The sequence below is a fragment of the Stenotrophomonas sp. STEN008 genome (genome assembly GCF_056760435.1).
In genome coordinates this window covers 56,535-168,934 of sequence record NZ_JBRRET010000003.1, presented here as the reverse complement: position 1 = coordinate 168,934, position 112,400 = coordinate 56,535, and the positions used below count along the sequence as shown (strand labels likewise).

Below are 112,400 nucleotides of genomic sequence, written 5' to 3'. Positions count from 1 at the left end.
GACCACTGAAGGCGCGCTGACACGCCTGCACGCAGTGCAAGCAACATGCCGTGCATGCAACCACACCTCGATGCTGAAGGCGGGCGCAGGCCTGACCGATCTGCGCGGCGCAGGGATCCTGGTCTGCCCCTGCTGCCACAACCGGCAGGCGGTCAGCCGCATGCGCTTCGAGGAGTTCGTCAAGCGGTTGCCCCGCGCGGATGCCATCGACCACAGTGCCCTCGCGCTTTCCGCCGCTCCCGCGCACCACGCGTCACCGCAGCCGTTCCTGGAACTGGTGGTTGTTCGTGCCGGTGCGGCGCTGTTCGGGATCGATGTTGAATCGGCGGTGGAAATACGTGGTCCGGAGGCTCTGACCCGGGGTACGGACGGCCTGTCCAGCGTGTCCGTACGCGGGCAGACGGTGCCCGTCGTGGATCTTGGCCTTGTCACGGGCGGCACCCGCTGCGGTGCCCGCTGCCCGGCGATGCTGCTGGTGCAGGCTGGCGTCCAGCTTGTCGCCCTGGCGCTTGACGAGGTGCTCACCATCGAGAGTGTCCCGCTCGGCCACGTCCACCCCATCAGCAACGATGGGCAGGGATTGCCGCTCTGCAGCCACCGGGTCTGCCTGGCATCCAACCAGGAGGTTGCCCTCATTGATCCGAGCGTCGCACTCACTCTCCAGCGGCGGCTCGCAGGTTCGCGGACCGATGCAGCGATCTTCCCCGGGAGGTCCGATGAACACTGAGACGCGGGATGCCTTGCTGCGCCTCCAGGGGGCCATGAACCGGATGCATGTCCGTGTGGCGGCACTGGAAGCGGCCACCGTTCTTCTGCTCCGCACAAACGCAGGCAATCTGGACGCGGCCGATGAATTCGAACGCAGCATCCGCCACTACCTCAGCGGCATGGACCTGCACCGGGAACACGTTTTTGCATTCGAGCAGATCGTCGAGCCTTGGCTCGGCATCCTGCGGGATCCGCTGGCCGGCATTCGCTCCCCTCCACCATCGGCCTGAACCGGAGGAGTGTGCGACTCACCCCTGCCTCTCCGCGCGCAGTGCCCCAACTGCTGATCCGATCTTAACGCCCAAACTGCTCGCAATGCCTGGAGACCATCGCTTGATACTCCGCCATGGGCGCCAGGCCCATTCGAGCGCGACGCTCGTCAAGCGTCTCAGGTGCTTCAACCGCACGTGGCTCCCAACGCCCCGGGTCTGCACAACGCCCCTGCGTTCCATAGCGCTGGGGGTCGTGGGTGCGGTCCCAGAGGTAGGCGTAATTGGACGCTTTGACCTGCCCCGTCGCTACCAAGGGCTCCATGGCTTCCGCAACAGAGCGCTGGAACGCCGGATCCTTGTCGGCATGCTGGGCCAGCAGCCAGGCCGCGTCCGCCCCGTCCTGGCCCACCTGCGCCACGGTCGGCCAGCCATGGGCCGCAACGATCGCCTTCAGCCGAGCGGTATGCACCGCATCGACGGCACTGAGCACCCTCTCCTCGCCCTCCGTGGTCAGCGGAAGGTCCCGGACCGCCTGATCGGCATCCTTCATCCGCAGGAGCTCGCCGCGCAGCTCCGGGTCAGCAGGCGTCCCACCGCTGGCTCCCAGCGGCGCGAAGAGGATCGCAATCACCCACAATGGACCGAATCGCCGCGTCACAGCTCCACCTCTTGCGTGATGTGTCAGCCGATGATGCCCAGTTGGCAGATTTGCCGGTAGGTCAGCTTAAACTTGATGCGTCGGCGGCGCCGGGCATCTGCCTGCGTCGCAACAACCGTATCCATGGTCGATCCGCTGTGTGCCTGTCGCGCCATCAATGTGATCCTGTTTGAGTCACTGCCGCCGGCGTGGCCCCGGATCGACCGCTACAACCGGTAGGAAGCTCTCTTGCAAACCACTGATTCAAAAGCGAAACCGTCTGCATCGAAGGCCAGTGCAGAGCACACGCCCCTCATGAAGCAGTTCTTCGCAGCAAAGTCCGAGTACCCGGATCTGCTGCTGTTCTTCCGCATGGGCGACTTCTACGAGCTGTTCTACGACGATGCACGCAAGGCTGCACGCCTGCTCGACATCACCCTGACCCAGCGCGGCAGTTCCGGCGGCGCCCCGATTCCAATGGCCGGTGTGCCCGTGCATGCCTACGAGGGATACCTGGCACGGCTGGTGGCGCTGGGCGAATCCGTGGCGATCTGCGAGCAGATCGGCGACCCGGCCCTGGCCAAGGGGCTGGTCGAGCGCAAGGTGGTCCGCATCGTCACCCCCGGTACGGTCACCGACGAAGCACTGCTCGACGAACGCCGCGACACCCTGCTGATGGCCCTGTCGCGCACCCGGCAGGGCTACGGCCTGGCCTGGGCCGACCTCGCCGGTGGCCGCTTCCTGGTCAACGAGGTCGACACCGACGACGCGCTGGAAGCCGAGCTGGCGCGCCTGGAGCCGGCCGAGCTGCTGGTGCCGGACGAGGAGAACTGGCCGGACTTCCTGCGCCAGCGCAGCGGTGTGCGTCGCCGCGCGCCATGGCTGTTCGACGCGGACAGCGGTCGTCGGCAGCTGCTGGCCTTCTTCAAGCTGCATGACCTGAGCGGCTTCGGCATCGACGACAAGCCACGCGCCACGGCCGCCGCAGGCGCCCTGCTCGGCTATGTCGAAGAAACCCAGAAGCAGCGCCTGCCGCACCTGACCTCGATCGCGATGGAAACCGCCGGCGAGGCGATCGCCATGAACGCTGCGACCCGCCGCCACCTGGAGCTGGATACGCGGGTCGACGGCGATACCCGCAACACCCTGCTGGGCGTGCTCGACAGCACCGTCACCCCGATGGGCGGCCGCCTGCTGCGTCGCTGGCTGCATCGCCCGTTGCGCCTGCGCGAGGTGCTGGTACAGCGCCACCATGCGGTAGCGACGCTGATCGATCGCGGCAGCGATGGCGACATCCGCGAACAGTTCCGTCGCCTGGGTGACCTCGAGCGCATCCTCACCCGCGTCGCCCTGCGCTCGGCACGCCCCCGCGATTTCTCGACACTGCGCGATGGCCTGGGCCTGTTGCCTGCGGTGCGCGACGTGCTGGCGCCGCTGGACTCGCCACGCCTGCAGGCGCTGTACGCCGCGCTGGGCGAGCATGACGACTGCGCGCAGCTGCTCGCGCGTGCCATCGCTGAAATGCCGCCGCTGAAGCTCAGCGATGGCGGCGTGCTGGCCGATGGCTTCGACGAGGAGCTGGATGAGCTGCGACGCCTCTCCACGAACGCCGACCAGTTCCTGGTCGACCTTGAGCGGCGCGAGCGCGAAAGCAGCGGCATTGCCACACTGAAGGTCGGCTACAACCGTGTGCACGGCTATTACATCGAGATCAGCAAGGGCCAGGCCGACCGCGCACCGGTGCACTACACGCGCCGCCAGACCCTCACAAACGCCGAGCGCTACATCACCGAAGAACTGAAGGCGTTCGAGGACAAGGTACTGTCCGCGCGCGACCGCTCGCTGTCGCGCGAGAAGTTCCTGTATGAGCAGCTGCTGGACACGCTGGGTGCACAGCTGGAGCCGCTGAAGCAGTGTGCCGCCGCGTTGAGCGAACTGGATGTGCTGGCCGCATTCGCCGAGCGCGCGCAGGCACTGGACTGGTCGCGCCCGGAACTGGAAACGGCACCCTGCCTGAAGATCGAGCGCGGCCGTCACCCTGTCGTGGAAGCCGTGCGCGAGCAGCCCTTCGAGCCGAACGATCTGGACCTGCACCCGGACCGCCGGATGCTGGTCATCACCGGCCCGAACATGGGCGGTAAATCCACCTACATGCGGCAGAATGCACTGATCGTGCTTCTGGCCCACATCGGCTCCTTCGTACCGGCCAGCCGCGCCGTGATCGGCCCGATCGACCGCATCCTGACCCGCATCGGCGCCGGCGACGATCTCGCCCGCGGGCAGTCGACCTTCATGGTCGAAATGGCCGAGACCAGCTACATCCTGCATCACGCCAGCCCACATTCGCTGGTGCTGATGGATGAGATCGGCCGCGGCACCTCCACCTATGACGGCCTTGCCCTGGCCGACGCGGTGGCCCGCCACCTCGCCTACGAGAACCGCTGCTACACACTGTTCGCCACCCACTATTTCGAGCTGACCGCGCTGGCCGACGAGCAGCACGAGGGCGGCCGCAGCGGTATCGCCAACGTGCACCTGGATGCGGTCGAGCATGGCGAAGCGCTGGTGTTCATGCACGCTGTGAAAGACGGCCCGGCCAACCGCAGCTTCGGACTGCAGGTGGCCGCGCTGGCCGGCCTGCCTCGATCGACCGTGGCACAGGCGCGGCGGCGCCTGGCCGAACTGGAACAACGGGGCAGCGAGAGCCACGCGGCGGAGCTGGCCCCTCAGGCGCTGGATGCCCCGCAGCAGTTCGGCCTGTTCAATGCCCCGTCCAGCAAGGCGCAGGAGGCGCTGGCCGCCATCGATCCGGACGAACTGACGCCCAAACAGGCGCTGGAAGCGCTGTATCGGCTGAAGTCACTGCTGTAACCGGCATGGGACCGGCGCAACGCCGGCCCCCCTCCCGCCCCCGGTCAGAGCGAGCCTGCGCCCGGCAGCCTTCGCATTTCCGTCGTGCAGGCGGCGTTATGCTCGGGCGGTCCTTCCTTCACAGAACGGAGACCGCCATGAACACCGAATCCCTCGCCGCATCCCTCTTCCAGCAGCTGCAGCAGGGGCAGGGCCTGCAGCAGGTTTCCCAGCAGCTCGGCCTGGACAGCAGCCAGACCACCCAGGCGGTGGGCAGCGCCTTGCCGCTGCTGCTGGGCGCAATGGGCCAGAACGCCAGCGAGCCACAGGGCGCGCAGTCCCTGCTCAATGCGCTGCAGCGTGACCATCTAGGCACTGGTGGGAGTGGCGGCTTCGACCTCGGCAGCATCCTCGGCGCAGTGATGGGTGGCGGCGGCAGCGGCGCCACCGATGGGGCCGGCATCCTCGGCCACATCTTCGGTGGCCAGCAGCCGCAGGCCGCGCAGGTGCTAGGCCAGAAGACCGGGCTGGACAGCGGCACCTCCGGCAAGCTGCTGGCGATCCTTGCGCCCATCGTCATGTCCTTCCTGGCCCAGCGCTTCGCCCAGCAGGGCAACGCCAGCGAACTCAGCAGCGCCCTCGGCCAGGAGGCCCAGCAGTCCGGCGGCATCGGCAGCATGCTGGGCGGGGTGCTCGATCAGGACGGCGACGGCCAGTTCGGGGCCAGCGACCTGCTGAAGCTCGGCGCGGGGTTGCTCAAGCGCTGATCGCACACACCCGTACAAGCCCCGGACCTAATAGACAGCCACTATCGCATTGGTTGAATCAATCGAATTTACCGATCCACAGGCGCCACCTAATGTGGGTCGGGCCTCCCCCGATTCCACCTTTCGCCAGTCCACAGGTAGAGACCCATGAAAAGCGAAGCGAAGTGCCCCTTCAACCATGCCGTCGTCGGTGACGCGACGACCAACCGCGACTGGTGGCCGAACCAGCTGCGCGTGGACCTGCTCAACCAGCATTCCGCGCGCTCCAACCCGCTCGATGCCGGCTTTGATTACGCATCGGCGTTCAAGAGCCTGGACTATGCCGCGCTGAAGGCAGACCTGAAAGCACTGATGACGGACTCGCAGGACTGGTGGCCGGCCGATTTCGGTCACTACGGCGGCCTGTTCATCCGCATGGCGTGGCACAGCGCCGGCACCTATCGCATCGGTGATGGCCGCGGTGGCGGCGGCCGCGGCCAGCAGCGCTTCGCTCCGCTCAACAGCTGGCCGGACAACGTCAGCCTGGACAAGGCGCGACGCCTGCTGTGGCCGATCAAGCAGAAGTACGGCCAGGCCATCTCCTGGGCCGACCTGCTGATCCTGACCGGCAATGTCGCGCTGGAGTCGATGGGCTTCAAGACACTGGGCTTCGCCGGTGGCCGTCCCGATACCTGGGAACCGGATCAGGATGTGTACTGGGGCCGCGAAACCACATGGCTGGGCGGTGACGTGCGCTACAAGCACGGCTCCGAGGGCGTGGTGGAATCCCACGGCGTGCTGGTGTCCGATGACGATGCCGATGGCGACGTGCATTCGCGCAAGCTGGAGAACCCGCTGGCCGCAGTGCAGATGGGCCTGATCTATGTGAATCCCGAGGGCCCCGACGGCAATCCTGACCCGGTACTGGCTGCACATGACATCCGTGACACGTTCGGCCGCATGGCGATGGACGATGAAGAAACGGTGGCGCTGATCGCCGGCGGGCACAGCTTCGGCAAGACCCATGGCGCCGGCCCGGCAGACAACGTCGGCAAGGAGCCTGAAGCGGCCGATCTGGAGAGCCAGGGCCTGGGCTGGGCCAACAGCTTCGGCAGCGGCAAGGGCGGCGACACCATCACCAGTGGCCTGGAAGTCACCTGGACCCGTACTCCAGCGCAGTGGAGCCATGACTTCTTCGAGAACCTGTTCAAGTACGAATGGGAACTGACCAAGAGTCCGGCCGGCGCGCATCAATGGGTGGCCAAGGATGCCGAGGCGGTCATTCCCGATGCGCACGACGCCTCGAAGAAGCACCGCCCGACCATGCTGACCACCGATCTGTCGCTGCGCATGGATCCCGCCTACGAAAAGATCTCGCGCCGCTTCCTGGCCGATCCGCAGGCGTTTGCCGATGCGTTCGCGCGCGCCTGGTTCAAGCTGACCCATCGCGACATGGGGCCGCGCGCGCGCTATCTGGGGCCGGAAGTGCCGGCCGAAGAGTTCATCTGGCAGGATCCGCTGCCGGCCGCAAAGGACCCGCTCATCGATGCCAGGGACGTGGCCACCCTGAAGCAGGCGATCGCCGCAAGCGGCCTGAGCGTCCCTGAACTGGTGTCCACGGCCTGGGCATCGGCCTCCACCTTCCGTGGCTCGGACAAGCGGGGCGGCGCCAATGGTGCGCGCATCCGCCTGGCACCGCAGAAGGACTGGCCGGTAAACCAGCCCACCCGTCTGGCCAAGGTGCTGGCCGCACTGGAAAAGGTGCAGAGCGGGTTCAATGCCGGCAGTGAAAGGCAGGTGTCGCTGGCCGACCTGATCGTGCTGGCCGGTGGCGTGGGCATCGAACAGGCCGCCAAGGCCGGTGGGCACGACATCAGCGTACCGTTCACGCCGGGCCGTACCGACGCCAGCCAGGAGCAGACCGACGTGGAATCGTTCGCGGTGCTGGAACCGGCGGCCGATGGATTCCGCAACTACCTCAAGGGCGCCTACAGCGTTCCGGGCGAAGCGCTGCTGATCGACCGGGCGCAACTGCTGACGCTGACCGCCCCGGAGCTGACCGTGCTGGTCGGTGGCCTGCGCGTACTGGGTGCCAATGCCGATGGCAGCGCGCACGGCGTCTTCACCGATCGGCCCGGGACACTCAGCAACGACTTCTTCGTCAACCTGCTGGACATGGGCACGCAGTGGAAGGCCACCGGTCGTGAAACCTACGAAGGCCGCAGCCGCAACGACGGCGCCGCACGCTGGACCGCCACCCGTGCTGATCTGGTATTTGGATCCAATGCGGTGCTGCGTGCGCTGGCAGAGGTCTATGGCAGTGCAGACGGCGAGAAGAAGTTCGTGCAGGACTTCGTCGCGGCGTGGACCCGGGTGATGGAGCTGGACCGCTACGACCTGCACGGCTGATCACTGGCAGGCCCGGCGCTGCTGTCGGAAGGCCCACCGGGCATGGCCCGGCGCTGCCTTGGGGGCGTTCGCGTTACAGCGCGTCGATGTCGCCCAGCGCGCGGATCAGACGCCGCGCGCGCTTGTCCGGCTTGTGCTCCGGTGGCTGGAAGCCGTCGCGCGCGGCGATGCGCAGTGCGCGCTGCTCGGCGCGCCGTGCCTTCGAGGCCTCGCTCTCGGCATACAGCTGGTGCGCGACCGGGGCAGGCCCGCGCTGGTCGCTCAGGCCCATCACCTGGATCTCGAAATGCTCCTCGCCGCGATCGACCTGCAGGTGCTCACCCACGCGCACCGCGCGCGAGGACTTCGGCCGCTGACCGGCCACGCTGACCTTGCCGGTTTCGATGGCCTGCTTGGCCAGGCTGCGGGTCTTGAAGAAACGGGCCGCCCACAACCAGATGTCCAGACGGACACTGGGCGACAGCGGGGAAAGCTCAGGCATCGGCAGGTACTACTCCGTTCGCTTGTTCAGGGGGCGCGGATTGTCGGGGTCGGTGCGGCAGCCGCTGCCCCCGATCAGGGTCGGTGCTCCGGCAGCGAGATCCTGGCGCTGGCTGCCGACCAGACATTCGGGGCGGTCGGTCGGCCGCACCTGGGTATCGCCCAGCCGGTCTCCCGACGAACATGCGGCCAACAGGCCGCCAATCAAGGCCAACGTCATCGACCTCACCTGCTGTCGTTGATGCATTGCCACATCCCGCGAACCGGCTTGGTGCTAGTGTGCGCCTCCCGGGATTCGATCACCACCCCATGGCCAAAGCGCCGCTTGACCTGACCGCCGGCCCGATCGGCCGCAATCTCCTGCTGTTCTCGCTGCCGATCCTGGCGGGCAACATCGCGCAGTCGCTGAACGGTTCGGTGAACGCGGTATGGGTCGGGCGCTTCCTCGGCGAAGCGGCACTGACCGCCACCGCGAACGCCAACAACATCATGTTCTTCCTGATCGGTTCGGTGTTCGGCTTCGGCATGGCCTCCACCATCCTGATCGGCCAGGCCATCGGTGCACGGGATATCGCCCAGGCACGGCGCGTGGTCGGCACCAGTGCCACGTTCTTCATCGGCCTGTCGGCGATCATCGCCATCGCCGGCTGGTTCATGGCCCATCCGCTGCTGGCGGCGATGGGCACGCCGGCGGCCTCGCTGCCACTGGCCGAGGCCTATCTGCGCATCATCTTCCTGGCAATGCCGACGTTGTATGCCTTTGCCTTCCTCAGCGCCGCGCTGCGCGGTGCCGGTGACTCGCGTACGCCGTTCCGCTTCCTGCTGCTGTCGGTCGTGCTGGACATCGCATTGAATCCGGTACTGATCTTCGGCATGGGTCCGTTCCCGGAGCTGGGCATCGCCGGTTCGGCCTGGGCCACGCTGGTGTCGCAGACCCTCTCGCTGGGCGGCCTGCTGCTGTACATGCGGCACAAGCGCCACACGCTGTGGCTGGGTCGCGCCGACATGCGCCTGTTCAAGCTGGACCTGACCATCCTCAAGGCACTGGTGGTCAAAGGCGTGCCGATGGGCCTGCAGATGGTGCTGATCTCGCTGTCGGTGATCCTGCTGATGACCATGGTCAACCAGTACGGCACCGAAACCGCGGCGGCCTATGGCGCCTCGTTGCAATTGTGGAACTACGTGCAGATGCCGGCGATGGCGATCGGCGCGGCCTGTTCGACGATGGCCGCACAGAACGTGGGTGCCCAGCAGTGGGATCGCGTCCGCGGCACCGCACGCAAGGGCGTGCTGTTCAATTTCCTGCTGACCGGTGCGTTGATCCTGCCGCTGGTGCTGCTGGACCAGTACTCGCTGGCCCTGTTCCTGCCGCAGGGCAGCGAGTCGCTGCAGATCGCGCGCCACCTCAACCATGTGGTGGTCGGCTCGTTCCTGTTCTTCGGCGTGAGCTTCGTGATTTCCGGCGTGGTGCGCTCGACGGGTGCGGTGATTCCACCACTGCTGATCCTGGCCGCGTCACTGTGGGGCGTGCGCGTTCCGTTCGCCGAACTGCTGCAGCCCTATTGGGGCGCAGATGCGATCTGGTGGAGTTTCCCGGTCAGTTCTCTGGTGTCGATGCTGCTGTCGCTGGCGTACTACCGCTGGGGGGGATGGCGGAAGGCGAAGATGATCAGCACACCCGCGAAGGCCGAGGCGATTGCCACACCGTCGGAGATTCCCGCCTGCCCGCCGTCACCGGTGGCGGACCCGGATGCCGTGACCCGGTAGCGCCGGGCATGGCCCGGTGCTACCGCTTGTTCTTCGCGGCGTTGTGCTTGGCCGCCGCGCGCATCAGGGCCTTGAACGCCGTGGCATCGGGCATGGTGCCTTCATGGATGTCGATCGCGCGCCGCGTGTTGCCTTCCAGGCTGGCGTTGAACAGGCGCTTCGGGTCCGGCAAGGCCGCCCCCTGGGCGAAGGTCAGCTTCACTGCCTGCTTGTAGGTCTCACCGGTGCACAGGATGCCGTGATGCTCCCATACCGGTGTGCCCCGCCATTTCCAGGTTTCCTGCACCTCCGGCAGCGCTTCATGGATCAGCGCCCGAACGCGTGCCAGCGTTTCACCGCGCCAGTCACCCAGTTCCGCGATGCGCGCATCGATCAGTGCGGCCGCGGGTGTTCCGGCGTCGTCGGGGTTCGGTGCATGCGTGGTCATCGTGTGCTCTCGTCGGCGGAACGTCCGGAATGGCGGGCTTACATGCGTTCGCCGGGCAATGCAGCGGCCTGGCGGACCCACTCGAGGAACTGCGCTTCATCCAGCATGCCCTCCTGCGTGATGTGCAGGTAGCGGGTATCGGCGCTTCTGGACGGCTCCGGTGGCATCGGTTGCAGGGCCGCGCCGCGGAAGAACGCAACCTTGATGTAACGGGCGAAGCAATGGAAGCTGAGGAACCAGCCGGCATCGGCGGCCACCGCGTACATCGGCGAGTTCCACTTCACCGCCTTGTGCACGCCGGGCACGGCTTGGCCGATCAGTGCGTCGAGGCGTGCGCCGATGGGCTGCTTCCAGTCCGGCATGGCGGCGATGTACGCCTACACCGGCGCATCACCCTCGCCCTTGGCGATCTGCGGATTTCCCCCGGACAGGAGCCTGGGTGCAGTGGAAGGTGCGGCTCGCTTGGAAGGCATCGCACGGCGCATGCATGGGAATGAAGCCGCAGACTAGCGCCATCGGCAGCCTGCGGTCACGGCGCACTGCGCCATCGCTTCAGTCCGCCAGCGAGGCCAGGAACTGGCGCCATTCGGGCAGCTGTCGTTGGCGTTGAAGCGAGCGCATCAGGAGCGCCATCACCACACCGAACAGGCCGCCCGCCAGCAATCCGGCACCCAGCAGCAGGCCGAGTGGACGCTCACCGCCCTGCCACAGCAGCAGCCACATCAGGGCGCACCAGAACAGGCCGAACAGCAGCCCCTGCACCAGCGCGTTGATGCGGAAACCGGCCAGGATCGGCGGCGGCACAGCGACGCCCATCCGCCACAGCATCCGATGCAGCAACGGTGCGGACTGCGCGCGCGGCAGCCCCTTGTCGTCCAGCAGACGAAGCGCCGCGCGGATGCGGTCGGGATAGCGCAGGTCGTTCTTGTTCATCGCACGAACCTAGCGGATGCAGGAGCACAAACGCAAACGGCCGCCCGAAGGCGGCCGTCGCGGCAACAACCGGAGTTGTCTATCAGGCCTTTTCGGCCAGACGGGCAGCCTTGGCCTGCGCAGCGGCAGCCAGGTCTTCCTTGATGCGGGCAGCCTTGCCTTCCAGGCCACGCAGGTAGTACAGCTTGCCGGCGCGGACCTTGCCGCGGCGCTTCACTTCGACCGAGTCGATGATGGCGCTGTGGGTCTGGAAGACGCGCTCGACGCCGTAGCCGTGCGAGATCTTGCGGACGGTGAACGAGGAGTTCAGGCCGGCATTCTTGGTGCCGATCACAACGCCTTCGTAGGCCTGCACGCGCTCACGGTTGCCTTCCTTCACCTTCACGTTGACGACAACGGTGTCGCCCTGGCTGAACTTCGGCAGTTCGCGGGTGATCTGGGCGGATTCGAATTCCGCGACGATGGACTTGTTCAGCTTGCTCATGGGTTACACCGATTCTTGTTCGGGTGGGCGTGTCGATTCGACAACGTAGGCTCATGCAGTCACCGGACTGTGCTGCACGTTTGTTTTGGGTACTGCGCACGCCAGCCGGGGCCGGCGGGAATTGGCCATGATAGCCGATAACGCCAGCCCTGCGCTAGGGGCTGGCCTTTTGTTTCCGGGCCTGACGGCCCTGCTCCAGCAGTTTGCGGTCGGTCTTGCCCAGCGCCTGTTCATCCAGCAGGTCCGGGCGCCGCTGGGCGGTGCGGACCAGGGACTGCTGGCGGCGCCAGGCGGCAATGGCCGCGTGGTTGCCCGAGCGCAGCACCTCCGGCACGTCACCCAGCGGGTGCTGGGCCGGCTGGCTGTAATGCGGGCAGTCGAGCAGGCCGAGGTCGCCCTCGAAGCTGTCCTGTGCCGCCGATTCAGCGTCGTTCAGGGCCCCCTCCTGCAGGCGGGCCACGGCGTCGATGATGACCGCTGCGCCCAGCTCGCCGCCGGACAGCACGTAGTCGCCGAGGGAAATCTCCTCGTCGACATTGGCTTCCAGGAAGCGCTCGTCGATGCCTTCGTAGCGCCCACAGAGCAGGACCATGCGCGGCAGCGCCGCCAGTTCACGGACCTTGGCCTGGGTCAACGGCGCCCCCTGCGGGCTGAGGTAGATCACCCTGGCCGGGGTCGGATCGGCATTGCGGATCGCCTGCAGGCAGGCCTGCAGCGGTTCGATCAGCATCACCATGCCCGGGCCACCGCCGAAGGGACGGTCGTCCACCCGGCGGTAGTTGCCTTCGGCGTAATCACGGGGATTCCAGCCGTGAAGGCTGAACAACCCTTTCTCCTGCGCGCGCCCGACCACGCCCAGTCCAGCAGACTGGGCGAGGAACTCGGGGAACAGGGTGATGACGTCGAAACGCATGCTCAGAACTCGGGATCCCAGTCGACCACGACCAGGTTCGCCTCGAAGTCCACCGAAACGACAAAGTCCGGCAGCACGAACGGGATCATCCGCTCGCGGTCGCCACGGACCACCACCACGTCGTTGGCGCCGGTGCTGAACAGGTGCGAGACCTGGCCCAGGGCAACGCCCTCGGTCGTCTTCACGTCCAGGCCTTCCAGGTCGACCCAGTAATATTCATCCGGATTCGGCGGCGGCAGCGCGCTGCGCGGCACGTAGATCTCGGTGCCACGCATGGCTTCGACCGCGTCACGGTCCTCGACGCCGGGGAAACGCGCGACCAGGTGCTTGCCGCTGTCGCGGCCCCGCACACCTTCAATCGTGGTCTCCACGCCGGACGGACTGCGCACGATCCATGGCTGGTAACGGAAAATGGCGGAACGTGGCTCGGTCCAGGACTCGAGCTTGATCTCGCCGCGCACACCAAAAGCGCCGACAATCCTGCCCAGCAGGATGCGGCGCTCGATATCTTTCATCTGCTTCAACCAGGAGGGCCACGCCGGAGCGTGGCCCGTCAGGATCAGGCCGCAGCGGCCTGGGACTTGGTCGCTTCCTTGATCAGGTTGCGGACCTTGTCGGTCGGCTGGGCGCCGTTCTTGACCCAATGGTCAACGCGGGCCAGATCCAGCTCGATGCGCTTCTCGGCGCCCTGGGCGACCGGGTTGTAGAAGCCAACGCGCTCGATGTTGCGGCCGTCGCGCGCGCTGCGCACGTCGGTGACGATGATGTGGTAGAACGGACGCTTCTTGGCGCCGCCGCGGGTCAGTCGAATCTTGACCATGGTGTGTTTTCCTATTGCCCAGTCGCCAGGATGGCGAGGTAAGCGGGCGATTATAGCGGCAGAGCGTGGCCGAGCCAACCCCACGCGTCACGGTAGCGCCGGGCCATGCACGGCGGCCGGCAGGCCATGCATCCGTTCAGGAAAGCGGCTGCCAGGGCACACCGGCCAGTACCGCCCTGCCCTGTTCAGCCAACGCCAGCGAGCCACCCAGGGCCCGCCCATCAATGCTCTGCAGCGCCCAGAGTCCGCTGGCGTTGCAGGCAAACGCAGCCTGCACGCCTTGCAACGCGCCTGCCGGCAAGGGCCGGCACACCTGCGGTCCGTTCCAATGCGCACGCAGCAGGGCCTCTGCGGTACCCCGCAGCGCGGCGGCGCGTGGCCAGATCAGCTGGTGCCCATCATGCACGGCCACGTTCCAGGTCGTGCCCTCGCTGACGTGCCCCTGCGTGTCCACGAAAAGCGCGTCGTCAAACCCGTCGGCCATCGCCGCGCGCCGCTGCGCGAACAGGCCGAACGTGCCGACGTGCTTGATCTGCGGCAGCTCCCGCTGCCAGGTGACGCTGCGCACGCGCCGCGGCGCGGACAGCGATACCGGCGCGGATACCGCCACCAGCACATCGACCGCCACGCGGGCCAGTGGATCGCGGAAGTCGAAGTGACGCGAGAACACCGTCACCCGCAGCGAGGCGTCGGCAAGACCGGCCCTCTGCAGCGCCTGCGCCATCCAGCCGCGCACCTGCGCCGTGTCCAGCTCGCTGCCGAACAGTTCACGTGTGGCCTGCGACAGTCGAGCCAGATGCAGGTCCAATCCCTGCACTGCTCCGCCACGCACCTGCAGCGAGGTGAAGTGACCGTAATTCACCAGCGCCGGCAGCAGATCCTCCACCTGCGCCGGCTGGCCGTTGCAGGTCAGCATCATCGCAGCAGCGCCTGCGCCTGTTCCCACATGCCGCGCAGCACGTCGGCGGCCGGCTGGGCCGGCGCCATCCACGCCGCTTGCCCGGCCCAGGCCTGCATCGCCGCCAGCCGGTTCTCGCGTGTGGCCTGCGCGCGCATCGGCCCGGTCAGTCCACGCTGTACCGGGTACGGGCGCGGAGCCGGCGCACCGGCCGCCGCAGCGGCGCGTACATAGGGCGTTGCCAGGCCGCGGCCCAGTCGGCCACTGAACGCGCGCGTCGGCCAGGTATCCTCCGGTTCCGTGATCGCCAGCGCGTCGGCCCAGGCCGGCGCCAGTGCTGCCTCCGGTGTGCGCAGGAACGCGGTGCCGATCTGCACCGCGCTGGCACCCAGCGTCAATGCCGCGGCGATGCCACGCCCGTCGGCGATGCCACCGGCCGCGATCACCGGAATTTGAAGATGGTCCGCCAGCCGCGGCAGCAGTGCGAACAGGCCGACCAGCTGGCGTTCGGCCAGCGCCGGATCGAAGGCCCCGCGATGGCCACCGGCTTCAGCCCCCTGTGCCACCACCGCATCGGCCCCGGCGTCCTGTGCAGCCCGCGCTTCGGCCAGCGTGGTGGCACAGGCGATCCAGGCAATGCCGGCGTCCTTCAACCGCTGCACATGCGCGGGGGAAAGCACGCCCATGATGGTCGAGGCCACCGCCGGGCGCGCGGCCAGCAACGCAGCGAACTGGTCCTCGAAATCGGCTGGCGTGGCATCGGCCGCACTGGCCGGCACCTCCGGTCCCCACTGCGCGAGGAAGGCACGGCTGGCGGATTCGGCGACCACGTCGCGCGTCGGCGCCGGGTCCGGCAACCACAGGTTCACCTGCGCCGGGCCGGTGGAGATGGCCCGGAACTCATCCATCCACCGCCCGATATCGGCGGCCGAGGAGAGCACCGCGCCCATTGCGCCCATGCTGCCGGCATTGGCCAGCGCCGCCGACAACGGCACCGGACAGGCACCGGCCATGGGGGCGAGGAGGATCGGAAGCTGCAATGAAAAACGCCGACAGAAGGCGTCGGCGCGTTCAAGAATCGGCGATGCGTTCACGCGACATACCTGCGGGAGAGGTCGCCGCCCAGCATACGCCAGTCGTTGCAGGCGGGGTCGGATCCGAACAGGTTCCGCCCCCGATGTTGATCAACGGAACGGCATGCCGCGGCCACCCATGGCGCCCATCATGCCCTTCATGCTGCGCATCATGCCCTTCATGCCGCCGCCGGCCATTTTGCTCATCATCTTTTCCATCTGCATGTACTGCTTCATGAGCTTGTTGACGTCGGCCGGAGTCACGCCCGAGCCCTTGGCGATGCGCGCGCGGCGCGAGCCGTTGAGCAGGTTCGGGTTGCGCCGTTCCTTCTTGGTCATCGAACTGATGATGGCGATCATGCGGGGCACTTCCTTGCCCTGGCTGACCTGCTGCTTGAGGTGGTCCGGGATGTTGCCCAGGCCCGGCAGCTTGTCCATCAGGCCGCCGATGCCGCCCATGTTCTGCATCTGCTCCAGCTGGTCGCGCATGTCGTTCAGGTCGAACTTCTTGCCCTTGGCGACCTTCTCGGCCAGCTTGGCCGCCTTGTCCTTGTCAACCTGCTGCTCGACCTGCTCGACCAGCGACAGCACATCGCCCATGTCCAGGATGCGGCTGGCGATGCGGTCCGGATGGAACACATCCAGGCCGTCCGGCTTTTCGCTGACACCGACGAACTTGATCGGCTTGCCGGTGATGTAGCGCACACTCAGGGCGGCACCGCCACGGGCGTCACCGTCGGTCTTGGTCAGCACCACGCCGGTCAGCGGCAGCGCATCCCCGAAGGCCTTGGCGGTGTTGGCCGCGTCCTGGCCGGTCATGGCATCGACCACGAACAGAGTCTCGGCCGGGTTGACCGCTGCGTGCAGGGCCTTGATCTCGGCCATCATCGCTTCGTCGATGGCCAGGCGGCCGGCGGTATCGACCAGCAGCACGTCGACGAACGACTTGCGCGCATCGTCGATGGCGGCGCGGACGATGGCTTCCGGCTTCTGGTCGGCGCTGGACGGGAAGAACAGCACGCCGACCTGTTCGGCCAGGGTCTTCAGCTGCTCGATCGCCGCCGGACGGTAGACGTCGGCCGAGACCACCATCACCTTCTTCTTGCGCTTTTCCTTCAGGTGCTTGGCCAGCTTGCCCACGGTCGTGGTCTTGCCGGCGCCCTGCAGGCCCGCCATCAGGATGATGGCCGGCGCCGGCACGTTGAGGTTCAGGTCGCTGGCTTCAGCGCCCATCACCGCGGTCAGCTCGTCGCGGACGACCTTGATCAGCGCCTGGCCGGGGGTCAGCGACTTCAACACTTCCTGGCCAACGGCGCGCACCTTGATGCGCTCGATCAGCGCCTGTACCACCGGCAGCGCGACATCGGCCTCGAGCAGCGCGATGCGGACCTCGCGGGTGGCCTCGCGGATGTTCTCCTCGGTCAGGCGGCCACGGCCGCGCAGGCGCTCGATGGTGCCGGAAAGGCGCTGGGTCAGGGACTCGAACATGCGGTGCGACCTGTCTGAAAACGGGGGACAATAAGGCACACAGTATAGCCGGTCCGCCCCTGCTCCCGGGCTGCGACACGGCGGCCGTCGCCAGCACCCCGGGGGTATGCGAAACTGCCACGATGACAATCGTTCTCATCGCCGTCCTGCTCTACCTGGCCGCCAGCGTCCTGCTGGTGCGCGCGCTCGGCCGCGATGGTGCCGTAGGTTCGCCCGCCTGGCTGTGGCCGGCGCTGCCAGCCATCGTGCTGCATGGCGGCTATCACGTGATGGTGGCGATGCGCACGAACGGCGGGCCGGACATGCATTTCTTCGCGGCGCTGTCGCTGGTCGGCCTGGGCATGGCCTGGCTGACGTCGCTGGTGGGTGCACGCGGCCGCATGTCCGCGCTGGGCGTGGTGGTGTTTCCGCTCGCGGCACTGTTGCTGCTGGCCTATCACGGCTATGGCCACGAGCCGAGCAAGGTGCTGGGCTGGCGGTTGGCCAGCCATGCCTGGCTGGCCCTGCTGGCCTACGCCACGCTGAGCATCGCGGCATTGCTGGCGATCATGCTGTGGCTGCAGGAACGCGCGCTGCGCCGCCGCGAATTCCGGCCCTGGCTGCGCGCCCTGCCCCCGCTGGCCGATCTGGAAGCGCTGCTGTTCCGGGTCATCGCGGTGGGCTTCGCCCTGCTCACGCTGACCCTGGTCACCGGCGTCCTGTTCGTCGATGACCTGCTTGCACAGAAGCTGGTGCACAAGACCGTACTGAGCGTGCTGTCGTGGATCGTTTTCGGCGTGCTGCTGATCGGCCGCCGCCGCTACGGCTGGCGCGGGGTGAAGGCGGTGCACTGGACATTGACGGCCATGCTGTTGCTGCTGCTGGCCTTCTTCGGCAGCCAGTTCGCGATCGAGCTGGTGTTCGGACACTCCCGTTGATCGGATGACAGGTCCGCCGGGCATCGCCCGGCGGCGCAGAGCAGTGGCGCCGGGCCATGCCCCGGCGAGCGAGGCGTGCCTACAGGCCGTACCGCTCGATCACGTCCAGATGCGGCTGGCGATCCTGGTCGCAGGCTTCGGCCAGGCGCAGCCAGCACAGCGGATGTGCCCAGCCGGCGGTGGCCTGCTGCAGGAACCGGTGCAGCGCGAGCGGTGCGTGATCCTGAGGCTGGGCGATGGTGAACAGCAGCCCCGGCAGCGTGCCATCCTCGGCCTCCGGGTCGGTCACGGTGTAGTCGGGACGGCTGTGGGCCCAGATTTTCCAGCCCTGCGCCTCCACCGCCTCGACCAGGGCATTCCAGGCGTCCTCACCCGGATGGGCGCCGTCGATCAGCCAGCTGCGGGCGAAGCCGCCACGCTCCAGCACATGCACCTGTGCGTAGGTCGGGATGAAGTGCTCGCGTGCCTCCTCGTCTTCCGGTGCCGGATGCACCAGCGCCGCGTCGAACACCACCCAGTCACCCACCTGCTGGGCGCGGTTGGCCGGCGCGTTCTCGACGATGCGGGCGGTCACCGGGCCACTGCGCCGGGCGTAGTACTCCATCGGCTCGCCCTCTTCCTCGCTGCGGATGATCACCCAGCCCCACGGCTCTTCGACCACACCCTCGGTGCTGGACAGTTCCATGCCGATCGCCGCCGCCGACCCCCGCACGGCGTCCCAGTCATGCGCGGCGCTGGCGGCACTCATGTGGTCCCAATGCGCGGCATTGGGCTCCTCCAGCAGTTCGATCAGCTGCGCGTAGCAGGCCTGGGCATCGCTGAAGCGTCCGGTCTCCATGTACATGCGGGCCAGCGTGCCACGCGCGCCATGCGATCCCGGCGACAGCTCCAGCAGCGCCGTTGCCGCCTGCTCCAACGCCGGCCAGTCGGACACCCGGCGCGCGCGCTGCACCTCGCACCAGTGGGCGAACACCGGCACGCTGTCGCGGAAGACATCCGCCAACCGGCGCAGGCCCGCGTCATCGCCCTGTTCGGCCAGCCACCGCATCAGCGTGTAGGCCGCTGCACCATCGTGCTGCGGATGCGCCGCCACGAAGTCCCACAGCAGTGCGCGTGCTTCGGCCTGCGCGCCGCAGGCATTGAGCGCCGAAGCCGCCGTGTCGGCCAACGGCTCATCATCGGGAAACTGTGCGTGGGCCTGCAGCAACCATTGCGCCTCCTGCTCGGGATCGCGCGGGTGGCTCTGCTCCGCGCGCGCTTCCAGCCACGCCAGCAGCTCCGTGGCCGGCACCGGCAACGGTGGCACCTCCGGCAGGCTTTCCACGCGTGCGGCCAGGGCGGCCACCAGCGCGGACGCGCCGCGATCCTGGCGCAGCTGCGGAAGGTGGGCACGGGCCAGGCCCAGCTGCCGCTGCGCCACCCAGCGCGCGCCCCGCTGCAGCGCCAGCTCCAGGCTGAGTGCAGCCACCTCGATCAACAACCGGTGCGAACCGACGCGGGCGAAATGCTCGATGATGGTGTTGAAGCGCGTACCCAGGTCCCAGGTGTTGCGCGCCGGATCGCGCCGGCACAACGCGGCGGCGGTGTTCGCCCACAGTCGCCAGTAGTTCGGCGTCAGCTCGCTCCACGGCACCATCTGCTGCAGCGCTTCTTCGTCGCGGCCCAGCTGTGCCAGCGCCCAGGCCTTGGACAGGCGGCGCGGCACGGTGCAGTTGGCCGGCTCATACTCGCCCGAAGCGACCACCTCGGCCTCCCGCTTTTCGATCAGCGCCAGCGCTTCCTCAGCGCGGCCCAGGCCCAGAAGGATCTTGATCTGCATCTCCGGGAAGCTGTCGAACACCTCCTTGCCGCAGGCCTCGATCGCGTCGGCCTGTGCCTGCAGGTAATCCAGCGCCTCCTGGCCCCGACCGTCGTCCAGCAGCGCGTCCGCCTTCTCGCAGCTCAGGCACTGGAAGCAGGCCCAGCTCGGATCGATGCGTGCCAGGGTCTCGTCGCAGACCTCGACCCGTTCGGGCACCCAGCCGGGGCCGTCGATGTTGCCGTAGCAGGCGGCCAGATCCTGGGTCACGCAGATCGACTGCGGGCACTCCAGGGTGTCCTCGCGATGCGCACGCTCGAACAGCGCGACCGCCTCGCCCAGTGCACTTTCACCTTCGACGCGGTTGCCCACGCGGTTGCGCAGCGCCCAGTGGCCGACGTAGACATCGACCCAGGGATTGTCCAGCGCCTTGCCCAGCGCACGCGCCTCGGGCAACAGCGCATCGACGCGGTCGACCTGCAGCTCGCTGACGTCGTCTGCAAGGCGGTTCAGCAGGTGCGCGTTCTGCGCCTGCCCGGCCTGGCGCAGGTCGCCCTGCAGTTTTTCTACCCAGTTCCAGATGTCCATGAGGGGATTACGTGCTCCTGTCTAGCGAAGGCTGGATGAGAGCGGGCGTCAGCGCAGCATCTGCTGCAGCGCGCCCGCGATGTCGGTGAAGGCTCCATTGAGGTCGGGGCCTGCGGTTGCCGTCGTCCGCGCCAGGGGCCTGCCCTGCGCGGCGACGATGATCTTCAGGGAGCGCAGCAGGCGTGCAGCCGCTTCGGCCTGCGGGTGGCCTTCGCGCTGTGCGCGCAGCAGCGCCTGCACCGCGGTGTTGTCGAGGTTGAGATACAGCCGCGACGGTGCACGCGATTCGATGCGTGCAGTGAACTGGCGGGCCAGCCGCAGCGCGGCCATCGACACACGCTTGTCGTTCTCGTCGTCCTCCAGCCGCTGCTTCAGTTCGGCCTCGCGGTCGGGCACCACCACCACCGGCAGTGCCTCCGGACTGAAGCGCGCCGGCAGCAGCTGCTCACCATCGCCCAACTGCTCACGCAGCCAGGCCAGCTGCGCCTCATCGAGGCTGTCATCGGTACGGAACAGCGCGCGGTTGCCCTGCTCGGTGCCCAGTTCCACCAGGCGCAGGCCCTTGGCCTGGGCCCAGCGACGCAGGAACGGAACCACCGCATAACGATGGCCATGCGCGACCGGCACCCCCATCGCACGGAACAGCATCTCTTCGAAACCGCCACCGTTGTCGAGGATCACATGCACGGCGCCGCGTGCCGGCAGCGCGCTGGCCGGCAGATCGCCCTGCGAGGTCGGCACGCGCACGTGCTCCACCAGCAGTTCGAACAGGCGGTCATCACACAGCGCCGCGCCCAGCAGCGCTTCGTTGTGGCGGGCCAGCACCCGGCGCCAGGCTTCAGGCTGCTGCCGTGCGACCTCGGCCAGGCCATCGATCAACGCCTCCAGCAGGGCATGCTGCACGGCGCGGTAATGATCATCGCGCTGCAGATCCTCACGACTGGCGGTGGGCGTCAGCCGCGAGGACTCGATCACGCCACCGATGAAGCCGGCCCAGGGCGGGAGCAGGTCACGTGCATCGTCGTCCAGCAGCATGCCGCGCACGAACACCGACAGATTGCGGTTGTCACTGGTGCCATAGGTGGCGCCATCCTGCACCCACAACAGGCCCGTGGCGTCGCTGACGCCATCGGCGCGCAGCGGCAGGGTGACGATGGGCTCGAAGTCATGCTCGAAACGCGCGGCGAACTGCAGGGACTGCCGGCGCGCCTGCACCGGGTGCAGCGCGACCTCGCCCTGCGCCCGCCACGGCGGCGGCTCCGGATTGATCGCCGAGGTGGCGGCACCGATGAAGATTGGTTCGGACAGCAGCGCGCAGTACCGCCCCAGCACCTCGTGCAGGCGTGCTTCGTTGGCCAGCGGCAGGAAGTCGGGGTGCAGTTCCAGCTCCACTTCGGTTCCGATCTCGCGCGCGGGCACTTCGCTGACCGTGTACTGCTCGGCATTGCTGGACACGTACAGATGGCCGAGTTCCGGCGTCTGGTAGGAGGTGGTGCGAACGCTGACCCGACGCGCCAGCACGAAGGCCGACAGGAAGCCGAGACCGAACATGCCGATCAGGCCATCCTCGTCGGCGCCGCCCTGGCGCAGGCCACGGGTGTAGCCGACACCGACGGTCGCCAGGTAATCGTGGATCTCCTGGCGGGTCAGGCCCGCCCCGGTATCGCTGATGCGCAGCACGCCGGCGGTGGCGTCGACCTGGACGGAGATCCGGGAAGGCACGTCCCTGCCCGGCTGCTCGATGCGACGGCGGATGATCGAGTCATGCGCGTTCTGCACCAGCTCGCGCAGGGCCACCATCGGCGTGGAGTACAGGTGCTTGCCCAGCACCGTCATCAGTCCATTGAGGTCGACGCCCGCACGGCGGATTTCGGCGGCGGGGGCGGTAAGCGCGGGGTCCTGCATGTAATCGTTTACTCCTGGGCGCGGAAAGGCGCCACAGGGCGCCTTCGTCGAGCGGGAAAAACTAGCACAGCGAGGCTGACCGTAGCCGCATCTGACGTCTGCAGGGTCTGGCCCATGCCCGGCGGTCCTTCGCCGGTGAAGCAGACGCGCGTGGGCCGGCTCAACAGGATCGCGGCCGCCGGCGCGCCTCCGACGGAATCACGCTGCGTCGATCGCCTCGGACAGGCGCTCCACGGCGATCACCTCCATGCCCTTGACCGAGCCCCCCTTGGGCGCATTGGCCTTCGGCACGATCGCACGCCTGAAACCATGGGTGGCCGCCTCGCGCAGCCGGTCCTCACCATTGGGCACCGGGCGGATCTCGCCGGACAGGCCCACTTCGCCGAAGGCGATTGTCTTCTCGGCCAACGGCCGGTCCTGCAGCGAAGACAGCACCGCCAGCAGCACCGGGAGGTCGGCGGCCGTCTCCTGCACGCGGATGCCGCCGACGACATTGACGAACACATCCTGGTCGCCCACCAGCACACCGCCGTGCCGGTGCAGCACCGCCAGCAGCATGGCCAGACGGTTCTGCTCCAAGCCTACGGCGACACGGCGCGGGTTGGACAGCGACGACGCATCGACCAGCGCCTGTACCTCCACCAGCAGTGGACGGGTTCCTTCACGGGTCACCATCACGCAGCTGCCGGGCTGGTGCGTACTTCCACCGGACAGGAAGATGGCCGACGGATTGGAGACCTCCTTCAGGCCCTTGTCGCCCATGGCGAACACGCCCAGCTCGTTGACCGCGCCGAAACGGTTCTTGAACGCACGCAGCAGCCGGAAGCGGCTGCCGCTTTCACCTTCGAAGTACAGCACCGCATCGACCATGTGTTCCAGCACACGCGGGCCGGCGATGCCACCTTCCTTGGTGACGTGGCCGACCAGGAACACGGCGGTGCCGGTTTCCTTGGCGAAACGCACCAGCCGTGCGGCACTCTCGCGCACCTGGCTGACCGACCCCGGTGCGGCGGTCAGGCTTTCCGTCCACAGCGTCTGCACCGAGTCGGCCACGATCAGGCGCGGGCCGGCCTTGGCCGCGTGCTGGAGGATCGACTCGACGCCGGTTTCAGCGAGCGCGTTGACGCCATCCAGGGGCAGTTCCAGCCGATGCGCGCGACCGGCCACCTGGGCCAAAGACTCCTCGCCGGTGACGTAGAGCACCGGCAGCTCGGCCGCCATCCTGGCGACCGCCTGCAGCAGCAGGGTCGACTTGCCGATGCCGGGATCGCCGCCGACCAGCACCACCGCCCCCTCCACCAGGCCGCCGCCAAGCACACGGTCGAACTCGCCGATGCCGGTGCTGACCCGGCGATGCTCGGTCTGCTCCACGTCCTTCAGGGCGGTGATCTTCGGCGGATCGACCTTGCCCGCCCAGCCGGCCCGCCGCGATGCCGGCGCCTTGGCCGCCGCCGCGCTTTCCAGGACGATTTCCGACAGCGAATTCCAGGCATTGCACTCGGTGCACTGGCCCTGCCATTTACTGTACTCGGCGCCGCATTCATTGCAGACGTAGGCGGTGCGGGCTTTTGCCATCTGGGAATTTCCTGCGGCGGGGACGGGCGTGGCAGGATAGCCGAGCCCGGTCGCAGGTGCTGCGACCGCTCAAGTACCGCCCACCTGCGCCGATAGGGGTCGCGGGCGTGCGCCTTGCGGGCGCCCCTCCCTTTCCCACTGGATTCAACATGACTGGAAGTTACAGTCAGAGCCTGGTCGCCATCTCTCTGCTGGTGGCCATTCTTGCTTCGTACACGGCCCTGGACATGGCCGGGCGTGTCGCCAGCGCGCAGGGACGCGTCGCCCGCTGGTGGCTGGCTGGTGGCGCCGCCGCGATGGGCCTGGGCATCTGGTCGATGCACTTCATCGGCATGCTGGCGTTCGACCTGCCGATCCCGATCGGTTACGACCTGGCCATCACCCTCTACTCCCTGGCCGTGTCGATCGGCGCATCGGCCTATGCGCTGTGGCTGGTCTCCCGCCCCAGCCTGCCGCGACGGCGGCTGCTGGCCGGTGCGGTGCTGATGGGCACCGGCATCGCCGCCATGCATTACCTGGGCATGGCCGCCATGCGCATGCAGCCCGGCATCGACTACCGCCCAGGATGGTTCGCGACATCGATCGTGGTGGCCATCGGCGCAGCCGGCGCTGCGCTGTGGATCGCCTTCCGCCTGCGCACCGAGCAGCGCAACACGCTGCGCCTGCGCCTGCTCGCCTCGCTGGTGATGGGGCTGGCCATCGTCGGCATGCATTACACCGGCATGGCCGCCGCACGCTTCGCGGACGGCAGCATCTGCGGTGCCGTGGTCAATGGCGGCATCGATGCCCGCTGGCTGGCGGTACTGGTCATCGTCACCACCGTGGCGACGCTTGGCATCGCGCTGGTGGCCTCCCTGTTCGATCGCCAGATGCGGGTCCGCACCGGGCTGCTGGCCGATTCGCTGGCGCACGCCAACAACCGGCTGATCCAGGCTGCGCTGCACGACCCGCTGACCCAGCTGCCCAACCGCATGCTGCTGCAGGACCGCATCGAACAGGCCATCGAGAAGGCCTGCCGGCACCAGCACGCGGTGGCCGTGATGTTCTGCGATCTTGACGGATTCAAGGCGGTCAACGACGCCTACGGTCATCAACTGGGTGATCGCCTGCTGGTCGCCGTCGCGCAACGCATCGGCGGCCTGCTGCGACCGCAGGACACCTTCGCGCGCCTGGGCGGGGACGAATTCGTGATCGTGCTGGCGATCGACATCCCGGATGACGCCGTGGTCGTCGCAGAGCGCATCATCGCCGCGGCCAGCGAGCCTTTCATTCTCGACGCGGCAGAGCTGCAGGTCAGCGCCAGCCTCGGCATCGCCCTGTACCCGGACGACGCCGGCAACGAACGCGAGCTGATGGCCCACGCCGATGCAGCCATGTACCACACCAAGGACACCGGCCGGAACGGCTACACGTTCTTCACTCCCTCGATGCAGCTCAGTGCAAACCGCCAGCTGCGGCTGCTGCAGGATCTGCGCAAGGCCGTCGCCCGGGACGAACTGGTGCTGCACTACCAGCCGAAATTTCCCGCCGCCGATGCCCCCGCCAGCGGCGCCGAAGCGCTGCTGCGCTGGCAGCACCCGGAACTGGGCCTGCTGGCACCGGACGTGTTCATCCCGATCGCCGAGCGCAGCGGGCTGATCCTGCCGATCGGTGACTGGGTGCTGGATCGCGCCTGCGCCCAGCTGCGTGCGTGGCATGATGCCGGCCATCGCGGCTGGACGATGGCGGTCAACCTGTCTCCCCTGCAGTTCGCCTCGCCGACGCTGCTGGCCAGCGTGCGTGCGGCGCTGGAACGACACGCCATCGATCCGCCTCTGCTGACGCTTGAGATCACCGAAACGACTGCGATGAAGAATGTCGACGCGAGCCTGGCGATTCTCAACGATCTCACCGCGATGGGCGTGCACATCGCCATCGACGATTTCGGCACCGGCTATTCCAGCCTGCTCTACCTCAAGCGCATGCCGGCCACCGAGCTGAAGATCGACCGGGCCTTCGTGCACGACCTGGAACGCAATGCCGAAGACGCCGCAATCGTCTCCTCGATCATCGCCCTGGGCCGTACGCTGCAGTTGCAGGTGGTGGCCGAGGGCGTGGAGACCCAGGCCCAGCGCGAGTATCTGAGCGAACTGGGCTGCGACCAGCTGCAGGGCTACCACCTGGGTCGGCCGATGGATGCCGAGGAGTTCCTGCGCAAGGTGGGGTGAGGCCCGGCGTGCGAGGTCGGAGCCCTCGCCTGCGACATGGGGTCCGACCCCATCCACCCGACAACAGAAAGGCCGCCCGGGGGCGGCCTTTCTGCGTGGCAACGTCGCGGGGACGTCAGTGCATCATATGCACGTTCATGTTGTGCATGACCCACAGGGTGCCGACCACGATGATGCCGATCACCACGATGGTGAAGGCAGCAGCGTTGACGTTCCAGCGGCTCTCCGAGGAGCGGTCCAGGTGCAGGAAGAACACCAGGTGGACCAGCATCTGCAGCACGGCGGTGATCGCGATCACCACACCGTTGACGGTGCGGGAGAAGTCGCCCGACATCACCATCCAGAACGGGATGACGGTCAGCACCACTGCCAGCACGAAGCCGATCAGGTACGACTTCACGCTGCCGTGGCTTTCGCCACCGGTGCCATGATCGTGTGCTTGGTTGTCATGTGCCATTACAGCGCTCCATTGAGGTAGACGACGGAGAACACGCCGATCCAGATCAGGTCCAGGAAGTGCCAGAACAGGCTCAGGCACGCCATGCGGGTCTTGTTGGTCGGGGTCAGGCCGTACTTCTTCAGCTGCACGAACATCACCAGCAGCCACAGCAGGCCGGCGCTGACGTGCAGGCCGTGGGTACCGACCAGGGCGAAGAACGCCGACAGGAAGGCACTGCGGTCCGGACCATAGCCCTGGTGGATCAGGTGCTGGAATTCCCACACTTCCATGCACATGAAGCCGAAGCCCAGCAGCCAGGTGATTGCCAGCCACAGGTACATCTGGCCCACCTGCTTGCGGTGCAGGGCGATCATGCCCAGACCGAAGGTCAGCGAGGAGGTCAGCAGCAGCGCGGTTTCCCAGGCCACGAACGACAGTTCGAACAGGTCCTTCGGACCGGGGCCACCATCGGTGCCGCCGGCCAGCACCACATAGGTGGCGAACAGCGACGCGAAGATGAGGCAGTCGCTCATCAGGTACACCCAGAAACCGAAGACGGTGTTGCCGCCGGTGTCGTGATGCTCGTGGTCGTCATGGCCATGGGCCGCCGCATGCGCGGCGTGCCTGTGGCTCAGGGTCGAGGTATTGGTGCTCATGCCTTCAGCTCCGACTTCACCAGGCCCTGGGCTTCCAGGTGCTTGCGGTGTTCGTTCTCGATGCGTTCCACCTCGGCGGCCGGGACCCAGTAGTCCACGTCCTGGTCGAAGGTGCGGTAGATGAACGTGGCGATCATGCCGACGAAGCCGACGATGGCCAGCCACCAGATGTGCCAGATCATCGCGAAGCCGAACACCAGGCTGAAGGCACCGATGACAACACCCGTGCCGGTATTGCGCGGCATGTGGATGTCGGTGTACTTCGCCGGCTTCGGCCAGGCCTCACCGCGCTGCTTGCGCTCCCAGAAATCGTCCAGCTCGGTGACGTCCGGCAGCGTGGCGAAGTTGTAGAACGCCGGCGGCGAAGAGGTTTCCCACTCCAGCGTACGGGCATCCCACGGATCGCCGGTCAGGTCGACGGTCTTCTTGCGGTCGCGGATCGACACGGCCACCTGGATGATCTGGCACAGGATGCCGGCACCGACGATGAAGGCACCTGCAGCAGCAACCAGCAGCAGCGGCTCATAGGCCGGATTGACCGTGCTCTGCAGGCGACGGGTCATGCCCATGAAGCCCAGCACGTACATCGGCATGAAGGTCACGTAGAAGCCGATGAACCAGCACCAGAACGCGCACTTGCCCCAGAACTCGTTGAGGCGGAAGCCGAACATCTTCGGCCACCAGTAGGTGATGCCCGCGAACATGCCGAACACCACGCCGCCGATGATCACGTTATGGAAGTGCGCGATCAGGAACAGGCTGTTGTGCAGCACGAAATCGATGGCCGGGATGGCCAGCATCACGCCGGTCATGCCGCCGATGGTGAAGGTGACCATGAAGCCGATCGTCCACAGCACCGGCGTGGTGAACTGCACGCGACCGCGGAACATGGTGAACAGCCAGTTGAAGATCTTCACGCCCGTGGGAATGGAGATGATCATCGTCGTGATGCCGAAGAAGGCATTGACGTTGGCACCCGAACCCATGGTGAAAAAGTGGTGCAGCCACACGATGAACGACAGCACGCCGATACAGGCGGTGGCGTAGACCATGCCCTTGTAACCGAACAGGGCCTTGCGCGAATACGTGGCGATCACTTCCGAGAACACGCCGAACGCCGGCAGGACCAGGATGTACACCTCCGGGTGGCCCCAGATCCAGATCAGGTTGATGTACAGCATGGCGTTGCCGCCACCGTCATTGGTGAAGAAGTGCGTACCCAGGTAACGGTCCAGGGTCAGCAGCACCAGGGTGATGGTCAGCACCGGGAAGGCAGCGACGATCAGCACGTTGGTCACCAGGGCAGTCCAGGTGAACACCGGCATCTGCATCAGCTTCATGCTCGGCGTGCGCATCTTGAGGATGGTGATGAAGAAGTTGATACCACTCAGCGTGGTACCCAGACCCGCCACCTGTAGACCCCAGATGTAGTAGTCCATGCCTACGCTTGGACTGTATTCGATCCCCGACAAGGGCGGGAATGCCAGCCAGCCGGTGGCGGCGAACTCACCGATCCACAGCGACAGCATGATCAGTACCGCACCGGCGACGAACAGCCAGAAGCTGAGCGAGTTGACGAACGGGAACGCGACGTCGCGCGCACCGATCTGCAGCGGCACGGCCAGATTCATCAGGCCGGTGATCAACGGCATCGCCACGAAGAAGATCATGATCACGCCGTGGGCGGTGAAGATCTGGTCGTAGTGGTGCGGCGGCAGGTAACCCTCGGAGCCACCGACGGCGATGGCCTGCTGGGTGCGCATCATGATCGCGTCGGAGAAACCGCGCAGCAGCATGACGAAGGCGACGATGAGGTACATCACGCCGATCTTCTTGTGATCCACCGAGGTGAACCACTCCTTCCACAGATAGCCCCACAGCTTGAACTTGGTGATCAGGGCGACGACGCCCAGGCCACCCAGCACCGCACCGACCAGTGTGGTCAGCACGATCGGATCGTGGGGGATCGACTCAAGAGAGAGTTTTCCCAGCATGTTCATTCTCCCGAGCCCGCATGACCGGCGTGGCCGGCGTGCTCGTGTTCAGTGGCATCCAGGTTTTCCCCGGACTCCTTGGACTTGTGCTCTTCGCTCGGGGCGTGGCCTTCGTGCCCTTCATGGCTGGCAGCATCGGCGGCAGCGGCGCCCGCATGGGCGTGCTTCATGCCGTAGTGCTTGTTGTCGCCCATGTGCTTGGCGATGACCCAGTCGAACAGGCCCTCCTCGGACCGGCCGTAGTAGGTCACCGGATACCACTCGGCATTGCGCGCTTCACCCAGGGCCTTGAACGAGGCCTTGTCCAGCGTCTGCTCACCGGCGCGGACCTGGTCCAGCCACTGGCGGTACTCGGCATCGGTGACCGAATAGGCAGTGAAGTGCATCTTGGCGAAGCCCGCACCGCTGTAGTGCGAGGACATGCCCGGGAATTCACCGGTTTCGTTGGCGATCAGGTGGAGCTTGGTCTCCATCGCCGCCATCGAATAGATCATGCTGCCCAGGTGCGGGATGAAGAAGGCATTCATCACCGTGTCGGAGGTGATCTTGAAGTTCAGCGGAGTGTTGACCGGGAACTTGATCTCGTTGACGACCGCGATCTTCTCTTCCGGATAGATGAACAGCCACTTCCAGTCCAGCGAGATCGCCTCGATGGTGACCGGCTTGACGTCCGATTCCAGCGGCTTGTACGGATCCAGCGCGTGCGAGGAGCGCCAGGTCAGCACGGCCAGCACCAGCACGATCATGCAGGGGATCGACCACACCACCACCTCGATCGCCGTCGAGTGCGACCACTTCGGCTCGTAACGGGCCTTGGTGTTGGAAGCGCGGTACTTCCACGCGAAGGTCAGGGTCATGATGATGACCGGGATGACGACCAGCAGCATGAGCACGGTGGCCGTGATCAGCAGGGTCTTCTCATCCTGGCCGATCTGGCCCTTCGGACTGAGGATGGCCACGGCATCGCAGCCGGTGAGCATCACCAGCACTGCGAGCAGCAGGCCCGGGCGCAACCAGCGCCCAAGGGTTTTCAACGGAATCATCGGTCGATCCAATTGCGAGGGAATGCCGTTCCCCGTCCTGCCCGCTCCGGCCAAAGCCGGTCCCACCCGTCCGGAGACAGGCAGGGAGGTGGGGTCGAGTCAGCCTTGCAATTTTAGGCCGTCACCCACCATTTAAGAAAGGCATTGACAATGATCCTCCGCAGGAAAGGCCCCATTCTGGCTGCGACACGTTGTCGCACCGTGCGCGCAATGGGGCGCGGAGCATCGCAGCCGCAGGTGTCGCCACGCCGGAATCCCTCGTTCGGCAAAGTCGAATGAACGCATTCAGGCAACAACACCCCTACAGGGAGGAAGGATCGGGTGGCAAGGCCGTTTAGTGTTGAACGCATCGACCACGTGGTGTTCCGGGTTCGCGACCTGACGCGGAGCGTGGCGTTCTACGAGCAGGTGCTGGGCTGCGAAGTGGTGCGGCGGCGCGATCATCTGGGCCTGGTGCATCTGCGCGCCGGGGCTTCGATGATCGACCTGGTGAGCCTGGACGGCTCGCTGGGCCAGCGCGGCGGGCGCGGGCCCGATGTGCAGGGTCGCAACACCGATCATCTGTGCCTGCGCATCACTCCCTTCGACGAGGCGGCGCTGGTGGCACACCTGCAGGTGTTTGGCGTGCCGGTAACCGGCCCGGCCGAAGTCAATTTCGGCGCCGAGGGCGATGGACCATCGCTCTATTTCAACGACCCCGATGGCAACGCCCTTGAACTGAAGGGGCCAGCCGCAACCACATGAGCGCGGACGGTGATCGGGATATCGGGCGTATCTGGGCGAGCAACGCGATGCGTGTCGTTAATGCCACTCCGATGCAGCATGAATGCATCATGAACAATCAGATGCAGTCCTGGGGGAGACTTGCCCCATGCAGCGTTATCACATCCTGAAATCGGGGATTCGCATGTCGATGTGTCGGACCACCAACGTGGTGCAGGGCCGACACTCAGCACCCTTAAATTATGTTGAAAAGCTGCCTGCGGAATCGTCTGGATTCCGCGCAGGAGGCTTGCGCCCGCACCGATCCGGAATGGCTGTCTTTGACCGCGCACTCCACCAAGAGACCCATATCGACCAATGAACAGATGGCTTACAGGAACAGTTGTAGCAGGGGCAATGGCGGCGATCACGTTTGCCGCGATCTACTCCAATTCGCAGATACCCGCTCCCGGCGCCAACACCGGCGTAGTGGCGCTGACGCAGGGCCAGAACGGCGCTGCTTCAGTACCGTCACTCGCAGCGGCGCAGAGACTTGAAGCAGAGAACAAGATTCCGCAAGGCTCGTTCAAGCCCATGGGCCCCAAAGCCTACGAAATCATCCGCGGCAACCACATCCGGCCTCCCGGCGAGGCACTGGCACACGTAAAGCAGTTGATCGACCGATCCAGAGCAGGTGACGCGAACGCGGCCTACGACATCTACCTGACGGTAAGGGAGTGCAAGACCTTTACTTCGCAGCACGCGGATGAACTTGCGGAGTCGGCCAGATCGGTTGGAAACGAAGGGCAGTTCCTGCAGAGGTCCGAACAAAAACTCAAGGAATGCGAATCCCTGGTTCTGCACAAAGAGATCTATGAGGAAGATTGGTTGTCGACTGCCGCCGCGATGGGTTCGCAGTCGGCGATGAGGACGTATGCGAACTCGCCGGAGGAAGTCTTGGGCTCGCTGGACAAGGCGGTCGGCGATCCAGACAAGGTGGCTGAATGGCGGAGCAATGCCCGGCAGTACCTGACAGAGCTTTCCAGTCAAGGAAACGTCTCTGCCCTCTGGGATCTCGCCAGCGCCTACACCTACGGCGGCGTGGTCGATGCAGACCCTGTCATGGCAGCCGCGTACTCGCGCGTGGTGAGCAGGGTGAACTCCAGTTTTATCGCCCCGGACCAGGTGTCCGATATGGAAAGGAGATTGAACGCAAGGGAAATGATGCGAGTGAAGTCTGCTTCTGACGAGATCTACAACAAATGCTGCGTTAAACAATAAGGAAATCAAGCATGCAGAGTAAGCGTTTTGCAAACGCTGCAAGTTTCAAGGGAGTGATCTGTGCCTCGGCTTTTGCAGCTGCGTTCTGCGCGGCCATTGATACGGCGGATGCAGCCAAGCGAGCCAGTGTCCTGCAGTGCGGTCATTGCGCAGTAAGCACGCCTGACCCGGATGGAAGCACCCGCAGTGTACTACTGGGCGAAAAAGGGCGATTGAACTCTTGGGGTGCCCAAGGGCTGAAGACAGGCGATACGGTAGTGGTCTGCAACGGCATCGAATGCGTCGAGTACACCTGGCGCGGAAATGATCGCTTCAATTCCGGAACGGTCATTTCAACCGTTCTGCCCCCACCCGCGCAGGGCGGTGGTGGCGGCGGTGGTGGTGACTTCGGCGGAGGCTACGGCGGTGGTAGCTGGGGCGATTGGGGTGGTGGTGGTGGTGGTGGCGGCGGTGGTGATTGTTGCGGGCGGGTCATAGTTGGCCCCATCGAACAGCAGTGAATGCCGGCAGCGAACGCACAGGCAACTGCGACCGCAGCGCCACGCTGGTGTCAGTCATGAAGCACGCTTGAACCTTCAACGGTCTGGAGACTGATCACCTCCAGGTAGCAAGACGGCGGATCCTGGAACTCGAGCAGGGATCCGCCGATCAACGCTGCCCCACCCTGCACAACTGGAACTCTGACTGATCGTCATCGCTCACTGCTGGGGAACTCGTATTCCGCCGGGCATGGCCAGGCGCCACCAGACACAAAAAAGCCCCGACCAGGGCCGGGGCTTTTTCATCAAACATGGTGCCGGAAACAGGAGTCGAACCTGCGACCTACGCATTACGAATGCGCCGCTCTACCAACTGAGCTATTCCGGCCGAGCACGCGATTTTACGGGCTCCCCTGCCCGGTGGTCAATCCACCCTCGGTCAGCCTGCCTCCACCCGGTTCGCGCATGCCCGCCCGGCTGCGAAATCCGCCAGGTTGCCCAGCGTGATCGCCGAGATCTCCTGCAGGGCCTCCACGGTGAAGAAGCCCTGGTGGCCGGTCACCAGTACGTTGGGGAAGGTCATCAGGCGCTGGAATGCTTCATCATCGATGATTTCCCCGGAGAGATCCTGGAAGAACAGCGCGCTTTCCTGCTCGTACACGTCGATGGCCAGGTGGCCCAGCCGGCGTGATTTCAACGCGCGGATGACCGCATGGGTGTCGACCAGACCGCCACGCGAGGTGTTGACCAGCATGGCACCCGCTTTCATCTGCGCCAGCGACGCATCGTTGATCAGGTGATGGGTGTCCGCCGTCAATGGGCAGTGCAGCGACACGATGTCGGCGCGGGACAACAGCTCGGCCAGAGCCACGTTTTCTCCCAGCCCGGCGAAGGATGCCGATGGATAGGGATCATGGCCCAGCACCGTGCAGCCCAGCCCCTTGAAGATGCGCGCCGTCGCCACGCCGATCTTGCCGGTGCCCACGATGCCGACAGTGCGGCCATGCAGGGTGTGCCCGAGCAGGCCATCGAGCATGAAGTTGCCTTCGCGCACGCGGTTGTATGCGCGATGTGTCTGCCGGTTGAGGGTCATCACCAGGGCCAGTGCATGCTCGGCGACGGCTTCAGGCGAGTAGGCCGGCACGCGCGCGACGAACAGGCCCAACGACGTCGCAGCGGCGAGATCGACGTTGTTGAAGCCGGCGCACCGCAGCAGCACGGCACGTACGCCTTGCGCGTGCAGGGCCTGCAGCACAGGGGCATCAAGACGATCATTGACGAACACGCAGACGGCGTCGCAGCCCTGTGCCAGCGTGGCGGTATGCAGGTCGAGCGCGGCATCGAAGTAGACGAACGCGAAATCCTGTTCTGCGGCGCCGCGCTGATTGGCCTCGTCAAGAAAGCGGCGGTCATAGGGCCGGGCGCTGAAGACTGCGATCTGCATGGAGGGGCCTGGTTGGAATTCCATGCCGAACCATACCGCAGGCGCACGCAACGGGTCCTGCAGGCCCTCGATGCCGGCGATGCTGCGCCGGGTGTCCCAGTGTAGATCTGGGTCATGCACGGTGACGGCTCGCAGATCCAATGTCGCCGTTGTTGCCCGCGTGGATCTCCGCCGAATCGACAATCGGCAGATCGCCGGCCAGATAGTCTTCCTTGCCACCGGACTGCATGATCGAGCAGGACGAGATGCAGTCGCCTGACACGATGGTGTTCAGGCCGGACGTGCGAATCACCCCCGGCAGCGAAACGACGTCGGCGAAGGTGACGCCACCGCTGAGGAAGATGCGGTCTCCCTGCACGTGATAGTTCATTGCCATGGCGTCATCAGCCTTGACCATGACGCCAACACCAATCAGGCCGGCCAAGGCCAGACTCCTGCTTCATATCGTTCTCTCTCCCCCGCAACACGCGGACGGGAAGCTAAACGCCAGAGAGGGAAACCCTTCGCCACTGCGTATCACGAAAAATAATGAACATATTCAGATCAAGTTGACAGTCAAAACCGTGGCTTAGTTAGCGCTCTCAACGCTTCCACAGGAGAAATACAGCCTCCGGCAAAGGCAAAAACGCAGAAATGGCGCCAACACCCCCAGTGGCCACCCGGGAGAAAAGTGAACGAATTCATGATCGGCATGTGCAGTCCGGCGGCTCTTCCCCATCCGGTCATCGTCGCGTAAAACTCGGTGACGCCCCTCCCTCATCGTTGCCCGAGGCCAGCCCTGTCCGCTTCGTCCCCCCTGATCCATCGCGCACCGGATCCGCCTGGGCCTCCGGACGCCTTCATCACGTTCGTAAGGGAAGAGCGCGCGCCGTTGTGCACTTTCCTGCGTACCCGTGGGGTGGGCCCGGAGGATGCGGAGGACATCGCCCAGGACTGCATGGAACGGTTGATCCGCTATCGCGCGCACGGCACCGAGGAACTGCGCCTGCTGCTGTATCGTATCGCCCGCAACCGCCTGGCAGACCGCGGCCGCTCGCCGCAGGCGAGACCGCATCTGTCGCTGGCCGAGCGCGATGGCAGCGACGAGCCCTCCAGCACGTCAGCCGACCCGCTGCGCCAGGCCGAATCCGGGCAGATGCTCGCCCTGCTCCGGCAGGCCCTGTTCAAACTGCCGGAGCGCGCGCGCGAGGTGTACCTGCTCAACCGGATCACCGGGATGAGCTACACGCAGATCGCGCAGCACTGTGGCATCACCGCCAAGACCGTGGAAAAACACATCGCCCGTGCACTGCAGGGCCTGCGTCAGGAGCTGGGGCCACACCCGCTGCACAACGACAGGGACAACGAATGATCAGCACCCGGCACACGGAAGAGACGGGAGTGTTCGAGCGCGCCAGCGCCTGGGTGGCGCGCCTGGAGGCACACGACTGCACGCCCGAGGAACGCGAGCGCTTCGAAGACTGGCTGGCGGAGGACACCCGCCACGTCAAGGCGTGGGTACAGGCCGAAACGCTCTATCAGCAGAGTGCGGGCCTGGCCCAGGATCCGTGGCTGCGCACGGCGGCGGCGCGCGCCGCGCGTCCGGCCCGGCGCCGCTGGCTGCCCGGCGTCGCTGCTGCGGCGGCGCTTTGTCTTGCCATCGGCATGGGCTGGATGGTCGCCACTGATGGCAATCCCACGCCCCGCATCTATGCCAACGACAGCCTTGCTCCCCGCCAACAGACGCTGGCCGATGGCAGCTCCGCCATCCTGGACGCAGGGACCACGTTGACCGTGCGCATGGGCTGGCGCCATCGGGAACTGGTCCTGGAGCAGGGTCGGCTGCAACTGCAGGTGGCACCGTCGCGCAAGGCCCTGCGTGTGCAGGCGGGCAACAGTTCGATCCGCGATATCGGAACCACCTTCCAGGTGGAGCGCCTGCGCGACGGTCATGTCGAGGTCGCCCTGCTGGAAGGCGCAGTGGAGGTCACCAGCGGCAGCGCGCAGCACACGCTGGCCCCGGGCCAGCAGCTGCAGGTACTGCCCTCCGGGCGGATACAGCCGGGCCCTGCGCTCGCCTCGACCGAAGCGGCTGAGGCCTGGCTGCAGGGACGGCTGGTGTTCGATGCCACTCCCCTGGCAACCGTGGTCGAACGCATGAACCGCTACGGCCGCACGCAGATGGTGATCGCCGATCCGGAGATCGCCAGTCTCGCGGTCAGCGGCACCTTCCGTGCAGGCGACGCAGAGGAACTGCTGTCTGCGCTGGAGCTGGGATGGTCGGTTGCCGGCCAGGCGCGCCCGGATGGCGCGCTGGAACTGCGGCGTACCTACTGAGGAGAAAGGCGGTGATGGCAGGACCGGGCGCGCTGCAGTGGGGGCTGCTCCGGGGGCTGCTGTGGGTCATGTTCGGCGCTGCCAGCGCCGCGCCGGCCCACGCCGGCCAGCAACCCGCCAATGTCGACTACCACATCGCACCCGGCCCGCTGGCACCGGCACTGCAGCAATGGGCACGCCAGAGCGGCATCGCCCTGGTATTCGACGCCCGCGAGCTGACGGGCCTGCACACCCCCGGCGCCGACGGCCGACAGGCACCGGCGATCGCTCTCAAGCAGCTGGTCTCCGGGATGCCGGTGAACATCCTGCGCACACCCTCGGGGGCGTTCGTCATCCGCCGCGTCGCTGCTTCTGCCGCGCCCCCTGCACGTGCCCCGACCGTGACGTCGCCCAAGCCGCCGCCGCCCGTCGCACTGCCCCCCGCGCAGGTGGAACTGGCACCGGTACACGTCACCGGCAGCCGCCTGCCGCGCACCTCCGTGCAGACGACGCTGCCGATGACGATCATCGATCGCGAAGACATCCTGCGCAGTGGTTACGGCAGCCTGTTCGACCTGTTGCGACACCTTCCCGGCATGAACGGCCACCCGGCGATGACCACGTCGCGCGGCGGCGATTCGCAGTATCTGCCGGTGGGCGCTGCAGCCACCACCAGCCTGGATGGCATGGGGCCGCGTGCGACCCTGTTCCTGGTCAACGGCCGGCGGCTGCCACGCTATCCGATGGTGTCGCTGGAACAGGGCGGGCTCACCGATCTGGGCGGCATTCCCCTGAGTTTCATCGAACGCATCGAGCTGGTGCGCGGAGGCGCGTCGGCCATCTATGGTGCCGACGCGATGTCCGGCGTGGTCAACATCATCCTGCGCGAACAGGCCGAAGGCCCGGAGGCGACGGTGCAATCGGGCATCAGCAGCCGCGGCGACGCGCAGCAGAATCGCCTGCAGATCGCCAACGGCGGCGTACGCGAAGGTGGGGACCGCTGGTTCGCCGGCCTGGACCTGCATCGCATCGAGCACGTGGCCGGCGATCGCCGTGCGTGGCATGCGGAAACGTCGTTGTATCCGATCGGCGCGTTCTACGACGGCGCGTACATCCCCGCCGAACTCTGCGAAGGTCCCTTGATGCAGCGTGAGGATGGCTGCTGGTTCGACAGCGCGCGGCCGCGCTCGCTGCAGCCCGCGTCGGATACTGCCTCGGCCTACCTGCGTTACCGGCACGAGCGTGGCGAGGGACGCTACGCCTATCTGGAAGCACGTGGCAGTCACAATCGTCAGCGTTTCGATCTGGGGCCGACCGCCGTTGCCATCGGCCTGTACGGCATCACGTTCAACAGTGTCCTGCGCGAGGCCGGAAGCGTGCGCCCGCACGTGCGCGCCAGCGATGCCGACATCACCCTGGGTATCGGTCGCGAGCAGCAGTCACGCAGCTGGGATGCGGGCATCAGCGCGCAACGCAGCCAGGTCACGCTGGTCACGCCGGGCACCGTGCGCACCGAACCGCTGCTGCACGCCGCCGAGACACTGGACTACCTTCCCGGCTTTACCTCGCTGCGTGCGGACAAAGCGCAACAGCTGTTCCCGTCGATCCGCAATCGTGGACGCACTGACCAGTGGCAGGGCTGGTGGGGCATGCAGCGGCAACTGATGCAGTTGCCTGGAGGGCCGGCCCAGCTGGCCACCGGCGTCGATCTGCGCTACGAAGCATGGGCCTCGTTACCCGATCCGTTGTTGATCCAGGGCGATCTGGCACTGGGCCTGCCCCAGCAGCAGCGACGCCTGTCACGTCGCAGCGGAGCCACCTATGCCGAGGTCGGCCTGCCGCTCAGCCGCTCGCTGCGCATGGACGTGGCCGCACGCTGGGACCGCGATGGCGATTACCTGGCGTTCTCGCCACGCGCGGGACTGCGTTGGAGTCCAACGCCCCACTGGTCGTTCCTGCTGACCAGCGGACAAGGCTACCGTGCGCCCAGCCTGTTCGAGCAGCGACGCCCCCCTGGCTACTTCGGCCTGGTCGCGCTGCCGGCCTCGCCGGGCCTGCCGCCCTGCGCACAGCCCGCGATCGACGGCAGCTGCCTGGTCAACGTGGAGGTCGCCGAGAACGACGCGCTGAAGGCGGAGCGTTCACGCAGCCATTCGCTGGCAGCCACGTGGACGCCCAACGACGTGTTCTCGCTGTCACTGACCCACAACATCGTCGAGCTGCGCAACGAGATCCTTGCCCTGCGGCCCACCGACGCGGCATGGAACCGCAGCACGTGGGAGCTGGATGACGAAGGGCGGCTGAGCAGTCTTCGCCTGTCATTCGACAACATCGGCCGCACGACGTCGCGCAATTGGGTAATGCGCGGCGAATACCGCGTCGACACCGATGACACCGGCCAGTGGCTTTTCTCACTGGACGCGCTGAAACAGCAGGCGCTGCGCCGCGAACGAGGGCAGGATGGCAGCGTGGATCTTCGCGGCCATGCCACGCCGGCAATGGCCGCGATCCTCACCGTGCAATGGCAGAACACGTCATGGGACGTGGCATTGCGCGGCAACCAGGTGGGACGCACGCGCGCCTGGCTGCCCGGTGCGGAATGCCCCGATGACCAGCGCGAGATGAACCATTGCATGAATCCACGGCAGCTGCGCTGGAACCTGCACATGGCGCGCAGGTTGGGGCCGCGGGTGATCGCCGCGCTGGACGTGCACAACGTGCTTGACCGGCAGCCGGTGAACTATCTGGTCGGCAACGGCGGACAGTTGCCGGGTTTGGATGATCCGCTGGGCCGCTATTTCCTGCTGACCCTGCAGTTCCGTTGAGGGTAGTAGCCTGCGCGCCCAGTTCCTTCGATCTCTACCGGTCTATGAAAACCCATCTCTGGCTCTGAAGCGCGCTCCTGATCCTCGTCGCTTCACCTCCCACGCTCCTCCCATGCCCGTCCCATCGGCACATTGTGATCGGCGCTTTTGACGGCCACCGCGCAGCATAGCCGGGAGAGTTCAAATATCGCGACGCGGGCATGGAAGCAAGATTAATGAGGCTGCTCTGGAACTGCCACAACGTGCATCTCCAAAGTGCATGAAGCTGCCCCTCACGGGTACTCTACCCAGCGCACCGCCTTTGCTGGTCAGCCTTTCGCTGACCGCCCAGGCGACCAATGCGGCACACCCATCGAGTTAGATCTCCCAGTACTTGGCGCCTTGATTGTCAAGCAGCAACAGCAGAAATCCTGCGAGCGAACCCGCTACTTTGGGCCAGTCTTCTCGCTCGTCCAATGGCAGACAAACCAGCACAGCGCCAAAGGCATCCATCACGAGTAGATCTGCATCACCATAAAAGCGGCCAAATACGACATCGCCATCCCGCATATCGACTGGTCGCAAACTAGCGAGACAGGCCGTCTGAACCTGCGCCTCTTCTGCACTGAGCATCTCAACGCCCCATTGACCGAATTGATCGTCCTTGAACAATTCCGCCGATGCGTACAGTCTCCAGAAGGCGAGCAACTGCGCTGGACAGCCCTGTAATTGATGATCTTCTGGCGCTGCAGCACTGCGTCGTACAAAGGAGGATCGAAGCAGGAACGGGCAATTTCCATGCTGATGCGTCGCGATCCGAGGATGTGACCACTCCGCCCGGATGATGTCGATGATCGCAGCCAGCGCGCTGATTTCCCTATCCATCAGGAAATCATAACGACGCAGGGTTGCGAGTAGCTAGCGCACCGATCGTGCGATCGCGTACTGCGCCGCGTAGTAGGTGGACAGCACCAGCAGGCTTGCCAGCGGCAGGCCACCGGCGAAGCGGTCCCAGGCCAGCAGTGAATCGCTGGCGACGAACAGCAGGGCGCCGGCTGCCGCCAAGCGCGCACTGCCCGCTTCGACAGCGTCCGGTCGCGGGCGGGTCCACTGCCGCGCCAGCGCCAGGATCGCCATGCACGCCAGTACCACCACATAGGCCAGCACAGGGATGCGCATCGGCGGTGGCAGATGCGGCCATAGACCGGACACGTTGAGCGCGGCGAACACACCCAGAAGTCCCCCTGCGGCGACCAGGCCGCGACCCGCGCGCAGGCCGGCGCGGAAGGCGACGATGTAGCAGAGGTGGGCCAGCAGGAACGCCAGCAGGCCGGGGACGAAGGCATCCATCGGCAGCATCAGCGCGATGTCGCCTGCGCACGAGAGCAGCATGCCCGCCAGCACCGCGCGACGGTACGACGGCGATCCAGCAGGATGCACCTGCCATACCATCGCCGCGATCAGCAGGGTCGCTGCCGGCTTTGTCAGCCAGTGCAGCCAGCGGCCTTCGCCGGGCAGGAATGCACCGACGATGGCCAGCACCGCCAGCAGCAGGACCGCACTGCCGCCCAGGCGTGGTCTCATCGCGGCTTCCACAGCTCGGCCAGCTGATCCGGGCGGCCGGGAATGCGCTCCAGCACCGGATACTGCAGGCCACCGTGATAGTCGATCCGGATCGGCTCGATGCGGTCGAACTGCTTGACCAGCAGCGTGATCGGCGCCTTGTTGGTGGCGGCGACGGCAACCGCGTCCTTCAACCGCTCGCTGCTGTACTCGCGGTCACCGATGGCGATCACCTTCATGCCTGGCGCCAGGCCTGCATTGAAGGCGGGACTGTCCCAGATCACATCGCCGACCACACCGCTGTCCATCACGGTCGCGCCGAGCGAGTACGCCAGCAGCGCCGCCTTGGCACGCTTTTCCTGTGCCTTGTAGGCATCGTTCGGCGCGTCGCGGTAGACCAGCTTCCAGCCGGCCAGTTCCAGACCGCCGGTCAGCGATCCATGGCCGTCCAGGCGCTGCCGCAGGAATCCGGCCCAGTCGTACGGAGCGATGGCGTTCAAGGTCGCCACCACGTCGTCGAACGTATACGGATTTACGTCCCAGTCACCGTTGCCTACGCCAAAGAAGGCACGGGCAAAATCATCCAGGCTGCGCCGGTTTCCGGTCAGCGCGCGCAGCCTGCCCTCCACTTCCAGCCACAGCATCTGGCCGCCGGAGTAGTAGTCCTCGCTCATCTGGTAATTGCGATACGGCAGTGTGCGCCGCTGGGCGATGGTCGGGTCGTTGGTGGTGTCCTGCAGTGGCCGCCAGGCCAGTCCCGGGCGACCGCGATCATAGGTCGCCGCAACATTGGCCAGCATGTCGCGCGCCTGATCGGTGGACCACAACCCCGAGCGGGCGGCCAGCACCTGGCCCCAGAACTGGGTCTGGCCTTCGTACACCCACAGTAGGCTGTCACCCATCGGAACGTTGAAGTTGTCGGTTGCCAGGTCCGCGCCACGGCGATACTTGCCGTTCCAGGAATGCGTGTACTCGTGCGGCAGCAGGTCACGCATCCATGCCGAGTCATCCCACTCGGTGAAGTAGCCCGGCGCAGCGCTGTTCTCGCTGGAGCGATGATGCTCCAGCCCGATGCCGCCCAGTCGGTCGGTCAATGCCAGCAGGAACTCGTAATGGTCGTAGTGGCGCGCGCCGTACAAGCGGTCAGCCTGCTGCACCAGGGCGCGGTGCGCCTTGATCTGTGCCTCGGTTGGCTTCAGCGACTTCGCTTCATCGGCGAACACGTTCAGGTGCACCGGCGCCTTGGCGCCCGGGTCCAGATCGATGCGCTGGTAATGCTCACCGGCGAACAGCGGCGAATCGACCAGATGGTCGAAAGTGATCGGCTTGAACACCACCGTGTCACCATCGCGCCGGACTGTTTCGAGCGCGGTGGCATAGCTCCAGCCCTTCGGCAGGGTCACGCTGGCCTGGGCCTGCAGATGGCGTGCATCGACCCCGGCCGGATACAGCGCGTTGGCGTTCCATTGCAGGTTGAGCATTTCCGGCGTCATCACCACGCGGCCCTGGTTGCCGCCCTGCGAGGACAGGAAATCGAACTGCGCCACGATCTCGCTGACGCCCTCCGGCACATCGACCTTGAACGCATAGACGTTGTACTGGTCGCGCTGCCAGGCCAGCGGCCTGCCATTGGCCGTGACGCGCAGGCCAGCGAGCTTGTCGATCGGGCCGGTGGGCGAATGGTTGCCGGGAATCCACTGCGGGTACAGCAGGGTCATCGGGCCGGGTTTTGCCGGCACGGTGGCGGTCACCTTGAAGATGCGCCGGGCCAGATCGCGCGCGTCCACGTCGATGCGCAGCAGGCCGTGCGCAGCGGCATCGGCCGGCGGCGGGCTCTGCGCCAGCGCGGGTGTGGCCGCCAGCGCGAACAGCACGGACATCACCAGGGCACGGGTCTTCATCGGGCGGCTTCCAACAGCGGAGAATCCTCCGATGCTAGGCCTGCGGGATGCGCGGCCCCATGGCCAAAGGTCATGGGCGGGCTGCCCATCCGCGCATGCCCAAAAGCGTGCGAACCAAGGTTCGCACCCACCTTGTGCTGGTTTGCACCCACCAGAGCGGTTTCAGTAGATCCACGCCGTGCGTGGACGAGGCCTTTCCCGGTCAGTCGATCAGGCGCAGGCGCAGTTCCTTCGGCAGCGCGAACACCATCGATTCCGGCTCGCCATCAAGCTCGGACACACTGCCGGCGCCCAGTTCGGCCAGGCGCGCAAGCACGCCATCGACCAGCACCTGCGGTGCCGACGCACCGGCGGTGACGCCGATGTGCTGCTTGCCCTGCACCCAGGCCGGGTTGATCTCATGGGCGCCGTCGATCAGGTAGCTCTCGACGCCTTCGCGCCGTGCCAGCTCGCTCAGCCGGTTGGAATTGGAGCTGTTCGGGGACCCGACCACCAGCACCAGATCGCAGCGCTTGGCCAGGTCACGTACCGCGTCCTGCCGGTTCTGCGTGGCGTAGCAGATATCGTCGTTCTTCGGCCCCTGCATGGCCGGGAAGCGCTCGCGCAGCGCGTCGATGATGCCGCGCGTATCGTCCACGGACAGCGTGGTCTGGGTGGTGTAGGCGAAGTTCTCGGGCTGGTTGATCTGCAGCGTGGCGACCTGCTCCACATCCTCCACCAGGTAGATCTGGCCGGTACCGGCTTCCTGGTTCCACTGCCCCATCGTGCCTTCCACTTCCGGATGGCCCGCGTGGCCGATCAGCACCACGTCGCGGCCCGCACGGCAATGGCGCGCCACTTCGAAGTGGACCTTGGTGACCAGCGGACAGGTAGCATCGAATACCTTCAGGCCACGACGCTCCGCTTCCAGGCGCACTGCCTGGGATACACCGTGGGCACTGAAGATGACGGTGTTGTTGTCCGGCACCTCGTCCAGTTCCTCGACGAAGATCGCACCGCGCTGCTTCAGATCATCGACCACGAAGCGGTTGTGCACCACCTCATGACGGACGTAGATGGGCGCGCCGAGCGTTTCGATCGCGCGCTTCACGATCTCGATCGCACGATCGACACCGGCACAGAAACCACGCGGGTTGGCGAGCAGCACATCCATCAGTTCAATCTCCCGGCAGCGGCCGGCTTACGGTTTCGGAGTGGCATTATCCGCCTTTTTGGCGGACCTGCCGTCGAACAGGCCGGTCAGGGCGATGCCGATGGCACCGACCACGATGGCCGAGTCGGCGATGTTGAACGCCGGCCAGGTATAGCTGCCAACGTACCACTGGATGAAATCGACGACATGACCGTGCACCTGGCGGTCGATCACGTTGCCGATCGCCCCGCCGATGATCAGCGCATAGGGAACGGCGGCCTTCCAGTTGCCACGGGCGGTGCCACGCAGCCACCATGCCATCAGGCCGCTGATGGCGATCGCCAGCGCCGTGAAGAAATACTTCTGCCAGCCACCGGCGTCGCTGAGGAAACTGAATGCGGCACCGGTGTTGTAGGTGCGATACCAGTTCCAGAAGCCATCGATGACCACCACCGGCTGGAACTCCGGCAGGCTCGACAGGACCCAGGCCTTGGACCACTGGTCCAGGCCGATGATGGCCGCCGACAGCAGCAGCCAGACCAGAGCGTTGGGATGCGGACGGGCGGCGCTCATCAGAACCAGCTCCGAACTTCGCCAGCGCCGTCGATGTTGCTCACGCAACGGCCGCACAGTTCCGGGTGATCGGCATGACTGCCGACGTCGGCGCGGTGATGCCAGCAGCGCACGCACTTGGCCTTGGTGGTCGGCTGGGCACTGACGAACACCTCGTCGGTGGTTGCCGGACGCACCTGTACGTCACCGCTGATGAACAGGAAGCGCAGTTCGTCGGCCAGCGGCTGCCAGCGCGCCGCCTGCTCTTCGCTGGCGGCCACGGTGATCTCGGCCTCCAGGGCGGCGCCGATCGCGCCGTTGGCACGCATCGGCTCGAGCACCTTGGCCACCTGCTCGCGCACGGCCAGCAGCTGGTCGAAATCGGCAGCGTTGAGCTGGGCATCCGCCGGCAGCGGCGCCAGGCCCTCGTACCAGGTGGTGAACAGCACGTGGCCGGTGCGCGTGCCCGGCAGGTAGCCCCACAGCTCGTCGGCGGTGAAGGTCAGGATCGGTGCCACCCAGCGGGTGAACGCCTCGGCGATGTGATACATCGCGCTCTGCGCCGAACGGCGACCGTGCGAGTCGGTCGGCATCGTGTACAGGCGGTCCTTGGTGACGTCCAGGTACAGCGAGCCCAGGTCCACGCTGCAGAAGTTCAGCAGCAGCTGCACGATCTCGGCCATGTTGTAGCCGTCGTAGGCCGCCTTGATCTTCTCCTGCAGTTCCCACGCGCGATGCACGATCCAGCGGTCCAGCGCGACCATCTGGTCGAGCGGGCGCAGGTCCCGGGCCGGATCGAAACCGTCCAGGTTGCCGAGCAGGAAGCGCGCGGTGTTGCGCAGGCGACGGTAGGCGTCGGCATTGCGCTTGAGGATTTCCTGCGACAGCGACATCTCGTTGCTGTAGTCGGCCGAGGCGATCCACAGGCGCAGGATGTCCGCGCCCAGCTTGTTCATGATGTCCTGCGGCTCGATGCCGTTGCCCAGCGACTTGGACATCTTGCGGCCGTGCTCGTCCACGGTGAAACCGTGGGTGAGGCACTGCTTGTAGGGCGCACGCCTGTCGATTGCCACGCCGGTCAGCAGCGACGACTGGAACCAGCCGCGGTGCTGGTCCGAGCCTTCCAGATACAGGTCGGCCGGCTTGCCGAAGCCACGCGCGGCCAGCACGCCTTCATGGGTGACACCTGAGTCGAACCAGACGTCGAGGATGTCGGTGACCTTCTCGTAGTCGGCCGCTTCGGCGCCCAGCAGTTCGGTTGCATCCAGCGAGTACCACACGTCGATGCCCTCGGCTTCGACACGGTCGGCAACCTGCTGCATCAGCTCCACCGAGCGCGGGTGGATCTCGCCGGTCTGGCGATGGGTGAACAGTGCGATCGGCACGCCCCAGGTGCGCTGGCGCGAGATCGTCCAGTCCGGACGGCCATCGACCATGCTCTGGATGCGCGCCTTGCCCCAGGCCGGGAACCAGCCGACGGTGTCGATCGCGGCCAGCGCATCGCTGCGCAGGTTGGCCTTGTCCATCGAGATGAACCACTGCGGGGTGGCACGGAACACCACCGGCGTCTTGTGGCGCCAGCAGTGCGGATAGCTGTGGCGGATCGGGTGGAAGGCCAGCAGCGTGCCGTTGTCGCGCAGCACGCCGATGATGGCCTCCTGCGCCTTCCACAGGTGCTGGCCGGCCAGTACCACGTCACCGGCCGGCGGCGTCGATTCCAGGTACACGCCACGGCCATCGATCGGCGTCACCTGGCCGGCGTTGTACGTGTCGAGCAGGCCGTACTTCTGGCTGACCACGTAGTCTTCCTGGCCATGTCCAGGAGCGGTGTGCACCGCACCGGTACCGTCTTCGTCGGACACATGGTCGCCGTTGAGCAGCGGGATCGCGCGCCCGGCATAGAACGGATGCGACAGCAGCTGGTTTTCCAGTGCAGCGCCCGTGGTTTCGCCGTGCAGTACCACCTCCTCGACGCCGTAGCGCTGCAGCGCACGTCCAGCCAGCGCAGCGGCAAGCACCAGCCAGCGGCGCTTGCCGTTGTGCGCCGGACCTTCGGCCAGCACGTAACGGATGTCCGCACCCAGCGACACGGCCAGCGACGCCGGCAGCGTCCACGGCGTGGTGGTCCAGATCGGCACCGCCACGTCCACATCGGCCGGCACGCTCACGCCGAATGCCTGGCCGATGGCCTGCGGATCGCGCGCGGGGTATGCCACGTCGATCGCCGGCGATTCCTTTTCCTGGTATTCGATCTCGGCTTCGGCCAGCGCCGAACCGCAGTCGAAGCACCAGTACACCGGCTTGGCACCCCGCACCAGGTGGCCATTGGCCACCACCTTGGCCAGTGCGCGGATCTCGTTGGCCTCGAAGTCGAAGCTCAGGGTCTTGTACGGGTTGTCCCAGTCACCGGTCACGCCCAGACGCTTGAAGTCCACGCGCTGGATGTCGATCTGCTCCTCGGCGAACTCACGGCACTTCTGCCGGAATTCAACCGCATCGAGCTTCACGCCGACCTTGCCCCACTTCTTTTCCACCGCGATCTCGATCGGCAGGCCGTGGCAGTCCCAGCCGGGCACGTAGGGCGCATCGAAACCGGCCAGGTAGCGCGACTTGACGATGATGTCCTTCAGGATCTTGTTGACCGCGTGGCCCAGGTGGATGCGGCCGTTGGCATACGGCGGGCCGTCGTGCAGCACGAACAGCGGGCGGCCGGCGGCGTTGTCGCGCAGCTGCTGGTAGAGCCCCTGCTCCTCCCACCGCGCCAGAATGCCCGGCTCGCGCTTGGGCAGGTCGCCGCGCATCGGGAAATCGGTGGCTGGCAGGTTCAGGGTGGTCTTGTAGTCCTGGCTCACGCAGTGGCTCGCAATCTATGTTCGGAAAGGATGGCGCGCGCCTGCTCGGCGTCGCGGTGCATCTGGTCGGTCAGTGCCGCCAGATCATTGAACTTCTCTTCGTCACGCAGCTTGGCGACGAATTCAACATCGATGTGGCGACCGTACAGGTCACCCTGGAAATCGAACAGGTGGGCTTCCAGCAGCGGCTCCACGCCCTCCACCGTCGGCCGCGTGCCGAAGCTGGACACCGACGGCCAGGGCTGGTCGAACACACCGTGCACCCAGGTCGCGTAGATGCCCGACAACGCCGGGGTCTTGGGGAAACGCAGGTTGGCGGTCGGGAAGCCCAGCGTGCGGCCGAGCTGGCGACCACGCACCACGCGCCCGCTGATCGCGTAAGGGCGACCGAGCAGATCGCCGGCCCGGGCGAAATCGCCGGACTGCAGCAGCTGGCGGATGCGGGTACTGGAAATGCGCTCGCCGTGCAGGTCGACCGCCTCGATCTCGCCCGCGCTGAAGCCCAGCTCGCCACCCAGCTTCTGCAGCAGGGCCAGATCACCGCGGCGACGGTTGCCGAAGCAGAACTCCGGCCCGATCCACACTTCGCGGGCATTCAGTCGCCGCACCAGCAGCTGGCGGACGAAGGTTTCGGCCGGCATCGCCGCCATCGCTGCATCGAAGCGCAGCAGCCCCACCGCGTCCACCCCCAGCTCGCGCAGCATCTCGACCTTGCTGCGTGCCAGCGTCAGGCGCGGTGGTGGTGTGCCCTGGGCGAAGAACTCACGGGGCAACGGTTCGAACGCCACGGCCACCGCAGCCACGCCCAAGGCGCGCGCGCGCGCAACGGCATGCCGCACCAGTGCACGATGCCCCAGATGGAGGCCGTCGAATGCACCGATGCAGACCACGCTTCCGTTGGGGAACAGCTCCCCGCCCTCGACGCTTCTGAACAGCCTGCTCATCAACTCCCGTTCCGGCCCACCCGGGGCCGCCGCTTCAATGGTGTAACCCTGAAGTATAGCCGCCGCAGGCGACGATCAATGCCCGCGCAGGTCGCGCGGGCGGAAGCCCATGGCCAGCATCGCCAACAGATAGGTCAGGCCACCGCCCCCCACCAGCAGGATCAGGCCGCCGATCCGGTGCCATTTGTCCATCCCGGTGAAGGCCGGCATCCAGTACAGCAGGGCCAGCAGCACGCCGACCATGCACGCGCACGCCACCAGCAGCCGCACGAGGTAGCTGCCCCAGCCCGGCAGACGCTGGTAGACATCGGTCTTGCCCAGCCAGTACCACAGCAGGCCCAGGTTCAGGTAACTGGACAACGCACTGGCAATGCCCAGCGCCAGATGCAGGCCGGGCTGCTTGCCGATGGCCGTCATCACACCCTGCGCCTTCAGCGCGTCCGGCACCATCACCTGATACAGCACGGCCAGCAGGACGAAGTTGAACACCATGTTGGCCACCAGCGCGGCCACGCCGGCACGTACCGGGGTGCGGGTATCCTGGCGGGCATAGAAGGCCGGCAGGACCACCTTCAACAGGGCAAACGCGGGCAGGCCGAAGCTCAGGCCATACACCGACAGCGCGGTCATGCGGGTATCGAAGGCGGTGAACTGGCGGTACTGGAACAGCGTGGCGATCAGCGGTTCAGCCAGCAGCACCAGGCCCAGCATGGCCGGCACCGAGATCAGCAGGGTCATGCGCAGGCCCCAGTCGAGCGAGCGCGAGAAGCCCTCGCGGTCGGTGCTGACGTGGTGGCGGGCCAACGCCGGCAGGATCACCGTGCCCAGGGCCACGCCGAACACCCCCAGCGGCAACTCCAGGAAGCGGTCGGCCAGGGACAGCCAGGACTGCGAGCCATCCGTCAGCTTGGCGGCGATCAGGGTGTCCAGCAGCAGGTTGATCTGCGCCACCGAGGAACCGAACAGGGTCGGCACCATCAGGGTCAGCACCTTGCGCACACCCGGGTGGTTCCAGCCCCAGCGCGGCAGGGTCAGCAGATTGATGCCCTTGAGCGAGGGCAGCTGGAACAGCAGCTGCAGGATACCGGCCGCCAGCACGGCCCAGCCCAGCGCCAGGATCTGCTTTTCCGGGGTGCCGCCGAGTTGCGGCGCCAACCACAGCGCGCCGGCGATCATGCACAGGTTGAGGATGACCGGGGTCAGCGCCGGCATCGCGAAGCGCTGGAAGCTGTTCAGCGCCCCGCCGGCCAGCGCGGTGAGCGAGACGAACAACAGGAACGGGAAGGTCAGGCGGAACAGATCGACCAGCAGGGTCTGTTTGACCGGGTCGGTATCAGCGCCACTTGAGAACGCCACCGCCAGCTGGGGAGCGAAGATCAACGCCAGCGCGGTGACCACCAGCAGCGTCCCGCCCAAGGTGCCCGCCACGCGTGACATCAGTTCGCGCAGTTCGGTGTGGCTGCGGGTCTCCTTCACCTCGGTGAACACCGGCACGAAGGCGGTGGCGAAGGAGCCTTCGGCGAACAGGCGACGCAGGAAATTGGGTACCCTGAACGCCACCCAGAACGCATCGGTAACCGCATTGGTGCCGAACGTGGTGGTGATCACCTGGTCCCGGACAAGTCCGAGCACCCGCGAGACCATGGTCATGCTGCTGAACGACAGCAGGCCCCGCAACATCTTCGGTGAACTCACTCAACGTCCCTCTTGACAATCGACTTGACGTACATTTCCCGCGCCATCATACTAGCCAGCTTGCTGTTCCCATAACACCGATTTTTTCAGGAAACCACCACCGTGGCCAATATCAAGTCCGCCAAGAAGCGCGCCAAGCAGACCGTCGTGCGCAACGCGCGCAACGTGGCTCAGCGCTCGATGCTGCGCACCGCTGTCAAGAAAGTGATCAAGGCGCTGGACGCCAACGATGCCGCCGGCGCCGAAGCCGCCTTCGCCGTTGCCCAGCCGATCCTGGATCGCTTCAGCGCGCGTGGCCTGATCCACAAGAACAAGGCTGCTCGCCACAAGAGCCGCCTGAACGACCGCATCAAGGCCCTCAAGGCCGCCTGATCCGGTTGCCGCCGGGGCTGCCGTCCCGGCGACACGCAAAAGCCCGGCTCCGGCCGGGTTTTTTGTTGCCTGCACTCCGCCGCCTCCCCGTTTTCCGTAGAGCCGAGCCCATGCTCGGCTGCTGCCTGCATCGCAACCAACAAAAAACCCGGCCGAAGCCGGGCTTTTCTGGCGGGAGCCACAACGCCCTTACTGCGCGTTGCGGGCCTCCAGCTCCTCTTCCTTCTGCCGATCGAAGAAGGCCATGATCCGGCTCATGATCGGGAAGGTACCTTCGCGCCCCAGGGCGGAAACCAGGAACCAGGGCTCCTTCCAGCCCAGCTCGGCCACGATCTGCTCGGCCGCCGCCTTGGCCTCGTCCTCGAACATCAGGTCAGCCTTGTTCAGCACCAGCCAGCGCGGCTTTTCCAGCAGTTCCGGATCGTGCTTTTCCAGCTCGCGCTCGATCGCGCGCACCTGCTCGACCGGGGAGATGCCTTCCACGCCACCCTCCATCGGCGAGATGTCCACCAGGTGCAGCAGCAGGCGGGTGCGCTGCAGGTGGCGCAGGAACTGCGCGCCCAGACCGGCACCGTCGGCCGCACCCTCGATCAGGCCCGGAATGTCGGCAATCACGAAGCTGCGGTAGTTCTCGACCTTCACCACGCCCAGATTCGGGTACAGCGTGGTGAACGGGTAGTCGGCCACCTTCGGCGTCGCCGCCGAGACAGCGCGGATCAGGGTGCTCTTGCCGGCATTGGGGAAGCCCAGCAGGCCGACGTCGGCCAGCAGCTTCAGTTCCAGCTTCAGCGTGCGCTCTTCGCCCGGCTCGCCCGGCAGCGCCTGGCGCGGCGAACGGTTGGTCGAGCTCTTGAAGTGCATGTTGCCCAGGCCGCCCCTGCCGCCCTTGGCCACCAGCAGGCGGTCGTTGTGCTGGGTCAGGTCGCCGATGATTTCATCGGTGGCGACGTTGATGACCACGGTGCCGACCGGCACGGTGATGGTCAGATCTTCGCCGCCCTTGCCATAGGCCTGCCGGCCCATGCCGTTCTCGCCGCGCTGCGCCCTGAAGATGCGGTCATGGCGGAAGTCGACCAGGGTGTTCAGGTTTTCGTCGGCGCGGATGTACACGCTGCCGCCCGCACCGCCGTCGCCGCCGTCCGGGCCGCCGAGCGGAATGAACTTCTCGCGACGGAAGCCAATGCAGCCGTTGCCGCCGTTGCCGGCGAACACTTCGATTTCTGCTTCGTCTACCAGTTTCATTGTTTCGATGCCTGCGATGGGCGCGGCCAACCTGCCGTCGCCTTGAATGTAATGCCAGCCGATGGCGGGCAACCCGGCGCAGCCGGTCTTGCTTTTACTCTAACGAAAAGCCCCGCCGAAGCGGGGCTCTTCATGCAGCATTCCCATGCCGGGGCACGGGTGCCGGCGGATGCCTGGATCAGGCTTCGGCCGAGACGATGCTGACGGTGCGACGCTTCTTCGGACCCTTGACCGAGAACTCCACCTTGCCGTCCACGAGGGCGAACAGGGTGTGGTCACGGCCCAGGCCGACGCCGGAACCCGGGTGGAACTGGGTGCCGCGCTGACGCACGATGATGTTGCCTGCTTCGATGGCCTGGCCGCCGAAGATCTTGACGCCGAGGTACTTCGGGTTGGAGTCGCGACCGTTGCGCGAGGAGCCTACGCCCTTTTTATGTGCCATGACTGCTTCTCCTGATGCTTAGCCGGCGATGCCGGTGATCTCGATTTCGGTGTAGTACTGACGGTGACCCTGGCGCTTCATGTGGTGCTTGCGGCGACGGAACTTGATGATCCGGACCTTGTCAGCACGACCCTGGGACAGAACCTTGGCGGTGACGGCGGCGCCCTTCAGCGCATCGCCCAGCTTCACGCCATCGCTGTCGCCCAGCATCAGGATGTTGTCGAACTTGATCTCGCTGCCGACTTCGACTTCGAGCTTTTCAACGCGGAGCTTTTCGCCCTGCGCCACGCGGTATTGCTTACCGCCGGTGACCAGTACTGCGTACATGACCAGGCCTTCCTCTGTAGTTATTGTGGTCTGAGCTGCCGCCATCGAGGGCGGACAGGAGCGGAATTGTACGCAGATCAACGGCCGCGGGTCAAGTCAACCCCTGAACGGCCTGGGAGGCCCGGCCGGAACGGGGTCAGATCCCTTTTCACGTTGTGAAAAGGGATCTGACCCCCACCTGTCGGCCTGTCTCAGAAGGTGAGACACCGGGCTGGCATTGTCGCCCATTGCCCCCATCTGGTCACCTCGGTAGGCTGACCGATTGCCGTTCCCTGCTGGCCCGGCACCCAGCCAACGCCCCCACAACCGGATTCCCCATGGCGATGGATTTCATCCGCATCCGCGGCGCGCGGACGCACAACCTGAAGAACCTCGACCTCGACCTGCCCCGCGACAAGCTGATCGTGATCACCGGCCTGTCCGGCTCGGGCAAGTCGTCGCTGGCTTTCGACACGATCTACGCCGAAGGCCAGCGTCGCTACGTCGAGTCGCTGTCGGCCTACGCCCGGCAGTTCCTGAGCGTGATGGAGAAGCCGGACCTGGACCACATCGAGGGCCTGTCTCCGGCGATCTCGATCGAGCAGAAGTCGACGTCGCACAACCCCCGCTCGACGGTCGGCACGATCACCGAGATCTACGACTACCTGCGCCTGCTGTACGCCCGCGTCGGCACGCCGCGCTGCCCCGACCACGGCTATCCGCTGGAAGCGCAGACGGTCAGCCAGATGGTCGACCAGGTGCTGACGCTGGACCCGGAACAGCGCTACATGCTGCTGGCCCCGGTGATCCGCGATCGCAAGGGCGAACACGCGCAGGTATTCGACCAGCTGCGCGCACAGGGCTTCGTGCGCGTGCGCGTGGATGGCGAGCTGCATGAGATCGACGCGGTGCCGCCGCTGGCGCTGCGCCAGAAGCACACCATCGAGGCGGTGATCGACCGCTTCCGCCCGCGCGAGGACATCAAGCAGCGCCTGGCCGAGAGCTTCGAGACCGCGCTGAAACTCGGCGACGGCATGGCCTCGGTGCAGAGCCTGGACAACACCGCCAGCGCGCCGACCCTGTTCTCCTCCAAATACTCCTGCCCGGTCTGCGATTACTCGCTGCCGGAGCTGGAACCGCGCCTGTTCTCGTTCAACGCGCCGATGGGCGCCTGCCCCGGTTGCGATGGCCTGGGAATGGCCGAATTCTTCGATCCCTCGCGCGTGGTCGTGCATCCCGAGCTGTCCCTGGCCGCCGGCGCAGTACGTGGCTGGGACCGTCGCAATGCGTACTATTTCCAGCTGATCGCCTCGCTGGCACGTCACTACAAGTTCGACGTCGATGCCGCCTGGAACTCGCTGCCGGCCAAGGTGCAGCAGGCCGTGCTGTATGGCAGCGGCGAGGACGCAATCACGTTCACCTACTTCACCGAAGCCGGCGGCCGCACCCAGCGCAAGCACCGCTTCGAGGGCATCATTCCCAACCTGGAACGCCGCTACAAGGAAACCGAGTCGGCGGCCGTGCAGGAGGAGCTCGGCAAGTACATCAGCGAGCGCGCCTGCCCCGAGTGCAACGGTGCCCGCCTGAACAAGGCTGCGCGCAACGTGTTCGTGGCCGACCGGCCGCTGCCGGACCTGGTGGTGCTGCCGATCGACGAAGCCCTGAAGTTCTTCAGCGAACTGAGCCTGCCGGGCTGGCGTGGCGAGATCGCCTCGAAGATCGTCAAGGAGATCGGCGAACGCCTGGGCTTCCTGGTCGACGTGGGCCTGGACTACCTCACTCTGGAGCGCAAGGCCGATACCCTCTCCGGTGGCGAGGCACAGCGCATCCGCCTGGCCAGCCAGATCGGTGCCGGCCTGGTCGGCGTGATGTACGTGCTCGACGAGCCGTCGATCGGCCTGCACCAGCGCGACAACGAACGCCTGCTGGGCACCCTCACCCGCCTGCGCGACCTCGGCAACACGGTGATCGTGGTCGAGCATGACGAAGATGCGATCCGCCTGGCCGACTACGTGCTGGACATCGGCCCGGGCGCGGGCGTGCACGGTGGCGAGATCGTCGGCCAGGGCACCCTGCAGGACATCCTGGATGCACCCCGTTCGCTGACGGGCCAGTACCTGTCCGGCAAGCGCTCGATCGAGATCCCGGCGCGGCGGCACCGGCCGAACCCGAAGATGACCCTGCATCTGCGCGGCGCCAGCGGCAACAACCTGAAGGGCGTGGACCTGTCGATTCCCTCGGGCCTGCTGACCTGCGTGACCGGCGTGTCCGGCTCGGGCAAGTCGACGCTGATCAATGACACCCTGTTCTCGCTGGCCGCCAACGAGATCAACGGCTCCTCGCACCCGGTCGCCCCGTACAAGGAGATCGATGGCCTGGACCTGTTCGACAAGGTCGTGGACATCGACCAGTCGCCGATCGGCCGCACCCCGCGCTCGAACCCGGCCACCTACACCGGCCTGTTCACCCCGCTGCGCGAGCTGTTCGCACAGGTGCCCGAAGCGCGTGCGCGTGGTTATTCACCGGGTCGTTTCAGCTTCAACGTGCGCGGCGGACGCTGCGAGGCGTGCCAGGGTGATGGCCTGATCAAGGTCGAGATGCACTTCCTGCCGGACGTGTATGTGCCCTGCGATGTCTGCCACGGCAAGCGCTACAACCGCGAAACGCTGGAGATCCTGTACAAGGGCTTCAACATCAACGACGTGCTGGAAATGACCGTCGAAGATGCGCTGAAGCTGTTCGAGCCCGTGCCGTCGATCGCGCGCAAGCTGGAAACGCTGGTGGATGTCGGCCTGAGCTACATCAAGCTGGGACAGAGCGCGACCACGCTGTCCGGTGGTGAAGCGCAGCGCGTGAAGCTGTCCAAGGAGCTGTCGCGCCGCGATACCGGCCGCACCCTGTACATCCTCGACGAACCGACCACCGGCCTGCACTTCCACGACATCGAAGCGCTGCTGGGCGTGCTGCACAAGCTGCGCGACGAAGGCAACACGGTGGTGGTGATCGAGCACAACCTCGATGTGATCAAGACCGCCGACTGGATCGTCGACCTGGGGCCGGAAGGCGGCCACCGGGGTGGCACCATCCTGGTCACCGGCACGCCGGAAGACGTGGCCGCCTGCCCGCAGTCGTACACCGGGCAGTTCCTGGCACGCATGCTGCCGTCCACCAGTGCGCGCCCGGAGCAGCCGGCCGCCGTGGCCAACAAGCCAGACGCCCGGCCGCCGCGCAAGGTGAAGCCGGAGAAGGTGACGAAGAAGGCCGTGGCCGCCAAGAGCACCGGCAAGGCCAGCAAGAGCACGACCAAGAAGAAGGACGCCTGATGAGCAGCGAACACAAGATCCTGGCCCGCATCCCGATCAGCGTGCGCTGGCGCGACATGGACAGCATGGGCCATGTGAACAACGCCAAGTACATCTCCTACCTGGAGGAAGCGCGCGTGCGCTGGATGCTGGGCGTGGAAGGCGTGTCGATGACCGACCGCATCGCGCCGGTGGTGGCCGCGACCAACGTCAACTACCGGCTGCCGATCGTGTGGCCCAACGACATCCTGGTCGAACTGTTCGTCGAGCGCCTGGGCAACAGCAGCGTCACCATCGGTCACCGCATCGTCGACCAGCAGGACGAGTCGAAGCTGTACTCCGATGGCAACGTGGTGGTGGTCTGGATGGATACCCAGACCGGCAAAAGCGCGCCGCTGCCGGACGCGATCCGCAGCGCATCGAGCTGATGCACTGCGGGTGGGTGCCGGCCCGGGTCGGCCCCACTCCGCCGGGTATGGCCCGGCGCTACCGACGCCGGTCCGACCCTGATGCCCGGCGGAACGGGCGCTGCATCATGGAGCGGCCTTGCGTACCGTCAGCGTTGCGCTGGCGGTGCCACCGCCCTCCAGCTGCAACTGCAGCGGCACGACCTGCCCTTCCTTCAAAGCTCCCTCGCCTTCCATCAGCATCAGGTGCAGGCCACCGGGCTTGAGCTCGGTGCGCGCCCCGGCTGCAATCGGCAGCCGTTCGACTTCGCGCATCCGGCTGACACCGTCGACCACGGTGGTCTCGTGCAGTGACACGTCGCCGAAGGCCCTGCTGCCCGCGCCCACCACCGTTACCGGCGCTGCGCAGCGGTTCACGATCGTCCCGTAACCCGCCGTCATCGGCATGGCCGGGTTCGGCGGCAGGCGCACCCAGCCCTGCTCCACCGTCACACAGCGCGATTCCGCCGCCGCTGCTGCGGACGCACACAGAAGCAACAGTACGCCAACGAATGGTTTGGTTATCATCGCCCACGTTCCTTCTTCGCAACGAGACCGCAGCATGACGACGCTCATCGAGGTGATCAACCATGGTCCCATCCGCGAACTGCGCCTGGCGCGGCCGCCGGTCAATGCGCTGGACACCGACCTGTGCCGGCAGCTGATCCACGCCGTCGAGCAGGCCATGGCCGACGATGCGCACGGCATCGTGCTGTCCGGCAGCGAGCGCGTGTTCACCGGCGGCATGGACGTGCCACACCTGCTCTCCCACGGCGATGACAAGCACAAGCTGCTGGATACCTGGAATGCCTTCTTCGGCGCGGTACGTACGCTGGCCGAGAGCCGCATCCCGGTGGTCGCCGCGATCACCGGCCACGCCCCTGCCGGCGGTTGCGTGCTCGCCCTGTGCTGCGATTACCGGGTGATGGCGCGCAGCGCCGACCCGGCACGCCCGTATGCCATCGGACTGAACGAGGTGCAGGTCGGCCTGATCGCACCGGAAGGCATCCAGCGCCTGCTGCGCCGTACCGTCGGCGTGCACCGCGCGGGGGTGCTGCTCACCACCGGCGCCCTGGTGCCGGCCGAGCAGGCGCTGCAGATCGGCCTGGTCGACGAACTGGCCGAGGGCGATCTGGTGGTCGCCCGCGCCGTGGCCTGGCTGCAGAACCTGCTCAGGCAGCCGCGGCAGCCGATGCTGCTGACCCGCGCCGTGGCCCGCAATGACCTGCACGAAGCGCTGCACCCGGACCTGATCCAGCTGGACCGGTTCGTAGAGGCCTGGTTCGCCCCGGACGCACAGAATGCCCTGCAGGCGCTGGTGGCGCGGCTGGGCAAGTAACGGTCTCCGCGCTCTGGGGTCAGCCCCCTTCTGCAATGCGAAAGGGATCCGACCCCGGACCGGTATAATCAAGGCCTCTTCATTGTTGTGGCCGCCCCCTTGAACGACACGCCCGAACCCGTCGTCTCCGAGCTGATCGACCTGCTCACCCTGGAGCGGCTGGAGGACAACCTGTTCCGCGGACAGAGCCGCGACATCGGCACCAAGTACGTGTTCGGCGGGCAGGTGCTGGGCCAGGCGCTGGCCGCCGCCCAGGCCACGGTCGACAACGGGCGCCATGTGCATTCGCTGCACGCGTATTTCCTGCGGGCCGGCAACATCGACCATCCGATCGTCTACGACGTGGACCGCACCCGCGATGGCGGCAGCTTCTCCGTGCGCCGGGTGACCGCGATCCAGCATGGCAAGGTGATCTTCTTCTGTGCTGCCTCGTTCCAGCAGGCGGAGACCGGTGCCGAGCATCAGCACAAGATGCCCGAAGTGCCGCAACCGGAAGACATCGAGCCGAACCGCCCGTTGCCGGCCGAAGTGCTGGAGCGGCTGCCGATCAAAGTGCAGCGCTGGCTCTCGCGCGGTGGCCCGTTCGAGTTCCGCCACGTCTATCCCCGCGACGAACTGAATCCGCCCAAGCGCCCGCCCTATCACCAGGTCTGGATGCGGTTGAGCGAACCGGTCGGCGATGCCCCCGAGCTGCACCAGGCGCTGCTGGCCTACGCGTCCGACTTCCATCTGCTGGGCACGGCGACCTTCCCGCACGGTATCAGCTACTACCATCCGCACGTGCAGATGGCCTCGCTCGACCACGCGATCTGGTTCCACCGCCCGTTCCGCGCCGACGACTGGCTGCTCTATTCGCTGGACAGCCCCAGTGCGCAGGATTCGCGCGGCCTCGCCCGCGGCCAGTTCTTCACCCGCAATGGCGTGCTGGTGGCCAGCACGGCACAGGAGGGCCTGATCCGCGTGGTTCCCGACCAGACTGCAGCGGCCGCCGTGCCGGCCAAGGACTGATCCGATGCGTCAGATCTTCAGCAGCCAGCGTGTGGAAACCGTCGAGGGCGTGGCCGAGCTCCTGCGCAGCCATGGCATCGAAGTGAAGGTGACCAATGGTCGCTCGTACAAGACCCGGCGGCGCGGCCAGTTCAGCTATACCGACCTGGGCAATACGCAGGGCTATCCAGCGGTCTGGATCGTGCGCGCCGACGACCAGCCGCGTGCGCGCGACATCCTGCGCGATGCACGCCTGCTCGATACCACCCGCCGCGACCATCCCACGGCCGAGTTCGCGTTCCGCGACACGCCGGATGCCGGCAGCGGCGGGCGCAGCTGGGCCTGGCGGATCCGCATCGCGCTGCTGGTGGTGATCGCTGGCGTGGCGCTGGTGATCGGCCTGCGCCACCGCGGTGGCCCGGCCCCCGCAGCACCCGCCCCCGCCCCACAGACGCAACCGCAGCAGCCCGCGCCGGAACAGGAAGAAGTGCGGGTCCGCATCCAGCCCTCGAAATGACGCGCCGGTAGCGGGGGGGGCCGGCCCCCCCCCGCCCCCGCGCCCCCCAAACCCCCCCCCCGCGGCCCCCCCCCCACCCCCCCCCCCCCCCCCCCCCCGCTACCGGCAGGCGGGCCGGTCACATCGGGCGCGCAGCTCCGTCTTGGGACACAATCCAGCAGGAGCTGCCGCCATGACGACTTTCGCTGCAACGATCGACGAGACGCTTGAACGCGAGCTGCCGGCGGCCAGCAGTGGCTGCCAGCACGCCTATGGGCGCATCGTGCTCGCCTGCCAGAACACCGTGACCGCCATCGCCCTGGCCATCACCGGCGATCGCCAGGCCAGCGAGGACATCGCGCAGGAAGCGTTCGTGAAGGGCTGGCAGCAGCTGCACCAGCTGCGCAGTTCCACCAGCTTCCTGCCCTGGCTGCGGCAGATCACCCGCAACCTCGCGCGCGACTGGCTGCGTGCACAACGCGGCAGGCCCCTGAGCGGCGAGGCCGCCGAAGTTGCGCTGGGCATGGCGGCCGACCCCTCGCCGACTGCCGCCGACCGCCTGCAGCGACTGGAAGAGGAGGTTGCCGCCGAGGACATCATCTCGGCGCTGCCCACCGACAGCCGCGAAGTCCTGCTGCTTTACTACCGGGAAGGTCAGCGCTCGCAGCAGGTGGCGGACCTGCTGGGCCTGAGTGATGCGGCGGTGCGCAAGCGCCTGTCGCGGGCCCGCGCGCAGGTCCGCGAGGGACTGTTGCAGCGCTTCGGCGAATTCGCGCGCAGCAGCGCACCCAGCGCCGCCTTCGCAACCACCGTGGTCTCGATGGTGCTGATTGCTGCGCCCGGCACGGCCAGTGCCGCGATCCTGCTCGGCACCGGTGTGGGCATTGGCGGCAGCAAGCTGGGGCTGGGCGGCGCCAGCGCAGCCGGTGGTACCGCGATGGGATCGCTGACAGCGGCGCTGGGGCACCTGCATCTGGTCCCGGCCCACAACTGGGCAGCGATCGCCGGTGCCGTGCTGGGCGGCGTGCTGGGCAGCTACCTGGGCGGTCGCTTCCTGCTGTCCTACGCCGAAACGGAACCGGAGCGGGCCCAGGTCCGGCGCTTCGTCCATCTCAACACCTGGACCGTGATGGCCTGCTGCCTGTCCATACTGCTGGTCGTGCTGCTGCAGACGCCGGTATGGGTACACCTGGTGGTCATGGCCATCGGCCTGGGCGCGGTCAACTATCAGTGCCTGGGACCGCTGCAGCGCCTGATGCGGCCCTTGATCGTGCGCGACGCAGCGCGGCGCGGGCGGAAGGGCATCAACTGGAAGTACGAAGCGATGTACGGCCGCAGCGCCATCATCGCGATGAACCTGCTGGTGATCGCCCTGGTGGCCTATACGCTGCTCGACAGCGGTCGCCTGTAACGGACGACGCCAGCAGTCTGCCGGCGTCGTCGTTGAACGTTGCGCCGCGATCAGCGCTGCGGCTTCGGTGCGGCGCCGTCACGCGGGCCCCCGTGGCGCGGGCCGTCATGCATCGGGCCCTTCGCCGCATCGAATTCGGCCTTGCTCAACTGGCCGTCCTTGTTGGTGTCGGCAGCGGCGAACCAGGCGTCGCGATGCTGCTTCATGCGCAGCTCGCGATCAGCCTTGTCCAGATAGCCGTCCTTGTTGAGATCGAGCTGATCGAAACGTGCCGCCAGGCGCGGATCGGCCTTGGCCTCTTCGCGGCTGATGCGGCCGTCCTTGTCGGTGTCCAGCCTGGCCCAGCGCTCGCCGCCATGGCCGCCACGACGACCATGCTGCCAGCGCGGCATTTCATCGCGCGACAGCCTGCCGTCCTTGTTGCGGTCCAGTTCGTCGAACTTGGCCGCCAGACGTGGGTTGGCCGCGGCCTCGCTGCGGTCGATGACACCGTCGCCGTTGGTGTCCAGCTTGGCCGGACGCTGTGCCGGTGCGGTCGGGGGAGTCGCCGCCAGCGCGACACCGGAGGCGGACGTGGCCAGCAGCAGGGCCAGCAGCAGGGGGGTACGGATCATGAGGTCACTCCTGGGGATGAGGTTGCGTCGGGGTGATCACTTCACCCTCGAATGACAACAACGCCCGGCCGCGACGGCGGTTGACGCAACCGCCAGTTCCGTTCATCCGGCGGACAGTCGCGTTCATTGCGACACGCTGGGGCTATGCTGTGGCCATGGCGATCCACGGCGACAGAGACGACGAACTGCGGCTGTTCCAGACCGGCGAGCACCCCTGCGGGTACTGGCCGGACCGGGTGGCGCGCGACCTGGTGATGGATCCCCACGACCGTCGCCTGGGCGGCCTGTATCCACTCGCACTCAGCTGGGGCTTCCGCCGCAGCGGCGACCTGGTCTATCGGCCCCACTGCGCGCAGTGCCATGCCTGCGTGGCGGTACGGATTCCGGTGACCCGGTTCGCGCCGGACCGCAGCCAGCGTCGCTGCGCCACCCGCAACGCCGACCTGGAGGTGCGGATCACCGCCGCCACTGCGCGCGAGGATCTGTTTGCCCTCTACCACCGCTATCTGGTGCACCGCCACGCCAACGGCGGCATGGACGATCATGGCCCGCACGAGTTCGAGCAGTTCCTGATCGGCAGCTGGTCGCACACCCGCTTCCTGGAGATGCGCCTGCCGGGCCACGATGGCCGGCCCAGCCAGCTGCTCGGAGTGGCCGTCACCGATGTCACCGAGCACGGCCTTTCGGCGGTCTATACCTTCTTCGATCCAGACCACGCAGCGCGGGGACTGGGCACGTTCGCCATCCTGCAGCAGATCGAATGGGCGCGTCGCGAAGGGCTGCCGCACGTCTATCTGGGCTACTGGATCCGTGAACACCAGAAAATGGACTACAAGCGCCGCTTCCGTCCGCTGGAGGCCTACGATGGCCGTCGCTGGCACGATTTCGACCGCGATCTGGACGGCCGCTGACAAACCGCTGACACCGGGCGGGGTGCACAATAGGCGGCATGAACACCCAACCCCTGATTCTTGCCCTGGCCCTGCTGTGTGGCGCTGCGGCCCCTGCTCTTGCCAGGACCCCTGCGATGACCGAAACACCGTCCGCATCGCTGCGCCTGGCCACCTACAACACGTCGCTGTACTCCGATGAGGCCGGCGGCCTGATCAGGGAGCTTGAAGGCGACAGCGCGCATGCGCGCAAGATTGCCGCCGTGCTGCAGCAGGTGCGCCCGGACCTGGTGCTGCTGAACGAATTCGATTTCGACGACGCCCATCGCGCCGCCGACCTGTTCCAGAAGCGCTACCTGGAAGTGGCGCAGCCGGGCGGCGGCGCGCCGCTGCACTTCGCCTACCGCTACCTGGCCCCGGTCAACACCGGCGTGCCCAGTGGCCTGGACCTGGACAACAACGGCGTGGTCGGCGGCGAAGGTCGCAGCCGTGGCAACGATGCCTGGGGCTACGGCCTGCACCCGGGCCAGTACGGCATGCTGGTGCTGTCGCGCTACCCGATCGATGAAGCCAGGGTACGCAGCTTCCAGCTGCTGAAGTGGAGCACGATGCCGGGCGCGATCCGTCCGGTCGATCCGCGCAGCGGGCAGAGCTTCTACAGCGACGCCGTGTGGTCGCAGCTGCGCCTGTCGTCGAAGTCGCACTGGGATGTACCGGTGCAGACCCCGGCCGGCGTGGTGCATGCGCTGGTCTCGCACCCGACGCCACCGGTGTTCGACGGCCCGGAAAAGCGCAACGCGGCGCGCAACCACGACGAACTGCGCCTGTGGCAGGAATATCTCACCGCGGGTGACAAGCCCTGGCTGTGCGACGACAAGGGCCAGTGCGGAGGTCTGGCACAGGACGCACGCTTCGTGATCCTCGGCGATCTCAACAACGACCCGGTCGACGGCGATGGCCGCCACGAGGCGATCGTCGAACTGATCGAGAACGCACGCGTACTGCGCTACCCCACCCCGCGCAGCGCGGGGGCTGAGGAAACCAGCCTCGCCTATGCCGCCAAGGGCATCGTGCGCAAGGGTGCGCCCTTCCACGCCACCGGCGACTTTGGTCCGAAGTCCGGCACCCTGCGACTGGATTACGTACTGCCTTCCACCGGGTTCGAGTACGTAGGCAGCGGCGTGTTCTGGCCAGCCAGCAACAGCCCTGAAGCGAAGATTGCCGACGGCAGCGACCACCACCTGGTGTGGGTGGATGTGAAGTGACCCCAGGCGCCAGGCGCGCTGCTCTGCCTTGCAGAGAGCCGCCGGGCGCGGCCCGGCGCTACCGGCTTACGGGCGCAGCTCGACGCCGATGGCGTCGGCGGCATCACGGGCGATCGAGCGCGCCTCGTCGATGGTGTCGGCGCGCGCCAGGGTGACGCCGACACGGCGCTGACCGTGCACGCTCGGCTTGCCGAACAGGCGCACGGCCGTATCCGGCACCTGCAGTGCGGCCGCGACGTTGTTGAAGTACGGCACGCCTTCGCCCTGCGCCAGCAATGCACAGGATGCCGACGGACCACTCTGGCGGATCACCGGAACCGGCAGGCCCAGGATGGCGCGTGCGTGCAGCGCGAACTCGCTCAGTTCCTGCGATACCAGCGTCACCAGGCCAGTGTCGTGCGGGCGCGGCGACACTTCGCTGAACCACACTTCATCGCCCTTCACGAACAGCTCCACGCCGAACAGGCCCCAGCCACCCAGGTCATCGGTGATCGCACGCGAGATCTCCTCCGCGCGCGCCAGCGCCTTGTCCGACATCGGCTGCGGCTGCCAGCTCTCGCGGTAATCGCCGTCCTTCTGCAGATGACCGATCGGCGCGCAGAACGAGGTACCTGCCGCGTGGCGCACGGTCAGCAGAGTGATCTCGTAGTCGAAATCGATGAATCCCTCGACGATGCAGCGGCCGGCGCCCGCGCGGCCGCCGGTCTGCGCATACTCCCAGGCCGGCGCGATGTCCGCTTCGCTGCGCAGCGTGCTCTGTCCCTTGCCCGAGGAGGACATGACCGGCTTGACCACACACGGCAGGCCGATGGCGGCCACGGCGGCGCGGTACTCCGCCTCGGTATCGACAAAGCGGTAGGGCGAGGTTGGCAGGCCCAGCGTCTCGGCGGCCAGGCGGCGGATGCCCTCACGGTCCATGGTCAGGCGTGCGGCACGCGCGGTGGGGATCACCCGCAGGCCCTGCTCCTGTTCCAGCTGTACCAGCGTCTCGGTGTGGATCGCCTCGATCTCCGGCACCACCAGGTGGGGCTGTTCCTGGGCGATCAGCGCGCGCAGCGCCATCGCGTCCAGCATGTCGATCACGTGCGAACGATGCGCGACCTGCATGGCGGGCGCATCGGCGTAGCGGTCGGCGGCGATCACCTCCACGCCCAGCCGCTGCAGCTCGATGGCCACTTCCTTGCCGAGTTCGCCCGAGCCCAGCAGCAGCACACGGGTGGCGGAGGGCGAGAGGGGGGTTCCGAGCTTGGCCATGGAGGGGTCCGGCAGTGATGTGAAGGCGGGTGGGCATTCTAGCCGGTCCAGCGGCGGTTCCCGACGAACGGTAGTCGCCATCTGATATCAATTTGATATCGTCGCCTCGAACCCTCAAGGACGTACTGCCATGAAAGAGAAGTCGCTGTCCTCCCTCAACGGCCTGGGCACTCTGGCGGGCGCATTGCTCGTCGCCGTCTTCGGCGGTGTGCTGTTCGTGCTGGGCATCGCCGCCAAGGCGTCGACCGGCTCCCCCAACCTGCTGATGATGCTGGTTGGCGCGCTGGTCGCGGTGGTGGCGCTGTTCGCGCTGGCGGGCCTGTACACCGTGCAGCCGAACCAGGCCGCGGTGGTGAGCCTGTTCGGCAAGTACGTCGGCACCGTGAAAGACAATGGCCTGCGCTGGAACAACCCCTTCTACAGCAAGCGCCACGTCAGCCAGCGCGTGCGCAATTTCGAAAGCGGCAAGCTGAAGGTCAACGAGCTCGATGGCAGCCCGATCGAGATCGCCGCAGTGATCGTCTGGCAGGTGGTCGATGCCTCCGAAGCGGTCTACAACGTGGACGACTACGAGAGCTTCGTGCACATCCAGTCCGAATCGGCGCTGCGCGCGATGGCCACCAGCTATCCCTACGACCAGCATGAAGAGGGCCAGCTGGCGCTGCGCAGCCACGCCAGCGAGATCTCCCAGCACCTGAAGAACGAGTTGGCCGAGCGCCTGGCCGACGCCGGCGTGCAGGTGATCGACGCACGCATCAGCCACCTGGCCTATGCTGCCGAAATCGCCCAGGCCATGCTGCAGCGCCAGCAGGCCAACGCGGTGATCGCGGCACGCACGCGCATCGTTGCCGGTGCGGTCGGCATGGTCGAGATGGCCCTGGGCGAACTGCAGAAGAACGGCGTGGTGCAGCTGGACGAGGAACGCAAGGCGCACATGGTCAGCAACCTGTTGACCGTGCTGTGTTCGGACCGGGGCACGCAGCCGATCGTCAACGCCGGTTCGCTGTACTGAATCACCCTCGCAACGGGGCGCCCCACCGCCCCGCCAGGAGCATCCATGAGCGAGAAGAAAGCCTATCCACTGCGCATCAACGCCGACGTCCTGGCCGCGGCGCAGCGCTGGGCCGACGACGAACTGCGCAGCCTCAACGCGCAGATCGAGTACCTGCTGCGCGACGCGCTGCGCAAGGCCGGCAGGCTGCCGCATCCCAAGCCACCTCAGGAGGAGAAGGAATGAGCAAGCGCTGGACGTACCAGACCCTGGAAGTGCCCTCGACGCTGATGGGCAGCATGAAGACCGAAGCCGTGCAGGAGGCGTTGAACAAGCAGGGCCAGCTTGGCTGGGAGCTGGTCAACATCGTGATCCCCGCGCCGATGAGCGCAGCGGTGCTGGTCTTCAAGAAGGAGCTCTGACCATGAAGACCCGCCGTTCGCTGTTCGCCCTTTCACTGGCGCTGCTGAGCGGTGGCGCATTCGCCGCCGAACCGCAGCAGGTTGCCGCCCGGTTGCTGGACCACCTGCAGGCCGGCCGCATCGCCGATGCGGAGGCGATGCTGACCCCGCAGATGGCCCGTGCCGTTCCCGCCGAGAAGCTCGACAGCGTGTGGCGGTCCCTGGGCGAACTGCAGCAGCGCGGCCAGGCCCGCAGCAGCGAGCAGCAGGGCCTGCACCTGGTGGAAGTTCCGCTGCAGTTCACCGGTGGCGCGGTGATCGCGCAGGTGGCCGTGGATGCACAGGACAAGGTCGCCGGCCTGCTGCTGCGCCCCGCCCCCGCGGCCAAGGCACCGCCGCCGCCGGCCGATGCGACCTACAGCGAAGTTGATTTCAGTGTGCCGCAGACACGCGGTGCGCTGCCCGGCACGCTGGCGCTGCCCAAGGGCAAAGGCCCGTTCCCGGCAGTGGTGCTGGTGCACGGCTCGGGCCCGCAGGACCGTGACGAAACCATCGGCGGCAACCGTCCCTTCCTCGATATCGCCCGTGGCCTCGCCGCGCACGGAATCGCGGTACTGCGCTACGACAAGCGCACTCTCGCCCGGCCCCAGGATTTCCAGAGCGGCACCTTCACTGTCGATGACGAATCCACCGACGATGCGGTGGCGGCACTGGAGGCCGTCGCCAGCGACCCGCGCATCGACGGCCGCCGCGTGTTCGTGCTCGGCCACAGCCAGGGCGGCATGCTTGCGCCACGCATCGCCAGCCGCTGGCCACAGGCGCGTGGCGCCATCCTGTGGGCCGCTCCCGCGCGCACGCTGCTGGACCTGCTGCCGGAACAGAACCGCTACCTGCTGAGCCTGGACGGCGACATCAGCGCGGCCGGTCAGGCGCTGCTGGACAAACTGGACAGCCAGATCGCCGCAGCACGTGGCAGCACGCCGGTACCCGCCAGCGAACTGCCACTCGGCGTTCCGCAGTCCTTCTGGAAGAGCATCGAAGCCGTAGATGCCCGCGCCGATGCACAGCGGCTGCGCGCACCGCTGCTGATGCTGCATGGCGGGCGCGATTTCCAGGTTCCCGATGCCGACTGGGCACTCTGGCAGAAGGCCCTCGCCCGGCGCGACGATGTGCAGTGGCGGACCTATCCGGCGCTGAACCACATCGGCATCGCTGGCAGCGGCCCGAGTTCGTTGAAGGAGTACACCCGGCCCGGCCATGTCGATGCGGGGTTGATCGATGACATCGCCCGATGGGTGGAGGCACAACGATGAGCCCCAATGAAGCCCGTCCGTTCGAGCTGGCTGGCAGTTCACCCCTGCGCGTGCTGTGGGTGCTGTTGCCGGTGCTGGCCGTGCTGGTCATCAGCGTGTACGTGCAGTTCAGCCGCACGCGTGCGCCTGCACCATGGATGGAAGTCACCGTGTCGCCGCCGTTCTTCCTGATGAACGGCAGCGCGGCATGGAGCATCGCCGTGCTGGTGCTGATCGGCGTGGGCCTGGGTACTTCGTTCTTCCGCCGCCGCGTGGAGCTGGTGGGTGGCGTGCTGGATGTGCGTTCGACGCTGTACCGACGGCGTACACCGGTGCGCGACATGCTGCTGGACCAGGCCGAGGTGGTGGACCTGGCGCAGGACCGCCGCTATGGCATCCGCTTCAAGACCAACGGCTACTCGATGCCCGGCTTCTATTCCGGGCATATGCGGCTGCAGGGCGGCGGCAAGGGCTTCGCCCTGGTCACCGACCGTCACCGCACGCTGGCGATTCCGGTGCGCGGCGGCAGCACCCTGCTGCTGAGCATGGAACGCCCACAGGCATTGCTTGACGCCCTGCGCAAGGTGGCCGCAGCCCCGCCACGGCAGTAAGCTGCGGACATGCATCGCCGACCGCTGCTGCTGCTGAACACCGAGGCCATCGAACTGTGGCCGGCCGATCTGCTGCGCGCGCGCAGCAACCTCGATGCACGCCTGCTGGCGCGGGCCCGCTGGGTGCTGCGGCGCAAGCGCGATGGCCGCTATCTGGCCGCCGTGCTGACGCAGGGCGTTCATTCGCTGGTGCCGCGCCTGCCGCACGAGCCTGGCGTGGAGGAGGCGCTGGCACTGCTGGATGCCCGCGCGTCACGCCCTTTCGCTGCGGCACTGGAGCAGCGATGGCTGCCCCTGGCGGGCTTGCAGCAACGCCTGCAGCACCTTGGCCTGGATGCGCAGGGTTACGCGGATGACACCGGGCTGCCGCTGGAAGCCGAGCCGTGCCTGCTGCATTTCGCCGGCCGCGATCGCTTTTCGCGGCCCCTGTGGTTGCGCCGCGACGCGGCGCAGGGGTGGCGGCGGATGCGCCTGCACGCGGCCCGCGATGGCGTTGCCCTGGATGCCATTTCCGGCTTCCGCAGCCATGCGTACCAGTTGGGAATCTTCGAGCGGAAGCGCGGCCGCGGCCTGAGCGTGGCGGAGATCCTGAAGGTCAACGCCGCGCCGGGCTTCAGCGAACACCACAGCGGGCACGCGCTGGATATCGGCACCCCGGGCGATGCACCTGCAGAGGAATCGTTCGAGCGTACCGATGCGTTCGCGTGGCTGCAGGCGCACGCCCGCGGGCATGGATTCCACCTGAGCTACCCGCGCGGCAACCCGCACGGGATCGTCTACGAGCCCTGGCACTGGTGCTGGAGACCGGCCAACGGCTGAGCCCCTCCCCGCACTGCCCTCACCGCCGCAGGGCGTCGATCGCCAGCAACACCCATCCCACCATCAGGCTGGTGCCGCCCACAGGCGCCAGCCGGGTAGGCCACTGCCAGAGCGCGCTGCCCACCAGGCTGCCGGAGAACAGCACGACGCCCAGCAGCAGCACGTACAGCGCCAGATGTGCGATCACGCCCTGCGCGCGCCGTCCCACTGCAACCAGCACGGCACCATGGGCGAACGCATACAGCGCCGCCATGTTCAGATGCTGCTGCGCCTGCGGATCGGACACGCCATGCGAGGCATAGGCCGACAGGCCGATCGAAGCGGCCGCCAACAGCGCACCGATGCAGGCCAGCAGCGAGGGCTTACGCGCACGTCGTTCCAGATTGAACATGACTGCTCCTTGCGCGGCGCCCGCCCGGCGGCGGACGCGGGATGAAAAAAAACGCGCCGCAGGAAGCGGCGCGTTTTCGTGTTCAACACTACATGGGTCAGCCAGCGCTTACTTGACGGCCCAGTAGATGTCGTAGGTGCCTTCCTGGGTGAACGACTTATCCACGCCGTCCTTCCACGATTCGTACGGACGGTCGATGACTTCGTTGCCCGAGGTCACTGCCCACGCACGCAGGCCGTTGCGGGCCACGTCCAGGCCGGCCATGTGACCGGTGTAGGCCGCATGCGCCGAACGATGCGGGGCGACATGCACGTACTTGACCGGGGCACCACCGTCGATCTTGACGGTCAGCTCCTCACCGGTGGCACCTTCGGTACCCTTCTTCTTCACCGGCTGTGCGATGTCGAAGGCGTACTTCTCGGCACCGAAATCGGTGGTGATGATGCGGAACGGACCGGCGGCTTCAAGGCCATTGGCCTCCATCACGCGCTTGATCCACTCCTGGTTGTCCTTGATGGACTTGGTGATGGTGTCCTGGCCGCGGTCGACGTTGCCGGCGTTGACGACCAGCAGGTCTTCGGCCGGCACCTGCACGATACCCAGATCGGTCAGCGGCGCTTCCGGAGTGCGGTAGTCGACGTTCGGCACGGTGGCCAGCATGTTCGCCATGCGCGACAGGCCCAGCTTGATGTCGTCGCCGATCTGGCGGCTGACATACAGGCCGGCATAGCGACCGAACAGGTCGAAGCCGTACTTCACCGAGTAGTCCTGGGTGATCTTGACGTTGCGACCGCCCTTGCCGGTCGGCTCCAGATTGAAGGTGGTGACCTTGTCGTGACCCTTGGTCGGGTCTTCGATGGCGATCACAACACGCTTGTTCTCTTCGGCCTCGGTCACCTTCCAGGAACCGTTGCCCAGGTCCTTGGAGGAGAAGTCGAGGGTGGCACCGACGCCGGAGGCCGGGCCGGACAGCTTCAGTTCAACGGCGGGATCGCGCAGTACCAGCGGGTTCCAGTCCTTGAAGCGGCGCAGGCTGCTGACCGTGTCGTACACGATCGTCATCTTGCGGTTGGTCTCGATGCTTTCGGTGATGTGGCGCTCGCCCGGCAGACATACGCCAATGATGACGAACAGGCCAGCCACGATCCCCAAGGCGATCAGGAACTCGATAATACGGGTCATTCAGGAGTCTCCGGGGCCGATCCCACGGCCGGGTTGATTGAAGCGAAGCGCCAATCCTAGCAGGCTTCGCGGGCATTGTTTATCGCGATTGGCGCACCGGTTTCCCTGCCGGCTGCGTATTTGTATGGACAAAGGATTGGCAGGGTAGCGCATCCGGCCGCCCCGCATGTAGGGGGCAGCCCGTCCCGGGGCCCGGGAATGCCGGCCAAACCTTTGGCGCAAAAGGCTTTTCGTCAGACCAGCTGCAGTTCGAACGCCTTCAGGACGGCCCGCGTACGGTCGCGCACGCCCAGCTTGGACAGGATGTTGGACACATGGTTCTTGATGGTGCCCTCGGCCACGCCCAGCGAATTGGCGATCTCCTTGTTGGAGAAGCCGCTGGCCATCAGCCGCAGGATCTCCGTCTCGCGGTCGGTCAGCGGGTCCGGCCGGTCCAGGCTGACGAAATCATTGCGCATGTGTTCCAGCCCGGACAGCAGCCGCTGGGTCACCGCCGGCTGCACCAGCGATCCGCCGTCAGCCACGGTGCGGATGGCGCCCACCAGCTGGTCCAGGGTCACGTCCTTGAGCAGATACCCCTTGGCGCCGGCCTTCAGGCCCGCCAGCACCAGCTGGTCGTCGTCGAAGGTGGTCAGGATGATGGTCGGCGGCAGCTGTTCCAGCCGCGACAGGACCTGAAGCGCCTCCAGCCCGGACATCACCGGCATGCGCATGTCCATCAGGACCACATCCGGACGGACCTGGGGCACCAGTTCGACCGCCTGCCGGCCGTCGCCGGCCTCGGCCACCACCTCGATGCCGTCGTCCAGCGCCAGCAGCGAGCGGATTCCCTGCCGCACCAGGGTTTGGTCGTCGACCAGGCAGACGCGAATCATCAACGCACTCCTTCAGGAACCTTGGTAAGGGCGGCCACCAGCACGGTTGCCGGCACCGTCGCACGCAGGCAGAAGCCTTCGCCGGGGCGGGTTTCCACCTGCAGCTGGCCACCGCATTGTTGCAGGCGCTCGCGCATCCCGCGCAAGCCATTGCCCACATTGACCATTTCCGCGCCGACACCGTCGTCGCGCGCCTCGACCACCACCCGGTCCGGTGCCTCACGGTACACCCGGATCCACAGATGACGGGCCCCGGAGTGGCGCACCGTATTGGTGATGATCTCCTGGGTGCAGCGCAGCAGCACGTGGGCCCGCTGCGGATCCTCCACGTTCAGGGGGTCCTCGATGTCCAACTGGATGTCCAGCGAGGGCACGTTCTCGGTCAGCGGGCGCAGCGCGGCAGCCAGGTCGATGGCGCTGGTCTCGCGCAGCTGGCTGACCACTTCGCGCACATTGCCCAGCAGCAGCTTGGCCAGCGTGTGCGAGCGTTTCACGTGGTCCAGCGCCTTGCCTTCGGCGAGATGGCCGGCCACTTCCAGGTTCAGGGTCAGCGCGGTCAACTGATGCCCCAGCAGGTCATGCAGCTCGCGCGAGATGCGGGTGCGCTCGTTGACCCGTGCGCTCTCGGCCAGCAGGGCGCGGGTTGCCCTCAGCTCCGCATTCAGCCGGCGCTGCTCGTCGCGGGCGTCGGTCTGCTGCCGTGCGACCAGGCTGGTCACGAACATGAACATGGAGAAGCCGCCATACAGCAGCGACTGCATGAGTGCCTCGAACAACGGCATGTCGAGAATCAGATAGTAGACCGGCAGCACCGCCAGCTGGCTGAGCAGCAACCAGATCACCCCACTGCGCACGGGCAGCATCCACGGGATCACTCCGGCGGCCACCATCATCAGGATGCTGCCCAGGCCCGAACCGCTCAGGTAGCTGACGCCCAGGGCCGAGCCGGTCAGTACCACCAGCACCACCCGGTCGTACCAGGCGGCCTGGCTGCTGTCGCGCAGGCCACGGGTCAGCCAGAAGTAGCCGGCGCCGAAGAACAGGTAGGCGGCAAACAGCCACAGGGACCAGCTGTCGATGCCGCTGCCGTCGTGCCGCAGCATCGACTCGTACTGGGAATACACCACGGGCAGGCCGACCATGACCCAGGTGAACAGGCCGGCCAGGCGCAGGACTCGGATTTGGCTGAGATATCCCAACATGGAGGCATCTTAGGCTGAACCAGCGCTCCTGCCCCCGGGCAGAAGTCATGGCGACGGGCGTGCCCCCGCCAGCCACCCATGCAATAATCGTGCGCAGGGTCCGTTGCAGGACCAACCGCGTTACCCCACGGAGTCACAATGTCGATTGTCATCCGCGACGTGCGCGAGCACGAGCTCGATTCCGTCCTGGCTTTGAACAACAACGCTGGCCTGGCCATCCTTCCGCTGGATGCCGCACGCCTGCGCCTGTTCTATGAAACCGCTGAGTACTTCCGCGTCGCCGAGCGCGACGGCAACCTGGCCGGGTTCCTGATCGGCTTCGGCAGCGACAGCCAGCACGACAGCAGCAACTTCGCCTGGTTCAAGCAGCAGCTGGACACCCCGTTCTTCTATATCGACCGCATCGTGGTCGCCAGCCGCCGCCGCGGTGGTGGCGTCGGCAGGGCGTTCTACGCCGATGCGCAGAGCTTCGCCGAGCTGCGCTACCCGCAGATGACCTGCGAAGTCTTCCTCGACCATGGTGCCGATGCCGCCCTGCTGTTCCACGGCAGCTTCGGCTTCCGCGAGCTGGGCCAGAACACCATGCCGCAGGTCGATGTGCGCGCCAGCATGCTGGCCAAGGAACTGTGCAGCTACCCGTGGGTACAGGAGACCTACGGCGGCAAGCTGCCGGATGTGGCATGGACACGCGACCGGCAGCTGCCGGCGCAGGCACAGCGGCCGACGGGGACCTGAGCGTGGCGGTGAATTTCGATTACGAACAGGCAGGTGAACTGAAGATCGGCCAGGTCGGCATCGCCAACCTGCGCGTGCGGACCCTCGATGTCGAACGGCTCGTGCAGGAAATGCGCGAACGGGTGACCCGCGCCCCGAAACTGTTCGGCCGTGCCGCGGTGATCCTGGACTTCGGCGGCCTCAGCCAGGTACCGGACGTGGCCACCGCCCAGGCGCTGGTCGATGGCCTGCGCAGCGCCGGCGTGCTGCCGGTGGCGCTGGCCTATGGCACCAGCGCGGTCGACCAGCTCTCGCAGCAGCTCGGCCTGCCGCTGCTGGCCAAGTTCCGCGCCCAGTACGAGCGTGTCGAGACCGAGCCGGCCCCGCCGCCTGCGCCTGCGCCGGAGCCGCGCCGCGCCGCCCGCGCGGAACCGAAGCCGGCCCCGGCCGCTCCGGTGGCCAGGGTGGCCGAGGGCTCGGCACCGCAACCGGGCCGCATGCAGCTCGGCAATGTGCGTTCCGGCCAGCAGCTGTACGCGGAGAACTGCGACCTGACGGTCATGGCGACCGTCGGCGCCGGTGCCGAGGTGATCGCCGACGGCAGCATCCATATCTACGGCACCCTGCGCGGCCGCGCGCTGGCAGGTGCCCAGGGCAACACCGCGGCACGCATCTTCTGCCGTGATTTCCATGCGGAACTGGTGGCCATTGCCGGCCACTACAAGGTACTGGACGATGTCCCGGACAACCTGCGCGGCAAGGCCGTGCAGGTGTGGCTGGAACAGGACCAGGTCAAGATCGCTGCGCTGGACTGACGCAGCCCCAACATCATGCAGAACCAGGAGAAGTCCTTTGGCTGAAATCATCGTAGTCACCTCCGGCAAGGGCGGCGTCGGCAAGACCACTACCAGCGCGAGCCTGGCCTGCGGCCTGGCACGGCGCGGCAAGAAGGTGGCGGTGATCGACTTCGACGTCGGCCTGCGCAACCTCGACCTGATCATGGGCTGCGAACGCCGCGTGGTGTACGACTTCGTCAACGTCGTGCACGGCGAAGCCACCCTCAAGCAGGCCCTGATCAAGGACAAGCGCTTCGACAACCTGTACGTGCTGGCTGCCTCGCAGACCCGCGACAAGGACGCGCTGACCCAGGAGGGCGTGGGCAAGGTGCTGAAGGACCTGGCCGCCGACGGTTTCGACTTCGTGATCTGCGACTCCCCGGCCGGTATCGAGAAGGGTGCCTTCCTGGCGATGTACTTCGCCGACCGCGCGGTGGTGGTGGTGAACCCGGAAGTTTCCTCGGTGCGCGACTCCGACCGCATCATCGGCCTGCTGGATTCGAAGACACACAAGGCCGAATCCGGCCAGGACGTGCCGGCCTTCCTGCTGCTGACCCGCTACAGCCCGTCGCGCGTGGAAACCGGCGAGATGCTGAGCATCGTCGACGTGGAGGAAGTGCTGGGTCTGAAGGCCATCGGCGTGATTCCCGAATCGGGTGACGTGCTGAACGCCTCCAACAAGGGCGAGCCGGTGATCCTCGATGGCGAATCGATTGCTGGCCAGGCGTATGACGATGCGGTGAGCCGCATCCTGGGCGAGGAGCGGCCGATGCGCTTCACCACCGTGGAGAAGAAGGGCTTCTTCAGCAAGCTGTTCGGAGGGTAAGCATGGGCCTGTTTGATTTCCTCAAAGCGAAGAAGACCACCGCCGAAACCGCCAAGAACCGCCTGCAGATCATCATCGCGCAGGAGCGCAGCCATCGCGGTGGTCCGGACTACCTGCCGCTGCTGCAGCGCGAGCTGCTGGAAGTGATCAAGAAGTACGTCAACATCGACGTCGACGCGGTGAAGGTCGACCTGGTCAAGGATGGCCAGCACGACGTGCTGGACATCTCCGTGGCGCTGCCGGAAGGCCCGGAAAAGCCCTGACCCCCTGCCCCGCCCGTGCCTGCATGGGCGGGGCTGCACGATTCCGCATGACTGACACGACAACCGCCGTGGACATCACCTGCGTGGGCGATATCGCCTTCGCCGATGCACAGCGCCTGCTTGCCGCGCATGGGCTCGATCTGCACCACGTCGCCGCCGGCGAGCCGATTCCCGGCAGCTACTGGGGGGAACCTGAAGCAGGCATCATCGCCAGCAACGTGTATGTGCGCGACGACACGCCCGTGCATTCGATGCTGCACGAGGCCTGCCATCTGATCGTGCTGCCGCCGGAGCGGCGCGCGCAGGTGCATACCGATGCCACTGATTCGGTCGCCGAGGAAGATGCCACGTGCTACCTGCAGATCGTGCTGGCCGCGCAGCTGCCCGGCGTCGGCAGCGCACGGCTGATGGCCGACATGGATGCGTGGGGGTATACGTACCGGTTGGGATCGACGAGAGCGTGGTTCGAGCAGGACGCCGAAGACGCGAAGGCGTGGTTGATCGAACGCGGGCTGCCAGTGGCGTAAGGCCGCGGGCGCGGTTGGCCACGGGCGCGTGGCGACGCGCCGAACCCTGCGGCGCCCCTTTTTTCACTCGGCGCGGTTCGAGCAGGACGCCGAAGACGCGAGGGCGTGGTTGATCGAACGCGGGCTGCCAGTGGCGTAAGGCCGCGGGCGCGGTTGGCCACGGGCGCGTGGCGACGCGCCGGACTCTACGGCGCCCCTCTTTTCACTCGGCGCGGTTCGAGCAGGACGCCGAAGACGCGAAGGCGTGGTTGATCGAACGCGGGTTGCCAGTGGCGTAAGGCCGCGGGCGCGGTTGACCACGGGCGCGTGGCGACGCGCCGAACTCTGCGGCGCCCCTCTTTTCACTCGGCGCGGTTCGAGCAGGACGCCGAAGACGCGAGAGCCTGGCTGATCGAACGTGGATTGCCGGTAGCGTGACGCGCCGCGAAACGGGGTCAGATCCCTTTTGCTGCGCAAAAGGGATCTGACCCCATCACCCCTGCCCTGCCAGCGCACGCAGGGTAATGCCGACGATGTACGCCAGGTAGGTCCCGGTGGCGTAGCCCATTGTTCCCAGCAGCACGCCTACCGGTGCCAATGCAGGATGGAAGGCGGCGGCCACCACGGGCGCCGAGGCCGGACCGCCGATGTTCGACTGCGAGCCGATGGCGAAATAGAAGAACGGCACCTTCAGCAACCGGCCCAGGCACCACAGCAGCACGATGTGCACGGCGATCCAGATCAGGCCGAGCAGGAACAGCCACGGACGGTCCAGCAATGCCAGCAGATCCATCTGCATGCCGATGCAGGCGATCAGGAAGTACAGCAGCAGCGACCCCAGACGTGACGCTCCCGCTCCCTCCAGCGTGCGCGCGCGGGTGAAACTCAGGCCCAGGCCCAGCGTGGTCGACAGCACCACCACCCAGACGAAGGGAGCATCCAGGCTGAACTGCGATGCCCAGCCGACATGGGCCTTGAACCAGGCCGCCAGCGGCGTGCCGATTGCATGCGCCAGACCGACGCCACCGAACGCAACGGCGACGATCAGCATCAGATCAGTCAGGCTGGGAATGCGCTCGTGTTCGGCCTGGAAGCGCGCGATGCGTTCCTTCAGTTCGTCGATGGCCGAGGTATCGGCACCGCTGCGTGCGTCGATCTTCGCGGCGCGCCCGGCGAGGAAGATCAGTACCGCCATCCAGACGTAGCCGACACCCACGTCGACCACGGCGAACTGGCCGAAGGTGGTGGCGTTGACGTCGAATACTTCGCGCATCGCCAGCATGTTGGCGCCACCGCCGATCCAGCTGCCGGCCAGTGCGGCCATGCCGGCCCAGGTGTCGCCGGCAACGGTTTCCGGGTGCAGCGCGCGCATCAGCAGGAAGGCGACCACGGCACCGAGCATGATGCTGGCGGAGGCACCCAGGTACATCAGTACCAGCTTCGGTCCCAGCCGCAGGATGCCCTTGATGTCCACGGCCAGGGTCAGCAGCACCAGCGCCGCCGGCAGCAGGATGTCACGCGCGACCGGGTTGTACAGCGCGGTGTTCTGCCCGTCGATCAGGCCGACGGTGTTGTAGATGCCAGGAATGAGATAACACAGCAGCAACGCCGGCACGAAGGTGTAGAAGCGCTTCCACGGCCCCTGCTCCCGCGAGGCGGTCCAGAACACGGCCCCCAAAGTGGCGGCGATCAGGCCGAAGACCACGATGTCGTTCTGGATCAGGGCGTTCGAAGTCATGCGGGCGCTCGGGTAGAGCCGAGCCATGCTCGGCTGCTGTTGGCGGGAAAGGAGGCACAGAGCAGCCGAGCATGGCTCGGCTCTACAAAAAGCAGAGCGCCGCCCTGGGGGGCGGCGCCGGACCGGCTTATTCGCCGATATGCTGCTTCAGCCAGCCGTTGACCGTGTCATGCCACAGGATGCTGTTGTGCGGCTTGAGCACCCAGTGGTTCTCGTCCGGGAAGTACAGGAACTTCGACTCGATCCCCTGCCGCTGCGCCGCCGTGAATGCCGCCAGGCCCTGCTCGACCGGAATACGGAAGTCCTGCTGGCCATGGATGATCAGGATCGGCTTCTTCCAGTCCGCCACGTGGTTGACCGGGTTGAACTTCTCGTAGTTCGCCGCCTTCTGGTACGGCGTGCCGCCCTGCTCCCACTCGGTGAACCACAGCTCCTCGGTGGCGTAGCCCATCATGCGCTGGTCGAACACGCCATCGTGGTTGACCAGGCACTTGAACGGGCCGTTCCAGTTGCCGGCGATCCAGTTGACCATGAAGCCGCCATAGCTGGCGCCCAGAGCACAGGCCTTGTCACCGTTGAGGAACGAATACTTCTTCAGTGCCGCGTCCCAGCCCTTCTGCAGGTCTTCCAGCGGACGATCACCCCAGTGCTGGCTGATCGCATCGGTGAATGCCTGACCGTAGCCGGTGGAGCCGTGGAAATCGATCATCACCACCGCGTAGCCCTGGCCCGCATAGGTCTGCGGATTCCAGCGGTAGCTCCAGCCGTTGCCGAAACTGCCCTGCGGACCGCCATGGATCAGGAACGCGACCGGGTAGGACTTGCCTTCCTGGTAGTTGTGCGGCTTGACCACATAGCCGTGCACGGTGTCGTTGTTCCAGCCCTTGAACGAGAACTGCTCGAAATCGCCGAAACTGACGTCCTTCAGCACGTCGCCGGCAGACGGTGTCAGCGCACGCAGCTCGCCCATCGGCTGGCCGGCGGCTGGCAGCAGGCCGACCAGTACCTGGTCGTTGCTCTTCAGGCTGTTGCGGGTGATCGCCACGCTGGTGCCGGCCACATCGACGGCGGTCACGCTGCCATCGCCGATCAGGCGGGTGGCCTTGCCGGTGGCGACATCGATCTGGAACAGCGGGTGCTCGCCCAGATCATCGGCGGTGGTATAGATGCTGGCGCCATCGGCGGACAGCACGATGCCACCCGCCGAGCGATCCCACTGCGGGGCGATCTCACGGCTCTTGCCGCTGGCCAGATCCATCGCCATCAGGCCGAAGCGATCAGCTTCAAAGCCGGGGCGCTTCATCGCACGGTAGAACAGCGTCTTGCCATCGGCACTGAACACCGGGCCCGCATCCCATGCGGGGTTGGAGGCGGTCAGGTTCACCGGTGCCTGACGGCCGGCAGCATCGAAGCGATAGAGGTCGAAGTTGGTCGACCACGGTTCCTCGCGGCCCGCCACGCGGATGCTGGCGACCACGCTGCTGCCGTCCGGCGACCACACGAAGTCATCATTGCCACCGAATGGCTTGGACGGCGCATCGCCATCGAGGGTGGCGCTCAGCGCTGAAGCCCCCTTGACCGGGCCGGCCTGGGCGCCCGGCAGCGGCGCGACGAACAGGGTGTTGCGACGGCCGTCGTTCCAGGTATCCCAATGGCGCACGAACATCGAATCCCAGACCTGGCCACTGGCCTTGGCGTCCTTCTTCTCTTTCAGCTTCTTCTCGGTGCAGGCCAGGTCCGACGCGCAGGCCTGGAACACGCCGGCGCTGAACAGCACGCGGTCGTCCTGTGGCGAGACGTGGTAGCTGTCCACATCCACCGGGAAATCGGTCAGCTGGCGCGGGGCGCCGCCGCTGATCGCCTGCGCGTACAGCTGCTGGCTGCCGTTCTTGGCACTGAGGAAGTACACCGTCTGGCCGTCCGCCGACAGCGAGGCGGAATTGACGTTCCAGCCGGCCGGGGTGATCTGCTTCGGCGGTGCCGCGTCACGCGTGCGCAGGTTGCGTGCGTACAGGGCGGTGCTGGCCTTGAGGTTGGCGTCGGTGCTGCGCTTGGCGAACACCACGGTGCCGCCATCGGCGCTCAGCACCGGCGCGGAAACGCGATCCATGGCCACCATGTCGCGGATCTCCAGGCCACGGGCAGCGGCGACGCTGGGCAGAGCGGCCAGCAGGCTCAGTGGCAGCAGGGCATGACGCAGTTTCATCGGGATCTCCGCAGGACGGCAAAAAAGCGATGGTAGGCCCCGCAGCCCGGGGCTGCCAAGGCCATCGGTCATGGCCGTGATCGGGCAGCCGCCAGAAACAGCAAACCGCGCCGTAGCGCGGTTTGTGGGTGGACCCGGGGTCGGATCCGATTCCGCAGGAATCGGCTCTGCCCCGGGCGCCGCCGGCGTGGGGTCAGAGCCCTTCCCTTCCGGGAGGGATCCGACCCATCACTTACGCCTTGGCGTACTTGCCGGTGCGGTAGATCAGCCAGCCCACCAGGAACAGCACGGCCAGGCCGATCCACTGCGCGGCCGGCAGATGGAACGGCACGGCCAGCACGTCGGCGCGGCTGCTGACCACGATCGGAATGGCGATCGCGATGCCCATCAGCGCCTCGCCGGTGATCAGGCCTGCGGCGAACAGCACGCCCGGCTTGTGCACGCGGTCGCGGCCCTCTTCATCATCGGCACGCACCTTGTGGAAGCGCTCGACCAGGTAAGCGATCAGGCCGCCGAGGAAGATCGGCACCATCAGCTCCAGCGGCAGGTAGATGCCGATGGCGGCCGCCAGCACCGGCACCCGGAAGCGCGCGTTGCGCGCCTTCAGCCAGCTGTCGAAGGCGATGATGACGGCGCCAACCACCGCACCGATGCCGATGAAGGTCCACGGCAGCTCGCCACCGAACAGGCCCTTGGCCACCGACGCCATCAGGTTGGCCTGCGGCGCAGCCAGCGCGTTCGGGTGCAGCTCGGTCTTCACGCCGATGCCATAGGCGGTGGCCAGCAGGTTCAGCACCGGGGCCATGATCAGCGCGCAGGAGAACGCACCGATGCCCAGCATCAGCTGCTGCTTCCACGGCGTAGCGCCGACGATGTAACCGGCCTTGAGGTCCTGCAGATTGTCACCACCGACGGCGGCAGCGCAGCACACCACCGCGCCGATCATGATCGCAGCCACCGCACCCAGCGGTGCACCGCCGGTACCGACCGGCTTGAGGCCATCGGCACCCAGCAGCACGACCAGTACCGCCGAGGCGAACAGGATGGTGGAAATGGTGATGCCCGAGACGGGGTTGTTGGACGAACCGATCAGGCCGGCCAGGTAGGCCGAGACCGACACGAACAGGAAGCCGGCGACGATCATGATGATGGTCATCGGGATCGACACGTGCCACTGGCCGACGATGGCCTGGTACAGGGCCAGCAGCGGCAGCACGAAGACCACCAGGGCGACCAGCATCCACTTCATCGGCAGGTCGCGCTCGGTGTGCGCCAGCACCGGTCCGCCGCTCTTGCGGGCGGCGGCAAAACCGCTCTTGACGCCGTTGAGCAGCGACTTGCGCAGCGAAATCAGGGTCCAGATGCCACCGATCAGCATTGCGCCGACACCCAGGTAGCGCATCTTCGCGCCCCAGATGGCGAATGCGGCCTCGGTGGAGGACGCAGCGGCCACCGACGCGGCCAGGGCCGGGTCGGTGTTCATGAAGAACGCCTGGTAGAGCGGGATGGCGATGTGCCAGGTCAGGATCGAGCCGGACACCACCACGATGCCGACATTGAGGCCAACGATGTAGCCCACGCCCAGCAGTGCCGGCGACAGGTTGGTGCCGATGAACGCGGTGACCTTGGAACTGCCCACGTAGGCCGAGGTGGCCCAGGCATCGGGAATCAGGCGCATGCCGCTTTCCGCGGCCAGCTTGACGAAGGCGCCGATCACCGCCGACAGGCCCAGGATCTTCAGGCCCGGACCCGGGTTCTCACCGGCCTTGAGCACTTCCGCCGCCGCCTTGCCTTCCGGGAAGGGCAGCGGATCTTCGACAATCATCGAGCGGCGCAGCGGCACCGAGAACAGCACGCCCAGCAGGCCGCCCAGGCCGGCAATACCCAGCACCCACCAGTACTTGAAGTCCGGCCAGTAGCCCATGATCACCAGCGCGGGGATGGTGAAGATGACACCGGCGGCGATCGAGGAACCGGCCGAGGCGCCGGTCTGCACGATGTTGTTCTCGAGGATCGAGCCACCGCCCAGCAGGCGCAGCACGCCCATGGAAATGACTGCGGCGGGAATCGCGGTGGCGATGGTCAGGCCTGCGAACAGACCGAGGTAGGCGTTGGCCGCGGACAGCACCACCGCCAGCACGATGGCCAGGGCCACTGCGCGGAAGGTGAGCTGCTTGGGCGCAGCGTCGTGGTTCATGGGAGCCCCTGCTGGCAAAAAATCCCTGCCACGCTAGCGTTCAGGGGGCGGCAAGTCCAGTGCGCTTCGTACCGGTCGTCCGGCTTGGGCGCGACGACGCGCTGCGGCAGGCGCTCGCCCCCTCCCGATGTGTCGTGTTTAGCCAAGTGATGCACAGTGCGCCGCTTCATCGGGACAGGTGGCCCCTGCCCGGGCGCCCTCGTCCCAGCGGGCGGTGCACGCCAGGCAACGGATTTCCGGCTCGGCGCCAGCTTGAGTCGACTGCCGCAGTCGTACACCGTGCACGGCCCCACACACTCCGTCAGGAGGAGACCCGATGGCAGACGTCCCGTTGATCACGACGATGCGCGCCCGCGTTTTTGCAGCAGGCGCTGTGCTGTGCACGCTGCTGCCCATCGGCGATGCCACCGCCTACAGCGGATTCGGCGCCGCCGTGATCGAGGATCGAGAGGGAAACCCCTGCTTTGGCCTGCCGTCACGGGCACTGGAATGGATGCGGTCCCCCCGCAGATTGCACGCATTGACGGTGTATCAGGGCGACACGGTGAAAACCTGGTCGTTCATGTATGACTCGGCTCCCCCACAGCTGCTCGCGTCCGGGCAGTGCATCGTCTACGGCGCTCTGCCCGCATCCGCCACGCTGCTCAGGTCTCCGCAGCCACTGCTTCCTGGAACGCTGTATGAGGTCTACCTCAACGCCCCCACGAATGGGCCTATCAGAGGCTACAGGGCCAGGTTCTGCCTGAAAGCCGCACCCGATGGATCAATCCAGGTGATCCCCGTCAGCCATGACAAGCACACGGGCTGGAGCGCGGCCGTCTGCCAACCCTGACGGCTGCCATGATTATGTTATGTTATATCCTGTCGTACCCAAAAAATCTCGCACGTGTCCCCTTCCCCCTCTCTCCGGCTGGCCTCCATCGACCAGCTGCGCGGCACCGTCATGCTGTTGATGCTGCTCGACCACGTGCGCGAGACCTTCTTCCTGCAGCACCAGGTCAGCGACCCGATGGACGTATCCACGGTCTCCCCCGCGCTGTTCGCGTGCCGCCTGCTGGCCCACCTGTGCGCACCGGTGTTCGTGCTGCTGACCGGCCTGTCGGCCTGGCTGTACGGCCAGCGCCAGGCGGATCCGCGCCGGGCCACGGCCGCGTTCCTGCTCAAGCGCGGGCTGTTCCTGGTGGTGCTGGAACTGACCCTGGTGAATTTCGCCTGGACCTTCCAGCTGCCTCCGGACACCGTGTACCTGCAGGTGATCTGGGCGATCGGCCTGAGCATGGTCGCGCTGGCCGGCCTGCTGTGGCTGCCACGCGCGGCGCTGCTGGCGCTGGCGGTACTGCTGGTGGCCGGCCACAACCTGCTCGACGGCGTGCGCGTGGCAGGCGACGGTGTGCTGCCGGTGCTGTGGAAGGTGCTGCACCAGCGGGACTGGATCGAGGCCGGTGCACTCCGGCTGCGCACGTCCTATCCGGTGCTGCCGTGGATCGGGGTGATCGCGCTCGGCTATCTGATGGGGCCCTGGTTCGCGGCGGACCGCATGCCAGCGCAGCGTCACCGCTGGCTGGTGTGGGCTGGGCTGGCAGCGCTGGGCATGTTCGCCCTACTGCGGTTCGGCAACGGCTATGGCGATACGCCCTGGCAGTTCCAGCAGGACGCGCTGCGCACCTGGATGAGCGTGTTCAACGTGACCAAGTATCCGCCATCACTGCAGTTCCTGTTGCTGACCCTGGGCGTTGGCCTGCTGTGGCTGCGCCTGTTTGAGTGGCCTGCGATGGCACGGGCGTTGAGGCCGCTGGCAGACATCGGCGCGGCACCGATGTTCTTCTACCTGCTGCATCTGTATCTGCTGAAGCTGCTGTACCTGGCGGCGCTCGGTTTCTGGGGGCCGACCCACGGCAGCCTGTACGCCCTCGATTCGGTCGCCGGCCTGATCCTGGTCGCCTGTGCGCTGGCGGTAGTGCTGTACCCGCCAACGCGGGCATTCGCGCGGTTCAAGGCCCGTCGGCGCGACCTGGGCTGGCTGCGATACCTGTGACCCCGCTCGCCGGGCGCGGCCTGATGCTGCCCGCCACGGGCGCGGCGGCGGGCCTATAATCGCGCCCTTTCCGCAGTGCCCGCCGTCGATGACCGTTGCCGCTCCCGCTTCCGACGACTTCCTTGGCCACCCCAAGGGCGTCTACGTCTGCTTCTTCACCGAAATGTGGGAGCGCTTCTCCTTCTATGGCATGAAGGCGCTGCTGCTGCTGTACCTGACCAAGTACCACCTGTTCGGCGACAAGGCCGGACTGGACCTGCTTGGCGCCTACGGTGGCCTGGTGTACTGCGTCCCGGTGTTCGGCGGCATGCTGGCCGACCGCTGGCTGGGCATGCGCCGTGCAGTGCTGTTCGGCGGCATCCTGCTGGTGCTGGGCCATCTCGGCATGGCCTTCGAAGGCCACGCGGCGTACCGGGTCAACGGTGAAGTGGTGCGCGACACCTCGGCGCTGGCGGTGACCTATCTGTCGCTGGCGCTGATCATCATGGGCGTGGGCTTCCTCAAGCCGAACATCTCCACCATCGTCGGCAAGCTGTACGCCAAGGACGATCCGCGCCGCGACTCCGGCTTCTCGCTGTTCTATGCCGGCATCAACCTCGGGGCGCTGTTCTCGTCGCTGGTGTGCGGCTTCCTCGGCGAGGCCTATGGCTGGAAGTATGGCTTCGGCGCGGCGGGCATCGGCATGCTGGCCGGGCTGGCGATGTTCCTGTGGGGGCAGAAGTACCTGCACGGGCATGCCGAGCCGCCACAGCCGGCCGCGCTGAAACAGCGGGTGCTGGGCCTGCCGCGTGAATGGCTGATCTATCTGTGCGCGGTGCTCGCGGTGCTGCCACTGGCGTGGCTGATGTGGGCCGCCGGTAACGGTGCGTTCGCTCTGGGCGGCGAAATCAGCCTAGCGTTGATGCTGATGCTGGTGGTGCTGGGAGGCGTGCTGGTCTGGTTCGCCTGGTTCACCGGCAGCCAGTGCACGCCGGTGCAGCGCCAGCAGATGATCGCGCTGATGGTGCTGATTTTCCTGGCGCTGGTGTTCTTCACCCTGTACGAGCAGTCCTATGGCTCGTGGGTGACGTTCACCGATCGCCTGCTGACCAAGGACATCGTTCCCTCGCTGGTGATCACCGACGGCACGCCGCTGCCCTGGTCGATCCTGTCGTTGCTGCTGGCGCCGCTGGGCTTCGTGGTCAGCGCGCGCCTGACCGAGCGTCGACCGGGGTCGGCCGCGCCGCGCCGGTTCTTCATTGCCATCGTCGCGCTGATGCTGGTCCTGCTGGTGCGCGACTGCCTGGTGATTCCGCAGACCGCCGGCTCCCTGACCTATCTGGGCGGACTGTTCCTGGTGCTGCTGGCGCCGGCCTTCGCCGCCCTCTGGACCTGGATGGACCGTCGCGGCTGGGAGCCGGGCAAGCCGGTCAAATCCGCCTGGGGCCTGGTGATCGGCGCGCTCTCGTTCGTCCCGCTCGCATTGGCCGCACAGCAGGTCGGCGCCACCGGCGAGATGGCCAGCGTGTGGTGGCTGGTCCTGGCCTACTTCCTGTTGGCCAGTGGTGAGATGTGCCTGTCGCCGGTGGGCCTGTCGGCCGTAACGCAGCTGGCCGTGCCGCGGGTGATGAGCCTGATGATGGGCACCTGGTTCCTGGCCACAGCGTTCTCCGAGACGCTTGCCGCGCTGTTCGGCAAGCTGGCGGCCATCGATGTGCCCGAAGGCGGCACGCTGGACATGGCGGCGGCGGCCGGTGCGTATGCGCACCTGTTCTGGCTGCTGATGTGGATCGGCCTGGGCTGCGCCCTGCTGGCCTTCATCGCCGCGCCGCTGCTGAAGCGGATGATGCACGGGGTCAGGTAACTGCACTGCGCGGCGGTGGATCGTGGATCCGCCGCCACTCTGCGTTTACGGCGCCTTGCCCTTCCCTGCCGGCGCCGATGCCTGGGCGGTCTTGCCTCCCAGGCTGCGCGACAGGAATGCGAGCAGCTTGTCGTAGTACTCGGTGCGATGGGCCAGGGTGTAGAAGCCGTGCCCCTCGGTCTTGTAGTACAGGCTTTCCACCGGCGTCCCGGCACGCTTCAGTGCCGCTTCCATGCGCTCGGTGTGCTGGATCGGCGCACGCTTGTCTTCGCCACCGGCCGCGAGGAACACCGGCACCTTGATCTGCGTGGCCAGGTTCACCGGCGAAACCGCGCCCAGCTTGGCCGGATCACCCAGCCATTCGCGCAGGAAGGTCACGCCCGAGTCGCGCTCCTGCACATCGCCGCGGGCGAACATCAGCGGCAGGTCGTACACGCCGACATAGCCGGCCGCGCACTGATACAGCCCCTGTTCGCGGGCAGCGCCCATCATCGCGGCGTAGGCCCCGTAACTGGCACCGTAGATGCAGATGCGTCTGGCATCGGCGATCCCCTGCGCGATCGCCCAGCGGGTGGCGTCGGTGACGTCATCCTGCATCGCGGCGCCCCATTGCTGGGCGCCGGCCTGGGCATGCGCACGGCCATAGTTCCCCGAGCCACGGAAGTTGACCTGCAGCACGGCGTAGCCGGCAGCGGCCAATATCTGCGTCTCGCGGTCGTACTGGCCATTGTCGAACACGTGGAACGGCCCACCGTGCGGCATCACCACCATCGGCAGGTTGCGTCCGTCGCTGCCGGAGGGCACGGTGAGGAAGCCGTGCAGCGGCAATCCGTCGCGCGCCTTGAGTGCCACCGGACGCACCGTTGCACTGCGATCGATGTCGATCCAGTCGCTGCGGCTGATCAGGTGCTCAGCCTTGCGGGCCTCCGTGTCGTACACATAGAAGTCGCCGGGATTGGTGCCTGACCAGGTCTCCACCAGCACCACGCGGCCATCCCGGGTACTGGAGGTGATGTAGACCGCCCCCCCGAAGGCCGCCTCCAGGCTGCGGTACAGGCGCGCCTCCGGCGACTTCTCGTCGAAGAACCGGGTCCGTGGTGTGTCGCCCATAAACAGGGCGCCCACCGGCACATGGGTCCCGGGCCGGCGGATGATGCGGTACGGATCGACCACCTCGTCGCGCAGCACGACAGCGCGCTCGCCGGTCTGCGGATTCCAGCTGACGATGGCATCCGGCCCCTGCGCCTGCTCGGCCTGCAGGTACGCCAGGCTGCCATCGGCGGAGAAGCCGATCGCGGTCTCGATGCGCGTGCTCACCGCCTCATCGTTGATCATCTTCCAGCTGTCACCCGATCGCTCGCGGTAGTACAGCTTGTTGACATTGTCGCTGCCGGACCCGTGGACGAACCGGACTTCGCCCTGGCCATCGGTGGTGAACTCACCGCGCCGCACCGGCGAGGAGGCCATGCGCACGCGCCTGCCGCTGGCCACGTCCATGCGTTCGACGCGGGTGAACGGATCCTCCGCGAACGGCCATACCGTCACCAGCACGTTGCGTTCGTCGCCGGGCAGATCATCGGCCAGGAACGCCGCGACCGCCTCGACTTTCTTCGGCTGGATGCGGGTACCCGGGCCCTTGCTTTCGACGCGGTAACCGACCAGCAGCTCGCCGCGATTGCCGTTGGCATCGATGGCGTAGAGCTCGCCGGTGGGATTGGGCTTATCCAGCGCGCCCCACTTCTCGGCCAGGCCGATCAACAGCCGTTCGTTGCTGACCCAGTCGAATTCGTAGGCGTGATTCTTCTGCGGCGGGCGGAAGCTGCCCACGAGCTGCTTGTCGGCCAGCCGCATCACCGCGATCGCGGTGCTGTCCTCCATCGGCACGGTGGCAGCGACATACTCGCCCCCCGGCGATATCTTGATGTCGGTGAAGGTCTCCTGGCGCAGGAACTGCGCCAGATCCACCGCCCATGCGCTGCCCGCGGCAACGCTACCCACGACGACCAGTGCGGCCGTCAACATCGTCCTGCGCATCCTTCCCCCTGCTCCGATGGACACCTTGTCCTGTACACGGATTCTAGGCAGGCGCCGTCTGTCCCGCCAGAGCCGGAAAAGACGACGGCACCGTTGCCGGTGCCGTCGTTGCCACTGCCTTGGAGAGAGAGTCAGGACGTGGGTTCGGGGGGCGTGCGCCGGGTCAGTGGACCCCGCGCACCGCCAGGGTGAGGGCCAGGATGCTGAGGATCACCGCGATGGTGCCGTCAAGCACACGCCAGGTGCTGGGCTTGGTGAACAGCGGCGCCAGCAGGCGTGCACCGAGGCCCTGCGCGGTCAGCCACAGGCAGCTCGCGGTGACCACGCCGGCCGCGAAGGCCATGCGTGCGTGGCCGAAGTTCTCGGCAATGGAGCCGATGACCATCATGTCCAGCCAGAAGTGCGGGTTGATCAGCGAAAAGCCGACCGCCGCCATCAGCACCGCGCGGCGGCTGCCGTCGTCGCTGTCGGCTTCACCCATGCCACCGCCACCGGCAATGGCGCGGCGCGCCGACTTCATCGCGTACCAGGCCAGGAAAGCCACGCCGGTCCACAGCACGGCCGAGGTCAGCCACGGCAGCGCCGAGGTCAACGTGCGCAGGCCGGCCACGCTGGCGAAGATGAAGAACGCATCGATGGCCGCGCAGGTGGCGACCACCGGCACGATGTGCTTGCGCAGGATGCCCTGGCGCAGGATGAAGGCGCTCTGGGCACCGACCACGGCGAACAGGCCGATGCCGGTGGCTGCACCAGAGAACCAGGCACCGAGGCCGGTGCCGGCGGAGATGACCGAAAACATGGGATTCACTGCCTTGTCTTGCTGGGGGGACGGTGCCTCGCGAAGGCGGACAGCACCGGGTACGGGCGCCATTGTCGCGCCGCAACATAGAAAAGACGAGCTAAACTTCCTAAACCAACATTAGCGGAACTTAATACCATGCGCATCGACCATGCCCAGCTGCGCGCGCTCGCCGCCGTGATCCGCGAAGGCAGCTTTGATCGCGCGGCGCAGTCGCTCAATGTCACCCCCTCGGCCATCTCGCAGCGGGTCAAGGCACTGGAGGATCGTGTCGGACGCCTTCTGGTGAAGCGTGGCGCCCCCGCCACTGCCACCGCCGAAGGCCAGGTGCTGGTGCAGCTGGCCGAGCAGACGGCCCTGCTCGAGCATGACGCCCTGCACCGGATGGGGCTGGCCGATGAAGATCTGCCCCAGGCCAGCATCCCGGTGGCGGTGAACCACGACAGCCTGGAAACCTGGTTTCCGCAGGCGGCGCAGCAGTTCGCACTGGGTACCGGCACCACGCTCGACCTGCGCGTGGAAGACCAGGACCACACCGTGGAGCTGCTGCGGCAAGGCACGGTGCTCGGCGCGGTGACCACCCTGGACGAGCCGGTGCAGGGCTGCCAGATCCATGCACTCGGCAGCATCCGTTACGCGGCCACCTGCACGCCGGAGTTCCGCGAACGGCACTTCGCCAAGGGCGTGACCGCGCAGGCGCTGGCACAGGCACCGGTACTGGTGTTCAACCGCAAGGACGAAATGCAGTCGCGCTTTGCCCGGCGCATGGCCGGCGACGACCTGCCCAGCACCGCGCCGACCTGGTGGATTCCCTCCACCCGTGCCTTCGTGCAGGCCAACCTGGGCGGCATGGGCTGGACCATGAACCCCCTGCCGCTGGTCAAGCGGCACCTGGATGCCGGCCGCCTGGTCTACGTGCGACAGCGCGCGTGGGAGGACGTGCCGCTGTACTGGCAGCACTGGAAGGGCGATGTACAGACCATGGCCCTGCTGACCCGCGCGGTGCTGGAGGCATCCTCGACGCTGGTGCGGCGCAGGCGCTGACACCGTATGCATCCCGTCCACAGCGGGCATGCCTCTACTGTGCGGAATCCGATGACAGGACGGGCCGATGCAGACCGATCCGCTGTTCCTGCATATCCGCGTGGTGATGGGCATCATCCTGGGCCTGTCGATCACGACCCTGCTGAAAGGGATTGCGCAGATCATCGAGCATCCGCAGCGACGCGGCTGCTCGGCACTCCATCTGTGCTGGGTGGCATGGACGCTGGTGTCGCTGGTCACCTTCTGGTGGTGGGAGTTCCGCCTGATCGAAGTCCACCGGTGGACGTTCGAGACCTATCTGTTCGTGATCTGCTACTGCGCGACCTGGTTCCTGCTCTGCGCCCTGTTGTTCCCGGATGACCTGCGCGACTACGGCAGCTACGGCAATTACCTGATGCAGCGCAGACGCTGGATATTCGGCGTGATCGGCGCGCTGACGCTGCTGGATCTGGTGGACACCGCGATCAAGGGCACAAGCCGATGGCATCTGCTGGGCGCGGCGTATCCGGTCCACACTCTGCTGATGCTGCTGGTGGTCCTGCTGGGCTGGAAACTGCACTCCAGCCGGGCACAGCTGCGACTGGCCGCGGCCACCCTGCTCTACCAGATCGGCTATTTCACCGCCGAATACTTCACAATCGGCAACGATTGAACGAGACGGGCAGTTCCTTCAGCGCCCGGTCACAAGGAGGTGCCATGACCATCCGTTACCGCGATGCCCATCCCGACGATGCCGCCGCCTGCATCGACCTGCGCGGGCGTACCCGCGAGAATGCCTTCAGTGCCGCGCAGCTGGCCGAGCTGGGCATCACGACGCAGAGCTGGGCCGAAGGCATCTGCAACGGAGATTTCATCGGACGCATCGCCTGCGACGGCGAGCGCATGGCCGGCTACGGGTTTGCCGACCGCGAAAGCGGCGAGGTGCTGGTTCTGGCCCTGCTGCCGGAGTACGAGAATCTGGGCATCGGCCGACGTCTGCTGCAGGATGTGGTCAGCCTGGCCCGGGATGCCGGTCACCACCGGCTGTTCCTTGCGTGCTCGGCCGACCCGCGCTCGCGCTCGCATGGCTTCTACCGCCATCTCGGCTGGTGCCCGACGGGCGAGATCGACGAAACCGGCGACGAGATTCTCGAACTGCGTTGACCCCAAGCGGAGTGCTGGCCGCTGCGGTCAGTCGACGTCGACCACGTGCAGCTGCGCCTGGACCACCTGCGCCTCGGCGCCGGTGGAACCGGGCGTCAGATTGATCGAGAACTGCAGGGTCACATCCATCGGGCGCAGGGCGAAGCGTGTCAGCTCCTGCGGCTTGATCGGGAAACCGATGCGCAGGGACTGGCCCGCGCGCAGCTCCTGCATCTGCTGCCGCAGCGCGGCCGAGGCCATGCCGCTGCGCAACGCCGTGGTCTTCTCGGAGTGGTTGTCCTTCACCCTGACCGACGGGCCACGGCTGCGGATGTACTCCAGTGGCAGCGACACAGGCTCGCTGCCGCTGTTGCGCAGTTCCAGTTCGACGTTGAGGGTGTCGCCACGGAAACGGCACTGGGCATCGTCCACGCAGCGCGCATGAAGTTCGATCATGGGAGGAAGCTCCTTGCTGTGGGCCGGCAGCGCTGCGGCAGCGGCAAAAGTGGCAATCAACGAAATCACTTGACGGTGCATGTTATCTCCCGGCCGATTTCCCGGCTCAGCAGTTCACGTACTTCCCGCGCGATGTTCCAGGCATGACGCGGCCGGGTCACCGCGCAGTCCACGGAATTCATGATGGTCGCCGCCGGATCGGTCAGCTCACGGGAATCCGGAACGGCAACCAGCACCTCCGGATCCAGAGTGCCATCGGGCTGGACGTAACGCACGGTCTCTTCGTCCGGGTCGTTGTACGAATACTCGTCCGGCACGCCCAGGGTGTGGGCGAACTCGTGGGCGAAGGTCCAGGCCGTGGTCGACACGGAGACATCGATATCCGGGAATTCCACCTGCTCCCGGTCATAGGTGCGATGAACGATCAGCCTGTAGTCGCTGCCGCCCTGCACCCACCGCACCTCGTAGCGGATCGGGAAGCTGCGGGTGCCGCACGCGGGATCATGGACGTCCAGCGTGAACCGGCCGTTCCAGAACTGATCGATGCCGCGCTCCATGCGCGCCTTGACCGCCGCCACCTCGGCAGCGGTGACGCCGGGCTTGGGCATCACCTGCACCTTGATCGACACCACCACCTCGCCCTGGGCCTGCAGCGGAACATCGATGCGGTAGCTGACCTGGAAAGGATAGTCATGCTTGTCGCCATTGACGTCATAGGCTTCGTAGTAGCGCCCGTCCACGTCACGGTCGATCTGCGCATCATGGTCCGCCACCCAGCACTGCGGCGCGTCCTCGTCGCGCACGGCGGTGCCGGGCGCTGCGAAGGGGGGTGTCTGCAGGGTCGGCTTCAACAACGGCGCGACGATCGCTGCGATCGCCGCCACTCCGGCGCCTGCACCTGCGCGCCCTCCACCGCCGGCCACCACGTGGGCGCGCTGCTGCTTGCCCGATACCAGTGCGCAACCGCAGCTGGCCCTATCGCCATCGCGGGCGACCGGCTGGCCATCGATGACCAGGGTGGCATCGCCGGAAACGATCGAACCCGGACCATGGCGTGCACAGATGACACGGTCGCCGACACGCGCCACGGCGCGCCCTTCGATATCGGTATGCGGGGAACCTGTAAGGACCGAACCGCCCGTCTGCAGGGCGTCACCCACCACGATCAGCATCCGTGACATCGTTGCGCGGCCCCTCCGTGGCCGGTGGTCGTTCTGGAATCAGCCGACAAGTCTACCCCGGAGCGACCGCCGGCAGGATGATGCATTGCACAAAAACCGGACCCGTTCCGGGTAGAATCCTCTGCAAGGATGCTGCAAGGCGTTGTTTCTTCACGCCCTTCCCCTGCCCAGCGCGCATCCTGATCTCCTCCCCTCCGCCAACGATCCCGCCCCCATGAAGAAATTTGGCAAGGCCCTGCTCGCCCTGCTCGTGCTGTTCCTGCTGGCTGCCGCCGTGTTCCTGTACTGGCCGCTGACCCAGCGCTCCGTACCCGCCGCCAGCAACGACAAGCCTGTCGACGTTGTGCTGGTCGGCGCCGGCATCATGAGCATCACCCTGGCCACCTACCTGCAGGAACTGCAGCCGGACTGGAACATCCAGGTCTATGAACGCCTCGACGGCGTCGCCGGTGAAAGCTCCGACGGCTGGAACAACGCCGGCACCGGCCACTCGGCATTCGCCGAGCTGAACTACACCCCGGAACTGCCCGACGGCAGCATCGAGACCAAGCGTGCGGTCGGCATCGCCGAATCGTTCGAGGTCTCGCGCCAGTTCTGGTCGCACCAGGTGAAGGAAGGCCGGCTCAGCGAGCCCAGCGACTTCATCAACCCCACGCCGCACATGAGCTTCGTCTGGGGCGATGACAACATCGCCTACCTGCATAAGCGCCAGCAGGCGCTGGTGAAGAACCCGCTGTTCTACGGCATGCAGTACTCGGAAGACCCGGCACAGATCCGGCAGTGGGCTCCGCTGATGATGGAAGGCCGCGATCCGAAGCAGAAGGTCGCTGCGACCTGGATGCCACTGGGTACCGACGTCAACTTCGGCGTGATCACCCGCCAGTTGACCGCCGGCCTGCAGCGCAGTCCGAACTTCAGCCTGCACCTGAACCACGAAGTCTCGGCACTGCGGCAGAACGCGGACAAGAGCTGGAACGTCACGGTGAAGGACCTCAAGGCCGGCACCGAGAGCACCACCCACGCCCGCTTCGTGTTCATCGGTGCCGGCGGCGCCGCGCTGAAGCTGCTGCAGATGTCAGGCATTCCCGAGTCAAAGGACTACGCCGGCTTCCCGGTGGGCGGCCAGTTCCTCGCCTTCCAGGGCCAGGACGTGACCTCGCGCCATGGCGTCAAGGCCTATGGCATGGCCGAGACCGGTTCGCCGCCGATGTCGGTGCCGCACCTGGATGCGCGCAAGCTGGACGGCAAGCCGGTGGTCCTGTTCGGACCGTTCGCGCTGTACAGCACCAAGTTCCTCAAGCACGGCTCGTGGTGGGACCTGTACTCGTCGGTGACCCACAACAACGTTGCGCCGATGCTGGAAGTGGGCAAGGACAACCTGGACCTGGTGCAGTACCTGATGAGCCAGGCGCGGCTGAATGATGCCGACCGCCAGGCCGAACTGGTCAAGTACTTCCCCAATGCCAAGCCGGGCGACTGGAAGCTGGTCACCGCAGGCCAGCGCGTGCAGATCATCAAGCGCGACCCGTTGAAGGGTGCGGTGCTGCAGTTCGGTACCGAGATCGTGACCGACAAGGACCACACCATCGCTGCGCTGCTGGGCGCTTCGCCCGGTGCCTCGACGTCGCCGCCGATCATGCTGGATCTGATGGCCAAGGCCTTCCCCGAGCAGATGAAGGCCGGCTGGGAAGCGCGCCTGCGTGAGATCGTGCCCTCCTACGGGCGCAAGCTCAACGACAGTGCGGCACTGGTCAACGAGATCCGTTCGATGACCAGCCAGACCCTGAAGCTGCCCTACCTGGAAGTGCCGGCCGATGCCACGGCTGCACCGGCCACACCGCCGGCGCCGACGCCGGCGCCGGGCAAGGAAAAGCGCAACGCCAACGAGGAACTGCAGGCGCTCTGAGCCCGGTTCTTCGATGACACCTACGGACGGCCACCTTCGGGTGGCCGTTCGCATTCAGGGAGCTCGGCTCTGCCGGGGCTCGCGGTGCGTGTCCCAGGCATCGACCAGCCCGGGCGAATTGTAATGTTGTTAAGAACGATTTACATTTGCGCCTCGCGCGGACCGCCCGCGCTCACCAGACGGACCTGACCCAGCCCGAAGCCGCCGCCCCGGGTACCGCCCGGCTGTTGCCGCCCTTCCGACTCTCCCGCATCGAGCCCACCAAGATGTCCCTGCACTCCCCTACCCGCCCGCTCCGTCGCGCGCTGCTGCCGGCCGCGCTGCTCGCATCCCTGGCCCTGTCGACACCGTCAGCGTTCGCCGCCGGCGATGCCGCAGCCGATGCCAAGACCCTGGACCGCGTCAGCGTACGCGCCGACCAGGCTGCGCCGCCCTCAAGCAGCACCCGCCTGCCGATCACCCTGCAGGAAACGCCGCAGTCGGCCACGGCCATCAGCCTGCAGCGCCTGCAGGACGAATCGCTGTTCAGCATCAACGACGTGCTGCGCAACGTCACCGGCGTCAGCGTGTCCTTCTATGACACCCAGCGCCCGCTGTACTACGCCCGCGGCTTTGCCATCACGGACTTCCAGGTCGATGGCATTCCGACCTACAGCGGCTCCACCAACCAGGAATACGACACCGCCTTCTATGACCGCATCGAAGTGATCCGCGGTGCCAACGGCCTGCTCAGCGGCGCGGGGGTGCCTTCGGCCACGGTCAACCTGCTGCGCAAGCGCCCCGGCAAGGACTTCGACGCCTCGTTCTCGGTGAGCGCCGGCAGCTGGGACTACCGGCGCATGGAGGCCGACGTCACCGCGCCGCTGACCGCAGATGGCCGGTTCCGCAGCCGCGTGGTCGCCGCCTATACCGATCGTGATTTCTATTACGACCGCTACAAGGAGAACAAGATGGCCGGCATGGCGGTGCTGGAGGGCGACCTGACCGACAGCACCACGGTCACCCTCGGCTACCAGACCCAGGACAACAACCCGGTCGGTTCGACCTGGGGTACCGTGCCGTTCTTCGACAGCCGCGGCGACTTCGCGCACCTGCCGCGCTCGACCAACCTGGCACCGAAATGGAGCTACTGGCAGCGCGAGACCAGCACGGTGTTCGCCAACCTGGAGCAGCGCTTCGGCGAGGACTGGCTGCTGAAGATCAACACCGCCCACACCCGTGGCAATGTGCAGAACATGCGCCTGTACGGCACCGGCAATCCCGATCCGGCCACCGGTGCGGGCATCTACCTGCGCACTGCCGCTGGCGACTCGGAGGACACCCGCCGCAACATCGATGCCTACCTGACCGGCACGTTCCCGCTGTTCGGCCGCGAGCATGACGTCACCCTGGGTGCCCAGTGGTCCGATCTGGAAGGCACCACCCACACTGTTGCCCTGAACTACCCGCGCGACTGGGCCACCTGCGGCCGCGAACGCTGCTACTACATCCCCAACGTGTACGACTGGAACGGCGACATCCCCGAGGTGACCTACACCCGTACCGGCGCGCGCCGCGTGCAGAAGACCACGCAGAGCGGCGTCTACCTGGCCGCGCGCCTGCGCCTGGCCGATCCGCTGTCGCTGATCGCGGGTGCGCGCCTGAGCCGCTGGGAAACCCTCAGCCGCTCCTACAGCGTGGCCGGTGCGTATACCGGGACCAGCGGGGCCTACAAGGTCAGTGATGAAGTGACCCCGTACGTGGGACTGGTCTACGACGTCACGCCGCAGTTCTCGGTCTATGCCAGCTACACCGAGATCTTCAACCCGCAGAACTTCAAGGACCGCAACGAGAACCTGCTGGCGCCGGTGCAGGGCTCGAATCTGGAAGCGGGCATCAAGACGCAGTGGTTCGATGGGCGACTGACCGCCAACGCCGCTGTGTTCGAGGCCAAGCAGGACAACTATGCCGTGCGCGACATGGGAGTGCCGGAAGGCTCGCTCAGCGATGGCACCTCGGCCTACATCGGCGTCAACGGCACCAAGTCGCGTGGCTGGGAAATGGACGTCAACGGCGAGATCCTGCCGGGCTGGACGGTCAACGCCGGCTTCACCCATGTCAAAGTGACCCGCGCCGCCACCGACCTGCTGTACGCCAACCCGCCCGAAGACCTGCTGCAGCTCAACACGCAGGTGCGCCTGCGCGGTGCACTGGAACGCCTGAGCCTGGGCGCCGGCGTGCAATGGCAGAGCAAGGTGCAGGGCTACAACATCCCCTACCCGCTGGGCGGCACGGTAACCGTGAACCAGCCGGCCTACACGCTCGTGCAGTTCAACGCCAACTACCGCATCAGCGACAACTGGACGGCAACGCTGAGCGTGCGCAACGCGCTGGACAAGACCTACTGGGCGAACCTGGACTACAACAACTACGGCGAACCGCGCTTCGTCGCCGCCAGCCTGCGCTGGAAGTTCTGAGAACGACCGGCTGAAAGCCTGCAACCTGAATGGGCCCGCCATTGGCGGGCCCTTCTTTTTGCTGCGCTGCAGGTTGCGTCGCCTTCCGTAATTATGTCGTAATTATCTCAACGCCAATCGGAAGCCGGTCGATGAACCCGAGCTGGGACACGCTGGAACGCAGCCGCCAGGCACGTCTGCAGCGGGCTGCGCCCTGGAGCAGAGGCCGTGCAGTGGCCGCCGACGATGTGGGCGAGCTGCTGCACGCCCTGCTTGAACCCGGCGACAAGGTCTGCCTCGAGGGCAACAACCAGAAGCAGGCCGACTTCCTGGCCGAATGCCTTGCCGGGCTGGACCCCGCCCGCGTGCATGATCTGCACATGGTGCAGTCGGTGCTGTCGCTGCCCTCGCATCTGGACGTGTTCGAGCGGGGCATTGCCTCGAAGCTGGACTTTTCCTTCTCAGGCCCGCAATCGGTGCGACTGGCCAACCTGGTGGCCGAAGGGCGGATCCAGATCGGGGCCATCCACACCTACCTGGAACTGTTCGGCCGCTACTTCATCGACCTCACGCCGCGCGTGGCCCTGGTCGCAGCGCAGGCCGCCGACCGCGACGGCAACCTCTACACCGGGCCGAACACCGAAGACACGCCGGTGATCGTCGAGGCGACCGCTTTCCGCGGGGGCATCGTCATCGCCCAGGTCAACGAGATCGTCGACACCCTCCCCCGCGTCGATATCCCCGCCGACTGGGTCAACTTCGTCGTGCAGGCACCGCGCCCGAACCACATCGAACCCCTGTTCACCCGCGACCCGGCACAGATCTCCGAGATCCAGGTGCTGATGGCGATGATGGCGATCAAGGGCATCTACGCCGAATACGGTGTGAACCGGCTCAATCACGGCATCGGCTTCGACACGGCCGCGATCGAACTGCTGCTGCCGACCTATGCCGAATCGCTGGGCCTGAAGGGCAAGATCTGCCAGCACTGGGCGCTCAATCCGCATCCGGCGCTGATTCCCGCGATCGAGTCGGGTTTCGTGAAGTCCGTGCACTCGTTCGGTTCGGAACTGGGCATGGAGAAGTACATCGCCGCGCGCGGTGATGTGTTCTTCACCGGCGCCGATGGCTCGATGCGCTCCAACCGCGCGTTCTCGCAGACCGCCGGCCTGTATGCGTGCGACATGTTCATCGGCTCGACGCTGCAGGTCGACCTGCAGGGCAACAGCTCCACCGCCACCCGCGACCGCATCGCCGGCTTCGGTGGCGCGCCGAACATGGGCTCGGATGCGCGCGGCCGCCGTCATGCCAGCGACGCCTGGATCAAGGCCGGCCAGCAGGCCGCACGCCCGGGCGAGATGCCACGCGGGCGCAAGCTGGTGGTACAGATGGTGGAGACCTTCCGCGAACACATGGCACCCGCGTTCGTTGACCGCCTCGATGCGTGGGCGCTGGCCGAACGCGCTGGCATGCCACTGCCACCGGTGATGATCTACGGCGATGACGTGAGCCATGTGCTGACCGAGGAAGGCATCGCCAACCTGCTGCTGTGCCGCACCGCGGAGGAGCGCGAACAGGCGATCCGCGGCGTGGCCGGTTACACCACGGTCGGTCTGGGCCGCGATCGCGCGATGGTGGAGAACCTGCGCGACCGGGGCGTGATCCGGCGGCCGGAAGATCTCGGCATTTCGGTGCGCGACGCCAGTCGTGACCTGCTGGCCGCGCGCTCGGTGAAAGACCTGGTGCGCTGGTCCGGCGGTCTCTACGACCCGCCCAAGCGCTTCCGCAACTGGTAAGGGGCACGCGATGGAAACCCTCGACTATCGATTCGACGGAAGAACCCCGGTGCGGTTCCCGCACGACGCAGTGCTGGTGGGCGTGCTGGCGTCCGGCAATCTGGAAGTCCTGCTGGAACCTGCCGCGCAGGACGGCGCAATGACCGTACATGTCGTCACCGCCGCGCAGGGCTTCGGCACCATCTGGCAGGCGGTCATCGGTGATTTCGCCCGGCGGCATCCGCTGCGCGACGTGCGCGTATCGATCAACGATGCCGGTGCCACCCCGGCGGTGGTCAGCCTGCGCCTGGACCAGGCGGTGGAGACACTGCTCGCCGGAGAACCGCGATGAATCCGATGCCACGACGCAGCTACCACGAGGCCGATGCCCGTGCCCGTATCGCCGGGCTGGTCGATGCCGGATCGTTCACCGAGTATCTCGGGCCGGCCCGGCGCGCCATGAGCCCGCACTTGGCACAGCTGGACCAACCCGCCGCGTTCGACGATGGCATCGTGGTCGGTGCAGCCTCGCTGCGTGGCAGGCGTGTGCTGATTGCTGCACAGCAGGGCGAATTCATGGGGGGCGGTGTCGGCGAAGTGCATGGCGCCAAGCTGACCGGCCTGCTGCGCCGGGCCGCGCAACACAGGCCCGACGGTGTGCTGCTGCTGCTCGACACCGGCGGCGTGCGCCTGCATGAAGCCAATGCGGGCCTGATCGCCATTTCCGAGATCATGCGCGCGACCCTGGACGCGCGCGCCACCGGCGTGCCGGTGGTGGCCCTCATCGGCAGCGGCAACGGCGCCTTCGGCGGCATGGGCATCGTCGCCCGCTGCTGCACCACGGTGATCATGTCCGAGGAAGGGCGACTGTCGCTGTCCGGGCCGGAAGTGATCGAGACCGTGCGCGGCGTAGAGGAGTTCGACTCGCGTGACCGTGCCCTCGTATGGCGGGTGACAGGCGGCAAGCACCGCTACCTCATCGACCAGGCGCAGGTTCTGGTTCCCGATGCCATCGATGCATTCGCCCAGGCCGCATTCGAGGCGCTGCAGCCAGACGCCGCCAGCGCAGACGCCGATGCCGCGCTGGCCGCGCTGCAGCAGCGACATGCCGCCCTGCAGGCCCGGGCAGAGGCCTGGGGGGACTGCCGCGATGGTCTGGAGATCTGGGCACGCCAGGGAATCGATGATCCCGAGCGCCTGCCGCTGCTGGACACCGACGCGTTCCTCGCCGCCACCGCCCACAGGAAACTGCCATGACCGCGCCGCTGCAGCCCCTGCTTGACGCGCTGTTCCCGCGCGGCCACGACGTGACCGTGCACGATTCCGTGCTGACGGGAAGCGCCAGTACCGAAGATGGCGAGGTCACGGTCATCGGCACCACTGACAAGCTGGAAGTCGGTGTCGATCATGCGCTGGTGCTGGCGACAACGGTACTGGCCAGCACCGCCGCACATCCGCAGCGACCGATCGTGATGCTGGTGGATACCGCAGGCCAACGCCTTTCGCGCCGCGACGAACTGCTCGGCATCAACGGTTACTTCGCCCACCTCGCGCAATGCCTGGACGTCGCGCGGCGACGCGGCGCACGGCTGGTGACCCTGGTCCATGGCGAGTCGGTCAGCGGTGGCTTCCTCTCGTTCGGCCTGATGGCGGACACGATCCATGCGCTGCCGGATGCCCAGGTTCGGGTGATGGACCTGCGGGCGATGGCTCGCGTAACCAAGCAACCGCTGGAAAAGCTGCAGGCGCTGAGCCTGACTTCGCCGGTGTTCGCACCCGGGGTGGAAAACTACGTGGCGATGGGTGCGGTACGGTCGCTGTGGTCGGGCGAGCTGGCGCAGGCCTTGCTGGATGCCCTGCGCGCGCCGGCCGACGGCGACCACCGTGCCGCACTGGGTGCCGAACGGGGGGGCCGCCTGCAGGCGGCTGCCGTCGCGGGCGCGGTGGCCAACGGCGATGCCTGAGCGTCTGACCCGCCACACGCTGGTCTGGTTGTCGGCCCACGCCGACTGGCGGGCTGATGTGGCTGCGCAGGAACCGCGGCTCGCCGCATGGTTCGCGCAGGGATTGCCGGCAATGGTCGCGCGACGCGCGGCAGACGACCCCGATTCCCGCCTGCGGCTGGGTGTGCCGTTGCCACCGGGCGAAGGCAAACAGCGGCTTGCACTGCGGGTGCCGCTGCAGGATGTACAGCGTCGGCAGGCGCCGCCGGCACTGAGCGACATCCTCGCGGCAGGCGTATGCCCCGCCTGGCAGGCACCGTTGCACGCTCTCGCCACGCTCGCGCCGGCCCGTGTGTTCGGCGCATTCGCCTGGCAGCACGTTACTGGCCTGCCCTATGTGCATGACCGTTCCGATATCGACCTGCTCTGGGAGGTCCCGGATGCGGCACGGGCCGATGCGCTGGTGACTCGGCTGCGGGCGTGGGAAGCGCAGCATCCGCAGCGGGTCGACGGCGAGCTGTGCCTGGCCCGTGGCGCTGCGGTGAACTGGCGCGAGTACGCCGGCAGCAGCCGTCAACTGCTGGTCAAACGCCTTGACGGCGCAGCCCTGGAAGCACGCCACCGTCTATTCGAGGGCAGCGGGGTGGCCGCATGAACGCCGTCGCGCCGCGCCTTGCCGGCCGCAGCACCGCGCCCGACAGTGCACGCCTAGGCCGCATGGCGATCGCCGCGCTGCATGCCGAGCTGGCCTGTGCGCCCAAGCCCGGCCTGGTCACGCCGTTCGACAGCGGCAGCCATGACGACATGGATGCCGGTACGTTCCTGCGCAGCCTGTTTGCCCTGCGCCACTATTTCACTGCGGTTGCCCGCGATGGCGCCGCCGAAGCGCCGTTCCATCGGCTGCGCGACCACGGCCTGGCCGCCGAAGCGGCGATGCTGCGCGCCACCGGCGGCGTCAACACCCACCGCGGCGCGATCTTCAGCCTGGGCTTGCTGGTGGCAGCGTCAGCCTCGTGCCGCACGCGTCTGGGCCGAGCCGCGACAGGTGAACAGGTATGCCAGGCGGTCTGCCAATGGGCGGACGCCTTCGCCACCTCGCCCCTGGATGTGAACAGTCCGGGGCAGCGCGCGCGCGCCCGTCACGGCGTGCCCGGCGTACGCGAGCAGGCGGCCGCTGGATATCCCCTGCTGCGTGGGCTGGCCCTGCCGGCACTGCGCCATGCGCTGGGCGCAGGGCTGCCACGCGAAGCTGCACTGGCCCATACCCTGATGCATCTGGTCGCAGAGGTCGAGGATCTGAACCTGCTGCATCGGGGCGGTGTTGCCGGACTGCGCTGGGCCCAGCAGCAGGCACGCGGATTCCTCGACGCCGGCGGTGCCTTTGCCGCCGGCTGGCGACCCCGCCTGCAGGACATCGGCGATGCCTTCGTCGCACGCCGGCTCAGCCCGGGTGGCAGCGCCGATCTGCTGGCCTGCAGCGTCTTCCTGCTGTTGCAGGAGCAGGCGTGATGCTGGCCCTGCTCTGTCCGGGACAAGGTACGCAGCATGCTGCGATGTTCGATCACGTGCGCGACAACGACGCCGCGCATGGCGTGCTGCTCGCCGCCAGCGAGGTGCTGCAGCGCGACGTGTTCACCGCTGCTGCGGCCGAGGACCGGTTCGACAATGCGCAGGCACAACCGCTGCTGTGCGCGGCCAGTCTGGCGCAGTGGCACGCCCTGCGCGATGCATTGCCGGTGCCGACCGTGGTGGCCGGCTACAGCATCGGCGAACTGGCGGCGCATGCCATTGCCGGCACCTTCGACGCTGGCAGCTGCCTGGCCCTGTCGGCACAGCGCGCGCATCTGATGGACGGTGCCAGCGCGGCAGGCGCCGGCATGCTGGCGGTGCTGGGCCTGGATCGTACGACGTTGCAAGCGCTGTGCGATGCGCAGGGTACCCACATCGCCATCGTCAACGGCGAGGATCACTTCATTGTGGGAGGCATCCGGCACACCCTGCAGCCGCTGGCCGATGCGGCGCACGCGCTCGGTGCGCAGGTGCGTCCGTTGCCGGTCCACGTCGCTGCCCACACGCCCCTGCTGGCGGCTGCGGTGGCGCCCTTCGCCGCCGCGCTGGAGCGCTCGGGCATGCGGGCACCCCGCCTGCTGCTGCTGGCGGGCATCGATGCACGGCCCGTGCGCGATGCCGCAACGGCGGTGCACAGCCTGTCGGCACAGCTGGCACAGACCATCGAGTGGGCACAGGTGATGCGGCAGGCCTTCGAACGCGGTGCGCGGGTGTTCCTGCAGCTGGGCCCGGGCAATGCGCTCGCACGCATGGTCGCGCCGTCCTATCCCTGCTGCGAGTTCCGCGCGGTGGAAGAGTTCCAGAGCCTGCATGGCGCTGCGGCATGGGTCCGCAGTGCGCTGCAGCGCCTGCAGTAACGGGTTCGAGCAGTACGTATCACGCAACACTGCAGTACGTCGCCTTACCCCGGGGATGGCGGGTCTCCATCCGCGCTGTACGTGAGCCACGTGTCTGGGAGGGCGCATGAGTCCACAAATCGCAACGATCATCGGTCTGGTGATCATGTTCATCGTCGCCACCGCACTGCCGATCAACATGGGCGCAGTGGCCTTCGCACTGGCCTTCATCATCGGTGGTGTCTGGGTCGGCATGGGTGGCAAGGAAGTCCTCGCCGGCTTTCCCGGCGATCTGTTCCTGACCCTGGTCGGCATCACCTACCTGTTCGCCATCGCGCAGAAGAACGGCACCATCGACCTGCTGGTGCACTGGGCGGTACGCGCGGTGCGCGGCCACATCGTGGCCATTCCGTGGGTGATGTTCGTGGTCACCGCGGTGCTGACCGCCTTCGGCGCCCTCGGCCCGGCAGCGGTGGCGATCATCGGTCCGGTCGCGCTGCGCTTCGCCAAGCAGTACAACATCAACCCGTTGATGATGGGCCTGCTGGTCATCCACGGTGCGCAGGCCGGCGGCTTCTCGCCGATCAGCGTGTACGGCAGCATCACCAATGGCGTGGTGCAGAAGGCCGGGCTGGAGGTCACCGAGATGGCAGTGTTCCTGACCAGCCTCGGCTTCAACTTCATGATGGCGATCATCTGCTTCCTCGCCTTCGGCGGCATCGCGCTGATGCGACGTGGCTCGATTACCGCGGGCGGTGCGGAACTGGCAATGGCCGGTGGTCCGCAGGCGTCGTCGCGGCAGTTCGCCATCGAAGGCCATGGCGCGCTGGTGGCGGCCGGCGGCGGCACCCTGAGCAACGATCCGGCGGCGCTGGATGCAGTGGGTCTGACCCGGGAGCGGTTGTTCACCCTGGTCGGCCTGCTCGGCCTGGGCGTGGCGGCACTGATCTACAACCTCAACGTCGGCCTGGTGTCGATCACCGTCGCAGTGGCGCTGGCACTGCTCTCGCCGCAGAGCCAGAAGGGTGCGGTGGATGGCATCAGCTGGTCGACCGTTCTGTTGATCTGTGGCGTGGTGACCTATATCGGCGTGCTGGAGCATGCGGGCGCGGTCGACTTCATCGGCAACGGGGTCTCCAACATCGGCATTCCGCTGCTGGGCGCTCTGCTGGTGTGCTACGTCGGCGGTATCGTCTCCGCATTCGCATCGTCCGCGGCGGTGCTCGGCGCAACGATTCCACTGGCGGTGCCGTTCCTGATGCAGGGGCACCTGGGTGCAGCCGGCGTGATCTGCGCACTGGCAGTGTCGTCCACCATCGTCGATGTCAGCCCCTTCTCCACCAACGGTGCACTGGTCGTGGCATCGGCGGCGAAGGAAGAACGCGAGACGCTGTTCCGCCGCTTCCTGGTCTACAGCGGCCTGGTGGTGGCATTGGGGCCGCTGCTGGCCTGGCTGGTGTTCGTGGTGCCGGGCTGGATGTAGGCGATGACCGGTCGTGCCGGCTGACGGCCGGCACTACCGCCAGCGGGTACACTCTGCCAATGGCCATCGCCCCTGCTCCACGGTCCCCGAAGAAGCGCGCCCCTCTGTACGAGGAGGTCGCCGAACATGTGCGTGAGCGCATCTATGACTATCGCCTGCCCCCCGGCGAATGGATCGACGAGCCTGCGCTGTGCAGTGAACTGGGCATCAGCCGCACCCCACTGCGCGAGGCGCTGAAGCTGCTGGCAGCCGAAGGCCTGGTGCAGATCGACGCCGGGCGCGGCAGCCGGGTAACCCGGCTGACGCTGGAGGACCTCAACCAGCTGTTCCCGGTGATGGCCATGCTGGAGGGCCGCTGCGCGCATGAGGCGGTCAGGCATATCGATGATGCGGGCGTGGCCCAGCTGGAATCCCTGCATGCCGCGATGGAAGCGGCGGCGGCTGACGGCAACATCGCCGAGTATTACCGCAACAACTACCTCATCCACGAAACCGTGCAGCACTATGCCGGCAATCCGTGGCTGATCCGCATCACCCACGACCTGCACCGCATCCTGAAGATGCATCGCGGCCGGCAGCTGCTGACGCCCGGACGCACTGCGCAGTCGCTGGCCGAGCACCGCGAGCTGATGGAGTGCTTCCGTCGCCGTGATGCCGACGCGGCAGAGCGCACGATGGAACGGCACCTGCTCAGCCAGGGCCAGGCACTGGCCGCCTACGTGGCGGCCGGGGGCCTGCTGAACGTACCGGCGCCGCTGCCGACCGAAGGCGGTGCCTGAGCGAGCTGTCGCCCCGCCGGGCGTGGCCCGCATTGCGGGCGGTGGCTGACCCTGTTCCTGTGGCGTCAATCGCCGCAGCTGCCGCCGTCGCTGCCACAGTCCGCAGAGGGGGCATTGCCCTCGTGGGCGCCATCGCTGGCCCAGATCGCGCCGTCCTGGCTGCGTGCCTGCAGTCCGAGCGGGCCCTCGGCGGCTGCCACCAGCAGGCAGACGACGGCGCCGATCAGCGGCAGCAGCCAGATCACCAGCACCTGCGCGGCCCGGTTGCCCGACGACAATTCCTGCCGACGCAGAATCACCCAGCTCGCCAGCAGATTCAGGCCCAGCACCAGCAGGACCAGCAGAAGGGTCACGATCAGCACCAGGCGTCTCCCGGCATGGATATCGACGCCATTATGGCCCGCCGCCCCGCCAATGGCCCTGCCTGTCATGAAGATGGGACAATGTAGCGCGCGCCGGCCTGCCTCCTGGCCGCCGGGCCCCCCGCACCACACGGAAGAAGAAGAACAACAACATGCTGAAAGTCATTTTCGATACCGACCCGGGCGTCGACGACGCCCTGGCCCTGCTGTACCTGCACAAGCATCCGCAGATCGACCTGATCGGCGTTACCACCACCTTCGGCAACGCCTCGGTGGAGTCCACCACCCACAACGCGCTGTACCTGAAGCAGGCCTGGGCGCTGACTGCGCCGGTCGCGCGTGGCGCCGCGGGTCCCCTGCAGCCCGATGCCACTCCGGAAGCCTGGCCGGTGCACATCCACGGCCACAATGGCCTGGGCAATCACCCGGTACCTGCACAGCTGGACGTGACCGCCGACGCTCGTCCTGCGCACCAGTTGATCATCGATCTGGTGCGGGCCCATCCAGGCGAGGTCACGCTGGTCGCGGTCGGCCGCATGACCAACCTGGCCCTGGCCCTGCAGCAGGCACCGGAGATCGCCGGCCTGGTGCGTGGCGTGGTCATCATGGGGGGCGCCTTCCACGTCAACGGCAACATCACCCCGGCCGCCGAGGCCAATATCTGGGGCGATGCGGAAGCCGCCGACGTGGTGTTCACCGCACAGTGGCCGGTCACCGCGATCGGCCTGGACGTGACCACCCGCGTCGAGATGGACCGTGACGGCCTGGACAAACTGGCTGCGGTCGGGGGTGCCGATGCTGAACTGGTGCGTGCGCTGTCGCAGGATTACGTGGACTTCTACCTGCAGGCCGGCCACAAGGGCATGGTCGTGCACGATTGCTGCGCCTGCATCGCGCTCACCCGCCCGGAGCTGTTCCGCTTCGAGCGCGCAAGCGTGCGCGTGGCCACCGACGGCGTCGCCCGTGGCATGACCATTCCCAAGCCTGAAGGCCTGGCATTCGGCCCCAGCGTATGGGACGGCCACGTGGTGCAGTCGATTGCCATTGGCGTGGATGCCGCCGCCGTGCTGGCCGACATCGAGCAGACGCTGAAGGTGTGACCGGCTAGGATCCGCCCTGCTTGCCAGGGCGGGTCTTCCGCGTCGATGCCGTTTCCGGCAGCGTCCACAGCACCGGCAACACCAGCAATGCGACCAGCGCGATCATCGCGCCCGGTGCCGCCGCCCAGCCGCTGCGCTCCACCCACCACTGCGCCAGCCACGGTGTCGCACCGCCGAAGACCGCCGTGGCCATGGTCACGCCCAGTGCCAGCCCGCTTACCCGGCCCTCGCCCGGAAACTGCTCGGCCGTGGCCGGTGCCGCGACCGCGCTCACGCCACCGGCCACGCAGGCCAGCAGCACCGCAGCCACGGCGATACCCAACGGCGTGGTATGCGCCATCCAGCCGAACAACGACAGCGGCAGCAACGCCGCCAGTACCGTCAGGCCCAACAGCAGCGGGCGCCGGCCGAAGCGATCGGACAACGCACCGCACAAGGGAGTGATGGCGATCACGGCCACCGCCGCGATCGTCGACAGCCACAGGGCATCGCCCTCGTCGTGCCCCTGTGCGTGCAGGAACGCGGGCACATAGGTGATGCCGACGTAGTAGGTGATCGAGCCCAGCGCGGAAATGGCGAAGGTACGCGCTACCGCCTGCGGATGGTGGCGCAGCACGTGGCGCAGCGGCGTGGCAGGAATGCTGCCCTCGCGACGCTGCCGCTCGAACTCCGGCGATTCATGCATGCCCGAACGCGCGATCAGGATGACCAGCGCCAGTGCAGCACCGACGAAGAACGGAATGCGCCATCCCCAGCTGTCCAGTTGTACCTGCGGCAGCAGCGCGACCGTCAGTGCGGAGATCGCCACCGCCAGCAGCGCGCCCACTTCGCTGGCCGCCGAGGCCAACGAGGTCACCAGTCCACGCCGGCGTGCCGGAGCGCTTTCCAGCAGATAGGCGACTACGCCCGTGTATTCACCGCCCACCGAAAATGCCATCACGCACCGCAGCACCAGCAGCAGCACACCCGCCGTCGTGCCCGCCGTCGCGGCGGTAGGCAGCAGCGCGGTGGCCAGCATGGCTGAAGCCATCAGCGCCATCGAGGCCAGCAGCATCCAGCGCCGCCCCAAGCGGTCGCCGAGGTGACCGAAGCACAGCGCGCCGAGTGGGCGCATCAGGTAGGACACGGCAAATCCCGCAAGGGTGACCAGCATCGCCTGTTCGCCGCCGCCGAAAAACACCCGCGACAGCACCGTGGCGAAATAGAGGTACAGGGTAAAGTCGTACCACTCCACCACGGTGGACAGGCCGGCGACCCACATCGAGCGCTGCTGTGTCGCACTCATCGCCTGTTCGCCTTCGGCACCGTCGTTTCCCTGTCTGCGGTCTGCACGCAGGGTGCCACCACGCGGGTGACGGCACGGTGGATCCGCTGCACGACGGGCGCGGACCGCAGACGGCTCAGGGTGCGCGGCGCAGGGTGATCAGGGTGATCTCCGAGGGCACGCCGATGCGTGCCGGGAAGCCGGCCCACAGTCCCGCACCGTTGCTCACATACAGCGTCATGTCATCGACGCGGTACCGTCCGGAGACGAAACCGCCGTTGGCACGCTTCACCAGCTGGTCCATGCCGAGGATCTGGCCGCCATGGGTATGGCCGGACAGCTGCAGCTTGACCCCGCGTGCGGCCGCGTCCTTCGCATTGCGTGGGCGGTGGTCGAGCAGAATCACCGGGGCGGCCGGATCCGCACCCGCCAGCGCCGCCTCCAGATCGGGCAGCGGCAGGCCATAGCGCGCGGCCACCGGATCGGTAACACCGGCGATCGTCATCGCTGCATCCCCCCGCCGCACCTGCACGTGGCTGTTCTCCAGCACCTGCATGTGCAGCGCACGGAACGCCTGCATCCATTCGCTGTACTGGGCGTAGTACTCGTGATTGCCGGTGATGGCGATCACCCCGTCCGGCGCCCTCAGTTCACCCAGGGGCCGGAAGTCATTGCGCCGTGCCTGCACGGTGCCATCGATCAGGTCGCCGGTGATGACGACCAGGTCGGGCGTCAGGGCATTGCTTTCGGCCACGACCTGACGCACCCAGTCGCCGGTCAGCAGGCGGCTGGCGTGGATGTCGGTAAGCTGCAGTACGCGGTAACCCTCGAACGCGGCAGGCAGGCCGGCAATGGCCACCTCGATCTGTCGGGTCTTGGGCACCGCCATGCCCTGGCTCACGCCCCAGGCACTGACCAGCAGAGCCAGCAGGCCTGCGCCCGGGCGCAGCCACGGCGCGCGCAGCGCTGCGGTCACACGGGGCCTGCGCAGAACCCACGCGCCAAGCAGGCCCACGTCCATTACCAGCATCACCAGTGACAGCAGCAGTACCGCAGTGGAGCCGGTGGCGAGCACGGCGATGGCCAGCTTGGGGATTTCCGGCGAGGCCATCGTGCCCCAGAACGTGGCCACGATCCGCAGCTGGACGGCGATGGCGACCAGCAGCAGGGACAGCAGTACCTTCAACCACACGGGCAGGCGCAGCGGCCAGAACAGGCGAAGGGCCACATACACGCCCATCAGCAAACCAATCGTACTCAGCACTGCGACGTTCCTGGACGAAGACAAGAGCCCGCCATGGTGACGGCTGCGGACAGCGTTGTGTAGAGCCGGGCCATGCCCGGCTGCTCAGTTCGCAGTCGAGCACGCTGGACGCTACGGAAGCCCGAGGCGCTCCACCCGCAGGCGGACAATGCGCCGCTTCTCCATGGCCAGTACGGTGATGCGGGCATCCGCTACTTCGACCGCATCGCCCACATCCGGCAGGCGGCCAAGCTGGTCCAGCACCAGGCCGGAGATGGTCATGTAGTCGGCACTGCGGGGCAGCGACACGCCGGCCAGCCGTTGCAGGTCATCCAGCGTCAACGCGCCGTCGGCCTCCCATTGGCCCTCGTCCAGCGCCACTACGCCGTAACGCTCGTCCTGGGTATCGACCAGATCGCCCGCGATCGCCGCCAGCAGGTCATTGGCGGTCACCAGGCCTTCCACACTGCCGTACTCGTCCACCGCTACCGCCAGCGGTACCGGGTGCAGGCGGATCAGTTCAAGCGCCTGCAACGCGCTGGCGCTGGACAGCACGTACTGCGGCTGGCGCAGGTTGGCTTCCAGCTGCAGCGGCCTGCCCTGCAGCAGGTCGGCCAGCAGGTCGCGGCTCTGCACCACACCACGCAGGCTGTCCAGATCACCCTCGCCCACGAGCAGGCGCGTGTGCGGCGACGCCACCAGGCGCGCCACCACGTCGTCCTGGCCGCGCGCCAGATCGATCCACTGCACGTCGGCGCGCACGGTCATCACACTGGACACAGGCCGGTCAGCCAGGCCCAGCACGCTGCGGATCATCTCGTGCTCGGCCGGCTGCAGGCGTTCCTCCGGATCACCGTGGTCTTCTTCGCTGGCATCGTCGTGGCCATTGGCCGGACGGGCGCCCAGCAGGCGCAGCACGGCATCGGCAGTGCGCTGACGGAACGGCTGGCGACGCTCGTTGCGCTCGCGGTTGAAGCGCACCCACTGGTTGAAGGCTTCCACCAGGATCGAGAACGCGATCGCCGCGTACAGGTAGCCCTTTGGAATCTTGTAACCCAGCCCCTCGGCGACCAGGCTGAAGCCGATCATCAACAGGAAGCCCAGGCACAGGACCACCACCGTGGGATGCTTGTTGACGAAGCGGGTCAGCGGCTTGCTGGCCACCAGCATCAGTGCCATCGCGATGGTCACCGCGGCATACATCACGCCCAGGTTGTCGACCATGCCCACGGCAGTGATCACCGAGTCCAGCGAGAACACGGCGTCCAGCACTACGATCTGTGCCACCACCATGGCAAAACTGGCGTAGACCTTCTTGCCGTCTTCCTGGTGACTGCGGCCCTCCAGCCGCTCATGCAGCTCCATGGTGCCCTTGAACAGCAGGAACAGGCCACCGCCCAGCAGGATCAGGTCGCGTCCGGAGAAGCTGTGACCGAACAGCGTGACCAGCGGCTCGGTCAGCTTCATGATCCACGCCAGCGCGGCCAGCAGCACCAGCCGCATCAGCAGCGCCAGCGTCAGGCCGATCACCCGCGCACGGTCGCGCTGGTGCGGCGGCAGTTTGTCGGCAAGGATCGCGATGAACACCAGGTTGTCGATGCCGAGCACGATCTCGAGCACTACCAGGGTTGCAAGTCCCATCCATATCGAGGGGTCAGCCAACCATTCCATTTCGGGTCCGTTTCGTCAGTAGGTCAGGGGGAAAAACAAAAGCTTCAGTCGCCATCGTGCGCCTGCGTCGGGTCGTAGCCGAGCAGGTCGCCGGGTGTGCATTGCAACTCCCGGCAGATGGCATCCAGCGTGGAAAAGCGGATGGCGCGGGCCTTGCCGGTTTTCAGGATGGACAGATTGGCCAGCGTGATGTCGATGCGCCCCGCCAGCTCGGACAGGGTCATGCCACGCGCCTGCAGCATGCGGTCCAACGTGATCACGACGGCCATCAGGTCAGGCCCATCAGATCAGCCCATCCAGGTCATCGCGCATCGCCGCGCCGACCGCGAACACGCGCGCCAGCACGAACAGCATCAGTACCGCGACCAGACCCGTGATGGACATGCCTCCGCCCACCTCCATCCAGGCGAAATCAGGCCCCATCCAGGCAGCGTAGAGGCCGATCACGATCGACAGCAGTTCCATCGCCAGCATCAACCAGGCCATGCGCTGCAGACGCCGGGCATTGGCATGGGTGAAGGGGCGTTCGCGGGCAGCGGACCTCAGCATCCGCGCGAGGTGTCGGAGGAACACCAGGCACAGCACCAGCAGGGCAACGATGGTGCCCAGGCCGATGCAGAAGTGCAGGAACAGATCGCCTCCGTGGGCGGCGGCAGTACGTGCATCATGCACGGTATCCAGCAGCCAGCGGCGGTCGTAGGCGACCAGCGGCACGGCCAGCAGTGCGGCCAGGATTCCCAGCCAGCACATGGCCCGCACGGCCTGCACGGCGGTCTGGGCCAGGGTGAACAAGCCTCGCGCGGGTCTGGCGCGGGCGGGACGAGCGGTCAAGCGGCCTCCGGTATTGGGGTGGCCCTGCCGCCCCGGGGTGGATTTATCGATAAACGATATACCACATCCCGAAGTGAAAGGCTGAACGTCGGCGCTGTTGCACGCGAGCTTCGAACCCGCCTCCGCACTTGACACCCCAGTGACGATTTGATTATTAATTAACTAATTAGTTAATCACATTCTCATGGATCGCATCTTCGAAGCACTCGCCTCAACCGCCCGGCGGCAGGTCCTGGCCTATCTCAGCGCCGGTGAACTCAGTGCGGGCGAACTGTCCGAGCGCTTCGATTTCAGCAAGCCGGCACTGTCCAACCATCTGCGCATCCTTGAAGAGGCAGGTCTGATCGAACGCGAGAAGCGTGGCCAGTACGTGTACTTCCGACAGGTGCCCGACCGGCTTGCCAACACCTTGTTCTCGTGGGCTGCCGAAGTCTGCCCGGTGGGCGGCCCACTCAAGCGCGAAGCGCGCGCACGCCGCAAGTCACCCGCCCCCTGAGGAGCCGCCCGATGCCTGGACCGACCCACGACAGCCGCTCGTTTCCAGGTGTACAGCTTGCGGCTCAGGAGGGCGGCGGCCCCGTTGAAGTCACACTGATCGCACAGCTCGGCATCGGTGCCGGAGACGCGCTGGTGGCTGATGCCAGCCAGCGTCAGCGCCACCACCCCGCCTTCATCGATGCACTCGATGAGCCCTCTGCACGGCTCGGTGGCATGCATCTGCAGTACGGCGATGCGTCCTCGCTGTACAGTTTCATGGTCGGCGAAGGCGGACATCCGTTCCATCGCCACGCCGGCCCACGCATGTTCACCGCCATCGCCGGCAGCGCAGGCGCTGAGCTGCGTTTCGCGATGGCCTCCGATGCACAGCTCGCAATCGATCCCGTCGCGCTCCCGCGCTCGCTGCGTCGCGTCCAGATCCCACCGGACTGCCTTTTCACCGTTCGATTTGGCGGAGGTACCTGGCACCAGTTTGTATCGAACCATCCTGGCCACCCTGCCCTGTTCGCACTGTCTTGCCACAGCAACGAACTGGCCGGTGCGATGAGCGCTGAAACAAGAGCGCAGGTGCAACGCAACGGTGCTGATATTCCCAGCTTGACTGAGGTGCTTCCCGAGGTGCACTGGCCCACCATGGCCACGTTGGCGGCCACCCCGCTGCTGCGTCTCTCGCTGCAGGCCGCACCTCCCAGCCTGTGCGCGTCCCTGTGCGCCCGTACCCGGGCGTTGCTCGGCCCGCTGCGACGGATCAATCTGCGTCCACTGCGTGGCTTCGTCGAACGTGCCCCCCTTCCATTTACCATCGAGTCCCGCGCGCCCAGCGATGACGGACTGCTGGGCAAAGCACTGCAGTCCAGCAACTACCATGATCTGACGGTGCTCCGGCTGGACGGTGCTCAGTTGCAGCAGCCACCTGTTTCGCAGTTGCTGGCAAACGTGCTGGAAGGCTTCCTGTGCAACCCACCGGGCGGCGTCAGCCAGCTGATGGCGGTGCGCAACTGGCTGGTGGCTCCTTTGGGGCTGCGCACCGCGCGGCTGGGCTGCCCGGTCTCGTCGCTGGCATGCAGCGATCACACGCAGCTCTTTGCGGGCCGCTATCCCGTG

106 protein-coding genes, 1 tRNA gene and 2 pseudogenes (1 of these 109 only partly in view) are annotated in these 112,400 nt (G+C 66.7%); 54 read left to right on the top strand and 55 right to left on the bottom strand.

From position 1 onward, the window contains the following. Positions 1-70 precede the first annotated feature (70 nt). Positions 71-727 (top strand): chemotaxis protein CheW, encoded by a 657-nt coding sequence (locus tag ACVOME_RS02805; RefSeq protein ID WP_180877129.1) that lies wholly within the window; start codon positions 71-73, stop codon positions 725-727. After that, entirely contained in the window at positions 717-998 is a 282-nt protein-coding gene (locus ACVOME_RS02800) for a hypothetical protein (protein WP_146256219.1), read from the top strand. The genes ACVOME_RS02805 and ACVOME_RS02800 overlap by 11 nt, the downstream gene beginning before the upstream one ends. Positions 999-1,062: 64 nt before the next feature. Here the strand turns inward: ACVOME_RS02800 and ACVOME_RS02795 are convergent, their stop codons facing one another. Continuing rightward, positions 1,063-1,638 (bottom strand): DUF6624 domain-containing protein, encoded by a 576-nt coding sequence (locus tag ACVOME_RS02795; protein WP_197600850.1) that lies wholly within the window; start codon positions 1,636-1,638, stop codon positions 1,063-1,065. A gap of 23 nt (positions 1,639-1,661) precedes the next feature. Continuing rightward, positions 1,662-1,793 carry a hypothetical protein gene (locus ACVOME_RS02790; RefSeq protein WP_262101097.1) on the bottom strand — a complete coding sequence of 44 codons (132 nt, stop codon included), beginning with the start codon at positions 1,791-1,793 and terminating at the stop codon, positions 1,662-1,664. A 139-nt stretch (positions 1,794-1,932) separates the two neighbouring features. Between ACVOME_RS02790 and mutS the strand changes: the two genes are divergently transcribed. The 3 genes from mutS to katG all read left to right on the top strand — a co-directional run bounded on the left by mutS (position 1,933) and on the right by katG (position 7,622). Continuing rightward, entirely contained in the window at positions 1,933-4,488 is a 2,556-nt protein-coding gene (mutS, locus tag ACVOME_RS02785; RefSeq protein ID WP_065181133.1) for a DNA mismatch repair protein MutS, read from the top strand. Positions 4,489-4,625: 137 nt separating this feature from the next. Beyond that, entirely contained in the window at positions 4,626-5,234 is a 609-nt protein-coding gene (locus ACVOME_RS02780) for a DUF937 domain-containing protein (RefSeq protein ID WP_340044076.1), read from the top strand. Positions 5,235-5,381: 147 nt separating this feature from the next. Beyond that, complete coding sequence (gene katG / locus ACVOME_RS02775) at positions 5,382-7,622, top strand: catalase/peroxidase HPI (RefSeq protein WP_481504694.1); 2,241 nt, start codon at positions 5,382-5,384, stop codon at positions 7,620-7,622. 73 nt (positions 7,623-7,695) lie between these two features. On the opposite strand, the gene ACVOME_RS02770 is transcribed toward katG, so the two are convergent. Both ACVOME_RS02770 and ACVOME_RS02765 read right to left on the bottom strand, forming a co-directional pair. Then, on the bottom strand, positions 7,696-8,103 hold the full coding sequence (locus ACVOME_RS02770) for an RNA-binding S4 domain-containing protein (protein WP_053518953.1): 408 nt from the start codon (positions 8,101-8,103) through the stop codon (positions 7,696-7,698). 9 nt (positions 8,104-8,112) lie between these two features. Beyond that, the gene (locus tag ACVOME_RS02765; protein WP_053518955.1) at positions 8,113-8,349 is read right to left on the bottom strand and encodes a hypothetical protein; all 237 of its coding nucleotides are present in this window, start codon (positions 8,347-8,349) and stop codon (positions 8,113-8,115) included. Between the two features lie 62 nt (positions 8,350-8,411). Between ACVOME_RS02765 and ACVOME_RS02760 the strand changes: the two genes are divergently transcribed. Continuing rightward, positions 8,412-9,869, top strand: coding sequence for an MATE family efflux transporter (locus tag ACVOME_RS02760; protein ID WP_053518957.1), 1,458 nt, complete (start codon positions 8,412-8,414; stop codon positions 9,867-9,869). 19 nt (positions 9,870-9,888) lie between these two features. Here the strand turns inward: ACVOME_RS02760 and ACVOME_RS02755 are convergent, their stop codons facing one another. The 10 genes and pseudogenes from ACVOME_RS02755 to ffh all read right to left on the bottom strand — a co-directional run bounded on the left by ACVOME_RS02755 (position 9,889) and on the right by ffh (position 16,905). Continuing rightward, on the bottom strand, positions 9,889-10,296 hold the full coding sequence (locus ACVOME_RS02755) for a DUF1801 domain-containing protein (protein ID WP_481504693.1): 408 nt from the start codon (positions 10,294-10,296) through the stop codon (positions 9,889-9,891). Positions 10,297-10,334: 38 nt separating this feature from the next. Continuing rightward, positions 10,335-10,769, bottom strand: a pseudogene (locus ACVOME_RS02750) (DUF1801 domain-containing protein). A gap of 79 nt (positions 10,770-10,848) precedes the next feature. Further along, entirely contained in the window at positions 10,849-11,229 is a 381-nt protein-coding gene (locus ACVOME_RS02745) for a DUF6404 family protein (RefSeq protein ID WP_065174641.1), read from the bottom strand. Positions 11,230-11,311: 82 nt separating this feature from the next. Continuing rightward, positions 11,312-11,713, bottom strand: a complete 402-nt coding sequence (gene rplS / locus ACVOME_RS02740) for a 50S ribosomal protein L19 (RefSeq protein WP_053518963.1) — start codon at positions 11,711-11,713, stop codon at positions 11,312-11,314. A 154-nt stretch (positions 11,714-11,867) separates the two neighbouring features. Next, positions 11,868-12,626 carry a tRNA (guanosine(37)-N1)-methyltransferase TrmD gene (trmD, locus tag ACVOME_RS02735; protein ID WP_053518966.1) on the bottom strand — a complete coding sequence of 253 codons (759 nt, stop codon included), beginning with the start codon at positions 12,624-12,626 and terminating at the stop codon, positions 11,868-11,870. Between the two features lie 2 nt (positions 12,627-12,628). Then, positions 12,629-13,141 carry a ribosome maturation factor RimM gene (gene rimM / locus ACVOME_RS02730; RefSeq protein ID WP_053518968.1) on the bottom strand — a complete coding sequence of 171 codons (513 nt, stop codon included), beginning with the start codon at positions 13,139-13,141 and terminating at the stop codon, positions 12,629-12,631. 44 nt (positions 13,142-13,185) lie between these two features. Further along, positions 13,186-13,446 carry a 30S ribosomal protein S16 gene (gene rpsP, locus ACVOME_RS02725; RefSeq protein ID WP_005415733.1) on the bottom strand — a complete coding sequence of 87 codons (261 nt, stop codon included), beginning with the start codon at positions 13,444-13,446 and terminating at the stop codon, positions 13,186-13,188. A gap of 136 nt (positions 13,447-13,582) precedes the next feature. Beyond that, the gene (locus ACVOME_RS02720) at positions 13,583-14,365 is read right to left on the bottom strand and encodes an aminotransferase class IV family protein (protein WP_481504692.1); all 783 of its coding nucleotides are present in this window, start codon (positions 14,363-14,365) and stop codon (positions 13,583-13,585) included. Continuing rightward, positions 14,362-15,438: an NAD(P)H-dependent flavin oxidoreductase gene (locus tag ACVOME_RS02715; protein ID WP_111186816.1), complete on the bottom strand. Its 1,077-nt coding sequence runs from the start codon at positions 15,436-15,438 to the stop codon at positions 14,362-14,364. Before ACVOME_RS02715 ends, ACVOME_RS02720 begins: the two co-directional genes overlap by 4 nt. 90 nt (positions 15,439-15,528) lie before the next feature. Next, complete coding sequence (gene ffh / locus ACVOME_RS02710; protein ID WP_053518973.1) at positions 15,529-16,905, bottom strand: signal recognition particle protein; 1,377 nt, start codon at positions 16,903-16,905, stop codon at positions 15,529-15,531. Positions 16,906-17,027: 122 nt separating this feature from the next. Between ffh and ACVOME_RS02705 the strand changes: the two genes are divergently transcribed. Beyond that, positions 17,028-17,822, top strand: coding sequence for a cytochrome C assembly family protein (locus ACVOME_RS02705; protein ID WP_053518974.1), 795 nt, complete (start codon positions 17,028-17,030; stop codon positions 17,820-17,822). 79 nt (positions 17,823-17,901) lie between these two features. Here the strand turns inward: ACVOME_RS02705 and ACVOME_RS02700 are convergent, their stop codons facing one another. The 3 genes from ACVOME_RS02700 to radA form a co-directional block, all read right to left on the bottom strand. Next, positions 17,902-20,208 carry a hypothetical protein gene (locus ACVOME_RS02700; RefSeq protein ID WP_481504691.1) on the bottom strand — a complete coding sequence of 769 codons (2,307 nt, stop codon included), beginning with the start codon at positions 20,206-20,208 and terminating at the stop codon, positions 17,902-17,904. A gap of 48 nt (positions 20,209-20,256) precedes the next feature. Continuing rightward, a complete protein-coding gene (locus ACVOME_RS02695; RefSeq protein WP_164150734.1) occupies positions 20,257-22,113 on the bottom strand; it encodes an ATP-binding protein in 1,857 nt (618 codons plus the stop codon). A 198-nt stretch (positions 22,114-22,311) separates the two neighbouring features. After that, positions 22,312-23,688, bottom strand: a complete 1,377-nt coding sequence (gene radA, locus ACVOME_RS02690) for a DNA repair protein RadA (RefSeq protein ID WP_481504690.1) — start codon at positions 23,686-23,688, stop codon at positions 22,312-22,314. Between the two features lie 149 nt (positions 23,689-23,837). Between radA and ACVOME_RS02685 the strand changes: the two genes are divergently transcribed. Beyond that, a complete protein-coding gene (locus ACVOME_RS02685) occupies positions 23,838-25,895 on the top strand; it encodes a putative bifunctional diguanylate cyclase/phosphodiesterase (RefSeq protein WP_481504689.1) in 2,058 nt (685 codons plus the stop codon). Positions 25,896-26,010: 115 nt separating this feature from the next. Here ACVOME_RS02685 and cyoD read toward each other — a convergent pair whose 3' ends face one another. The 4 genes from cyoD to cyoA are packed head-to-tail and all read right to left on the bottom strand — an operon-like array spanning position 26,011 to position 30,027. Continuing rightward, complete coding sequence (gene cyoD, locus ACVOME_RS02680) at positions 26,011-26,352, bottom strand: cytochrome o ubiquinol oxidase subunit IV (RefSeq protein WP_197572121.1); 342 nt, start codon at positions 26,350-26,352, stop codon at positions 26,011-26,013. Next, the gene (gene cyoC / locus ACVOME_RS02675) at positions 26,352-26,990 is read right to left on the bottom strand and encodes a cytochrome o ubiquinol oxidase subunit III (RefSeq protein ID WP_481504688.1); all 639 of its coding nucleotides are present in this window, start codon (positions 26,988-26,990) and stop codon (positions 26,352-26,354) included. Before cyoC ends, cyoD begins: the two co-directional genes overlap by 1 nt. Beyond that, positions 26,987-28,984 carry a cytochrome o ubiquinol oxidase subunit I gene (cyoB, locus tag ACVOME_RS02670; RefSeq protein ID WP_053518988.1) on the bottom strand — a complete coding sequence of 666 codons (1,998 nt, stop codon included), beginning with the start codon at positions 28,982-28,984 and terminating at the stop codon, positions 26,987-26,989. Before cyoB ends, cyoC begins: the two co-directional genes overlap by 4 nt. 2 nt (positions 28,985-28,986) lie before the next feature. After that, positions 28,987-30,027, bottom strand: coding sequence for a ubiquinol oxidase subunit II (gene cyoA, locus ACVOME_RS02665; protein WP_053518989.1), 1,041 nt, complete (start codon positions 30,025-30,027; stop codon positions 28,987-28,989). 321 nt (positions 30,028-30,348) lie between these two features. Between cyoA and ACVOME_RS02660 the strand changes: the two genes are divergently transcribed. The 3 genes from ACVOME_RS02660 (at position 30,349) to ACVOME_RS02650 (ending at position 32,510) form a co-directional block, all read left to right on the top strand. Next, positions 30,349-30,771 (top strand): VOC family protein, encoded by a 423-nt coding sequence (locus ACVOME_RS02660; protein ID WP_197600844.1) that lies wholly within the window; start codon positions 30,349-30,351, stop codon positions 30,769-30,771. Between the two features lie 375 nt (positions 30,772-31,146). Continuing rightward, positions 31,147-32,010: a hypothetical protein gene (locus ACVOME_RS02655; protein ID WP_346475526.1), complete on the top strand. Its 864-nt coding sequence runs from the start codon at positions 31,147-31,149 to the stop codon at positions 32,008-32,010. Positions 32,011-32,021: 11 nt separating this feature from the next. Then, entirely contained in the window at positions 32,022-32,510 is a 489-nt protein-coding gene (locus ACVOME_RS02650; protein WP_197600867.1) for a hypothetical protein, read from the top strand. 291 nt (positions 32,511-32,801) lie between these two features. Here ACVOME_RS02650 and ACVOME_RS02645 read toward each other — a convergent pair. The 3 genes and pseudogenes from ACVOME_RS02645 to ACVOME_RS02635 form a co-directional block, all read right to left on the bottom strand. Continuing rightward, positions 32,802-32,877, bottom strand: a tRNA-Thr gene (locus ACVOME_RS02645). A 51-nt stretch (positions 32,878-32,928) separates the two neighbouring features. Continuing rightward, positions 32,929-33,933, bottom strand: a complete 1,005-nt coding sequence (locus tag ACVOME_RS02640) for a 2-hydroxyacid dehydrogenase (RefSeq protein WP_053516243.1) — start codon at positions 33,931-33,933, stop codon at positions 32,929-32,931. 71 nt (positions 33,934-34,004) lie between these two features. Then, positions 34,005-34,330: pseudogene (locus tag ACVOME_RS02635) on the bottom strand (autotransporter outer membrane beta-barrel domain-containing protein); the annotation flags it as partial. Between the two features lie 474 nt (positions 34,331-34,804). Between ACVOME_RS02635 and ACVOME_RS02630 the strand changes: the two are divergent. The 3 genes from ACVOME_RS02630 to ACVOME_RS02620 are packed head-to-tail and all read left to right on the top strand — an operon-like array spanning position 34,805 to position 39,053. Beyond that, complete coding sequence (locus ACVOME_RS02630; RefSeq protein WP_229765781.1) at positions 34,805-35,284, top strand: RNA polymerase sigma factor; 480 nt, start codon at positions 34,805-34,807, stop codon at positions 35,282-35,284. Beyond that, a complete protein-coding gene (locus tag ACVOME_RS02625; RefSeq protein ID WP_111185707.1) occupies positions 35,281-36,249 on the top strand; it encodes a FecR family protein in 969 nt (322 codons plus the stop codon). The genes ACVOME_RS02630 and ACVOME_RS02625 overlap by 4 nt, the downstream gene beginning before the upstream one ends. A 14-nt stretch (positions 36,250-36,263) precedes the next feature. Then, complete coding sequence (locus ACVOME_RS02620; protein ID WP_262219222.1) at positions 36,264-39,053, top strand: TonB-dependent receptor plug domain-containing protein; 2,790 nt, start codon at positions 36,264-36,266, stop codon at positions 39,051-39,053. Positions 39,054-39,410: 357 nt separating this feature from the next. Here the strand turns inward: ACVOME_RS02620 and ACVOME_RS02615 are convergent, their stop codons facing one another. From ACVOME_RS02615 to murJ, 8 genes are all read right to left on the bottom strand, one after another. Beyond that, positions 39,411-39,917, bottom strand: coding sequence for a hypothetical protein (locus ACVOME_RS02615; protein WP_481504687.1), 507 nt, complete (start codon positions 39,915-39,917; stop codon positions 39,411-39,413). 33 nt (positions 39,918-39,950) lie between these two features. Further along, on the bottom strand, positions 39,951-40,616 hold the full coding sequence (locus tag ACVOME_RS02610) for a lysoplasmalogenase (protein WP_481504686.1): 666 nt from the start codon (positions 40,614-40,616) through the stop codon (positions 39,951-39,953). Continuing rightward, positions 40,613-42,496 (bottom strand): M61 family metallopeptidase, encoded by a 1,884-nt coding sequence (locus ACVOME_RS02605; protein WP_481504685.1) that lies wholly within the window; start codon positions 42,494-42,496, stop codon positions 40,613-40,615. Before ACVOME_RS02605 ends, ACVOME_RS02610 begins: the two co-directional genes overlap by 4 nt. A 202-nt stretch (positions 42,497-42,698) precedes the next feature. After that, entirely contained in the window at positions 42,699-43,649 is a 951-nt protein-coding gene (gene ispH / locus ACVOME_RS02600; RefSeq protein ID WP_053516117.1) for a 4-hydroxy-3-methylbut-2-enyl diphosphate reductase, read from the bottom strand. A gap of 27 nt (positions 43,650-43,676) precedes the next feature. After that, complete coding sequence (gene lspA / locus ACVOME_RS02595) at positions 43,677-44,201, bottom strand: signal peptidase II (RefSeq protein WP_065174616.1); 525 nt, start codon at positions 44,199-44,201, stop codon at positions 43,677-43,679. Beyond that, positions 44,201-47,032, bottom strand: coding sequence for an isoleucine--tRNA ligase (gene ileS, locus ACVOME_RS02590; protein ID WP_065181117.1), 2,832 nt, complete (start codon positions 47,030-47,032; stop codon positions 44,201-44,203). Before ileS ends, lspA begins: the two co-directional genes overlap by 1 nt. Further along, positions 47,029-47,976: a bifunctional riboflavin kinase/FAD synthetase gene (locus ACVOME_RS02585; RefSeq protein ID WP_053516122.1), complete on the bottom strand. Its 948-nt coding sequence runs from the start codon at positions 47,974-47,976 to the stop codon at positions 47,029-47,031. The genes ileS and ACVOME_RS02585 overlap by 4 nt, the downstream gene beginning before the upstream one ends. Before the next feature lie 75 nt (positions 47,977-48,051). Continuing rightward, on the bottom strand, positions 48,052-49,656 hold the full coding sequence (murJ, locus tag ACVOME_RS02580) for a murein biosynthesis integral membrane protein MurJ (protein ID WP_053516124.1): 1,605 nt from the start codon (positions 49,654-49,656) through the stop codon (positions 48,052-48,054). Between the two features lie 117 nt (positions 49,657-49,773). Between murJ and rpsT the strand changes: the two genes are divergently transcribed. After that, entirely contained in the window at positions 49,774-50,043 is a 270-nt protein-coding gene (gene rpsT, locus ACVOME_RS02575; RefSeq protein WP_005408560.1) for a 30S ribosomal protein S20, read from the top strand. Between the two features lie 189 nt (positions 50,044-50,232). Here the strand turns inward: rpsT and cgtA are convergent, their stop codons facing one another. The 3 genes from cgtA to rplU form a co-directional block, all read right to left on the bottom strand. Then, on the bottom strand, positions 50,233-51,285 hold the full coding sequence (cgtA, locus tag ACVOME_RS02570; protein ID WP_065174613.1) for an Obg family GTPase CgtA: 1,053 nt from the start codon (positions 51,283-51,285) through the stop codon (positions 50,233-50,235). Positions 51,286-51,463: 178 nt separating this feature from the next. After that, positions 51,464-51,727 (bottom strand): 50S ribosomal protein L27, encoded by a 264-nt coding sequence (rpmA, locus tag ACVOME_RS02565; protein ID WP_053516127.1) that lies wholly within the window; start codon positions 51,725-51,727, stop codon positions 51,464-51,466. Positions 51,728-51,745: 18 nt separating this feature from the next. Beyond that, the gene (gene rplU / locus ACVOME_RS02560; RefSeq protein WP_006424709.1) at positions 51,746-52,054 is read right to left on the bottom strand and encodes a 50S ribosomal protein L21; all 309 of its coding nucleotides are present in this window, start codon (positions 52,052-52,054) and stop codon (positions 51,746-51,748) included. 317 nt (positions 52,055-52,371) lie between these two features. Between rplU and uvrA the strand changes: the two genes are divergently transcribed. Together uvrA and ACVOME_RS02550 are read left to right on the top strand one after the other, a co-directional pair. Further along, on the top strand, positions 52,372-55,356 hold the full coding sequence (gene uvrA, locus ACVOME_RS02555) for an excinuclease ABC subunit UvrA (protein WP_346480749.1): 2,985 nt from the start codon (positions 52,372-52,374) through the stop codon (positions 55,354-55,356). Then, positions 55,356-55,763 carry an acyl-CoA thioesterase gene (locus ACVOME_RS02550; RefSeq protein ID WP_053516131.1) on the top strand — a complete coding sequence of 136 codons (408 nt, stop codon included), beginning with the start codon at positions 55,356-55,358 and terminating at the stop codon, positions 55,761-55,763. Before uvrA ends, ACVOME_RS02550 begins: the two co-directional genes overlap by 1 nt. A gap of 105 nt (positions 55,764-55,868) precedes the next feature. Here the strand turns inward: ACVOME_RS02550 and ACVOME_RS02545 are convergent, their stop codons facing one another. After that, on the bottom strand, positions 55,869-56,309 hold the full coding sequence (locus tag ACVOME_RS02545) for a copper chaperone PCu(A)C (protein WP_053516133.1): 441 nt from the start codon (positions 56,307-56,309) through the stop codon (positions 55,869-55,871). A gap of 34 nt (positions 56,310-56,343) precedes the next feature. On the opposite strand from ACVOME_RS02545, the gene ACVOME_RS02540 reads away from it, so the two are divergent. From ACVOME_RS02540 to ACVOME_RS02525, 4 genes are all read left to right on the top strand, one after another. After that, positions 56,344-57,120 carry an enoyl-CoA hydratase/isomerase family protein gene (locus tag ACVOME_RS02540; protein WP_053516135.1) on the top strand — a complete coding sequence of 259 codons (777 nt, stop codon included), beginning with the start codon at positions 56,344-56,346 and terminating at the stop codon, positions 57,118-57,120. Positions 57,121-57,207: 87 nt separating this feature from the next. Continuing rightward, positions 57,208-58,128 carry an acyl-CoA thioesterase II gene (gene tesB, locus ACVOME_RS02535; protein ID WP_414487809.1) on the top strand — a complete coding sequence of 307 codons (921 nt, stop codon included), beginning with the start codon at positions 57,208-57,210 and terminating at the stop codon, positions 58,126-58,128. Between the two features lie 4 nt (positions 58,129-58,132). Continuing rightward, a complete protein-coding gene (locus ACVOME_RS02530) occupies positions 58,133-58,624 on the top strand; it encodes a pathogenicity-like protein (protein WP_053516139.1) in 492 nt (163 codons plus the stop codon). A 172-nt stretch (positions 58,625-58,796) separates the two neighbouring features. Then, positions 58,797-60,014 (top strand): RNA polymerase sigma factor, encoded by a 1,218-nt coding sequence (locus ACVOME_RS02525; protein WP_164151808.1) that lies wholly within the window; start codon positions 58,797-58,799, stop codon positions 60,012-60,014. A 50-nt stretch (positions 60,015-60,064) separates the two neighbouring features. Here ACVOME_RS02525 and ACVOME_RS02520 read toward each other — a convergent pair whose 3' ends face one another. Further along, positions 60,065-60,628 (bottom strand): EF-hand domain-containing protein, encoded by a 564-nt coding sequence (locus ACVOME_RS02520; protein WP_481504684.1) that lies wholly within the window; start codon positions 60,626-60,628, stop codon positions 60,065-60,067. Positions 60,629-60,783: 155 nt separating this feature from the next. Between ACVOME_RS02520 and ACVOME_RS02515 the strand changes: the two genes are divergently transcribed. Continuing rightward, positions 60,784-61,539, top strand: a complete 756-nt coding sequence (locus tag ACVOME_RS02515) for an arginyltransferase (protein WP_481504683.1) — start codon at positions 60,784-60,786, stop codon at positions 61,537-61,539. Between the two features lie 38 nt (positions 61,540-61,577). Beyond that, positions 61,578-62,783 (top strand): endonuclease/exonuclease/phosphatase family protein, encoded by a 1,206-nt coding sequence (locus tag ACVOME_RS02510; RefSeq protein ID WP_262100228.1) that lies wholly within the window; start codon positions 61,578-61,580, stop codon positions 62,781-62,783. A gap of 66 nt (positions 62,784-62,849) precedes the next feature. Here ACVOME_RS02510 and purT read toward each other — a convergent pair whose 3' ends face one another. After that, the gene (gene purT, locus ACVOME_RS02505; RefSeq protein ID WP_053516148.1) at positions 62,850-64,037 is read right to left on the bottom strand and encodes a formate-dependent phosphoribosylglycinamide formyltransferase; all 1,188 of its coding nucleotides are present in this window, start codon (positions 64,035-64,037) and stop codon (positions 62,850-62,852) included. A 130-nt stretch (positions 64,038-64,167) separates the two neighbouring features. Here purT and ACVOME_RS02500 point away from each other — a divergent pair, with 130 nt between their 5' ends. From ACVOME_RS02500 to ACVOME_RS02475, 6 genes are read left to right on the top strand one after another with little or no spacing between them, the layout of a single operon-like run. Continuing rightward, positions 64,168-65,049 carry an SPFH domain-containing protein gene (locus ACVOME_RS02500; RefSeq protein ID WP_053516150.1) on the top strand — a complete coding sequence of 294 codons (882 nt, stop codon included), beginning with the start codon at positions 64,168-64,170 and terminating at the stop codon, positions 65,047-65,049. A gap of 45 nt (positions 65,050-65,094) precedes the next feature. Further along, positions 65,095-65,274 carry a type II toxin-antitoxin system antitoxin gene (locus ACVOME_RS02495; protein WP_053516152.1) on the top strand — a complete coding sequence of 60 codons (180 nt, stop codon included), beginning with the start codon at positions 65,095-65,097 and terminating at the stop codon, positions 65,272-65,274. After that, positions 65,271-65,450, top strand: coding sequence for a DUF4177 domain-containing protein (locus tag ACVOME_RS02490; protein ID WP_053516154.1), 180 nt, complete (start codon positions 65,271-65,273; stop codon positions 65,448-65,450). The genes ACVOME_RS02495 and ACVOME_RS02490 overlap by 4 nt, the downstream gene beginning before the upstream one ends. 2 nt (positions 65,451-65,452) lie before the next feature. Beyond that, the gene (locus ACVOME_RS02485; RefSeq protein ID WP_065174601.1) at positions 65,453-66,742 is read left to right on the top strand and encodes an alpha/beta hydrolase; all 1,290 of its coding nucleotides are present in this window, start codon (positions 65,453-65,455) and stop codon (positions 66,740-66,742) included. Next, complete coding sequence (locus ACVOME_RS02480) at positions 66,739-67,332, top strand: PH domain-containing protein (RefSeq protein WP_481504682.1); 594 nt, start codon at positions 66,739-66,741, stop codon at positions 67,330-67,332. The genes ACVOME_RS02485 and ACVOME_RS02480 overlap by 4 nt, the downstream gene beginning before the upstream one ends. A 9-nt stretch (positions 67,333-67,341) precedes the next feature. After that, complete coding sequence (locus ACVOME_RS02475) at positions 67,342-68,151, top strand: M15 family metallopeptidase (protein WP_065174599.1); 810 nt, start codon at positions 67,342-67,344, stop codon at positions 68,149-68,151. Positions 68,152-68,170: 19 nt separating this feature from the next. Here the strand turns inward: ACVOME_RS02475 and ACVOME_RS02470 are convergent, their stop codons facing one another. From ACVOME_RS02470 to ACVOME_RS02455, 4 genes are all read right to left on the bottom strand, one after another. After that, complete coding sequence (locus tag ACVOME_RS02470; protein WP_065182368.1) at positions 68,171-68,542, bottom strand: DUF423 domain-containing protein; 372 nt, start codon at positions 68,540-68,542, stop codon at positions 68,171-68,173. Positions 68,543-68,650: 108 nt separating this feature from the next. Further along, entirely contained in the window at positions 68,651-69,724 is a 1,074-nt protein-coding gene (locus ACVOME_RS02465) for a polyketide cyclase (protein ID WP_053516163.1), read from the bottom strand. 233 nt (positions 69,725-69,957) lie between these two features. Further along, entirely contained in the window at positions 69,958-70,599 is a 642-nt protein-coding gene (locus tag ACVOME_RS02460) for a response regulator (protein ID WP_053516165.1), read from the bottom strand. After that, positions 70,599-71,801 (bottom strand): sensor histidine kinase, encoded by a 1,203-nt coding sequence (locus ACVOME_RS02455; RefSeq protein ID WP_111186567.1) that lies wholly within the window; start codon positions 71,799-71,801, stop codon positions 70,599-70,601. Before ACVOME_RS02455 ends, ACVOME_RS02460 begins: the two co-directional genes overlap by 1 nt. A gap of 138 nt (positions 71,802-71,939) precedes the next feature. Here ACVOME_RS02455 and ACVOME_RS02450 point away from each other — a divergent pair, with 138 nt between their 5' ends. From ACVOME_RS02450 to ACVOME_RS02430, 5 genes are read left to right on the top strand one after another with little or no spacing between them, the layout of a single operon-like run. Then, entirely contained in the window at positions 71,940-72,536 is a 597-nt protein-coding gene (locus ACVOME_RS02450; protein WP_053516169.1) for a GNAT family N-acetyltransferase, read from the top strand. Continuing rightward, positions 72,482-73,330 carry a septum site-determining protein MinC gene (gene minC, locus ACVOME_RS02445; RefSeq protein ID WP_053516171.1) on the top strand — a complete coding sequence of 283 codons (849 nt, stop codon included), beginning with the start codon at positions 72,482-72,484 and terminating at the stop codon, positions 73,328-73,330. Before ACVOME_RS02450 ends, minC begins: the two co-directional genes overlap by 55 nt. Before the next feature lie 37 nt (positions 73,331-73,367). Next, positions 73,368-74,177 (top strand): septum site-determining protein MinD, encoded by an 810-nt coding sequence (gene minD, locus ACVOME_RS02440; protein ID WP_053516174.1) that lies wholly within the window; start codon positions 73,368-73,370, stop codon positions 74,175-74,177. Between the two features lie 2 nt (positions 74,178-74,179). Continuing rightward, on the top strand, positions 74,180-74,440 hold the full coding sequence (minE, locus tag ACVOME_RS02435) for a cell division topological specificity factor MinE (RefSeq protein ID WP_053516176.1): 261 nt from the start codon (positions 74,180-74,182) through the stop codon (positions 74,438-74,440). A 47-nt stretch (positions 74,441-74,487) separates the two neighbouring features. After that, positions 74,488-74,967 carry a hypothetical protein gene (locus ACVOME_RS02430; protein WP_111186566.1) on the top strand — a complete coding sequence of 160 codons (480 nt, stop codon included), beginning with the start codon at positions 74,488-74,490 and terminating at the stop codon, positions 74,965-74,967. 472 nt (positions 74,968-75,439) lie between these two features. Here ACVOME_RS02430 and ACVOME_RS02425 read toward each other — a convergent pair whose 3' ends face one another. The 3 genes from ACVOME_RS02425 to ACVOME_RS02415 all read right to left on the bottom strand — a co-directional run bounded on the left by ACVOME_RS02425 (position 75,440) and on the right by ACVOME_RS02415 (position 81,087). Then, positions 75,440-76,684, bottom strand: a complete 1,245-nt coding sequence (locus ACVOME_RS02425; protein WP_481504681.1) for a DUF819 family protein — start codon at positions 76,682-76,684, stop codon at positions 75,440-75,442. 127 nt (positions 76,685-76,811) lie between these two features. Then, complete coding sequence (locus ACVOME_RS02420) at positions 76,812-78,890, bottom strand: alpha/beta hydrolase family protein (RefSeq protein ID WP_065182372.1); 2,079 nt, start codon at positions 78,888-78,890, stop codon at positions 76,812-76,814. Positions 78,891-79,122: 232 nt separating this feature from the next. Next, positions 79,123-81,087 (bottom strand): OPT family oligopeptide transporter, encoded by a 1,965-nt coding sequence (locus ACVOME_RS02415; protein WP_053516183.1) that lies wholly within the window; start codon positions 81,085-81,087, stop codon positions 79,123-79,125. A gap of 316 nt (positions 81,088-81,403) precedes the next feature. On the opposite strand from ACVOME_RS02415, the gene ACVOME_RS02410 reads away from it, so the two are divergent. The 3 genes from ACVOME_RS02410 to ACVOME_RS02400 all read left to right on the top strand — a co-directional run bounded on the left by ACVOME_RS02410 (position 81,404) and on the right by ACVOME_RS02400 (position 84,965). Continuing rightward, positions 81,404-81,919, top strand: a complete 516-nt coding sequence (locus ACVOME_RS02410; RefSeq protein WP_253118937.1) for a hypothetical protein — start codon at positions 81,404-81,406, stop codon at positions 81,917-81,919. Positions 81,920-81,973: 54 nt separating this feature from the next. Further along, positions 81,974-83,122, top strand: coding sequence for an acetyltransferase domain-containing protein (locus ACVOME_RS02405; RefSeq protein ID WP_277381498.1), 1,149 nt, complete (start codon positions 81,974-81,976; stop codon positions 83,120-83,122). 88 nt (positions 83,123-83,210) lie between these two features. Continuing rightward, entirely contained in the window at positions 83,211-84,965 is a 1,755-nt protein-coding gene (locus ACVOME_RS02400) for a peptide MFS transporter (RefSeq protein WP_481504680.1), read from the top strand. 45 nt (positions 84,966-85,010) lie between these two features. On the opposite strand, the gene ACVOME_RS02395 is transcribed toward ACVOME_RS02400, so the two are convergent. Both ACVOME_RS02395 and ACVOME_RS02390 read right to left on the bottom strand, forming a co-directional pair. Next, positions 85,011-86,999 carry an alpha/beta hydrolase family protein gene (locus ACVOME_RS02395; protein ID WP_481504679.1) on the bottom strand — a complete coding sequence of 663 codons (1,989 nt, stop codon included), beginning with the start codon at positions 86,997-86,999 and terminating at the stop codon, positions 85,011-85,013. Between the two features lie 163 nt (positions 87,000-87,162). Further along, complete coding sequence (locus ACVOME_RS02390; protein WP_053516190.1) at positions 87,163-87,798, bottom strand: LysE/ArgO family amino acid transporter; 636 nt, start codon at positions 87,796-87,798, stop codon at positions 87,163-87,165. A 138-nt stretch (positions 87,799-87,936) separates the two neighbouring features. Between ACVOME_RS02390 and ACVOME_RS02385 the strand changes: the two genes are divergently transcribed. The 3 genes from ACVOME_RS02385 (at position 87,937) to ACVOME_RS02375 (ending at position 89,985) form a co-directional block, all read left to right on the top strand. Continuing rightward, complete coding sequence (locus ACVOME_RS02385) at positions 87,937-88,842, top strand: LysR family transcriptional regulator ArgP (RefSeq protein WP_053516191.1); 906 nt, start codon at positions 87,937-87,939, stop codon at positions 88,840-88,842. 67 nt (positions 88,843-88,909) lie between these two features. Further along, complete coding sequence (locus tag ACVOME_RS02380) at positions 88,910-89,494, top strand: hypothetical protein (protein ID WP_053516192.1); 585 nt, start codon at positions 88,910-88,912, stop codon at positions 89,492-89,494. A gap of 44 nt (positions 89,495-89,538) precedes the next feature. Then, the gene (locus ACVOME_RS02375; protein WP_065182375.1) at positions 89,539-89,985 is read left to right on the top strand and encodes a GNAT family N-acetyltransferase; all 447 of its coding nucleotides are present in this window, start codon (positions 89,539-89,541) and stop codon (positions 89,983-89,985) included. A 27-nt stretch (positions 89,986-90,012) separates the two neighbouring features. On the opposite strand, the gene ACVOME_RS02370 is transcribed toward ACVOME_RS02375, so the two are convergent. Together ACVOME_RS02370 and ACVOME_RS02365 are read right to left on the bottom strand one after the other, a co-directional pair. Then, positions 90,013-90,420 carry a hypothetical protein gene (locus ACVOME_RS02370; protein WP_164151800.1) on the bottom strand — a complete coding sequence of 136 codons (408 nt, stop codon included), beginning with the start codon at positions 90,418-90,420 and terminating at the stop codon, positions 90,013-90,015. Between the two features lie 65 nt (positions 90,421-90,485). Further along, on the bottom strand, positions 90,486-91,601 hold the full coding sequence (locus ACVOME_RS02365; protein WP_080375221.1) for a PAAR domain-containing protein: 1,116 nt from the start codon (positions 91,599-91,601) through the stop codon (positions 90,486-90,488). 214 nt (positions 91,602-91,815) lie between these two features. Here ACVOME_RS02365 and mqo point away from each other — a divergent pair, with 214 nt between their 5' ends. From mqo to ACVOME_RS02310, 11 genes are all read left to right on the top strand, one after another. Beyond that, on the top strand, positions 91,816-93,507 hold the full coding sequence (gene mqo, locus ACVOME_RS02360) for a malate dehydrogenase (quinone) (protein ID WP_283218921.1): 1,692 nt from the start codon (positions 91,816-91,818) through the stop codon (positions 93,505-93,507). Positions 93,508-93,773: 266 nt separating this feature from the next. After that, positions 93,774-95,963 (top strand): TonB-dependent siderophore receptor, encoded by a 2,190-nt coding sequence (locus ACVOME_RS02355; protein ID WP_283218922.1) that lies wholly within the window; start codon positions 93,774-93,776, stop codon positions 95,961-95,963. 131 nt (positions 95,964-96,094) lie between these two features. Beyond that, on the top strand, positions 96,095-97,738 hold the full coding sequence (gene mdcA, locus ACVOME_RS02350) for a malonate decarboxylase subunit alpha (RefSeq protein ID WP_065174588.1): 1,644 nt from the start codon (positions 96,095-96,097) through the stop codon (positions 97,736-97,738). A 10-nt stretch (positions 97,739-97,748) separates the two neighbouring features. Next, a complete protein-coding gene (mdcC, locus tag ACVOME_RS02345) occupies positions 97,749-98,069 on the top strand; it encodes a malonate decarboxylase acyl carrier protein (protein WP_053516201.1) in 321 nt (106 codons plus the stop codon). Next, positions 98,066-98,974, top strand: a complete 909-nt coding sequence (locus ACVOME_RS02340) for a biotin-independent malonate decarboxylase subunit beta (protein ID WP_053516203.1) — start codon at positions 98,066-98,068, stop codon at positions 98,972-98,974. The genes mdcC and ACVOME_RS02340 overlap by 4 nt, the downstream gene beginning before the upstream one ends. Then, entirely contained in the window at positions 98,971-99,681 is a 711-nt protein-coding gene (mdcE, locus tag ACVOME_RS02335; RefSeq protein ID WP_459062749.1) for a biotin-independent malonate decarboxylase subunit gamma, read from the top strand. Before ACVOME_RS02340 ends, mdcE begins: the two co-directional genes overlap by 4 nt. Then, a complete protein-coding gene (mdcG, locus tag ACVOME_RS02330; protein WP_459062748.1) occupies positions 99,674-100,315 on the top strand; it encodes a malonate decarboxylase holo-[acyl-carrier-protein] synthase in 642 nt (213 codons plus the stop codon). Before mdcE ends, mdcG begins: the two co-directional genes overlap by 8 nt. Continuing rightward, the gene (gene mdcB, locus ACVOME_RS02325; RefSeq protein WP_262100219.1) at positions 100,312-101,169 is read left to right on the top strand and encodes a triphosphoribosyl-dephospho-CoA synthase MdcB; all 858 of its coding nucleotides are present in this window, start codon (positions 100,312-100,314) and stop codon (positions 101,167-101,169) included. The genes mdcG and mdcB overlap by 4 nt, the downstream gene beginning before the upstream one ends. Beyond that, positions 101,166-102,086, top strand: coding sequence for an acyltransferase domain-containing protein (locus ACVOME_RS02320; protein WP_481504678.1), 921 nt, complete (start codon positions 101,166-101,168; stop codon positions 102,084-102,086). The genes mdcB and ACVOME_RS02320 overlap by 4 nt, the downstream gene beginning before the upstream one ends. A 106-nt stretch (positions 102,087-102,192) precedes the next feature. After that, positions 102,193-103,548 carry an SLC13 family permease gene (locus tag ACVOME_RS02315; protein ID WP_053516216.1) on the top strand — a complete coding sequence of 452 codons (1,356 nt, stop codon included), beginning with the start codon at positions 102,193-102,195 and terminating at the stop codon, positions 103,546-103,548. Positions 103,549-103,607: 59 nt separating this feature from the next. Next, positions 103,608-104,327: a GntR family transcriptional regulator gene (locus ACVOME_RS02310; protein WP_065174583.1), complete on the top strand. Its 720-nt coding sequence runs from the start codon at positions 103,608-103,610 to the stop codon at positions 104,325-104,327. A 65-nt stretch (positions 104,328-104,392) separates the two neighbouring features. Here ACVOME_RS02310 and ACVOME_RS02305 read toward each other — a convergent pair whose 3' ends face one another. Then, positions 104,393-104,689, bottom strand: a complete 297-nt coding sequence (locus tag ACVOME_RS02305) for a hypothetical protein (protein ID WP_065174582.1) — start codon at positions 104,687-104,689, stop codon at positions 104,393-104,395. Positions 104,690-104,841: 152 nt separating this feature from the next. Between ACVOME_RS02305 and ACVOME_RS02300 the strand changes: the two genes are divergently transcribed. Next, the gene (locus ACVOME_RS02300; RefSeq protein WP_065174581.1) at positions 104,842-105,789 is read left to right on the top strand and encodes a nucleoside hydrolase; all 948 of its coding nucleotides are present in this window, start codon (positions 104,842-104,844) and stop codon (positions 105,787-105,789) included. A 4-nt stretch (positions 105,790-105,793) separates the two neighbouring features. Here the strand turns inward: ACVOME_RS02300 and ACVOME_RS02295 are convergent, their stop codons facing one another. The 5 genes from ACVOME_RS02295 to ACVOME_RS02275 all read right to left on the bottom strand — a co-directional run bounded on the left by ACVOME_RS02295 (position 105,794) and on the right by ACVOME_RS02275 (position 110,717). Next, entirely contained in the window at positions 105,794-107,074 is a 1,281-nt protein-coding gene (locus tag ACVOME_RS02295; protein WP_481504677.1) for an MFS transporter, read from the bottom strand. A 115-nt stretch (positions 107,075-107,189) separates the two neighbouring features. Beyond that, positions 107,190-108,317, bottom strand: coding sequence for a metallophosphoesterase (locus ACVOME_RS02290; protein ID WP_461288144.1), 1,128 nt, complete (start codon positions 108,315-108,317; stop codon positions 107,190-107,192). A 111-nt stretch (positions 108,318-108,428) separates the two neighbouring features. Continuing rightward, complete coding sequence (locus ACVOME_RS02285) at positions 108,429-109,967, bottom strand: TerC family protein (RefSeq protein WP_065174578.1); 1,539 nt, start codon at positions 109,965-109,967, stop codon at positions 108,429-108,431. A gap of 44 nt (positions 109,968-110,011) precedes the next feature. Further along, entirely contained in the window at positions 110,012-110,236 is a 225-nt protein-coding gene (locus ACVOME_RS02280) for a helix-turn-helix domain-containing protein (RefSeq protein ID WP_053516228.1), read from the bottom strand. Positions 110,237-110,249: 13 nt separating this feature from the next. Continuing rightward, a complete protein-coding gene (locus ACVOME_RS02275; protein WP_481504706.1) occupies positions 110,250-110,717 on the bottom strand; it encodes a DUF2975 domain-containing protein in 468 nt (155 codons plus the stop codon). A gap of 259 nt (positions 110,718-110,976) precedes the next feature. Here ACVOME_RS02275 and ACVOME_RS02270 point away from each other — a divergent pair, with 259 nt between their 5' ends. Both ACVOME_RS02270 and ACVOME_RS02265 read left to right on the top strand, forming a co-directional pair. Further along, on the top strand, positions 110,977-111,294 hold the full coding sequence (locus ACVOME_RS02270; protein WP_196768758.1) for an ArsR/SmtB family transcription factor: 318 nt from the start codon (positions 110,977-110,979) through the stop codon (positions 111,292-111,294). 11 nt (positions 111,295-111,305) lie between these two features. Beyond that, on the top strand, positions 111,306-112,400 hold the 5' portion of the coding sequence (locus tag ACVOME_RS02265) for a DUF2867 domain-containing protein (protein ID WP_065182385.1). The gene runs 300 nt beyond the window's last position; the window shows 1,095 of its 1,395 coding nt (coding positions 1-1,095); its start codon is at positions 111,306-111,308; its stop codon lies beyond the right edge, outside the window.

Bases quoted from the DNA above. Each gene is read 5' to 3' on its own strand.
- purT (WP_053516148.1), bottom strand. From the start codon at position 64,037: ATGGCCAAGCTCGGAACCCCCCTCTCGCCCTCCGCCACCCGTGTGCTG.
- ACVOME_RS02745 (WP_065174641.1), bottom strand. From the start codon at position 11,229: ATGAACAAGAACGACCTGCGCTATCCCGACCGCATCCGCGCGGCGCTT.
- ACVOME_RS02705 (WP_053518974.1), top strand. From the start codon at position 17,028: ATGACAATCGTTCTCATCGCCGTCCTGCTCTACCTGGCCGCCAGCGTC.
- ACVOME_RS02280 (WP_053516228.1), bottom strand. From the start codon at position 110,236: ATGGCCGTCGTGATCACGTTGGACCGCATGCTGCAGGCGCGTGGCATG.
- rpmA (WP_053516127.1), bottom strand. From the start codon at position 51,727: ATGGCACATAAAAAGGGCGTAGGCTCCTCGCGCAACGGTCGCGACTCC.
- rplU (WP_006424709.1), bottom strand. From the start codon at position 52,054: ATGTACGCAGTACTGGTCACCGGCGGTAAGCAATACCGCGTGGCGCAG.
- ACVOME_RS02355 (WP_283218922.1), top strand. From the start codon at position 93,774: ATGTCCCTGCACTCCCCTACCCGCCCGCTCCGTCGCGCGCTGCTGCCG.
- ACVOME_RS02300 (WP_065174581.1), top strand. From the start codon at position 104,842: ATGCTGAAAGTCATTTTCGATACCGACCCGGGCGTCGACGACGCCCTG.
- ACVOME_RS02640 (WP_053516243.1), bottom strand. From the start codon at position 33,933: ATGCAGATCGCAGTCTTCAGCGCCCGGCCCTATGACCGCCGCTTTCTT.
- ACVOME_RS02780 (WP_340044076.1), top strand. From the start codon at position 4,626: ATGAACACCGAATCCCTCGCCGCATCCCTCTTCCAGCAGCTGCAGCAG.
- ACVOME_RS02700 (WP_481504691.1), bottom strand. From the start codon at position 20,208: ATGGACATCTGGAACTGGGTAGAAAAACTGCAGGGCGACCTGCGCCAG.
- ACVOME_RS02720 (WP_481504692.1), bottom strand. From the start codon at position 14,365: ATGATGCTGACCTGCAACGGCCAGCCGGCGCAGGTGGAGGATCTGCTG.
- ACVOME_RS02385 (WP_053516191.1), top strand. From the start codon at position 87,937: ATGCGCATCGACCATGCCCAGCTGCGCGCGCTCGCCGCCGTGATCCGC.
- ACVOME_RS02545 (WP_053516133.1), bottom strand. From the start codon at position 56,309: ATGATAACCAAACCATTCGTTGGCGTACTGTTGCTTCTGTGTGCGTCC.
- ACVOME_RS02760 (WP_053518957.1), top strand. From the start codon at position 8,412: ATGGCCAAAGCGCCGCTTGACCTGACCGCCGGCCCGATCGGCCGCAAT.
- mdcB (WP_262100219.1), top strand. From the start codon at position 100,312: ATGAACGCCGTCGCGCCGCGCCTTGCCGGCCGCAGCACCGCGCCCGAC.
- trmD (WP_053518966.1), bottom strand. From the start codon at position 12,626: ATGCGTTTCGACGTCATCACCCTGTTCCCCGAGTTCCTCGCCCAGTCT.
- ACVOME_RS02540 (WP_053516135.1), top strand. From the start codon at position 56,344: ATGACGACGCTCATCGAGGTGATCAACCATGGTCCCATCCGCGAACTG.
- ACVOME_RS02410 (WP_253118937.1), top strand. From the start codon at position 81,404: ATGGCAGACGTCCCGTTGATCACGACGATGCGCGCCCGCGTTTTTGCA.
- ACVOME_RS02455 (WP_111186567.1), bottom strand. From the start codon at position 71,801: ATGTTGGGATATCTCAGCCAAATCCGAGTCCTGCGCCTGGCCGGCCTG.
- ACVOME_RS02525 (WP_164151808.1), top strand. From the start codon at position 58,797: ATGACGACTTTCGCTGCAACGATCGACGAGACGCTTGAACGCGAGCTG.
- ACVOME_RS02770 (WP_053518953.1), bottom strand. From the start codon at position 8,103: ATGCCTGAGCTTTCCCCGCTGTCGCCCAGTGTCCGTCTGGACATCTGG.
- mqo (WP_283218921.1), top strand. From the start codon at position 91,816: ATGAAGAAATTTGGCAAGGCCCTGCTCGCCCTGCTCGTGCTGTTCCTG.
- mdcG (WP_459062748.1), top strand. From the start codon at position 99,674: ATGCCTGAGCGTCTGACCCGCCACACGCTGGTCTGGTTGTCGGCCCAC.
- ACVOME_RS02655 (WP_346475526.1), top strand. From the start codon at position 31,147: ATGGCGGCGATCACGTTTGCCGCGATCTACTCCAATTCGCAGATACCC.
- uvrA (WP_346480749.1), top strand. From the start codon at position 52,372: ATGGCGATGGATTTCATCCGCATCCGCGGCGCGCGGACGCACAACCTG.
- minE (WP_053516176.1), top strand. From the start codon at position 74,180: ATGGGCCTGTTTGATTTCCTCAAAGCGAAGAAGACCACCGCCGAAACC.
- ACVOME_RS02755 (WP_481504693.1), bottom strand. From the start codon at position 10,296: ATGACCACGCATGCACCGAACCCCGACGACGCCGGAACACCCGCGGCC.
- ACVOME_RS02460 (WP_053516165.1), bottom strand. From the start codon at position 70,599: ATGATTCGCGTCTGCCTGGTCGACGACCAAACCCTGGTGCGGCAGGGA.
- ACVOME_RS02430 (WP_111186566.1), top strand. From the start codon at position 74,488: ATGACTGACACGACAACCGCCGTGGACATCACCTGCGTGGGCGATATC.
- cgtA (WP_065174613.1), bottom strand. From the start codon at position 51,285: ATGAAACTGGTAGACGAAGCAGAAATCGAAGTGTTCGCCGGCAACGGC.
- lspA (WP_065174616.1), bottom strand. From the start codon at position 44,201: ATGAGCGCCGCCCGTCCGCATCCCAACGCTCTGGTCTGGCTGCTGCTG.
- cyoD (WP_197572121.1), bottom strand. From the start codon at position 26,352: ATGGCACATGACAACCAAGCACACGATCATGGCACCGGTGGCGAAAGC.
- ACVOME_RS02390 (WP_053516190.1), bottom strand. From the start codon at position 87,798: ATGTTTTCGGTCATCTCCGCCGGCACCGGCCTCGGTGCCTGGTTCTCT.
- ACVOME_RS02650 (WP_197600867.1), top strand. From the start codon at position 32,022: ATGCAGAGTAAGCGTTTTGCAAACGCTGCAAGTTTCAAGGGAGTGATC.
- ACVOME_RS02530 (WP_053516139.1), top strand. From the start codon at position 58,133: ATGCGTCAGATCTTCAGCAGCCAGCGTGTGGAAACCGTCGAGGGCGTG.
- ACVOME_RS02365 (WP_080375221.1), bottom strand. From the start codon at position 91,601: ATGTCACGGATGCTGATCGTGGTGGGTGACGCCCTGCAGACGGGCGGT.
- ACVOME_RS02425 (WP_481504681.1), bottom strand. From the start codon at position 76,684: ATGACTTCGAACGCCCTGATCCAGAACGACATCGTGGTCTTCGGCCTG.
- ACVOME_RS02420 (WP_065182372.1), bottom strand. From the start codon at position 78,890: ATGAAACTGCGTCATGCCCTGCTGCCACTGAGCCTGCTGGCCGCTCTG.
- ACVOME_RS02625 (WP_111185707.1), top strand. From the start codon at position 35,281: ATGATCAGCACCCGGCACACGGAAGAGACGGGAGTGTTCGAGCGCGCC.
- ACVOME_RS02790 (WP_262101097.1), bottom strand. From the start codon at position 1,793: ATGGCGCGACAGGCACACAGCGGATCGACCATGGATACGGTTGTTGCG.
- ACVOME_RS02470 (WP_065182368.1), bottom strand. From the start codon at position 68,542: ATGTTCAATCTGGAACGACGTGCGCGTAAGCCCTCGCTGCTGGCCTGC.
- ACVOME_RS02285 (WP_065174578.1), bottom strand. From the start codon at position 109,967: ATGGAATGGTTGGCTGACCCCTCGATATGGATGGGACTTGCAACCCTG.
- ACVOME_RS02605 (WP_481504685.1), bottom strand. From the start codon at position 42,496: ATGAAGACCCGTGCCCTGGTGATGTCCGTGCTGTTCGCGCTGGCGGCC.
- ispH (WP_053516117.1), bottom strand. From the start codon at position 43,649: ATGGATGTGCTGCTCGCCAACCCGCGTGGTTTCTGTGCCGGTGTCGAT.
- ACVOME_RS02585 (WP_053516122.1), bottom strand. From the start codon at position 47,976: ATGAGCAGGCTGTTCAGAAGCGTCGAGGGCGGGGAGCTGTTCCCCAAC.
- ACVOME_RS02415 (WP_053516183.1), bottom strand. From the start codon at position 81,087: ATGAACCACGACGCTGCGCCCAAGCAGCTCACCTTCCGCGCAGTGGCC.
- rpsP (WP_005415733.1), bottom strand. From the start codon at position 13,446: ATGGTCAAGATTCGACTGACCCGCGGCGGCGCCAAGAAGCGTCCGTTC.
- ACVOME_RS02695 (WP_164150734.1), bottom strand. From the start codon at position 22,113: ATGCAGGACCCCGCGCTTACCGCCCCCGCCGCCGAAATCCGCCGTGCG.
- ACVOME_RS02480 (WP_481504682.1), top strand. From the start codon at position 66,739: ATGAGCCCCAATGAAGCCCGTCCGTTCGAGCTGGCTGGCAGTTCACCC.
- ACVOME_RS02550 (WP_053516131.1), top strand. From the start codon at position 55,356: ATGAGCAGCGAACACAAGATCCTGGCCCGCATCCCGATCAGCGTGCGC.
- cyoA (WP_053518989.1), bottom strand. From the start codon at position 30,027: ATGATTCCGTTGAAAACCCTTGGGCGCTGGTTGCGCCCGGGCCTGCTG.
- ACVOME_RS02515 (WP_481504683.1), top strand. From the start codon at position 60,784: ATGGCGATCCACGGCGACAGAGACGACGAACTGCGGCTGTTCCAGACC.
- ACVOME_RS02490 (WP_053516154.1), top strand. From the start codon at position 65,271: ATGAGCAAGCGCTGGACGTACCAGACCCTGGAAGTGCCCTCGACGCTG.
- murJ (WP_053516124.1), bottom strand. From the start codon at position 49,656: ATGTTGCGGGGCCTGCTGTCGTTCAGCAGCATGACCATGGTCTCGCGG.
- ACVOME_RS02395 (WP_481504679.1), bottom strand. From the start codon at position 86,999: ATGCGCAGGACGATGTTGACGGCCGCACTGGTCGTCGTGGGTAGCGTT.
- ACVOME_RS02400 (WP_481504680.1), top strand. From the start codon at position 83,211: ATGACCGTTGCCGCTCCCGCTTCCGACGACTTCCTTGGCCACCCCAAG.
- rimM (WP_053518968.1), bottom strand. From the start codon at position 13,141: ATGAAAGATATCGAGCGCCGCATCCTGCTGGGCAGGATTGTCGGCGCT.
- mutS (WP_065181133.1), top strand. From the start codon at position 1,933: ATGAAGCAGTTCTTCGCAGCAAAGTCCGAGTACCCGGATCTGCTGCTG.
- mdcE (WP_459062749.1), top strand. From the start codon at position 98,971: ATGACCGCGCCGCTGCAGCCCCTGCTTGACGCGCTGTTCCCGCGCGGC.
- ACVOME_RS02310 (WP_065174583.1), top strand. From the start codon at position 103,608: ATGGCCATCGCCCCTGCTCCACGGTCCCCGAAGAAGCGCGCCCCTCTG.
- ACVOME_RS02615 (WP_481504687.1), bottom strand. From the start codon at position 39,917: ATGGATAGGGAAATCAGCGCGCTGGCTGCGATCATCGACATCATCCGG.
- ACVOME_RS02500 (WP_053516150.1), top strand. From the start codon at position 64,168: ATGAAAGAGAAGTCGCTGTCCTCCCTCAACGGCCTGGGCACTCTGGCG.
- ACVOME_RS02375 (WP_065182375.1), top strand. From the start codon at position 89,539: ATGACCATCCGTTACCGCGATGCCCATCCCGACGATGCCGCCGCCTGC.
- katG (WP_481504694.1), top strand. From the start codon at position 5,382: ATGAAAAGCGAAGCGAAGTGCCCCTTCAACCATGCCGTCGTCGGTGAC.
- ACVOME_RS02510 (WP_262100228.1), top strand. From the start codon at position 61,578: ATGAACACCCAACCCCTGATTCTTGCCCTGGCCCTGCTGTGTGGCGCT.
- ACVOME_RS02520 (WP_481504684.1), bottom strand. From the start codon at position 60,628: ATGATCCGTACCCCCCTGCTGCTGGCCCTGCTGCTGGCCACGTCCGCC.
- mdcC (WP_053516201.1), top strand. From the start codon at position 97,749: ATGGAAACCCTCGACTATCGATTCGACGGAAGAACCCCGGTGCGGTTC.
- radA (WP_481504690.1), bottom strand. From the start codon at position 23,688: ATGGCAAAAGCCCGCACCGCCTACGTCTGCAATGAATGCGGCGCCGAG.
- cyoC (WP_481504688.1), bottom strand. From the start codon at position 26,990: ATGAGCACCAATACCTCGACCCTGAGCCACAGGCACGCCGCGCATGCG.
- mdcA (WP_065174588.1), top strand. From the start codon at position 96,095: ATGAACCCGAGCTGGGACACGCTGGAACGCAGCCGCCAGGCACGTCTG.
- minC (WP_053516171.1), top strand. From the start codon at position 72,482: ATGGACACGCGACCGGCAGCTGCCGGCGCAGGCACAGCGGCCGACGGG.
- ACVOME_RS02370 (WP_164151800.1), bottom strand. From the start codon at position 90,420: ATGATCGAACTTCATGCGCGCTGCGTGGACGATGCCCAGTGCCGTTTC.
- ACVOME_RS02765 (WP_053518955.1), bottom strand. From the start codon at position 8,349: ATGCATCAACGACAGCAGGTGAGGTCGATGACGTTGGCCTTGATTGGC.
- ACVOME_RS02495 (WP_053516152.1), top strand. From the start codon at position 65,095: ATGAGCGAGAAGAAAGCCTATCCACTGCGCATCAACGCCGACGTCCTG.
- cyoB (WP_053518988.1), bottom strand. From the start codon at position 28,984: ATGCTGGGAAAACTCTCTCTTGAGTCGATCCCCCACGATCCGATCGTG.
- ACVOME_RS02805 (WP_180877129.1), top strand. From the start codon at position 71: ATGCTGAAGGCGGGCGCAGGCCTGACCGATCTGCGCGGCGCAGGGATC.
- ACVOME_RS02340 (WP_053516203.1), top strand. From the start codon at position 98,066: ATGAATCCGATGCCACGACGCAGCTACCACGAGGCCGATGCCCGTGCC.
- ACVOME_RS02485 (WP_065174601.1), top strand. From the start codon at position 65,453: ATGAAGACCCGCCGTTCGCTGTTCGCCCTTTCACTGGCGCTGCTGAGC.
- ACVOME_RS02380 (WP_053516192.1), top strand. From the start codon at position 88,910: ATGCAGACCGATCCGCTGTTCCTGCATATCCGCGTGGTGATGGGCATC.
- ACVOME_RS02620 (WP_262219222.1), top strand. From the start codon at position 36,264: ATGGCAGGACCGGGCGCGCTGCAGTGGGGGCTGCTCCGGGGGCTGCTG.
- ACVOME_RS02450 (WP_053516169.1), top strand. From the start codon at position 71,940: ATGTCGATTGTCATCCGCGACGTGCGCGAGCACGAGCTCGATTCCGTC.
- ACVOME_RS02295 (WP_481504677.1), bottom strand. From the start codon at position 107,074: ATGAGTGCGACACAGCAGCGCTCGATGTGGGTCGCCGGCCTGTCCACC.
- ACVOME_RS02685 (WP_481504689.1), top strand. From the start codon at position 23,838: ATGACTGGAAGTTACAGTCAGAGCCTGGTCGCCATCTCTCTGCTGGTG.
- ACVOME_RS02315 (WP_053516216.1), top strand. From the start codon at position 102,193: ATGAGTCCACAAATCGCAACGATCATCGGTCTGGTGATCATGTTCATC.
- ACVOME_RS02610 (WP_481504686.1), bottom strand. From the start codon at position 40,616: ATGAGACCACGCCTGGGCGGCAGTGCGGTCCTGCTGCTGGCGGTGCTG.
- ACVOME_RS02275 (WP_481504706.1), bottom strand. From the start codon at position 110,717: ATGTGCTGGCTGGGAATCCTGGCCGCACTGCTGGCCGTGCCGCTGGTC.
- ACVOME_RS02465 (WP_053516163.1), bottom strand. From the start codon at position 69,724: ATGACCCGTATTATCGAGTTCCTGATCGCCTTGGGGATCGTGGCTGGC.
- ffh (WP_053518973.1), bottom strand. From the start codon at position 16,905: ATGTTCGAGTCCCTGACCCAGCGCCTTTCCGGCACCATCGAGCGCCTG.
- ACVOME_RS02800 (WP_146256219.1), top strand. From the start codon at position 717: ATGAACACTGAGACGCGGGATGCCTTGCTGCGCCTCCAGGGGGCCATG.
- ACVOME_RS02475 (WP_065174599.1), top strand. From the start codon at position 67,342: ATGCATCGCCGACCGCTGCTGCTGCTGAACACCGAGGCCATCGAACTG.
- rplS (WP_053518963.1), bottom strand. From the start codon at position 11,713: ATGAGCAAGCTGAACAAGTCCATCGTCGCGGAATTCGAATCCGCCCAG.